Below are 109,763 nucleotides of genomic sequence, written 5' to 3'. Positions count from 1 at the left end.
ACCACTCAGGCGCTGGTGATACTGGCTCGCAAGCTTGCTCGGGTCGTATTCGCCCTGCTGAAAGGACAGAGCGAATATCAACCCAAAGCCGGTTGAGGGCTTCCCCTCAACCATAGAATCTCCCACATTTGCTATGCGCTCAACGCATCAGGCGCCGAAGCCACCGTCGATGGTCAGGCTGGCCCCGGTGATGTAGCCGGCTTCCGGGCTGACGAGGTAGGCGACGAAGCTGGCGATCTCTTCGGCCTTGCCGTACCGGCCCACGGCCATCAACGGGATCAGGCTTTCCGCAAAGTCACCCTCGGCCGGGTTCATGTCGGTGTCGACCGGACCCGGCTGCACGTTATTGATGGTGATGCCTTGCGGCCCGAGGTCACGGGCCAGGCCTTTGGTCAGCCCGACCAGTGCCGACTTGCTCATGGCGTACGGGCCGCCACCGGCAAAGGGCATGCGATCGGCGTTGGTGCTGCCGATGTTGATGATGCGACCGCCTTCGGTCATGTGCCGGGCGGCGGCCTGGGTGGCGATGAACACGCTGCGTACGTTGATGGCCAGGGTCTGGTCAAAGTCTTCGAGTTTGAACTCGGCCAGCGGTGCGACGGCCAGTACGCCTGCATTGTTGATCAGGATATCCAGGCGACCGAAGGCTTCTACCGTGGCGGATACAGCGCCGCGGATCGCGTCGGCGTCGGCGCTGTCGGCCTTGATGGCCAGGGCCTTGCCGCCCTTGGCGGTGATGCTGTGTTGCAACTCTTCAGCCTTGGCTGTCGAGCTGACATAAGTGAAGGCAACGGTCGCGCCTTCAGCGGCCAGGCGCTTGACGATGGCTGCACCGATACCGCGGGAACCACCTTGAATCAATGCCACTTTGCCGCTGAGGTTCTGAGTAGTCATGTCGATCTCCAAGTCCCGAGGCGAGATGTCCCGGTTGATGGAGCCTAGTATCAGTTCTGGATTACGTGTCGTGTAGACCATGGTTGCGATAGTCTGTGTAAACCAAAAGTTTATAGTGGCGCCTATGGAAACCTTCAGTAGTATCGAATGCTTTGTGCGCAGCGCCGAGGTTGGCAGCTTCGCCGAAGCGGCGCGACGCTTGAGCCTGACACCGGCGGCGGTGGGCAAGAGCGTTGCCAAGCTTGAGGCGCGCCTGGGCGTCAGATTGTTTCAGCGCAGCACGCGCAGCCTGACGCTGACCGAGGCCGGTCAGTTGTTTCTCGGCGAAGTCAGTACCAGCCTGCACACCATCCAGAATGCCGTCGCCAACCTCGCCAGCGCCGGTGGGCAGCCTGCGGGTACATTGAAGGTCAGCATGGGGACGGTGTTCGGTTGCCTGTACATAGTGCCGATGCTCGGCGAGTTTCTGCGGCGATTCCCGGCGATCAACCCGGACTGGCACTTCGACAACCGTCAGGTCGATCTGATCGGGCAGGGGTTCGACGCGGCCATCGGCGGCGGCTTCGAACTGCCCCAGGGCGTAGTCGCGCGCAAGCTGAGTCCGGCGCATCGGGTATTGGTGGCTTCGCCGGAGTACCTGGCGACACATGCGTCAATCACCGAACCGGACGAACTCAAGCACCACGACGGGATCCTGATCCGCTCGCCACAAACCGGTCGCGTGCGCTCCTGGCAGTTGACCCATCGCAATCAGCAACACAGTCCGTTGACGCTCAAGGCGCGGATGACCATGAGCGATTCCGAGGCCGCCTGCGTCGCCGCCGCACAAGGCCTGGGCATTGCGCTGGTGAGCATGCCGTTCGCCTCGGGTTATCTGGAGGTGGGCAGGTTGCAGCGGGTGTTGCCGGACTGGTACATCGACGACGGCTACACCTCCATCTATTACGCCGAACATAAACTGCTGCCCGGCAAGACCCGGGCGTTTGTCGATTTCATCATTGAGCAGTTTGCCGAGCGGGGGTTGGGGCAGAGGTTCAGTGCGGTTTGAGTCAGGCTTGGGACCGAGGTGCCCCCTTCGCGAGCAAGCCCGCTCCCACACTGGATCTGCGCCGTTCACAATCCCCTTGTGGGAGCGGGCTTGCTCGCGAAGGGGGCGCCTCGGTCTATCGGGCAAACCGCCCCGGCCAGCCAATGATGTTTTTCGGCCGTGGCGTCGCATAGGTCCGCACCTTCGAAGTCGACAACCCCAGCCGCACCAGCGATTCGGCAATGGTCACCGCCGCCGTCACCCCATCCACCACCGGCACTCCGGTACGTCGGCGAATCTGCTCGTCCAGCCCGGCCATGCCACCGCAACCGAGGCAAATCACTTCGGCCTTGTCCTGGGTCACCGCCAGTTCGGCCTGGTGCACGATGGCTTCCAGTGCGCGCTGCGGTTCATGTTCCAGCTCAAGCACCGCCAGGCCACTGGCCCGTACCGAGGCGCAACGGTCCCACAGGCCGGAGAGTTTGAGGCGGTCTTCGATCAGCGGCACGGTGCGGTCGAGGGTGGTGACCACGGAATAGGCGTGACCGAGAAACATCGCCGTGCTGGCAGCGGCATCGGTGATGTCCACCACCGGTACGTTGAGCAGCTCCTGCAAGCCTTCGCGGCCGTGCTCGCCGTAGCCGGCCTGGATCACCGCGTCGAATGGCTGGTCGTAGGACATCACCCGGTCCATGACCGCGATGGCCGCCAGGTAACTTTCGAAGTTGCCCTCGATGGAGTCGGCGCCGAAGTGCGGGGTGAGGCCGACGATTTCCGTGCCGGGCGATGCGACGGCCTGCGCCGAGCGGGCGATGGCCTGGGTGATGGATTCGGTGGTGTTGACGTTGACCACGAGAATGCGCATGGGGAGTCCTTATTGCGGATGGTTCTGCGGCCCGACTTTGCCGGGCCGCCATGGAGTTAATGGCTGGCGTTTTCGACCGCGATGGCTTCGCCGCTGACATCGGCGTAGTGCGGTTGGCGCTTGGCGATGATCAGGTAGAGCATCCCGGCGATGCCGGCACCAATCAGCCAGGAGAATGGCGACACGCTGTGGAACCCCGGCACCAGGGCCAGGACGATGGCGATCAGGGCGGCGGGGATGAACGCCGCCACGGCGCGCAAATTGACCCCGCGGCTGTAGTAATAAGGGCCGTTGGGGTCTTCGCTGTACAACTGCGGCACGTTGACCTGGCCTTTTCGAACCAGCCAGTAGTCGACCATGATCACGCCGTACAACGGGCCGAGCAGGGCACCGAGGCCGGACAGGAAGTACACGATCACCAGCGGGCTGTTGTAGAGGTTCCACGGCAGGATCAGCACCGCGATGGTCGCGCTGATCAGTCCGGCGCGACGGAACGTCAGGTACTTCGGCGCCAGGTTACTGAGGACGAACGCCGGGGCGACGAAGTTGGCCATGATGTTCACCGCCACGGTGACGATCAGGAACGCCAGGCAACCGAGTACCAGGAAGAAGGTGTTGGGGATCGAGGCGATGATTTCGGTCGGGCTTTCGATGATCCGGCCGTTGATCTGGAACTGCGCGCCGCACAGCAGGACAGTGATGCTGGCGAACACCAGGATATTCACCGGCAAGCCCCAGAAATTTCCGACCTTGATGGTCTTGCGGCACGGTGAAGAGCGGGCAAAGTCGCAGAAATTGAGGATCAAGGTGCCGTAGATCGCCAGCCACAGTGCGCCACCGGCAAAGATGTTGCGCCACATCTCGCCACCGGCCAGCGGCTCACGGATCGACCAGGCAATGGTCGCGTTGGCCTGGAAGTACATCCACGCGGCGAGGGCGGCAACGGTCAGCAGAATCACCGGACCGGCAAACGCCTCGTAGCGGCGCACCATCTCCATGCCATAGGCCAGGATCGCCAGTTGCACGAACCAGATCGCGACGAAACACACCCAGCCCAGGGTCGACAGGCCGAGGATCGAGTCGTGGTCGTAGTCGGCGAACCCGGGATGGATCGCCGTCAACAGCACGCGAAAGACGACGGACGCGAGGTACGTCTGAATACCGAACCAGGCGATGGCGATCACGGCGCGGATCAACGCGGGAATCTGCGCCCCGTGAATGCCGAAACTGATCCGGCTGATGACCGGAAACGGAACCCCGGTCTTTTGACCCATGTAGCCGGACAGGTTCATGAAGCAATACACCAGCGCCGCTCCGATCCCCAGGGACAACAGGATCTGCCAGCCACCCAGGCCCAGGGCATACAGGCCAATGGCAAAGGAGTAGTTGGCAATGTTGTGAACGTCATTGGTCCACAAGGCAAAGATGCTGTAGCGGCCCCAGCGCCGGCCTTCGGCCTTGGTCGGCGCCAGGTCCTTGTTGTGCAGGCGGGGACTGAGCACCACGGGGGAGTGATGCGCCTGATGGTCGGCGGTGTGGGTGGAATGAGGGGAGGGTAGATCCAGCGCGATATTGTTGTTGGAGAGACTAGTACGCATTCCGGCAGGCTCCTGATGCTCGACGCCGCGATGACTGTGCATGAGCCTTGGCTCGACAAATCTTCGTCGCGGGTGGCGAATATCATTGGTTACGGGGCATCTGCAGCCTGTACGGGATAGGGCGCTTCAGGCTTGCGGATCTAAAGTGTGTGTATGTTTTGATTTTATTGTATACAAAACATGTATGCACTTAAGCCAGATCCATGCCAGTCGAGCGTTCTATGAACGGCGCTGTTCATTTCGTTTTGTTATGGCTTTTCGCCAAGTTATTGAAAAATTGACAATATAAATTGACCGTTTGAACAGGTATTTATTTTTTGAGAGGGGATTTGGACGAGGCGATGGGAAAGGAAATGTAACTTTTTGGGGCGCAGAAACTAAAAGTGCACACACAAATGGCACCGATGGTGACAATCATGTGTACACATTCTTGTGAGCTGACACATTACCAATGTGGGAGCGGGCTTGCTCGCGAAGGCGTAGTGTCAGTCAGTAAATAAATTGACTGACACTACGCCTTCGCGAGCAAGCCCGCTCCCACAGGGGATATCACCGGTCAGAAGGGTTACGACTTGCTGATGATATTCCCCGCGTGCAACCCGCATTCCTTCTGCGTCGCTTCTTCCCACCACCAGCGGCCTTCGCGCTCATGCTGGTTCGGCAGTACCGGACGGGTGCAGGGTTCGCAGCCGATGCTGATGAAGCCGCGTTCGTGCAGGCTGTTGTACGGCAGCTCCAGCATGCGGATGTAGCCCCAGATCTCTTCGCTGGTCATTTGCGCCAGCGGGTTGAACTTGTACAAGGTGCGTTCCGGGGTGGAGAACGCGGTGTCGATTTCCATCACTGCGACGGCGCTGCGGGTGCCGGGGCTCTGGTCGCGACGCTGGCCGGTGGCCCAGGCTTTCACGCCGGACAGCTTGCGGCGCAGCGGTTCGATCTTGCGGATGCCGCAGCATTCGCCATGGCCGTCCTTGTAGAAACTGAACAGGCCTTTTTCCTTCACGAAGGGTTCGAGTTTCGTGTAGTCCGGCGACACCAGCTCGATGTCGATCTTGTAGTGCTCGCGCACCTGATCGATGAAGCGGTAGGTCTCGGGGTGCAGTCGGCCGGTGTCGAGGCTGAACACCTTGACGTTCTTGTTCAGCTTCCAGGCCATGTCCACCAGCACCACGTCCTCGGCGCCGCTGAAAGATATCCACAGGTCATCGCCGAACTCGGCAAACGCGAGTTTCAGGATGTCCTGGGCGGATTTGTTGGCATAGGTCGTGGCGAGTTCCACGACGTCGAACGTTGGGCTCATCAGGGCGGCTTCCTACAGGTCGGTGGCGCTGGGCGCTCTATATGGGGCCGATGGTAACAAAAAGCTGCACGGGCCGGGGCATCCTCTGCGTTGCGCAGGCAGGCCCGAGTCGCTAGAGTTCGGCAATCCTTTTGCTCGCTCGACTCAATAATCAATACAAATGGGAGTGTCTTGTGGAAATTGCCTGTCTGGATCTTGAAGGTGTGCTGGTCCCGGAAATCTGGATCGCCTTCGCCGAAAAAACCGGGATCGAATCCCTCAGGGCCACCACCCGGGACATTCCCGACTACGACGTGCTGATGAAGCAACGCCTGCGGATTCTCGACGAGCACGGCCTGAAACTCTCCGACATTCAGGAAGTGATCGCCACGCTCAAGCCGCTGGACGGCGCCATCGAATTCGTCGACTGGCTGCGCGAGCGCTTTCAGGTGGTGATCCTGTCGGACACCTTCTATGAGTTCTCCCAGCCGTTGATGCGCCAACTGGGCTTCCCGACCTTGCTCTGCCATCGCCTGATTACCGACGACAGCGGGCGAGTCACGGGCTATCAGCTGCGTCAGAAAGATCCAAAGCGTCAGTCGGTCCTGGCCTTCAAGAGCCTTTACTACCGGGTGATCGCGGCGGGGGATTCCTACAACGACACCACGATGCTGGGCGAGGCCGATGCCGGAATCCTGTTCCATGCACCGGTTAACGTGATTGCCGAGTTCCCGCAGTTCCCGGCGGTGCATACGTTTGAAGAGCTCAAGCAAGAGTTCATCAAAGCTTCGAACCGCACTTTGAGCCTGTAAACCCGATCCCTGTAGGAGCTGCCGAAGGCTGCGATCTTTTGATCTTGTTTTTTTTAAAGGCAAGATCAAAAGATCGCAGCCTTCGGCAGCTCCTACAAGTTGTGCAGCGTTTCCAGCAGGATTTTCACCTTGGTGATCGACTCCTGATATTCGGCCTGCCACTCCGAATCCGCGACTATCCCGCCACCGCCCCAGCAACACACCTGCCCGTCCTTGACCAGCAAACTGCGAATGGCGATGGAGCTGTCCATCTCGCCGCGCACGTCCAGGTACAACAATGAACCGCAATACAGGCCGCGTCGGGTCGGCTCCAGTTCGTCGATGATCTGCATCGCACGAATCTTTGGCGCGCCGGTGATCGAGCCGCCGGGGAAGCTGCCGGCGATCAGGTCCAGAGCGTCGCGATCATCCGCCAGTTCACCGGTGACACTGCTCACCAGGTGATGCACGTTCGGGTAACTTTCCAGGCTGAACAACTCCGGCACCCGGACCGAGCCGATGCGACACGTCCGGCCGAGATCGTTGCGCAGCAGGTCGACGATCATCAGGTTTTCCGCGCGGTCCTTGGGGCTGGCCAGCAGTTCGGCGGCGTTCGCGGCGTCTTGCTCAGGCGTAATGCCCCTGGGCCGAGTGCCCTTGATCGGGCGGGTTTCCACATGGCGCTGGCTGACTTTGACGAAGCGTTCCGGCGACAGGCTGAGGACGGCATTGCCGTCAGGCAAGCTCTGGAAGCCGGAAAAAGGCGTCGGGCACGCTTCGCGCAAGGCGCAGTAGGCAGCCCACGAATCACCCTGGCAGGGCGCGCGAAAACGCTGGGCGAAATTGACCTGGTAACAGTCACCGGCCTGAATGTACTGCTGGATGCGCTCGATGGCCTGTTGATACTGGTCAGCGCTCAAGTCGGCGGTCATCGGAGTGAGCAGCTTGAAGGGCGCGACCGCTTCCGGTGCCGGTTGGCTGAACAGCTCGATCAGGCGCTGACGCTCGCTGTCGGGAAGGGTCGGGTGGAATACAAGCTGGCTGGTCAGCGCAAGGTGATCGCTGACCAATGCCCAGCCATACAGGCCGAAACGCGCGTCGGGCAGATGCAGGTCGTCACTGGCCTGGCTCGGTAGGCGCTCCAGATGTCGGCCGAAGTCGTAACTCAGGTAGCCAATCAACCCGCCGGCAAACGGCAACTCATAGGGTGCCGGCAAGGAGGCTTCGCCGAGGCGCGTCAGGTTATCGCGCAGGCGTTGCAGGAAAGCCTCGCCACTTTCGTCGGGCGATACCGTCAGTTGTTCCAGCGGCCAGGCGCTGAGCAGGTCATAGCGGCCGCGGTCGGCGCTGGGGCGGCCGCTGTCGAGCAGCACGGCGCCGGGGGCATGGCGAATCGCCGCGAAGTATTGAGCGGGGTTGGCGCGATAGGGCAGCGGGTGTACGGAGCAGGTCAGCATGGGCGGGGGAGATCAGCCATCGAGGCGGGGTGGCGATTGTAGTCCTCTCGGGGAGTTGCTCCTAGAGGGGATGTCCGGGAATGTAGGAGCTGTCGAGTGAAACGAGGCTGCGATCTTTTGATCCTGAAAAAACAAGATCAAAGGATCGCAGCCTCGTTTCACTCGACAGCTCCTACAGGGCGACGATCAGCCCTCGACCGCAGGAATATGCCCAAACATCTCCTGCACAAACGCCACGCGCTCTTCCACCGTTTCGGTCACGCCACGGGCCTTCAGGTCTTCCAGCCGCGCCTCGACTGCATGAGTACGCAACGTCAGCCCGCAGTCATTGGCAATCTGGATATTCAGCCCCGGCCGGGCATTGAGTTCAAGGATCAGCGGGCCTTTTTCCTGGTCCAGGACCATGTCGACACCGATGTAGCCCAGCCCGCACAACTCATGACAGCCAGCGGCGAGTTTCATGAAACCGTCCCAGTAGGGCAGTTGCACGCCATCCACCGCGTTGGTGGTGTCCGGGTGTTTGTTGATGATGTTGTTCAGCCAGGTGCCGCGCAGGGTCAGGCCGGTGGCCAGGTCCACGCCGACGCCGATGGCGCCCTGGTGCAGGTTGGCCTTGCCGTTGGACTGGCGCGTCGGCAGGCGCAACATGGCCATCACCGGGTAACCCATCAGGACAATGATGCGGATGTCCGGCACGCCTTCGTAGCTGATGCTCTTGAAGATCTGGTCCGGAATCACGCGGTATTCGATCAGCGCCCGGTCGCGGTGACCGCCCAGTGAATACAGGCCGGTCAGGATGCTGGAAACCTGGTGCTCGATTTCTTCATGGCTGATGATCCGGCCGGACACTGTGCGATAACGTCCCTCGAAGCGGTCGGCGATGACCAGGATGCCATCGCCGCCAGCGCCCTGGGCCGGTTTGATCACGAAGTCATTGCGTGCGCCGATGATCTCTTCGAGATTGTCGATTTCCTTCTCGGTGGAAATCACGCCATAGAGCTCGGGCACATGGATGCCGGCGGCGATCGCGCGTTCCTTGGTGATGATCTTGTCATCGACGATCGGGTACAGGCTGCGCTTGTTGTACTTGAGCACGTAGTCTGCGTTGCGCCGATTGATCCCCATGATGCCCCGGGCTTCCAGGGCCTTCCAGGTTTTCCAGAAGCCGAACATCAGGCGTCAGCCTTTTTCAGGAAGGCCTTGAAACGCACCAGTTCGGTCAGGCGATAGCCGCGATAACGACCCATGGCCAGCATGAAACCCACCAGGATCAGCAGGATCGCCGGGAAAGTGAACACGAAGTACACCAGTTCCGGCACGGTCATGATCAGGTGCGCCAGGGACGCGGCGAACAGCGTGCCGATAGCGACTTTCATCGCATGGCCGCCGCCGCGTTCCTCCCAGGTGATCGACAGGCGTTCGATGGTCATGGTCAGGATCACCATCGGGAACAGCGCCACCGACAAGCCGCGCTCCAGGCCGAGTTTGTGGCTGAACAGGCTGATGGCCGCAATCAACACCACCACGAACGTCAGCACCACCGACAGTCTCGGCAGCATTTGCAGTTTGAGGTGTTCGAGATAGGAGCGCAGCGACAGGCCCAGCGCCGTGATGATGGTAAACAGCATGATACCGAAGCCAAGCTGGGTTTCGCGGAAGGCCAGGGCGATCAGCACCGGGGTGAAGGTGCCCAGGGTCTGGATGCCGATCAGGTTGCGCAGGATCAGGATCACCAGCACGCCGATCGGGATCATGACCATGATCATGAAGGTCTGCTGGGTTTGCAGCGGCAGGCCGTACAACGAGTACTCGAGGAAGTTGGCGTCGGTGTTTTCGTCGGTCAGCTTGGCCAGGCGAATGGCGTTCATTTCGCTGTTGTTCAGGCTGAAGGTCACGTTGGCTTTCTTGCCGCCATCGACGGTGATCAGGTTTTCGTCACCGGTCCACCACAGCAGGCGGTCGGTCGGCAGCCCTTGCTCACCGGTTTCCGGGTTGAAGTACAACCAGTCGGTACCATTGAAACTGCGCAGCCACAGTTCCGGTGTTTGCGGCTGGTCGGCCACCAGGCGGATGGTGTGGACCTTCTCGATCGGCACGTGGGCGATGGACAGCAGCAGCTCGACGGTTTTCGCCTTGTGCGCGGTGGATGGATCACCGGCCAGCAACAGTTTCACATTGTCGTCGTTGAGGTTGTTGACCCGCTTGATGGCTTCGCCGACGAAGGTTTCGACGTCGGCCGAGTGCTGGCGAATCGGTGCGAGCAGGGCTTCGGCGGCGATTTTTTCCGGGCCTTCGATGGTGATGCTGTCGCGAAAGGTCGGGCCTTTGATCTTGGCCTTCTCGCCGGAATAACGCTTGGTCAGCACCAGGCGGTAGTACAGCGTCTGATTGCCTTTGGCCCGGCGTGCCGACCAGGTGACCTTGCGGTTGCCGTCGACCCGGTTCACGGCCACGCCGTAATTATTGGAGATGAAGCTCTCGTTGAGGCTGACGAAGTCGCGGCTCAGCGGTGGCACGAACATCTGGATCTTGACCGGATCCTTGGCGCTGGCGACGAACTCGACCTTGGCGTCGATGTTCCACAGGTCGTCAGTGGCGTCTTCGGTCACCGGGATGCCCAGCACGAAGATCTGATAGGCCGTAACTGAAATGCCCAGCACCACCAGGATGGCGATCAGCAGTTTCAGATGAAGGGTAAGAGAGCGCATTTGAATTACTCGGCGGTATGAGCGTCGGTGGTGCAGGCAGGTTTGCCGGCAGCATATTTAAGGCTGGGGTCAACCAGTGCATCGAAACGCTTGAGCGCTTCGGAGCCAATCAGGAGCGGATATTGGAACGCACTGCGGTCGGTCAGGTTCACTTCGATGCTGCGCAGGGCCGAGCCCATGCAGATGTCCAGTTCGATCACGGGGCGGGCGGTGTACTTCTTGCCTTCCTCGGGGTCGTAGTCGCCGGCCCGGCGCTTGATCTTGCTGACACGGGCCAGCGGGCGTTCGATCGGATGCGAATGGGCGGCGTCGATGGCCAGGTAAAACCGCACCCAGGATTCGCCGTTGCGTTTGAAACGTTTGATGTCCCGTGCACTCAGGGAAGCGGTTTTCGCCCCGGTGTCGAGCTTGGCCGCCACTTCCAGGTCGATGCCATTGAGCGATGCGTACTCATTGAGGCCATACACAGTCTTTTCCCCGGCCATTGCGAACCCGGGCAGGCAAAGTAAATAAAGGAAAGCAGGGAAGGGCTTGAGTCTCATAAATCCTGGTGCGCAGCGGTCCGACTTGATTCAAGGCCCTGGCATCGCTGCGCAAGCTCCCTCGTATGCCTGGCAGATCTTTATGACAGGCAGTGCAGATGTGACAAACAAATGCGGCGGCATTCTAGCACGGTGGTTTGATGGCGCCAGCGCTGGCCGGTGGCTATGAACCAGCAGTTTGCTTCGTTATGGTGCAACCGGTTATCAGAAGATTGTCGACAATATCGATTTATCCTTTGACTGCGCTCCCGGTATTCGTTAGTTTTTGCGGCATTGGCTCAGAAGGTGTCGACAATATGCTGGATCAACTCGATCCCCCGGTTTCTACGCAAGACGATACGGAGACACTTTCCGAGAACGTCTTCCGCCGTATTCAGGCGGCTATCGTCAAAGGCGAGATCGCGCCGGGCAGCAAAATCTCCGAACCGGAGCTGGCGCGTACCTACGGCATCAGCCGGGGCCCGCTGCGCGAGGCCATCCATCGCCTGGAAGGCCAACGTCTGCTGGTACGCGTGCCGCATGTCGGGGCGCGGGTGGTGTCGCTCAATCATGCCGAGCTGCTTGAACTCTACGAAATCCGCGAATCCCTGGAAGGCATGGCCTGTCGCCTGGCCGCCGAGCGCATGAGCCTCGAGGAAATCGACGAGCTGCGTCGGGTGCTGGAAACCCATGAGCGTGATGAGGCATTCCAGGCAGGTCGGGGCTATTACCAGCAGGAAGGCGATTTCGACTTCCATTACCGAATCATCCAGGGCAGCGGCAACCGCACGCTGACCCAAATGCTCTGCGGCGAGCTCTATCAATTGGTGCGCATGTACCGCATCCAGTTTTCCACCACGCCCAATCGCCCGCACCAGGCGTTCGCCGAGCACCACCGCATTCTCGATGCCATCGCCGACCGTGACGGTGAGCTGGCCGAGTTGTTGATGCGCCGTCACATCGGCGCCTCCAAACGCAATATCGCCCGTCATTACCAGGACGGCGTCAACCCGACAGCCAAACGAGGTGAGTCATGAGTTTGAACAAGAGCACACCAGGCCAGCGTTTCCGCGATGCGGTCGCCAGCGAACATCCACTGCAAGTGGTCGGCGCAATCAATGCCAACCATGCGCTGCTGGCCAAGCGCGCCGGTTTCAAGGCGATCTACCTGTCAGGTGGCGGGGTGGCTGCCGGCTCCCTCGGCTTGCCTGACCTGGGCATCACCGGCCTGGATGACGTGCTGACCGACGTGCGCCGTATCACTGACGTCTGCGATCTGCCATTGCTGGTGGACGTGGACACCGGTTTCGGTTCCTCGGCGTTCAACGTCGCTCGTACCGTCAAGTCGATGATCAAGTTTGGCGCGGCGGCGATTCATATCGAAGACCAGGTCGGCGCCAAGCGCTGCGGCCACCGTCCTAATAAAGAGATCGTGACCCAGCAGGAAATGGTCGACCGCATCAAGGCCGCCGTCGATGCCCGTACCGACGACAGCTTCGTGATCATGGCCCGTACCGACGCCCTGGCGGTGGAAGGCCTGGAGTCTGCCCTGGATCGCGCCGCTGCCTGCATCGAAGCCGGCGCCGACATGATTTTCCCGGAAGCCATCACTGAACTTGAGATGTACAAGCTGTTCGCCAGCCGCGTGAAAGCGCCGATCCTGGCCAACATCACCGAATTCGGCGCGACCCCGCTGTACACCACCGAGCAACTCGCCGCTGTCGACGTGTCGCTGGTGCTGTACCCGCTGTCGGCCTTCCGCGCCATGAACAAGGCCGCGGAAAACGTCTACACCGCACTGCGCCGCGATGGCACGCAGGCGAATGTCATCGACACCATGCAGACGCGCATGGAGCTTTACGATCGCATCGACTACCACACCTTCGAGCAGAAACTCGATGCGTTGTTTGCGTCGAAGAAATAATTGTAGGAGCGAGCTCGCTCGCGATGGTCGCTAACGATGACGCGGGAAAATTGATACCCCGCGGTGTACGGTCCACCATCGCGAGCAAGCTCGCTCCTACAGAGGTCGGGGTGAATCCCGATCAATAAATTTGCCGATTCCCTAAAAAATTCAAGAAAACTGGAGACAGCAATGGCCGAAGCAAAAGTACTCAGTGGCGCCGGGCTCCGTGGCCAGGTTGCCGGGCAAACCGCACTGTCCACCGTGGGCCAGTCGGGTGCCGGTCTGACCTATCGTGGTTATGACGTACGTGAACTGGCGGCTGACGCACAGTTCGAAGAAGTTGCCTACCTGCTGCTGTACGGCGAACTGCCGAGCAAGGCGCAACTGAACGCCTACATCGCCAAGCTGAGCAAGCTGCGTGACCTGCCGCAAGCGCTCAAGGAAGTGCTGGAACGCATCCCCGCCGACGCCCACCCGATGGACGTGATGCGCACGGGCTGCTCGTTCCTGGGCAACCTGGAGCCGGAGAACAATTTCTCCGAGCAACACGACAAGACCGATCGCCTGCTGGCTGCGTTCCCGGCGATCATGACTTACTGGTATCGCTTCAGCCACGAAGGCAAGCGCATCGATTGCGTGAGCGACGAGCAGTCCATCGGCGGCCACTTCCTGCACCTGCTGCACGGCAAAAAACCAAGCGAGCTGCACGTCAAGGTGATGAACGTTTCGCTGATCCTCTACGCGGAGCACGAGTTCAACGCGTCGACCTTCACCGCACGTGTGTGCGCATCGACCCTGTCCGACCTGTATTCGTGCATCACCGCGGCCATCGGCTCGCTGCGCGGCCCGCTGCACGGCGGCGCCAACGAAGCGGCGATGGAAATGATCGAGCGTTTCTCGTCGCCGGAAGACGCGATCAAGGGCACCCTGGGCATGCTGGAGCGCAAGGACAAGATCATGGGCTTCGGCCACGCGATCTATAAGGACAACGATCCGCGCAACGAGGTGATCAAGGGCTGGTCGAAAAAACTCGCCGACGAAGTGGGCGACAAGGTGTTGTTCCCGGTCTCCGAAGCCATCGACAAGACCATGTGGGAGCAGAAGAAGTTGTTCCCGAACGCCGACTTCTACCATGCCTCGGCGTACCACTTCATGGGCATCCCGACCAAGTTGTTCACACCGATCTTCGTCTGCTCGCGCCTGACCGGCTGGGCTGCCCACGTGTACGAACAACGCGCCAACAACCGCATCATCCGTCCAAGCGCCGAATACACCGGCGTTGAACAGCGCAAGTTCGTGCCAATCGAACAGCGCTGAATGGTGGAAATGCCTGCACAGGTCACTGAATGAACCGGTGACCCTGTAGGAGCTGCCGCAGGCTGCGATCTTTGCCTTTTGAAGATCAAAAGATCGCAGCCTGCGGCAGCTCCTACAGACAGGCCCCACCTTTTGTAACTACCGTGACCGAGTCCTGACGATGAACACACAATTCCGTAAACCGCTGCCTGGCAGCCACCTGGATTACTTCGATGTCCGCGCAGCGGTCGAGGCGATCCAGCCTGGCGCCTACGACACCCTGCCGTACACCTCCCGTGTGCTGGCGGAAAACCTCGTGCGTCGCTGCGACCCGGCCACGCTCACCGAATCCCTGAAGCAATTCATCGAGCGCAAGCGCGACCTCGATTTCCCGTGGTTCCCGGCCCGCGTGGTGTGCCACGACATTCTCGGCCAGACCGCGCTGGTCGACCTCGCCGGCCTGCGTGACGCCATCGCCCTGCAGGGCGGTGACCCGGCGCAAGTCAACCCGGTGGTGCCGACCCAACTGATCGTCGACCACTCCCTGGCCGTCGAGCGCGGTGGCTTTGATCCGGACGCGTTCGAAAAGAACCGCGCCATCGAAGACCGTCGCAACGAAGACCGTTTCCATTTCATCAACTGGACCAAGAAGGCGTTCAAGAACGTCGACGTGATCCCGCCGGGCAACGGCATCATGCACCAGATCAACCTGGAGAAAATGTCTCCGGTGATCCAGGTGCGCGACGGCGTGGCCTTCCCTGATACCTGCGTCGGTACCGACAGCCACACCCCGCACGTCGATGCGCTGGGTGTGATCGCCATCGGTGTCGGTGGTCTCGAAGCCGAAAGCGTGATGCTCGGCCGCGCATCCTGGATGCGTCTACCGGAAAGCGTTGGCGTCGAACTGACCGGCAAGCTGCAACCGGGCATCACCGCCACCGACATGGTGCTGGCGCTGACCGAGTTCCTGCGCAAGCAAAAAGTCGTTGGTGCGTGGCTGGAGTTCTTCGGCGAAGGCGCCTCCGCGCTGACCCTCGGCGACCGCGCAACCATTTCCAACATGGCCCCGGAATACGGCGCCACCGCGGCGATGTTCTACATCGACCAGCAGACCATCGACTACCTCAAGCTCACCGGCCGTGAAGACGAGCAGGTGCAGTTGGTCGAGAACTACGCCAAGACCACAGGCCTGTGGGCTGACAGCCTCAAAGGCGCGCAGTACGAGCGCGGCCTGACGTTCGATCTGTCCTCGGTCGTGCGCAACATGGCTGGTCCGAGCAACCCGCACGCCCGTGTGGCGGTTTCGGATCTGGCTGCCAAAGGCATCTCCGGTCAGTGGGACGATGTGCCGGGGCAAATGCCGGACGGCGCGGTGATCATCGCCGCCATCACCAGCTGCACCAACACCAGCAACCCGCGCAACGTGATCGCCGCCGGCCTGCTGGCGCGCAACGCCAACAAGCTCGGCCTGACCCGCAAGCCTTGGGTCAAGTCGTCCCTGGCACCGGGTTCGAAAACCGTGGCGCTGTACCTCGATGAAGCCGGCCTGACCGAAGAGCTGGACAAACTCGGCTTCGGCGTCGTGGCTTTTGCCTGCACCACGTGCAACGGCATGTCCGGCGCACTGGACCCGGTGATCCAGCAAGAGATCATCGACCGCGACCTGTACGCCACTGCGGTGTTGTCCGGCAACCGTAACTTCGACGGCCGGATTCACCCGTACGCCAAGCAAGCGTTCCTCGCGTCGCCGCCTTTGGTGGTTGCCTATGCGATTGCCGGCACCATCCGTTTCGACATCGAAAAAGACGTGTTGGGTGTGGTGGATGGCAAGGAAATCCGCCTGAAAGACATCTGGCCAAGCGACGAAGAAATCGACGCGGTGGTCAAGGCGTCGGTGAAGCCGGAGCAGTTCCGCCAGGTGTACATCCCGATGTTCGCCATCCACGAAGACACCGGCCCGAAAGTCGCGCCGCTGTACGAGTGGCGTGAAATGAGCACCTACATCCGCCGTCCGCCGTACTGGGAAGGCGCGTTGGCCGGTGCTCGTCCGCTCAAGGGTATGCGTCCGCTGGCGGTGCTGCCGGACAACATCACCACCGATCACCTGTCGCCGTCCAACGCGATCATGATGGACAGCGCCGCCGGCGAGTACCTGGCGAAAATGGGCCTGCCGGAAGAGGACTTCAACTCTTACGCGACTCACCGCGGTGACCACTTGACGGCGCAGCGCGCCACCTTCGCCAACCCGAAACTGTTCAACGAAATGGTTCTGGAAAACGGCAAGGTCAAGCAGGGCTCGCTGGCCCGTGTCGAGCCGGAAGGCAAAGTGATGCGCATGTGGGAAGCCATCGAAACCTACATGGATCGCAAGCAGCCGCTGATCATCATCGCCGGTGCCGACTACGGTCAGGGTTCGTCCCGCGACTGGGCGGCGAAGGGCGTGCGCCTGGCGGGTGTGGAGGCGATTGCCGCCGAAGGTTTCGAGCGCATTCACCGCACCAACCTGGTGGGCATGGGCGTGTTGCCGCTGGAGTTCAAGCCAGGCACCAACCGTCACACCCTGGCCATCGACGGCAGCGAAACCTACGACGTGATCGGCGATCGCACGCCGCGCGCCGAGCTGACGCTGGTGATCCATCGCAAGAACGGTGAGCGCGTCGATGTGCCGGTGACCTGCCGCCTCGACACCGCCGAAGAAGTGTCGATCTACGAGGCCGGCGGCGTGCTGCAACGCTTCGCCCAGGACTTCCTCGAAGAGTCGGCGGTTGCCGTTTAACACAGGCTGTACCGACACGGGACTTTGAGTCCCGTGTCTGCTTTCAGATCAGGAGTAACGAGCACCATGGCTCACGCAGCTCAAATCAAGATTCCAGCTACATACATGCGCGGCGGCACCAGCAAAGGCGTGTTCTTCAGTCTCAAGGACCTGCCTGAAGCGGCACAGGTCCCAGGCCCGGCCCGCGACGCGTTGCTGCTGCGCGTGATCGGCAGCCCCGATCCGTACGACAAACAAATCGACGGCATGGGCGGTGCGACCTCCAGCACCAGCAAAACCGTGATCCTGTCGAAAAGCACCAAGGCCGATCACGACGTCGATTACCTGTTCGGTCAGGTGTCCATCGACAAGCCCTTCGTCGACTGGAGCGGCAACTGCGGCAACCTGTCGGCGGCGGTCGGTTCGTTCGCGGTCAGCAACGGCCTGGTGGACGCCAGCCGTATCCCGCATAACGGCGTAGCCGTGGTTCGCGTGTGGCAGGCCAACATTGGCAAGACCATCATTGCCCACGTGCCGATCACCAATGGTGAAGTGCAGGAGACCGGCGATTTCGAACTCGACGGCGTGACCTTCCCGGCGGCCGAAGTGCAGATCGAGTTCCTCGATCCGGCAGCGGAAGAAGAGGGCGGTGGCGGTTCGATGTTCCCTACCGGCAACCTGGTCGATGACCTGGAAGTGCCCGGCGTCGGCACTTTCAAGGCGACCATGATCAACGCCGGCATCCCGACGATTTTCGTCAATGCCGAAGACATCGGCTACAAGGGCACCGAGTTGCAGGGCGCGATCAACGGCGACCCGAAAGCCTTGCTGATGTTCGAGACCATCCGTGCCTACGGCGCATTGCGCATGGGCCTGATTTCCAACATCGACGAAGCGGCCAAGCGTCAGCACACGCCGAAAGTCGCCTTCGTGGCCAAGCCGGCGGACTACGTGGCGTCAAGCGGCAAGGCAATTGCCGCAGGTGATGTCGACCTGCTGGTGCGTGCGTTGTCCATGGGCAAGTTGCACCACGCGATGATGGGCACGGCGGCCGTGGCGATCGGTACCGCTGCAGCGATTTCCGGCACCCTGGTGAACCTTGCGGCAGGCGGTATCGAACGCAACGCGGTGCGCTTCGGACACCCGTCCGGCACCCTGCGCGTCGGCGCCGAGGCCAGCCTGGTCAATGGTGAATGGACCGTGAACAAGGCGATCATGAGCCGCAGTGCGCGGGTATTGATGGAAGGGTTTGTGCGGGTGCCGGGGGATTCTTTCTAAGATCACCCAAAACCCTGTGGGAGCGGGCTTGCCCGCGAAAGCGGTGTGTCAGGCAATGTTGATGTCGACTGACACTCCGCCTTCGCGAGCAAGCCCGCTCCCACACTGGATCGACGGTGTACAAAGATCAAATGTGGGAGCGAGCTTGCTCGCGATAGGGCCGGAACAGGCCCGGGAGCTTTACTTGAAACGCCGCTCCACACCTTTCTCCACGAGAATCTTCGCGGAGATCTCTTCCACGGAGAAATGCGTGGAGTTGATGTGCGGAATGTTTTCGCGGCGGAACAGGTTCTCGACCTCGCGCACCTCGAACTCGCACTGGGCGTAGCTCGAATAGCGGCTGTTGGGCTTGCGCTCGTTGCGAATCGCGGTGAGGCGGTCCGGGTCGATGGTCAGGCCGAACAGCTTGTGCTGGTGGGCGCGCAGGGCGTTTGGCAGTTGCAGGCGTTCCATGTCGTCTTCGGTCAGCGGGTAGTTGGCCGCGCGGATGCCGAATTGCATCGCCATGTACAGGCACGTCGGCGTCTTACCACATCGCGACACGCCCACTAGTATCAGGTCGGCCTTGTCGTAATAGTGCGTGCGGGCGCCGTCGTCGTTGTCGAGGGCGAAGTTGACGGCCTCGATACGCTCCATGTAATTGGTGTTGGCGCCGATGGAGTGGGACTTGCCGACGGTGTAGGAAGAATGCTCGGTCAGTTCCTGTTCAAGCGGTGCCAGGAACGTCGAGAAAATGTCGATCATGAAACCATTCGAGGTGGCGAGAATCTCACGAATGTCCTGATTGACGATGGTGTCGAAGATAATTGGACGGAAGCCGTCGGTTTCGGCGGCTTTGTTGATTTGTTGTACCATGGCCCGCGCTTTGTCCACGTTGTCGATGTACGGCCGCGTGACCTTGCTGAAGGTAATGTTTTCGAACTGCGCCAGAAGGCTTTGACCCAGGGTTTCGGCGGTAATGCCGGTACCATCGGAGATAAAGAAAGCAGATCGTTTCATTTGCACCTTGGGCCTTAAGCTAGTAACGAATCTTGGATATGATAGGCGCGATTTGCCGGCCGCCAATGGCCCGCATTCTCACTTATTTTCCAGGTCCAGGCCATATAGCCGGCAAATGCTCACTTAAGCAGCCGGTTTCTGAGCTTTTCCAACACAGTTAGTGGAGAGATCACCTTGGTAGAGTACGTAGTTTCCCTCGATAAGCTCGGCAAACACGATGTTGAGCATGTGGGGGGCAAGAACGCATCCCTGGGCGAGATGATCAGCAACCTTGCGGGTGCCGGTGTATCGGTGCCCGGCGGCTTCGCCACGACCGCTCAAGCTTATCGTGATTTCCTGGAGCTGAGCGGCCTGAATCAGCAGATTCACGACGCGCTCGATGCCCTGGACGTCGATGACGTGAATGCCCTGGCCAAGACCGGTGCCCAGATCCGTCAATGGATCATGGAAGCCGAGTTCCCTGAAAAACTGAATGCCGAAATCCGTACCGCGTTCGCCACGCTGTCCGCCGGCAATCCTGACGTGGCCGTGGCCGTGCGTTCTTCCGCTACCGCCGAAGACCTGCCGGACGCTTCCTTCGCCGGTCAGCAGGAAACCTTCCTGAACATCCGTGGTGTCGATAACGTCATTCGCGCCGCCAAAGAGGTGTTCGCCTCTCTGTTCAACGACCGTGCCATTTCCTACCGCGTGCACCAGGGCTTCGACCACAAGCTGGTTGCCCTGTCGGCCGGCGTGCAGCGCATGGTCCGCTCCGAAACCGGCACCGCCGGCGTGATGTTCACCCTCGATACCGAATCGGGCTTCCGTGACGTGGTGTTCATCACCGGCGCCTACGGCCTGGGTGAAACCGTCGTTCAAGGCGCGGTGAACCCGGATGAGTTCTACGTCCACAAGGGCACGCTGGCGGCCGGTCGTCCGGCCATCCTGCGCCGCAACCTGGGCAGCAAGGCCATCAAGATGATCTACGGCGACGAGGCCAAGGCCGGTCGTTCGGTCAAGACCGTCGACGTGGACAAGGCCGAGCGCGCACGTTTCTGCCTGACCGACGCTGAAGTCAGCGAGCTGGCCAAGCAGGCGATGATCATCGAGAAGCACTACCAGTGCCCGATGGACATCGAGTGGGCCAAGGACGGTGACGACGGCAAGCTGTACATCGTGCAGGCCCGTCCGGAAACCGTGAAGAGCCGCACCCAGGCCAACGTCATGGAACGTTACCTGTTGAAAGAAACCGGTACCGTGCTGGTTGAAGGTCGCGCCATCGGCCAGCGCATCGGCGCCGGCAAGGTCCGCATCATCAAGGACGTGTCCGAGATGGACAAGGTCCAGCCAGGCGACGTACTGGTGTCCGACATGACCGACCCGGACTGGGAACCGGTCATGAAACGCGCCAGCGCCATCGTCACCAACCGTGGTGGTCGTACTTGCCACGCGGCGATCATCGCCCGTGAGCTGGGCATTCCAGCGGTAGTCGGTTGCGGCAACGCCACCCAGCTGTTGAAAGACGGCCAGGGCGTGACCGTTTCCTGCGCTGAAGGCGACACCGGTTTCATCTTCGAAGGCGAACTGGGCTTCGACATCAAGAAGAACTCCGTGGACGCCATGCCGGAGCTGCCGTTCAAGATCATGATGAACGTCGGCAACCCGGACCGCGCCTTCGACTTCGCCCAACTGCCGAACGCCGGTGTGGGCCTGGCCCGCCTGGAGTTCATCATCAACCGCATGATTGGCGTGCACCCTAAAGCACTGCTGAACTACGACGGTCTGCCGCTGGACATCAAGGAAAGCGTCGACAAGCGCATTGCCGGTTACAACGACCCGGTCGGCTTCTACGTCGAGAAACTGGTCGAAGGCATCAGCACCCTGGCGGCTGCGTTCTGGCCGAAGAAGGTCATCGTGCGTCTGTCGGACTTCAAGTCCAACGAATACGCCAACCTGATCGGCGGCAAGCTGTACGAGCCGGAAGAAGAGAACCCGATGCTGGGCTTCCGCGGTGCTTCGCGTTACATCAGCGAATCGTTCCGTGACTGCTTCGAACTCGAATGTCGCGCCCTCAAGCGCGTGCGCAACGAGATGGGCCTGACCAACGTCGAAATCATGGTGCCGTTCGTTCGTACCCTGGGTGAAGCGAGCCAGGTGGTGGATCTGCTGGCGGAAAACGGTCTGGCCCGTGGCGAAAACGGCCTGCGCGTGATCATGATGTGCGAACTGCCGTCCAACGCCATCCTGGCTGAAGAATTCCTCGAGTTCTTCGACGGTTTCTCCATCGGTTCCAACGACCTGACCCAGCTGACCCTGGGCCTGGACCGCGATTCCGGTATCATCGCGCACCTGTTCGACGAGCGTAATCCGGCGGTCAAGAAGCTGCTGGCCAACGCGATTGCCGCCTGCAACAAGGCCGGCAAGTACATCGGCATCTGCGGTCAGGGCCCTTCGGACCACCCGGACCTGGCCAAGTGGCTGATGGAGCAGGGCATTGAAAGCGTTTCGTTGAACCCGGACTCCGTACTGGAAACCTGGTTCTTCCTGGCAGAGGGTCAGGCGCAGGCTTGACCCCATGTGAACGGGCCGCTCACGTACCTTTGTAGGAGCGAGCCTGCTCGCGATGGACGTCAACGATGACGCGTTTTTGCTGGATAAACGTGGTGTCCTGAAGTTTTTCGCGAGCAAGCTCGCTCCTACAGGGGCGATGCAGTATCAGTGAGCGGGCGTTTTAGAGACTCAAGCAGGGCGGGCTCCTCCGGATGCCGCCCTTTTTTGTGCAAGAGATTATGCAAAGCAGCAGCAACCTATTTCCTGTCGCCCTGATCAGCGCCGAACGGCGCGGCGATCTGAGCGAAGATGTGTATCGTTTGAAACCCGGTAACAGCCCCGACTTCACCGTCGAACTGGCTGTGACACGCCTTGGCATGGCCGATGAGCCGTCATCCCGTGGTGTGCCGGTGATCCTGCTGCACGGCAGCTTTTCCAATCGCCGGTTCTGGTTCTCTCCCAAGGGCCTGGGGTTGGGCGCCTATCTGGCGCGCCAGGGGTTCGACGTCTGGATTCCGGAAATGCGCGGCCATGGTCTGTCCCAGCGCAACCACGACTACCGCAAGAACCGGGTCGCCGACTACGCACGCTATGACCTGCCGGCCATTGGCGCCTTCGTCCGCGAACAGAGCGGGCAGGTGCCGCACTGGATCGGTCACTCGCTGGGCGGTACTACACTGGCTGCAGCGCTGGGGGGCGAGTACATCGGTGAGCCGGTGGTGGCCTCGGCGGCTTTTTTCGGTACACAAGTCAGCCGCACCTACTGGCCATTGAAGATTCCGCCGGTGGAGTGGAGCAGTCGCTTCATTCTCAAGCGTTTTGCCCAGTTGTCCGGCGCAAGGCTCAAGCGCGGCCCGGAGGACGAGCCCATCGGCCTGGCCCTGGAAAGCATGCGTTGGTTCGGTCTGTTCGGGCGCTTTGGCGATGCCGATAAAGACTGGTGGGCCGGTTTGGCCGAGGTCAGGTTGCCGGTGCTCGCCGTGAGTGCAGCGGGTGACCATCAGGACCCGGCGTGGGCGTGCCGCAAACTGTTCGAACAGTTCGGTTCCGAGCACAAGCAATTTATCAATCTGGGACGTGACCAGGGTTTCAGCGACAATTTCGGTCACGTTGAAATGCTCGTCAGCAAACCTGCCCAGGCCGAAGTCTGGCCGTTGGTGACCCGCTGGCTGGCGGATCAGCAGACGCCCTTGTTGGGTGAGCAAGGGGATTTGGCCGCGGCGGTTTGAGCCTGATGCTCTAACAAGGGCATTTCGCTCCGGTCGGCTTGCGGCTAAGATATGACGCATTGAGCTGTTCCGGTCACTTTGCGTGACTGAGTCATCACTGATGTTCGTGCTGTCTTCCTCTTTACAGGAGTTTCTCGATGATCCATTACCTCACGCCTGACCTGTGCGACGCCTATCCGGAACTGGTGCAGGTGCTGGAACCGATGTTCAGCAATTTCGGCGGCCGCGATTCCTTCGGCGGCGAAATCGTGACCATCAAGTGCTTCGAAGACAACTCGCTGGTCAAGGAGCAAGTCGAGCTCAAGGGCAATGGCAAGGTTCTGGTGGTCGATGGCGGCGGTTCCCTGCGCCGCGCGCTGCTGGGTGACATGCTCGCCGAGAAGGCCTCCAGCAATGGCTGGGAAGGCCTGGTGATCTATGGTTGCATCCGTGACGTCGACGTCATCGCGCAAACCGACCTGGGGGTTCAGGCGCTGGCCAGCCACCCGATGAAAACCGACAAGCGCGGTATCGGCGATCTCAACGTAGCCGTGACCTTCGCTGGCGTGACCTTCCATCCGGGCCATTACATTTATGCGGACAACAACGGCGTGATCATCTCGCCCAGCCCGCTGAAGATGCCTGAATAAAAACGGCTGCAGACCAGAGGAGTGCGGATGTTCGAGGAAGAAAACGCGCAATGGGGGCTGGTGCATGCCCTGGTGCTGGACGGTAGAGGCGGTGCGCGTTCGATTGCCCGGACTGAACTTGACGACTTGCAGCTGCAGGCCCATGAAAGCTTGTGGTTGCACTGGGATCGCAGTCATCCGCAAACCCAGACCTGGCTACGCAAATCCAGCGGTCTGAGCGAATTCAGCTGTGACCTGTTACTCGAAGAAAACACCCGTCCGCGACTTTTACAGCTTTCGGACAGCGAACTGCTGCTATTTTTGCGCGGGGTCAATCTGAACCCCGGTGCCGAACCGGAAGACATGGTGTCGGTGCGGATCTTCGGTTCTGCCCAGCGTGTCATTTCCCTGCGTTTGCGTCCGTTGCGCGCCACTGAAGAGCTGCTGGTGCAGCTGGCCGATGGCAAGGGGCCGAAAACCGCCTCGGAACTCATCCTGTATATGGCGCAGTACCTCACCAACAAGGTGCAGGATCTGGTCAGCGACCTCTCGGAAGTGGTCGATGAGGAAGAAGAAAAGCTCGATGCCGACGAACGGTATGCACCGGAACACGGCGCCGTATTGCAGATCCGTCGCAGGGCTGCCGCGCTGAAGCGTTTTCTCGCTCCGCAGCGGGATATTTTCGGTCAGCTGACGCGGATCAAATTGCCCTGGTTCGTCGAGGACGATGGTGATTACTGGAACGAATTGAACAACAGCCTGACCCGCTACCTCGAGGAGCTGGAACTGACCCGGGAGCGGGTGGGGCTGGTCCTGGAGGCTGAAGACCGTCGCTTGAGCGTGCGCATGAACCGCACTATGTATCGCTTCGGGATCATCACCGGGATCTTTTTGCCGATGAGTTTTCTGACCGGGCTTTTGGGGATCAACGTCGGTGGCATTCCATTCTCTGCCAGCCCTTACGGCTTTCTGATCGCCTGCCTGATGATGGTCTCGGTGGCGCTGGGGCAATGGTGGTTATTCCGACGTTTGCGCTGGGTCTGAGGGAAAGCATGTGACCCGACCAAAACTGACCGCGTCTCCCACAGACATCACGAGAGGTGCGTATGCACGATCCGTTTGAACAGTCTTTGCGCGACATGCTCAACGCCTCACCGTCCACCCGGGACGACGATGCGTGTCTGGGGCGTGTACTGAAAACCGCCAACCGCCAGGTCGGCGCCGGTGATTTGTTCAGTCTGCTGGGGCGCTGGTTGCCCGCACTGATGATTGCCCTGAATAACGGATCGGCCCATGTCTCGCCGGTATCCCGTCTTCGTAAACCTGCTGCCCGCACTGCTGATAAGGCTGATTGAATATGGAACTTGATCTCTGGACACAGAGCCTCGTCACTGCAATGACTGCGTTGTGGACCAAGGTTGCGAACTTCATTCCAAACCTGTTCGGCGCACTGGTTGTGCTGCTGTTGGGTTTTGTCGTGGCCAAACTGCTGGACACCCTGCTTTCCAAATTGCTCGCCAAACTGGGCCTGGACCGCTTGATGGGCGGCACCGGCCTGACCAAGCTGATGTCCCGCGCCGGCCTGCAGGTTCCCATTTCGACCCTGATCGGCAAGATCGTCTATTGGTTCGTTCTGCTTATTTTTCTGGTTTCTGCCGCAGAATCCCTTGGACTTGAGCGAGTATCAGCTACGCTGGATATGCTTGCGCTGTATTTGCCGAAGGTATTCGGCGCGGCGCTGGTGTTGCTGGTAGGTGTCTTGCTGGCGCAACTGGCCAACGGGCTGGTGCGCGGAGCGGCAGAAGGCGTGGGTCTGGACTATGCTTCAGGGCTTGGACGAATTGCCCAGGGCCTGGTGATCATCATCAGTATTTCGGTGGCGATCAGCCAGTTGGAGGTCAAGACCGACCTGCTGAACCACGTGATCGTGATTGTGCTGATAACCGTTGGTCTGGCGGTAGCGCTGGCCATGGGGTTGGGAAGCCGGGAAATTGCCGGCCAGATTCTTGCGGGAATCTACGTGCGTGAGCTGTACCAGGTTGGGCAACAAGTGCGTGTTGGCGAGGTCGAAGGCCAGATCGAAGAGATCGGCACGGTTAAAACCACATTGCTGACCGATGAGGGTGAGCTAGTCTCTCTTTCCAATCGGATCCTCCTCGAGCAGCATGTGAGTAGCCGCTAACCCGGCAAACCCTGCTAATGTATGCCGCCGCAAAATTCCAGCTGACGCTGGCTGCGGAGGATATTGACCTGACTGTCGGCCCGACTTGTTTTGAATAAAGCTCAATCGCTATCCATGCGCTACGACCCCCGCGAGCTCTCTGATGAGGAGTTGGTCGCGCGCTCGCATACCGAGCTGTTTCACGTAACACGCGCCTACGAAGAACTGATGCGGCGTTACCAGCGAACATTATTTAATGTGTGTGCAAGATATCTCGGGAACGATCGCGATGCAGACGATGTCTGTCAGGAGGTCATGCTGAAGGTGCTGTATGGTCTGAAGAACTTCGAGGGCAAATCGAAGTTCAAGACATGGCTATATAGCATCACGTACAACGAGTGCATCACACAGTATCGAAAGGAACGGCGAAAGCGTCGCTTGATGGACGCATTGAGTCTTGACCCCCTCGAGGAGGCGTCCGAAGAAAAGGCGCCGAAACCCGAAGAAAAGGGTGGACTTGATCGCTGGTTAGTGTATGTGAACCCGATTGACCGGGAAATTCTGGTGCTACGTTTTGTCGCAGAGCTGGAGTTTCAGGAGATCGCAGACATCATGCATATGGGTTTGAGTGCAACAAAAATGCGGTACAAACGCGCTCTAGATAAATTGCGTGAGAAATTTGCAGGCATTGCTGAAACTTAGTTCAGCGCAAATATCTCTTACGTGTAGGCAAGTTCTGTTAGACTTGCCGCCGAGTTGTCCCCCGGTTTGCGGGACTGCTTCACAATCACCAGATGGGGATTTAACGGATGAAACTGAAAAACACCTTGGGCTTGGCCATTGGTACTCTTATTGCCGCTACTTCGTTCGGCGCATTGGCACAAGGCCAAGGCGCAGTTGAAGGCGAGCTCAACTACGGGAAGAAGTACAACGACAGCGTTAACAACGTTGAAGACGGCTACACTCCTGGCGCCTCCATCGGTTACTTCTTGACCGACGACGTATCGTTGAACTTCACCTACAACAACGATGACTACACCCGTTCGAACAACAACACCGGCAACCAGAAGATCGAGGGCGACCAGTTCGGTCTGAACGCTCAGTACCACTTCAACAACGCTGGCGACGCTCTGCGTCCTTACGTTCAAGGTGGTGTCAAGCACGGCAGCATGACCAACGTAGCCGCTGACGGCCACACCGGTCGTGACCAGTCGACTTTCCTGACTGCTGGCGCTGGCCTGAAGTACTACTTCCTCGAAAACGTCTACGCTCGTGCTGGCGTAGAAGCTGACTACAAGCTGGACAACGGCCGTTGGGACTACATCCCGTCCGTAGGTCTGGGTGTGAACTTCGGTGGCGGCAACAAGCCTGCTGCTGCTCCGGTTCCAGCACCAGAAGTCTGCTCCGACAGCGACAACGACGGCGTTTGCGACAACGTCGACAAGTGCCCGGACACCCCGGCCAACGTAACTGTTGACGCTGATGGCTGCCCAGCTGTTGCTGAAGTCGTTCGTGTAGAGCTGGACGTGAAGTTCGACTTCGACAAGTCGGTAGTCAAGCCAAACAGCTACGGCGACATCAAGAACCTGGCTGACTTCATGAAGCAGTACCCATCCACCACCACTACTGTTGAAGGTCACACTGACTCCGTCGGTCCTGACGCTTACAACCAGAAACTGTCCGAGCGTCGTGCAAACGCCGTTAAGCAAGTTCTGACCAACCAGTACGGTGTTGAATCGTCCCGCGTTCAGTCCGTTGGCTACGGCGAATCCCGCCCAGTTGCTGACAACAAAACTGAAGCTGGTCGCGCTGTTAACCGTCGCGTAGAAGCGCAGGTTGAAGCTCAAGCTAAGTAATTAGCCCACAGCTCCGAGGAAAGCCCGGCTCAAGCCGGGCTTTTCTTTGTCTGTGATTTGGGTTTTTGCGTTGTTTCCAAAGGATCGCAGCCTGCGGCAGCTCCTACAGGGATAAATGCCGAACCCGTGCAGGAGCTGTCGAAGGCTGCGATCTTTTGATCTCATCACAGGCCGCCACAGCACCGATCACCAGGATCGCCGGACTTTTCAACTGGAAGCTATGGGCATCGTCCTCCATGGCTGTCAGGTCGCTCCAACATTCCCGCTGGTGCGGCAGGGAAGCATTTTCGATCATTGCCACGGGCGTATCGGCCGCCATTCCACCGGCCAGCAGTTGCTCACGGATCTCGCTGAGCTTCGCCACCCCCATGTAGATCACCAATGTCGTGCCACCTTGGGCCAGCGCTTGCCAGTTCAGGCTGCTGTCATCCTGAGTGTGGGCGGTCACCAGCGTTACCCCTCGTGCCACGCCGCGCAGGGTCAAAGGAATATCGCATTGCGTCGCGCCCGCGAGGCCGGCGGTGATGCCATTGACCAGCTCAACCTCGACACCACGCTCGCGCAACCACTGCGCTTCTTCACCGCCACGCCCGAAGATGCACGGGTCGCCACCCTTGAGGCGCACCACGCATTTGCCCTGACGGGCATACCGCAGCATCAGGCGATGGATAAAGGCTTGCGGCGTTGAACGACAGCCGCCGCGCTTGCCCACCGGAATTATCCGCGCGCCGGGGCAGTGCTCCAGCACCGCGACGTTGACCAGATCGTCGATCAGCACGACATCCGCCTCTCTCAACGCCCGAACAGCTTTGAGGGTCAGTAATTCAGGATCACCGGGACCTGCACCCACCAGCCAGACTTTTGCGCTCATAGTGTTTTCCTCACGAGATGGCGGCTTGCGGCTGCGCGGTGGCGGCCAACAAACGCTTGATTTCCGGGACGCAGGAGCCGCATTGCGTGCCGCAACCCAATTCTTGTTTCAAGCCCGACAAGTCCAGGCCGCGGCGGATGCCGGCGCAGACCGCGTCGTGGCTGACGTTTTTGCAGTTGCACAGGGTTTTGTTACCGATCGCTTCGGCGTCAACCTGGCCCGGCGGGGCACTCAAGGGCGCGAGCAGCCAGCGCCGTAGCTGTTCATCGGCGCGACCTTCGAGCCAGAGGTTTTGCAGCCAGTGCCGGGCGAGGGTTTCACCTGCCAGGCGGATCGCGGTGATCCGGCCGTTCTCGATTCGCACCCGCTTGCCGATGGAGCGTCGTGGATCGTCGTAGGCCAGCACCGGTCCATCGTTCAGCCCCAGGCATTGATCGATATCGCGCAGCAGTTGCGGATCTGGCGCCGTGGCGCTGGCAGCGCGTATCAGCAGCGCAGGGCGCTCACGACCGGTCAGGCTGAGGCTGACGTAGGAAAACGTCTCGCAGAGGGGGCGTAGAGTCTCAAAGTGTTGTTGGACATCGCCCTCTATCAGAGCGAAAAGGTGCCAAGGCAATTGCACCGGTTCCAGGCGCACGCCGCTGTGTTTGAGCTCCGGTTGTTTCGACAACGGATCGAAGGCGGGCAGGGTGAGGCTGTTCACGCCCCCCTTGAGAAAACGGTCACCAAAATGCATTGGCAGGAAGGCTTGGCCCGGACGCACGCTGTCGTCACTGGCGACCGGCACGATCACCGCGCCACGGCGGCTTTTCAGGCTGATCAAATCACCCGTTTGCAGGCGATGCCTGCGCAGCTCATCCGGGTGCAGGCTCAACACGGCTTCACTGACATGGCCGAACAACTGCGCGGCGGTGCCGGTGCGGCTCATGCCGTGCCACTGATCGCGCAGACGACCGGTGATCAGTGTCAGCGGGAAGCGGGCATCCCGTTGTTCCTTGGCGGCGCGATACGGATCGGCCACGAACTGCGCGCGTCCGCTGGAGGTCGGGAAAATGCCGTCGAGATAGAGGCGCGCGGTGCCTGCGCTGGACCCTGCAGGAAAGGGCCATTGCTGCGGGCCGATGGAGTCGATCAATTCGTGGCTGATCCCGGACAAATCCAGATCCCGACCCCGCGTCAGCTGTTTGTATTCGTCGAAGACCTGCGCCGGGGTGTCAAAGGCAAACAGGCTGGTGGCTTCCGGGCGCAGATGTTTTTCCAGGCGCCGTGCGAAATCCACCGTGATCGTCCAGTCCGGACGCGCTTCACCCGGTGCGACGATCGCGCGGCGGACGTGGGAAATACGCCGTTCGGAGTTGGTCACCGTGCCGTCCTTTTCACCCCAACTGGCGGCGGGCAACAACAGGTCGGCAAACCTGGCGGTTTCAGTGGTGCGAAAGGCCTCCTGCAGGACCACGAACGGGCAGGCCTCCAGCGCCGCGCGCACGGCCGCCTGATCGGGAAGAGACTGAGCGGGGTTGGTGCAGGCGATCCACAAGGCTTTGATCTTGCCGCTGCCCAGTTGCTCAAACAACTCGATGGCAGTCAGCCCCGGGGGTTCAGGCAGTTGATCAACACCCCAGTAGGCGGCCACGTCGGCACGGTGCTCAGGGTTGGCGGCGTCACGATGGCCCGGCAGCAGGTTGGACAGGCTGCCGGTCTCCCGCCCGCCCATGGCATTGGGCTGACCGGTCAAGGAGAACGGACCTGCACCCGGACGGCCAATCTGCCCGGTGGCCAGGTGCAGATTGATCAGTGCACTGTTTTTCGCGCTGCCGGCGGTGGACTGATTCAACCCCATGCACCACAACGACAGGAAAGACGGTGACGTACCGATCCACTCGGCACATTGTTGCAATTGCCCGACGCTGATTCCGCAGAGCTGCGACACCATCTGCGGCGTGTAATCGCGCACCAGTTTCTTCAGCTCGGGCAAGCCTTCGGTATGGTCCTTGATGAAGTCACGGTCGATCCAGTCTTCCCACAGCAGCAGATGCAAAATCCCATGGAACAGGGCGACATCGGTGCCGGGCAAAATCGCCAGGTGCAGGTCAGCCAGATCGCAGGTGTCCGTCCGACGTGGGTCAATGACGATGACTTTCATCTGCGGTCGACGGGATTTGGCTTCTTCCAGTCGGCGAAACAGTACCGGGTGGGCGTAGGCCATGTTACTGCCGACGATCATCACGCAATCGCTCAATTCCAGGTCTTCATAGCTGCATGGCGGAGCGTCGGCGCCCAGGCTGCGCTTGTAGCCGACCACCGCCGACGACATGCACAGCCGTGAATTGCTGTCGATGTTGTTGGTGCCCACCAGCGCCCGAGCCAGTTTGTTGAAGGCGTAGTAGTCCTCGGTCAGCAGTTGCCCGGAAATGTAGAACGCCACGCTGTCCGGGCCATGTTCTGCAATGGTTTGGGCGAAAATGCTGGCGGCGTGATCAAGCGCGGTATCCCAGTCGGTGCGGCTGCGGGCCAGGCCTTTGCCCAGGCGCAGTTCCGGGTACAGCGCCCTTGCCGTCAAGTCGCCGGTCAAATGCAGGGTTGATCCCTTGCTGCACAACTTGCCGAAATTGGCCGGGTGTGCCGGATCGCCGCTGACGCCGAGGATGCGCTCGCCGTCATGCTCGATCAGCACGCCGCAGCCGACCCCGCAATAGCAGCAGGTGGACGCGGTGATCTGGCGGTCCATCAGCCTGCGTCCCGCAGGGCCAACATCACGCGGCCATTTTCGACCCGCGCCGGATGGTGGTGGGCGCAGCCGACGTCCGGGGCCAGGGCTTCGCCGCTTTCCAGGTCGATTTGCCAGTTGTGCAGTGGGCAGGCCACGCGTTTGCCGTAGATCAAACCTTGGGACAGCGGTCCGCCCTTGTGCGGGCAACGGTCGTCGAGGGCGAACACTTCATCGTCGCTGGTACGAAAAATCGCGATGTCGCCTTTAGGGCCGGCAACGATTCGCGAGCCCAGGGCATTGATTTCATCCAGTGCGCAGATATCCAGCCAGTTCATGCCAGCACCTCCAGGTTTTTCACGGGGATGACGTCGAATTCTTTTTTCAGTTGCGGCTGTTCCAGGCGTTCCTTCCACGGGTCCTGTTCAAACGACAGGGAAAACTGCAGGCGATCGTTGAGCGCCTTGCGCCGCTCCGGGTCTTCCAGCACGGCTTTCTTGATGTGGTCCATGCCGACCCGTTGCAGGTAGTGCACGGTGCGTTCGAGGTAAAAGGCTTCTTCGCGATAGAGCTGCAGGAATGCGCCGTTGTATTCGCGGACTTCTTCGGCGGTTTTCAGTTTGACGAAGAATTCCGCGACTTCGGTCTTGATCCCGCCGTTGCCGCCGATGTACATCTCCCAGCCGGAATCGACGCCGATGATGCCTACGTCCTTGATGCCCGCTTCCGAACAGTTGCGCGGGCAACCGGAGACAGCCAGTTTCACTTTGTGCGGCGACCACATGTTGAACAGGTCATGTTCCAGTTCAATGCCCAACTGCGTGGAGTTCTGCGTGCCAAAGCGGCAGAACTCGCTGCCGACGCAGGTCTTCACGGTGCGGATGGATTTGCCGTAGGCATGGCCGGACGGCATGTCGAGGTCTTTCCAGACGCCCGGCAAGTCCTGCTTCTTGATCCCCAGCAAGTCGATGCGCTGGCCGCCGGTGACCTTGACCATCGGCACGTTGTACTTGTCGGCAACGTCGGCAATGCGCCGCAGTTCCGAAGGATTGGTCACGCCGCCCCACATCCGCGGGACGACCGAGTAGGTGCCGTCTTTCTGAATGTTGGCGTGGGCGCGTTCGTTGATCAGGCGCGATTGCGGATCATCCTTGGCTTCCCCCGGCCAGGTGGAAATCAGGTAGTAGTTGAGCGCCGGCCGGCAAGTGGCGCAGCCGTTGGGTGTACGCCAGTTCAGGTAGCTCAGGGTGCCGGCGATGGTCAGCAGGTGCTGCTCGCGGATGGCCTGGCGGATTTGTCCGTGGTTGAGGTCGCTGCAACCGCAGATGGCCTTTTCGCTTTTCGGTTTGACGTCGGCGGCGCCGCCCACGGTGTTGATCAGGATCTGTTCCACCAGGCCCGCGCACGAACCGCAGGAGCTGGCAGCTTTGGTGTGTTTCTTCACTTCGTCGACGCTGAACAGCCCGTGTTCCTGAATGGCCTTGACGATGGTGCCTTTGCACACGCCGTTGCAGCCGCAGACTTCGGCCGTGTCGGCCATGCTCATGGCCTTGTCCTGGCCCTGGTGCCCTACGTCGCCCAAAGCCTGCTCCATAGATGAAGAGCCGCCGAACATCAGGTGATCGCGGATCTGCCGGATGTCGTGATTCTCACGGATCTGCCGGAAGTACCAGCCGCCATCGGCTGTATCGCCATACAGGCAGGCGCCGACCAGTACGTCGTCCTTGATCACCAGTTTCTTGTAGACCCCGCCAATCGGGTCGGAGAGGGTGATGGTCTCGGTACCTTCACCGCCCATGAAGTCGCCAGCGGAAAACAGATCGATGCCGGTAACCTTCAGCTTGGTCGAGGTCACCGACCCCTTGTAGGTGGCAAAACCCAGTTGGGCGAGGTGGTTGGCGCAGACTTTGGCCTGTTCGAACAGCGGCGCCACCAAGCCATAGGCGATGCCGCGGTGGCTGGCGCACTCGCCGATGGCGTAGATCCGCGGGTCATAGGTTTGCAGGGTGTCGTTGACCAGAATCCCGCGGTTGCACGGAATGCCGGATTTCTCCGCCAGTTCGGTATTGGGGCGAATGCCGGCGGCCATCACCACCAGGTCAGCGGGGATGATGTCGCCGTTCTTGAATTGCACCGAGCCGACCCGGCCATTGCCCGCGTCGTGCAAAGCCTGGGTTTGCTCGCACAGACGGAAATGCAGGCCGCGAGACTCCAGGGCGGTTTGCAGCAGCTGGCCGCTGGTCTTGTCCAGTTGCCGCTCCAGCAGCCACTCGCCGATATGCACCACGGTGACGTGCATGCCCCGCAGCATCAGGCCGTTGGCGGCCTCCAGGCCGAGCAGACCGCCGCCGATCACCACGGCGTGCCGGTAGGTTTTCGCGGTGTCGATCATGGCCTGGGTATCGGCGATGTCGCGGTAGCCGATCACGCCTTCGAGGGTGTTGCCGGGAATGGGCAGGATGAAAGGCGTCGAGCCGGTGGCGATCAGCAGGCGATCGTATTCGGCTTCACTGCCGTCTTCGGCAATGACCCGGCGCTTGACCCGGTCGATCTCCACCACTTTGCGGTTGAGCAGCAGTTTGATGTTGTTGTCCAGGTACCAGTCCAGGTCGTTGAGCACGATCTCTTCGAAGGTCTGTTCGCCCGCCAGCACCGGCGACAACAGGATACGGTTGTAGTTGGTGTGCGGTTCGGCGCCGAAGACCGTGATGTCGTACAGCTCTGTGCTCAGCTTGAGCAGTTCTTCCAGGGTCCGGACCCCGGCCATGCCGTTGCCGATCATCACCAGTTTTAGTTTTTTCATCAGGTTCTCCGGGGAGTCCAGGCCTGCCTCATCAGGGTTCAGGCCGTGCTCGACAAATTTTGCGCAAACAAAAAAAGGCGTCCCGCTAGTTGCCTAGCGAGGACGCCTTTGTCCTGGTCCCGTTCTCTCGGGAAGTGCAGTCTTCGTCGTTGAAGCCTGCGCTTTATGTCTGTTGAAAGGGGTAATGCAGTGGTTGTGCCAAGTCGCTCAGGTCCCGTGTTTGTTGGCGTTCTTCCCGTTCGCAAGGGCTGGATGGCGAGGGAATGCACCGATTCAAGGCGCGTCGCCCGCTAATGGAGCGCCACCACCAGCAGCACCAGGTTGAGCAGCAGCGATACCAGCGCCAATGTCCGCCAGACTTTCAGCGGCTCGCGCTCCAGCAAGGGTTTGGGGCGCACGCTCAAACTGCGGCGTTCGCCTTGCTCGATCAACAGCAGCCATTCTTCCGCCGTTTCGAAACGCTGTTCGGGGGCCGCCGCAACGGCGCGTTCCAGGTGATGGGCGATCCAGTCCGGCAGGTCGGGCCTGTAGCGGCTGGCGTTGACCGGGAGACCAAACCTCGGACGCTGGAACGCTTCGATTTCGCCATAGGGATAGTGCCCGGTGAGCAGGAAATACAAGGTCACACCAACGGCATACAGGTCCTGCTGTGGTGTCGGCACTTCGCCGCGAAAGGCTTCCGGCGCGATGTAACTGGGTGTGCCCGGCAGAGCCCAGGGCAGGTCTTGCGAGAGACCGGGGCAGTAGGCGAGTCCGAAATCCAGCAGGCGCAGTTCACCGTCGTCCCCCAGCAACAGGTTTTCCGGTTTGATATCGCGATGCAGAATCTGTCGTCGATGCAGCAGGCCGACCGCTCGCAGCAAGCGTTCGGCGATGTCTTGCCACTGGGGCAGCGGCAACGGTCCGCTTTGCTCATGCCGTTGCGCCAGGGTAGCGCCCGAATATTCGCGCATCACGTAGTACAAATGCTGACGCTGACTGGCGGCATGCACTTCAGGAAAATGCCGACCGGCCACGCGTTTGAGAAACCACTCTTCCGACAGCAACGCTTGCCCGGCCTGGTGATCGTCGTGCAGGCGCCCCGGCAGGGTTTTCAGCAGCCAGGGTCGTTGCTGAGTGTCGCGCACGCGATAAAGCAGCGATTGCTGGCTTTGTGCGACGATCCCTTCGACCTGCCAGCCCTCGAACGTCTGACCCGGTTTCAGGGCGGGCGGAAGTGGCCATTGCTGCAAGTGCATCAATGCATCGCCAATGCTCGCTTCGCCGAGGGCGTCGACCCGCACCAGCAAGGCGCTGGCGTTGTCCTGGCTGCCTGCCAGGTGTGCGGCATTGACCAGGGTTTGCGCAGCGCTGTGCAAGTCCGGTTGATCACGCAGGATCGCCGCAATGGCGGTATCGCCCAGGACCGCCCAGATGCCGTCGCTGAGCAGGACGAAGCTTTCATCGAGGCGCAGTTCACCGTCGAGAAAATCCAGCACCAGATGTTGATCGAGGCCCAGCGCCCGTTTCAGCACATGCTGCATGCCCGGCTGGTCCCAGACGTGATCCTCGCTGATTCGCTGCAATCGGTCGGCGTGCCAGCGATACACCCGGCAATCGCCGACATGGGCCAGGGTAAAACGCCGGCCACGCAGGACCAGCGCACTGAGGGTGGTCAGCAGCGGTTGTCCGCCGCCGTTGGCCTGCAACCAGCGGTTTTGCGCCAGCAACAGGCGATCCAGTGCCTGCGCCACGCTCCAGGTTTCCGGCGTGGCGTAGTAATCCAGTGCCAGGGCCTGCAGCGTCGAACGGGCCGCCAGGCCGCCATCGGCGCACTGACTGACACCATCGGCGATGGCGAACAGGTAGCCTTTGCTCGCCGCCAGCGCCGGGGCCGGCGTGACCAGGCGCAGGGCATCCTGATTCTCTTCGCGCGGACCGATGGCGCTGGCTTCGGCGAAACTCAGTTGCAGGCTCATCGAGGCGTCAGACTCGCGCAGCCGTCACGGCCGCCGAACCCCAGGTGGTTCTCCAGCGCCGTTTCACGCCGTGCAGGCCGAACCACGCCAGAATGCCGAGGCTGGCGAACAACCACAGGGCCAGTTGATAGCTGCCGGTGCTCTGTTTGATCGCACCCATGCCGGCCGCGAGGGCAAAACCACCGATGCCGCCGGCCATGCCGATCAGGCCGGTCATCACACCGATTTCCCGACGAAACCGCTGCGGCACCAACTGGAACACCGCGCCATTGCCGGCACCCAGGCCGAGCATGGTGCAGACGAAAAGTGCGAGTGCGGCGTAGGAATTCGGCAGGTTGAAACCGACCGCGGTAATGCAGATCGCCGCGACGGTGTACATCGCCAACAGGGTTCGAATGCCTCCGAACCGGTCAGCCAGTGCGCCGCCCAAGGGGCGCATCAGGCTGCCGCCGAACACGCAGGCCGCCGTGTAGTAACCGGCCGTCACCGGACTCAGGCCGTACTGGTCGTTGAAATAGCCGGGCAGGGCGCTGGCCAGGCCGATGAAGCCACCGAACGTCACGCTGTAGAAAAACATGAACCACCAGCTGTCACGATCGCCCAGGGCCTTGAAGTAGTCGGCCATGGATTTGGCTTTTGGTCGCTCGGGGGCGTTTTTCGCCAGCCAGGCAAAGACGATCAGGGTCAGGATCAGCGGAATCAGGGCGAAACCGAACACGTTGCTCCAGCCAAACGCCGCCGCCAGTACCGGGGCGATCAAGGCGGCGAATACCGTACCCGAGTTGCCGGCGCCGGCGATGCCCATGGCCTTGCCTTGATGCTGCGGCGGATACCACTGCGAGGCGAGGGGCAGGGCAACGGCAAAGGACGCGCCGGCCATGCCGAGGAACAGACCCAGCAGCAGCGCTTGCTCGTAGCTGTGGATGCCGAGCTTCCAGGCGCCGAACAGTGCGCAGATCACGATGACCTGACCGACCAGGCCGGCGGTTTTGGGCGACAGGCGATCAGCCAGCATCCCCATGACAAAACGCAAGACCGCCCCGGCCAGAATCGGCGTGGCCACCACCAGCCCGCGTTGCTGTGTCGTCAGGTGCAGGTCGGCGGCGATCTGTACCGCCAGAGGGCCGAGCAGGTACCAGACCATGAAGCTCAGGTCGAAGTAGAGGAAGGCTGCGAACAATGTGGGGGTATGGCCGGATTTCCAGAAGCTTGAATTCATTGCGCACCTCAGCTGTGAAGAGTCTCGAAAGGAGTCATGAGCTTGCAGGTGGGGCGCCGCTACGGCCGCTCCACCGGCCCCGTGCTGTGGGGCCAAAACGAAAAAACGCCGCCACCCGATCCGCCAAGGGCAAATGAGGTGAGCGACGTCTTTGTCGTAGGTGGGGCAACCGCCGTTGGTTACCTGTGGTGATTGCTTTGCCAGATCTGTGCCACATTGGAAAAGATCGCAGCCTTCGGCAGCTCCTACAGGGAATGTGTGCTCCTGTAGGAGCTGCCGAAGGCTGCGATCTTTTATTGCTCAACCCAACAATTCACTCATGGCAATAATCTGTTCCGCCACTTGAATCAGCTTCTGCTGGCGGCTCATCGCCTGGCGGCGCATCAGTGTGTAGGCCTCTTCTTCGTTACAGTCCTTCATTTTCATCAACAGCCCTTTGGCCAGCTCGATGCGCTTGCGCTCGGCCAGTTGTTGGTCGCGGGCCTGCAACTGGGCACGCAAGGCCTGATCGCTTTCGAAGCGTGCCATGGCCACATCGAGAATTGGCTGCAGGCGCTGGGCGTGAATGCCTTCGACGATGTAGGCACTGACCCCGGACTTGATCGCCTGGCGCATCACATCGGGGTCATGTTCGTCGGTGAACATCACAATCGGTCGCGGCTGGTCGCGAGTGACTAGCACCACTTGTTCCATGACATCGCGGCCGGGTGACTCGGTATCGATCAGAATCACGTCCGGACGCACCGTTTCGACGCGTTCGGGCAAGTCGATGGTCAGGCCGGACTCATCGATCACTTCGAAACCGGCCTCGGTGAGGGCGGCCTTCAGGCGTCCGACTTTTTTCGCGGTGTCGTTGATCAGCAGGATACGCAGCATGTTCGTCGTCTCCTGTCAGCGGCTGGCGGATCGGTGCGAGCTGTCGCTCATGGCGTGCAGTTTGAAACTGCGGGCATAACCGGCCGGGTCCGAACCGTCCCAGATCTTGCCGTCGATCAATTGACTGCTGCGCATCTCCTTGCCCGGTGCCGCGACGCCTACGGCGCTGGCCGCTTCACGATACAACTGCAGTTGATGGACTTGGCGGGCCACGGCGAGGTAATCCGGGTCATCGCGCAACAAGCCCCAGCGACGGAACTGGGTCATGAACCACATGCCGTCGGACAGGTACGGCAGATTGACCTCGCCTTCACCATGGAAGCGCAGGGCATGCGGGTCTTGCCAGCGATTGCCCAGGCCATCGACATAGTCGCCTAGCAGGCGCGGCTCGATGCATTCCAGCGGCGCATCGAGGTATTGCGCGGCACTGAGCAATTGCGCGGTGCTGCGACGATTTTCACGGCTTTCTTCGATGAAGCGGCTGGCTTCCAGCACCGCCATCACCAACACCCGCGCGGTATTGGGGTATTGCTCGACGAACGCACGGGTGCAACCGAGGACCTTTTCCGGGTGATCGGGCCAGAGGGTCTGGGTCGTGGCCAGGGTGAAACCGAGGTCCTGTTGCACGGCGCTGGCGGACCAGGGTTCGCCGACACAGAACCCGTCAATGCGCCCGGCCCGCAGGTGGGCGACCATTTGCGGCGGCGGCACCACCACGCTGTCGACATCCAGCAGCGGGTGTATACCCTGGCTGGCCAGCCAGTAATACAACCACATGGCGTGGGTGCCGGTAGGAAACGTCTGGGCGAAGGTGAGTTTTGGGCGAGTTTGGTGCACGTGCCGATCCAATGCCTCAGGACTGGTCACCCCAAGCGCCTGCAAGCCGCGGGACAGATTGATGCTCTGGCCGTTTTGATTCAGGCCCATCAACACCGCCATGTCGGTCGCGGCCACGCCACCGATGCCCAGGTGAACGGCGTAAATCAGGCCGTAGAGGCTGTGGGCGGCATCGAGTTCGCCGCTCACCAGTTTGTCCCGCAGGTTGGCCCAGGACGTTTGGCGCTTGAGGTTCAGGGTCAAGCCATAGGGTTGGGCGAAGCCCTGGGTGGCGGCGACCACCACCGAGGCGCAGTCGCTCAGGGCCATGAAGCCGAGATTGATTTCGGTTTTTTCCGGGGCATCGCTGCCATTGACCCAGGCCAGTGGGCCGGCTGACGGTTCGTTCATCGCGCGTTCACCTTGCAAAAAAAACGTCGTCCCGGGTCCGTGCAGGGGCAGGCCGGGGACGACGCCATTGTCTTTGCACCCATTCCGACGCTGGCGTGGGTGCTGGTGCCCGGAAGGGTGCAAGGCATATGCCATTAACCGCTGATTTGAACACGCGCCTCGCGTGCCACCCCGTAGCCCGGCTATAATCGCCGCCTCAATTCGCCGCCAATCGAGTCAAATCCGCCCATGTACACCCTGGCCCGTCAGCTGTTGTTCAAACTCTCCCCGGAAACCTCCCACGATCTGTCCCTGGACCTGATCGGCGCGGGCGGGCGTCTTGGACTCAACGGCTTGCTGTGCAAGGCTCCGGCGAAGAAGCCGGTGAATGTGATGGGCCTGGACTTCCCGAACCCGGTGGGCCTGGCCGCCGGTCTGGACAAGAACGGCGCGGCTATCGATGGATTCGCCCAACTGGGTTTCGGTTTTGTCGAAATCGGCACCATCACCCCGCGTCCGCAGCCGGGCAATCCCAAGCCTCGCCTGTTCCGTTTGCCGGAAGCCGAGGCGATCATCAATCGCATGGGCTTCAACAACCTCGGCGTCGATCACCTGCTGGCCCGCGTGGCGGCGGCCAAATACAAAGGCGTGCTGGGCATCAATATCGGCAAGAACTTCGATACGCCGGTCGAGCGTGCCGTGGACGACTACCTGATCTGCCTGGACAAAGTGTACGCCCACGCCAGCTATGTGACGGTCAACGTCAGTTCGCCGAATACGCCGGGCCTGCGCAGCCTGCAATTCGGCGACTCGCTCAAGCAGTTGCTGGCCGATCTGGCCGAGCGCCGCGCGGAGCTGGCCTTGCGTCATGGCAAGCATGTACCGCTGGCGATCAAGATCGCGCCGGACATGAGCGATGAAGAAACCGCACAGGTTGCACAAGCGCTGATCGAAACCGGAATGGATGCGGTCATCGCCACCAACACCACCCTGAGCCGCGTCGGCGTCGAAGGCATGGAGCATGGCGACGAGGCCGGTGGTCTGTCCGGCGCACCGGTTCGCGACAAGAGTACCCACACCGTGAAAGTGCTGGCATCTGAGCTGGGTGGTCGCCTGCCGATCATCGCTGCCGGCGGCATTACCGAAGGCAAGCACGCCGCAGAGAAAATCACCGCGGGCGCAAGCCTGGTGCAGATCTATTCGGGCTTCATCTACAAGGGCCCGGCGCTGATTCGCGAGTCCGTAGACGCCATCGCCGCCCTGAGATAAACCCGGCCCCTGTAGGAGCTGCCGAAGGCTGCGATCTTTTGATTTTGATTTTTCAAGATCAAAAGATCGCAGCCTTCGGCAGCTCCTACAGGGGAAAATTGCGTTCATAAAAAAGGGCCCCTTTAAAGGAGCCCCTGGGCCGCAGCCCGCCGTCCGGATGGGACGTGCGTGGTTAATTCAGTACAAAATCAGATTGTCGTGTCGGAGTGTTGTGCCCTGTAATTAGCCGACGGCGTGAAGTTCGTTGAGTCTGTGGATTCCCGCAGTGCCGGTCATACCGTCCCAGTTGTCGCCGCGTCCTTCTCGCCAGCCGTTGATCCAGGCTTGGCGTACCGACGGTAGAGTAAATGGGCAAAGCTCACGGGATTTGCCACCAACGCCATATTGATATCCGCGCAAAAATGCTCTTTCCAACGGATCACGCTTAAGTCTTCTCATAGGGTGTTGCCCTCACTTGTTGACTGTATTTATCGCGTCGACCTCTATTGAGGTCAGGCAGAAAAACTCTGCCGTTGGGGGCTCGTTGCCGGCGTGACGAGCCAAGGTGTTGGCGTCATTGCGGCGCCAACCTGAGTTGAGTTCTAACCAATGCGTCACATCGAGGGAATGATCGTTTTGTCATAAGGACGTAACCATTCATGTGTTAAGGCCATAAGTAACAGAGTGTTTGTAGCGTATTTATTAGCCAAACCCCGGTATGATCGGCTCTGCGCTGGATGATGGGCTTAATCCTTTAGTGAGAATGGCTCCCGTTGCCGGGAGGCACTATTCGACGAAGGGTCGACTTATGACATTTCATTGCATCAACTTTTTTATCTGTCCTTGCATCTAAGCTCATTTAACCCGAGCAGCAGGGGTGGAACGGCACACCTTCGTGCCACGCGGGCGCTCTTCGAGAAAAGCGCCTGATTGAAAACCGGACCGGCAATGCGTTGCCCGGTCACTCAGCTAAAGGTTCTGGAATTCCCATGTCCGATCGATTCGAACTCTTCCTCACTTGCCCAAAAGGCCTTGAAGGCCTGCTCATCGAGGAAGCCGTCGGGCTTGGCCTTGAGGAAGCGCGGGAGCACACCTCTGCCGTGCGCGGCATGGCCACCATGGAAACCGCTTATCGCCTGTGCCTGTGGTCACGCCTGGCCAACCGCGTGCTGCTGGTGCTCAAGCGTTTCCCGATGAAGGACGCCGAAGACCTGTACCACGGCGTGCTGGACATCGAGTGGCAAGACCACATGCTCAATGACGGCACCCTGGCCGTCGAATTCAGCGGCCATGGCTCGGGTATCGACAACACCCACTTCGGCGCACTGAAGGTCAAGGACGCCATCGTCGACAAACTGCGCACCCCGCAAGGCGACCGTCCGTCCATCGACAAGCTCAACCCGGACCTGCGCATTCACCTGCGCCTGGACCGTGGCGAAGCCATTCTGTCCCTCGACCTGTCCGGCCACAGCCTGCACCAGCGCGGCTATCGCCTGCAGCAGGGTGCGGCACCGCTGAAGGAAAACCTCGCGGCCGCCATCCTCATCCGTTCCGGCTGGCCACGTATCGCGGCCGAAGGCGGCGCGCTGGCCGACCCGATGTGCGGTGTCGGTACGTTCCTGGTGGAAGCGGCGATGATCGCCGCCGACATCGCGCCGAACCTGCGCCGCGAGCAATGGGGCTTCACTGCCTGGCTCGGTCACGTCCCGGCGTTGTGGAAAAAACTCCACGAAGAAGCGTCCGAGCGCGCCGCGGCCGGCCTGGCCAGGACACCGCTGTGGATCCGTGGCTACGAAGCCGATCCGCGGCTGATTCAACCGGGGCGCAACAACGTCGAGCGGGCCGGCCTGAGCGAGTGGATCAAGATCTACCAGGGTGAAGTCGCGACGTTCGAGCCGCGCCCGGACCAGAACCAGAAAGGCCTGGTGATCTGCAACCCTCCGTACGGCGAGCGTCTGGGCGACGAGGCGAGCCTGCTCTACCTCTACCAGAACCTCGGCGAACGCCTGCGCCAGGCCTGCCTGAACTGGGAAGCGGCGGTGTTCACCGGCGCGCCGGACCTGGGCAAGCGCATGGGCATCCGCAGCCACAAGCAGTATTCGTTCTGGAACGGCGCCTTGCCGTGCAAGCTGCTGCTGATCAAGGTGCTGCCCGATCAGTTCGTCACCGGCGAGCGTCGTACGCCGGAACAGCGCCAGGTCGAGCGTGAGCAAGCCGCCTACGATCAGACGCCGAACGAACCGCAAGAACGCAAGTTCAATAAAAACGGCAACCCGATCAAACCGACTCCGGCACCGGCTCCGGTGGTCGAGCAGCCGCGCCTGAGCGAAGGCGGGCAGATGTTCGCCAACCGCCTGCAAAAGAACCTCAAGGCCCTGGGCAAGTGGGTCAAGCGTGAGGGTATCGACTGCTACCGCGTGTACGATGCCGACATGCCGGAATATTCCATGGCCATTGACCTGTATCACGACTGGGTCCATGTTCAGGAGTACGCCGCGCCGAAATCCATCGATCCGGAAAAAGCGTCGGCCCGCATGTTCGATGCCCTGGCAGCCATCCCGCAGGCGCTGAACATCGACAAGAACCGTGTGGTGGTCAAGCGCCGCGAGCGTCAGAGCGGCACCAAACAGTACGAGCGCCAGGCGGCGCAGGGCAAATTTGTCGAGGTGAATGAAGGCGGTGTGAAGTTGCTGGTGAACCTCACCGACTACCTCGACACCGGTCTGTTCCTCGACCATCGGCCGATGCGCATGCGTATCCAGAAAGAGGCAGCCGGCAAACGCTTCCTCAATCTGTTCTGCTACACCGCAACGGCCAGTGTGCATGCGGCCAAGGGCGGCGCGCGCAGCACCACCAGTGTCGACCTGTCGAAGACTTATCTGGACTGGGCGCGTCGCAACCTGTCGCTGAACGGTTTTTCCGACAAGAACCGCCTGGAGCAGGGCGATGTGATGGCGTGGCTCGAAGCCAGTCGTGACGAGTACGACCTGATCTTCATCGACCCGCCGACGTTCTCCAACTCCAAACGCATGGAAGGCGTGTTCGACGTGCAGCGCGACCAGGTGCAACTGATCGACCTGGCCATGGCGCGCCTGGCACCCGGTGGCGTGTTGTATTTCTCCAACAACTTCCGCAAGTTCGAACTGGAGGCCAATCTCGGCGAGCGTTATGCGGTCGAGGACATCACTGCCCAGACCCTCGATCCGGATTTTGCGCGCAACGCCAAGATCCATCGTGCCTGGAAAATCATGGCACGCTAAATAGCTGTGTAGGAGCGAGCCTGCTCGCGATGGTCGATAACGATAACGCGAGCTTTCTGAAAGCACGCGGTGTTCTTGAGTCCATCGCGAGCAGGCTCGCTCCTACAGGGTGCTGGTCAAATTAGTGGCTAATAGCTATAACTCCACTCAGGGCCAAAGGGCTTTCCCGCACCTGGCGTTTTGAGTTGCGTTTTATGTCGTTGCACGCCGTGCGCCCCAAGATCCTGGGTTTTATCAGCGAAGATGCCTCGGCCTGGCTGGTCGCGCTGCTGGTTTTGTTGATCGGCGGGGTGCTCACCGGCTTGCTGGCGTGGTCGACGCTGAATCTGTTTCACCATCAATTGCGGCAACGCTTTCAACTGCTGGCCAGTGAGCGTTACAGCCGTATCGAAGAACGTTTCGAAGATCAGGAGCAGCGCCTCGATGGCCTGCGCCGGTTTTTCGCCAATTCCGGTTCAGTGTCCCGAGCGGAATTCGACGGCTACACCCAACCTTTGCTGCTGCGAACCCAGGCGTATTCCTATGCCCAACGGGTCACCCGTGACGAGCGGGCGGCGTTCGAGCGACGGGTGCGAGACGAGGGCCTGAACAGCTTCACCCTGAGAGAGCTCAACGCCGACGGCCAATTGCAACTGGCCGGCGAGCGCGATGAGTACGTGGCAGTGCTGTATAGCCAGACGCAAAGCAAACTCGGTTCACCCCTCGGCTACGACTTGCTGGCTCAGCCGTTGCGGCGTGCCACGCTCGAGCGGGCCGATCGGCGTGGCGGCATGGCGGTGTCGCAACCGATGCATCTGGTGAGTATCGAACCGGCCTATGCGCGCGGCGTGCTGCTGGTCGCGCCGGTCACGCAGCGCAGCGGACAGGACGACAAAGGCACGAAGCCCTACGGTTATGTCATGGCCGTGATCAGCATGCGCCAATTGCTGGCGGACGGATTGCCGGAAGCAAGTCGCGACTATCTCTCGGTACGCATCCTCGATTTGTCGACCGACGACCAGCACGAAGTGCTGTTCGAGTCGCCCAACCCGCCAGCCGTCAGCGAGTTGTCGGCCACGCGCCTGTTGCGCATGGCCGACCATGACTATCAGGTCGATATCCAGCCCTCCGACGCGTTCGTGCAGGCCAACCATTCCTCCGTGACCAGTCTGGTCGTGTTGGGTGGTTTGCTCAGCCTGTTGCTCAGTGCCTTGCTCTATGTGCTGGTCAGTCAGCGGCAACGGGCGTTGAGACTGGTCGATCAGCGTACCCAGGAGCTGCGCGATCGAGAGCAGGAGCTGCGTGGCACCCATGGTCAGTTGCGTGGCGTGCTGAATGCCGCCACCCAGGTTGCGATCATCGCCACCGACCTGCGCGGCGTCATCAGCACTTTCAACGCCGGTGCCGAGCAGATGCTCGGCTATAGCAGTGCCGAAGTGGTCGGCCATATGACCCTGGAGAACCTGCACCTGCCCCGGGAGCTGGCCGGTCGTTCGGCCGAGTTGAGCGCGCGCTATGGCAAGCCGGTGCCGACCTGCCAGGCGATGCTGGTGGAAGGCGACGTGGAGGGCGGTCACGAGGCGCGGGAGTGGACCCTGGTGCGCGGCGATGGCAGCCATCTGATGGTCAACATGCTGGCCACGCCGGTGCTCGACGAGCAAGGCCTGTGGGTCGGGCACCTGGCGGTGTGCATCGACATCACCGAACGCAAGCGGGTCCATGAAGCGCTCGCGGCGCGGGACCTGCTGTTGAAAAAACTCAGCGCCCACGTGCCCGGTGGGATCTATCAGTTCAAGATGGAATTCGACGGGCGCTTCAGCGTGATCTATGCCAGCGACGGCATTCGCGATATCTACGAGCTGGAACCCGACGTACTGCTGCTCAATGCCGAAGCGATCTTCACCCGGATTCACCCCCAGGACACGACCCGTGTCCGCGCCTCGATCCGCGCCTCGGCCGAAACCCTCAGCCCCTGGCGCGAGGAGTACCGCGTGCAACTGCCGCAACGCGGGGTGCGTTGGGTGCGCGGCGAAGCCACTCCCGAGGAGCTGCCCGGTGGCGGCGTGCTCTGGCACGGCTACATCTCGGACATTTCCGATATGAAGCGGGTGGAAGAAGAATTGCGCGCGTTGTCGGTCACCGATTCCCTGACCGGTATCCATAACCGGCGTTATTTCCAGGAGCGCCTGACCACCGAAATGGCCCGGGTGGAGCGGGGCGGTGGGGATTTGTCGGTGATCATGCTCGACATCGACCATTTCAAGCGCATCAATGACCTGCATGGCCACGCCATCGGTGACCGGGTGTTGCAGGCAGTGTGCGAACGGATCGGCCACCGGCTGCGTCGCACCGATGTGTTCTGTCGCCTGGGCGGCGAGGAGTTCATGGTGTTGTGCCCGGACATCGGCGGGGAACATGCGTATGTGTTGGCCCAGCAGTTGTGGCAGAGCCTGCGCAGTTCACCCATTGAAGGCGTCGGTACGGTCACCGCCAGTTTCGGAATTGCCAGTTGGCGGACCGGGGAGGGCGCCGATGCCTTGCTGTTGCGCGCGGACTCGGGGGTTTATGCGGCGAAACAGGCAGGGCGAGACCGGGTAGAAGAGGAGATGAATTAACCCGGGTTGTACGCTGACCCTGTAGGAGCGAGCCTGCTCGCGATGGTCGATAACGATAACGCGGGCATACTGAATGTACGCGGCGCTCTCGAATCCATCGCGAGCAGGCTCGCTCCTACAAGGGGCAGAGCTGTGCTTTACAACACCGAAGCCGTCTGCGGCGCTTTCGGTTGGCGGTACAGGTCGAGCAGCACCTGATCGAGCACCGACGAGGCACCGAACGGGGCCTTGTCGTTGAGGATCGCCACCACCGCCCAGGTGTTGCCGTTGACGTCGCGACTGAAGCCGGCAATCGCCCGTACGGTGTTCAGCGTGCCGGTCTTGACGTGGGCTTCGCCGCGCATCGCCGTGGTCTTCAGGCGCTTGCGCATGGTGCCGTCGGTGCCGGCAATCGGCATCGAACTGATGTACTCGGCGGCATACGGGCTGTGCCACGCCGCTTCGAGCATCGAAGCCATTTCCCGGGCGCTGACGCGCTCGGCGCGGGACAGGCCGGAGCCGTTCTCCATCACCAGGTGCGGCGCGGTGATGCCCTTTTTCGCCAGCCACTGACGCACGACACGCTGGGCAGCCTTGGCGTCGTCACCATCGGCATCGGTGCGGAAACGTTGGCCCAGGCTCAGGAACAACTGCTGGGCCATGGTGTTGTTACTGTACTTGTTGATGTCGCGGATGATTTCCGCCAGGTCCGGCGAGAACGCCCGGGCCAGAACCTTGGCGTCTTTAGGGGTTGGCGCCAGCACATCCCTGCCCTGGATGCTGCCACCCAGTTCCTTCCAGATCGCGCGGACGGCGCCGGCGGTGTAGGTCGCGTGGTCGAGCAGCGACAGGTAAGTCTGCGAGCTGCAGCCTTCACCCAATTGACCGCCGACGGTAACGGTCACGGTGCCATCGGCTTGCGCCACCGGGTTGTAACGCACGCCACCGGTGCATTGCTTGGAATTGAGGGCCTTGACCTGGTTGTCGATGCGGATGCTCGCAATCGGCGGTTCCACCGAGACCAGGACCTTGCCCGAGTCATTACGCGCAACGAAGCGCAGCGCCTTGAGGTTGACCAGCAGCGAGTCGGGCTTGACCAGGAACGGCTTGTTCTCGTCGTTGCCGTCGTCATTGAACTCCGGCAGTTGCGGCTGCACGAAGAAGGTTTTATCCAGCACCAGGTCGCCGGTGACCTGGGTGACACCGTTGGCACGCAGGTCACGCATCAACAGCCAGAGTTTTTCCATGTTCAGCTTCGGATCGCCGCCACCCTTGAGGTAGAGGTTGCCATTGAGGATGCCGCCACTGAGGGTGCCGTCGGTGTAGAACTCGGTTTTCCACTGGTGGTTCGGGCCGAGCATTTCCAGGGCCGCGTAGGTGGTGACCAGTTTCATGGTCGACGCCGGGTTGACCGACACGTCGGCGTTGAACACCGTCGGGGTGCCGGGGCCGGTGAGCGGGATCATCACCAGCGACAGGGCGTTGTCCTGCAGCTTGCCGGCTTTCAGGGCTTTTTCAACGTTGGGCGACAGCGCAGTATTGACCGGAGCTGCAGAAACGGGGAGGGCCAGGGGGAGAAGAAAACCGGCCAACAGCAATGGACGCAAAGATTTGATCATCTGAAATAAAACCCTACAGCCGAGGGGAAAAAAGATGAGGGCATGAAGATAAATTCCCTCAATGGTCATGAAAGTGTCGGCATTATGCCCCAAGGTGTCACGGCTTGTGCCGTGCGAGGGCTGTCTGATCGGCTATTTTTTTACCGACGGTAGGCGTGGTGGCCCAGAGAGTCAGGCAATCGGCGGCTTAAACTGCTAAAGTGCCGCCCGTTATTACTTAAGAGGATTGTTCCAATGGCGACTAACCGTTCCCAGCGTCTGCGCAAAAAACTGTGCGTCGATGAATTTCAAGAGCTGGGTTTCGAACTGAACCTGGATTTCAAAGAAGATTTGGCTGATGAAGCCATTGATGCTTTCCTCGATGCGTTCCTCAAAGAAGCCATGGAAGCCAACGGCCTGGGTTATGTTGGCGGCGACGACTACGGTCTGGTTTGCCTGCAGAAGCGTGGCTCGGTCAGCGCTGAACAGCGCGCTGCCGTTGAAGCCTGGCTCAAAGGCCGCACCGAGCTGACCAGCGTTGAAGTCAGCCCGCTGCTGGACGTCTGGTACCCGGAAAAGCCGATCAATCCGGTAGCTTGATGTTCTGAAAAAAAACGGCGACCCAAGGGTCGCCGTTTTTTTTGCGACGATCAAAAGATCGCAGCCTTCGGCAGCTCCTACGGGGCGGTTTAACCCAGTAGGAGCTGCCGAAGGCTGCGATCTTTTGCTTTTTCAGGCCTTGCGCCAATTCAGAATCAGCAGCGTCACCACCCCCGCGACAATCCCCCAGAACGCCGAACCGATGGAAAACAGCGTCAGCCCCGATGCCGTGACCATGAAAGTGATGAGCGCCGCTTCACGCTCCTTCACTTCGCTCATGGCGATGCTCAGGCCGTTGATGATCGAGCCGAACAGCGCCAGCGCGGCAATCGACAGCACCAGCTCCTTGGGCAGTGCGGCAAACAATGCCGCGAGTGTCGCGCCGAACACGCCGGCGATCCCGTAGAAAATCCCGCACCAGACGGCGGCGGTGTAGCGTTTGTTGCGATCTTCATGGGCGTGCGGACCGGTGCAGATCGCCGCGCTGATCGCCGCCAGGTTGATCCCGTGTGAGCCGAAGGGGGCCAGCAGCAAACTGGCGATGCCGGTGGTGGTGATCAGCGGCGAGGCTGGCACGGTGTAGCCATCGGCGCGCAATACGGCGATGCCGGGCATGTTCTGTGAGGTCATGGCGACGACAAACAGCGGGATGCCGATGCTGATGGTCGCGGCCAGGGAGAACTGCGGTGTGGTCCAGACCGGCGTGGCGACCTCCAGGTGGAAACCGCTGAAGTCCAGCAGCCCCATGAAGCCTGACAATGCCGTGCCGATCAGCAAGGCTGCCAGCACCGCATAGCGCGGCGACAGGCGCTTGACCAGCAGATAAGTGACGAACATCCCCAGTACCAGGGCCGTGCGGTGTTGCGCGGCGACGAAAATCTCGCTGCCGATCTTGAACAGGATCCCTGCCAGCAGGGCGGCGGCCAGGGAGGCCGGGATTTTTTTCACCAGCCGTTCGAAACTGCCGGTCAGCCCGCAAATCGTCACCAGCACCGCGCAGGTCATATAGGCACCAATGGCTTCGCCGTAGCTCACGCCGCCCAGGCTGGTGATCAGCAGCGCGGCACCGGGGGTCGACCAGGCAATGGTGATCGGCGTGCGATAACGCAGGGACAGGCCAATGGAGCACACCGCCATGCCGATGGAGATCGCCCAGATCCACGAAGAAATCTGCCCGCTGCTCAGGCCCGCCGCTTGCCCGGCCTGGAACATCAGCACCAGGGAGCTGGTGTAGCCGGTCATCATGGCGATGAACCCGGCGACGATGGCCGAGGGCGAGGTGTCGGCCAGTGGGCGGATTTGCGTGTGGGTGGCGTCGTTCATGACGGGGCCTTCTACTCATGAAGATGTGCCCTGTAGGAGCTGCCGAAGGCTGCGATCTTTTGATCTTGAAAAATCAAAAGATCGCAGCCTCCGGCAGCTCCTACAGGAATCGTGTTTAGGCAGCGGAATCTGCGTTAAAGCCTAAACTCAAAAGTAATCAGGTGTTGCGATACAGCCGAGGCAACATTCAGCCGTACAGTCGTGTTGCCACCATCCATTGTGTACAATCGCAGTGTTTTTTACGCGATACTTGCCAGCGACCCACTGTGCCGTATTACAGTCACGGTCAATTCGCCGCAGTTCTTCCGACTCGAGTGCCCATGAACGAACAGTTGCAACCCCTAAAGAAACAACCGCGAGCAGGCAAAGCCGGCCGCAGCGGTACCCAGGACGATATTGTCTACGCGCATATCTTCGAGGCCATCCTCGAGCAGCGCCTGGCGCCCGGTACCAAGTTGAGCGAAGAAGCGCTGGGGGAAATTTTCGGGGTCAGCCGCACCATCATTCGCCGCGCCCTGTCGCGCCTGGCCCATGAAGGTGTGGTGTTGTTGCGTCCGAATCGCGGCGCCGTGGTTGCCAGCCCGAGTGTCGAAGAGGCGCGCCAGGTGTTCATGGCCCGGCGTCTGGTCGAGCGCGCGATCACCGAGCTGGCGGTGCAGCACGCCACTGCCGAGCAGATCGCCGAATTGCGCCAGATGGTCAACGACGAGCGCGACAGCTTCTCCCGTGGCGACCGTGGTGCCGGCATCCGCCTGTCGGGCGAATTCCACCTGAAACTGGCTGAAGCGGCGAAAAACGCCCCGTTGATCAGCTTCCAGCGCAGCCTGGTGTCCCAGACGTCGCTGATCATCGCCCAGTACGAAAGCGGCAACCGCTCCCACTGTTCCTACGACGAGCACACCCAGTTGATCGACGCCATCGAGAAGCGCGATGCTGAACTGGCGGTGAACCTGATGATGCATCACATGGATCACATCGACAGCAAGCTCAATCTCGACGAGGAAAGTGCGTCGGATGACCTGCATGCGGTGTTCTCGCATTTGCTGCAGACCAAGAAGCCGGGTCGATCGACCGCGAAACTCTGATAGAAAAAGATCGCAGCCTTCGGCAGCTCCTACAAGGGCATGCGTACACCTGTAGGAGCTGCCGAAGGCTGCGATCTTTTTGCAGGCAATAAAAATCCCCCGGGGCTGAAAAGCAACGGGGGATTTTTTATGCCCGAAGAAATTTACCGCTGATGCACCAGGTTCCCCGCCGCATAGGTCTGCAGCACAGTCCGGTCATCCCCCAGCGTCATCAATACAAACAATGTCTCGGCGATGTTATTGGCCTGCTTCAGGCGATAGCCCAGCAGCGGCGTGGCGTTGTAGTCCAGCACCAGGAAGTCGGCGTCGGTGCCCGGTTGCAGGGTGCCGATTTTGTCTTCCAGGCGCAGCGCACGGGCGCCGCCGAGGGTGGCCAGGTACAGCGACTTGAACGGGCTCAGGCGCGCACCCTGCAGCTGCATCACCTTGTAGGCTTCGTTAAGGGTTTGCAGCAGCGAGAAACTGGTGCCGCCGCCGACATCGGTGCCGATGCCGACATTGAGCTTGTGCTTCTCGGCCATCGGCAGGTTGAACAGGCCGCTGCCGAGGAAGAAGTTCGAGGTCGGGCAGAACGAGATGGCCGAACCGGTTTCTGCCAGGCGCGCGCACTCGTCATCGCACAGGTGCACGCCGTGGGCGAACACCGAGCGCTCGCCGAGCAACTGGTAGTGGTCGTAGACGTCCAGGTAGCCCTTGCGCTCGGGGAACAGCGCCTTGACCCACTCGATTTCCTTGAGGTTTTCGCTGATGTGGGTCTGCATGTACAGATCCGGGTATTCGGTCAGCAACTGGCCGGCCAGGGTCAGCTGTTCCGGGGTGCTGGTCGGTGCGAAGCGTGGGGTGACCGCGTAGTGCAGGCGACCCTTGCCGTGCCAGCGCTCGATCAGCGCCTTGCTGTCGACGTAGCTGGATTCGGCGGTGTCGGTCAGGTAGTCCGGGGCGTTGCGGTCCATCATCACCTTGCCGGCGATCATCCGCAGGTCGAGCTGTTGGGCCGCTTCGAAGAACGAGTTCACCGATTGCGGGTGCACGCTGCCGAACACCAGTGCGGTGGTGGTGCCGTTGCGCAGCAGTTCCTTGATGAAAATGTCCGCGACCTGGTCGGCGTGGTCCTTGTCGGCGAACTGGCTTTCGCACGGGAAGGTGTAGGTGTTGAGCCAGTCCAGCAATTGCTCGCCATAGGCGCCGACCATGCCGGTTTGCGGCAGGTGGATGTGGGTGTCGATGAAGCCGGGGGTGATCAGCGCATCCTGATAGTGGGTGATTTCGATATCCGCCGGCAGGGTCGGCAGCAATTCGCTGGCGTGGCCCAGGGCGCTGATCTGGCCGTTATCCACAACCAGCAAGCCGTCTTCGAAATACTCGTAGGAGGCTTCGATACCGACTTCGGCAGGGTCGGCGATGCTGTGCAGGATGGCGGCGCGGTAAGCTTTGCGAGTCAGAGGCATGAGATTCTCAGTTCGAGGCTTTCAAGTTTGCGGTTTGGCTGCGGCGTGACGCGGGCAGCAGTTTGGCAATCGGTTCGGCGCTGGAGGTCTGCTGGCCGAAGTTCGCGTTATAGGTGGCGATGATTTCGCCGGCGATGGAGATGGCGATTTCCACAGGCAACTTGCCTTTGACTTCGCCGATGCCCATCGGGCAGCGCATGCGTTGCACGACGCTGTTGTCGAAACCGCGGTCGCGCAGGCGATGTTCGAACTTCACGCGTTTGGTCTTCGAACCGATCAGGCCGAAGTAGGCGAAGTCGTTGCGCTTGAGGATCGCGGCGGTCAATTCGAGGTCGAGCTGGTGGTTGTGGGTCATCACGATGCAATAGCTGCCGGCGGGCAGGTCATCGATTTCATCCACCGGCTCTTCGCTGACGATCTTGCGCACGCCGTGGGGGATCTGCTCGGGGAATTCCTCTTCCCGCGAATCGATCCAGCGTACCCGGCAAGGCAGGCTGGCCAGCAGCGGCACCAGGGCGCGACCGACGTGGCCGGCACCGAACACGGCGATCTGCGCCTGCACCTGGCCCATCGGTTCGAACAACAGAACGGTGGCACCGCCGCAGCACTGGCCAAGGCTGGCGCCGAGGCTGAAACGCTCCAGATGGGTGTCCTGCTTTCCGCTGGCCAGCATCTCGCGGGCGATCTTCATGGCCTTGTATTCCAGATGCCCGCCACCGATGGTGTCGAAGGCCTGGTTCGCGCTGATGACCATCTTCGAGCCAGCGTTGCGCGGCGTGGAGCCGAGCTCTTCGATGATGGTTACCAGCACGCAGGGTTCACCCCGGTTTTGCAGGTCGGCGAGGGCGTCGATCCAGTTGTACATGTTTCACCTCAACATCTCTGTTGTCAGTTCGGGCCTCATCGCTGGCAAGCCAGCTCCCACAGGATTTGAGTTGAATCCAAACTCTGTGGACACCACAAAACACTGTGGGAGCTGGCTTGCCAGCGATGGCCGCACCTCGGTCTTAGAGCGAAGCCAACTCGGTCTCCGCCTCGACAGCCTTCGCCGCCTTCAACTGGCGCATCTGCTCACAGCCCCACAACACCCGCTCCGGGGTCGCCGGTGCGTCGATTTTCGGTTGATGCCTGTAATCGCCCAGGCTCGCCACGGCGTCCTTGATCGCACACCACGAAGCGATGCCGAGCATGAACGGCGGCTCGCCCACGGCCTTGGAATGGAACACCGTGTCTTCCGGGTTCTTGCGGTTTTCCACCAGCTTCACCCGCAGGTCCAGCGGCATGTCCGCCACGGCCGGGATCTTGTAGCTGGCCGGGCCGTTGGTCATCAGCTTGCCCTTGTTGTTCCACACCAGCTCTTCCATGGTCAGCCAGCCCATGCCCTGGATGAAACCGCCCTCGACCTGACCGATGTCGATGGCCGGGTTCAGCGAGGCGCCGACGTCGTGGAGGATGTCGGTGCGCAGCATCTTGTATTCGCCGGTCAGGGTGTCGACCAGCACTTCGCAGCACGCCGCGCCAAAGGCGAAGTAGTAGAACGGCCGGCCACGGGCCTGGCTGCGGTCGTAGTAGATTTTCGGGGTCTTGTAGAACCCGGTGCTCGACAGCGAGACCTGGGCGAAGTACGCCTGCTGGATCAACGCTTCGAACGTCAGGATGTGATCGCGGACCCGCACGTGGCCGTTGTGGAACTCCACGTCTTCTTCGCTGACCTTGTACTGCCGCGCGGCAAATTCCACCAGGCGCTTCTTGATGGTTTCGGCGGCGTTCTGCGCAGCCTTGCCGTTCAGGTCGGCACCGCTGGACGCGGCGGTCGGCGAAGTGTTCGGCACCTTGTCGGTGTTGGTCGCGGTGATCTGTACGCGGTCCATTTCCACCTGGAACACTTCGGCCACGACCTGCGCGACCTTGGTGTTCAGGCCCTGGCCCATTTCGGTGCCGCCGTGGTTCAGGTGGATGCTGCCGTCGGTGTAGACGTGCACCAGGGCACCGGCCTGGTTGAGGAAGCTGGCGGTGAAGGAAATACCGAATTTCACCGGGGTCAGCGCCAGGCCTTTTTTCAGGATCGGGCTGTTGGCGTTGTAGCGACGGATCGCCTCGCGACGCTCGGCGTACTGGCTGCTTTCTTCCAGTTCGGCGGTCATCTCCTCGAGCATGTTGTGCTCGACGGTCTGGTAGTAGTGAGTGACGTTGCGCTCGGTCTTGCCGTAGTAGTTGGCCTTGCGCACGGCCAAAGGATCGAGGGCCAGATGGCGGGAGATGGCGTCCATCACTTCTTCGATGGCGACCATGCCTTGCGGGCCGCCGAAACCACGGTAGGCAGTGTTCGACGCGGTGTTGGTCTTGCAGCGGTGACCGTTGATGGTCGCGTCGCCCAGGTAATACGAGTTGTCCGAGTGGAACATCGCGCGGTCGACGATCGACGCCGAGAGGTCAGGCGAGCAACCGCAGTTGCCGGCCAGTTCCAGGTTGATGCCGTGCAGGCGACCGGTGCTGTCGAAGCCGACGTCGTACTCGACATAGAAGGGGTGACGCTTGCCGGTCATCAGCATGTCTTCGACCCTTGGCAGACGCATCTTGGTCGGCTGGCCGGTGAGGTGCGCGATCACCGCGCACAGGCACGCGGGGCTCGCCGCCTGGGTTTCCTTGCCGCCGAAACCACCGCCCATGCGGCGCATGTCGACGACGATCTTGTTCATCGACACGTCCAGTACTTCGGCCACCAGCTTCTGCACTTCGGTGGGGTTCTGCGTGGAGCAGTAGACGATCATGCCGCCGTCTTCGGTCGGCATCACCGAAGAAATCTGGGTTTCCAGGTAGAAGTGCTCCTGGCCGCCGATGTGCAGGGTGCCCTGGATGCGGTGCTCGGCAGTGGCCAGCGCCGTGGCCGAATCGCCGCGCTTGTGGGTGTGGCTGTCGAGTACGAAGTGGCGCTTGCGCAGGGCTTCGACCACGTCCAGCACAGGCTCAAGGTCCTCGTATTCGATGATCGCAGCCATGGCCGCCTTGCGCGCGGTTTCCAGGTCTTTCGCCGCCACGGCGATCACTGGTTGACCGACGAACTGCACGGTGTCGATCGCCAGCAGCGGATCGCCCGGCAGCAACGGACCGATGTCCTTCAGGCCCGGCACGTCTTCGTGGGTAATGGCGATGCGCACGCCTTCGAAGGCGTAGCAGGGCGAGGTGTCGATGCTGATGATGCGGGCATGGGCACGGTCGGACATGCGCGCGTAAACGTGCAACTGGTTCGGGAATTCCAGGCGATCGTCGATGTACTGCGCTTCACCGGCCACATGCTTGGCGGCGCTGTCGTGCTTGACGCTGCGGCCGACACCGGTGGTCAGGTCCTTGGCGAACAGTTCAGCCAATTCGGCTTGGGTCTTCTCTACGGCGTGATGATTAGACATAAGCGGTCACCCGGGTCTCGATGTGCGGCGTTTGCAGTTCGATGAAGTATTTGCGCAGCAGGTTCTGCGCGCTGAGCAGGCGATATTCCTTGCTGGCGCGGAAGTCCGAGAGCGGCGTGAAGTCTTCGCCCAGGGCCGCGCAGGCGCGTTCAACGGTGGCGTTATTGAATGGCGAGCCGAGCAGCGCGGCTTCGCAGGCGGCAGCACGTTTCGGGATGGCGGCCATGCCGCCGAAGGCGACGCGGGCTTCAGCGACCACGCCGTTTTCCAGGCGAATGTTGAAGGCCGCGCAAACTGCCGAGATGTCATCGTCCAGGCGCTTGGAGACCTTGTAGGCGCGGAACAGTTTTTCGACGCTGGCGCGGGGCACGATGATCTTTTCGATGAACTCGCTTTCCTGGCGCGCCGTGACGCGGTAATCGATGAAGTAATCTTCCAGCGCCAGGGTGCGGCGGGTTTCGCCTTTGCACAGGACGATTTGCGCGCCGAGGGCGATCAGCAGGGGCGGCGAATCGCCAATCGGCGAGGCGTTGCCGATGTTGCCGCCGAGGGTGCCCTGGTTGCGGATCTGCAGGGACGCGAAGCGGTGCAGCAACTCACCGAAGTCCGGGTACTCGGCGTTCAGGGCTTCGTAGCAATCGGAAAGGGCGGTGGCGGCGCCGATTTCCAGACGATCGTCAAAGCGCTCGATGCGTTTCATCTCGGCAACGTTGCCGACGTAGATCATCACCGGCAGTGTACGGTGGAACTGCGTGACTTCCAGCGCCAGGTCGGTGCCGCCGGCCAGCAGGCGGGCCTGTGGATAAGCGTCGTAGAGGTCGGCCAGGTCGGCCACGGTCAGTGGCACCAGGCAGCGTTTGTCGCCGCTGTTGAGTTCGCCGATATCGGTCGGGGCAATGGCTTTCAGGCGCGCGATGGTGTCGGCCTCGCGGGCGTCGAACTGGTCCGGCTGCTTGCCGCAGCAGGACTGCTCGGCGGCTTCCAGGATCGGCCGGTAACCGGTACAGCGACAGAGATTGCCGGCCAGTGCTTCGTGGGCCTTGGCATGATCCGGTGCATCGCTGTTCTTTTGCAGGGCAAACAGCGACATCACGAAGCCGGGGGTGCAGAAGCCGCATTGCGAGCCGTGGCACTCGACCATGGCTTTTTGCACGCTGTGCAGTTCACCCTTGTGCTTGAGGTCTTCAACGCTGATCAGTTGTTTGCCGTGCAGGGACGAGACGAAGGTCAGGCACGAGTTGAGGCTGCGATAGCGAATGTGTTCGCGGCCGTCGTCATCGGTCTGCAATTCGCCGACGACCACGGTGCAGGCGCCGCAGTCACCGCTGGCGCAGCCTTCTTTGGTGCCGGGTTTGCCCACATGGTCGCGCAGATAATTGAGCACGGTCAGGTTCGGGTCCAGGGCGTGCTCGCTACGGAGTTCCTGGTTTAGTAAAAACTGGATCACGGAAGGCCTCGCAGACTCATTATTGTTGTTAACCGATAGGAACCGAATTTAGCAGGTCTGACTTTTCGGTCAATGATTTTCTGACTTAAAGGTCAGGAAATTGCATTTTGTCGATCAACCCCTTGTTCCTTAATTATTGTCGTTGGTTCGATAGCCTGCTTTTTTGCTTGAATCGTGCCAAAAACCTCCGGGCGGGCACTCCGCCCTGACGCAGCAATTGCGCTACACTGCGCCGCTTGTACAGATCAAAGAGTTTGAAGGACAACCATGACGTTCAAGGCGCCGGACAGCCTCGCCGAGCAAATCGCTCACCACCTCGCCGAACGCATCATTCGCGGCGAAATGAAGCCCGGGGAGCGCATCCAGGAACAGAAGGTCACGCTGGCCCTCAATGTCAGCCGCGGTTCGGTCCGCGAGGCCTTGCTGATCCTCGAGCGTCGCCACCTGATCGCGATCCTGCCGCGACGTGGCGCCCACGTCACCGAGCTCACGCCGCACAAGGTGCAGAGCCTGTGCACGCTGATGAGCGAGATGTACATCCTGCTGGCCAACGCCGTGGCCAGCGGCTGGAAAGTCCAGGCCGACCTGGCGCCGTTCGTGCAGATCCAGCAGCGCCTGACTGCCAGCTACGAGCGCCAGGACATCCACACCTTCGTCGACGACAGTTTCAATGTGATGCGCGCCACCTACGGGTTTGCCAACAACCCGTACCTGCAGGAAACCGTCGAGAATCTGCAGCCGGCCATGAGCCGTGCCTATTTCCTTGCCCTGGATCAGCGCAAGGCGTCGATGAGCGAATACCTGGAACTGTTCGAACGCCTGCTCGCGGCCGTGATCGCCCGTGACTTTGCGCAGATCCGCACCGTGCTGACCGCGTATGGCCAGCGCAGTTGCGATCTGGTGATCTCCGCCCTGACGGACGCCTGAGCGTGCGGCTCAAGTGCATCAAACTGGCGGGGTTCAAATCCTTCGTCGACCCGACCACGGTGAACTTCCCCAGCAACATGGCGGCGGTGGTCGGGCCCAATGGCTGCGGCAAATCGAACATCATCGACGCCGTTCGCTGGGTAATGGGTGAGAGTTCGGCGAAGAACCTCCGTGGCGAGTCGATGACCGACGTCATCTTCAACGGCTCCACCAGCCGCAAGCCGGTGAGCCAGGCGAGCATCGAACTGGTGTTCGATAACTCCGACGGCACCCTGCTCGGCGAATACGCCGCCTACGCGGAAATCTCCATTCGCCGCAAAGTGACGCGCGACAGCCAGACCACCTATTACCTCAACGGCACCAAGTGCCGGCGTCGTGACATCACCGACATCTTCCTCGGCACCGGCCTTGGCCCGCGCAGCTACTCGATCATCGAGCAGGGGATGATCTCCAAGCTGATCGAGTCCAAGCCCGAAGACCTGCGCAACTTCATCGAAGAAGCGGCGGGCATCTCCAAGTACAAGGAGCGCCGGCGCGAGACCGAAAACCGCATCCGTCGTACCCACGAGAACCTGGAGCGCCTGACCGACCTGCGTGAAGAGTTGACGCGTCAGCTCGAGCGCTTGCATCGCCAGGCCGAGGCCGCCAAGAAGTACCAGGAATACAAGGGCGAGGAGCGTCAACTCAAGGCGCAACTGTCGGCCCTGCGCTGGCAGGCGTTGAACGATCAGGTCGGCCAGCGTGAAGCGATCATCGGCAACCAGGAGGTTTCCTTCGAAGCCCTGGTGGCAGAGCAGCGCAATGCCGACGCGAGCATCGAGCGCCTGCGTGACGGGCACCACGACCTGTCGGAACGCTTCAATCTGGTGCAAGGGCGCTTCTACTCGGTCGGCGGTGACATTGCCCGGATCGAGCAGAGCATCCAGCATGGCCAGCAACGCTTGCGGCAATTGCAGGACGACCTCAAGGAAGCCGAGCGCGCACGCCTGGAAACCGAATCCCACCTCGGTCATGACCGCACGCTGCTGCTGACCCTGGGCGAAGAGCTGGACATGCTGACCCCGGAACAGGAAGTCACCAGCGCCGCCGCCGAAGAGGCCGCCGCCGCGCTGGAAGAGTCCGAAACCACCATGCATGGCTGGCAGGAGCAGTGGGACACGTTCAACCTCACCGCCGCCGAACCACGCCGTCAGGCCGAAGTGCAGCAATCGCGGATCCAGCAGCTGGAAACCAGCCTGGAGCGCCTGGCCGATCGCCAGAAGCGTCTGGGCGAAGAGCGTGCCTTGCTTTCGGCGGACCCGGAAGACGCGGCGATCATGGAGCTCAGCGAGCAGCTCGCCGAGTCCGAGGCGACCCTCGAAGATTTGCAGACCAGTGAAGAGGCCCAGGTCGAAAAGCTCGAGCAACTGCGCCAGCAATTACAGCAAACGCTGACGGCGCAACAACAGGCCCAGGGCGATTTGCAGCGGCTCAACGGTCGACTGGCTTCGCTCGAAGCTTTGCAGCAGGCCGCGCTCGATCCGGGCACCGGCACCGCTGAATGGCTGCGCGAACAGAACCTGGCGAATCGCCCGCGCCTGGCCGAAGGCCTGAAGGTCGAGGCCGGTTGGGAGCTGGCGGTGGAAACCGTGCTCGGCGCCGACCTGCAGGCGGTGCTGGTGGACGATTTCAACGATTTCGATTTGTCGGGCTTTAGCCAGGGCGACTTGCGCTTGCTCAGCCCGGCCGGCGATGGCGTACGGGTGCCGGGCAGCCTGCTGGACAAGGTCGAGGCGCAGATCGATCTGTCGCCATGGCTGGGGCAGGTCAAGCCGGTCGACAGCCTTGAGCAGGCCTTGGCCTTGCGGGGGCAATTGGCTGCCGGGCAGAGCCTGATCAGCCGTGACGGTTACTGGGTCGGCCGGCATTTTCTGCGCGTGCGTCGGGCCAGTGAGGCGGAAAGCGGCGTGCTCGCCCGGGGTCAGGAAATCCAGCAATTGGGCCTTGAGCGCGAAGAGCGCGAAGCCGCTGTCGAAACCCTGGAAACCCAACTGCAGAATCTCAGGGCGCAACAGCGTCAACAGGAAAACGGCCGCGAGCATTTGCGCCGCTTGCTGCAAGACGAAGCCCGCCAGCAAGGTGAATTGAAAGCCCAGTTGTCGGCCGGAAAAGCCAAGGCCGAGCAATTGACCCTGCGCCGCACTCGCCTCGACGAAGAACTCACCGAGCTGGATGAGCAGCGCGCGCTGGAGCACGAACACATCGGTGAAGCGCGCCTGCAATTACAGGAAGCCCTCGATAGCATGGCGCTGGACACCGAGCAGCGCGAACTGTTGCTGGCCCAGCGCGACAGTTTGCGCGAGCGCCTGGATCGGGTGCGGCAGGAAGCGCGGCAACACAAGGATCATGCCCATCAGTTGGCGGTGCGTCTGGGTTCGCTCAAGGCGCAGCACGATTCGACTCGCCAGGCGCTGGAGCGTCTGGAGATGCAGTCCGAGCGCCTGACCGAAAAGCGCGAACAACTGAGCCTCAATCTGGAGGAGGGCGAAGCACCACTGGAAGAGCTGCGCCTGAAACTCGAGGAGTTGCTCGACAAGCGCATGACCGTCGACGAAGAACTCAAGACTGCGCAGATCGCCCTCGAAGACGCCGACCGCGAACTGCGCGATGCCGAGAAGCGCCGCAGCCAGGCCGAACAGCAATCCCAATTGATTCGCAGCCAGCTCGAAACCCAGCGCATGGAATGGCAAGCCCTGACCGTGCGCCGCAAGACATTGCAGGACCAGTTGCTGGAAGACGGCTACGATCTCCACGGCGTACTCGCGACATTGACCGCTGAGGCCAGCGAGAAGGAGGCCGAGGAAGAACTCGAGCGCATCGCTGCGCGAATTCAGCGTCTGGGTGCGATCAACCTGGCGGCCATTGATGAGTACCAGCAACAATCGGAGCGTAAACGGTATCTGGATGCCCAGGACGCCGATCTGGTGGAAGCGCTTGAAACCCTTGAGAACGTGATTCGCAAGATCGACAAGGAAACCCGCAACCGCTTCAAGGATACCTTTGATCAGATCAATGGCGGTTTACAGGCGCTTTTCCCAAAAGTTTTCGGTGGAGGCCGCGCGTATTTGGAACTGACGGGCGAAGATCTACTCGATACAGGGGTGACAATCATGGCGCAGCCGCCTGGAAAGAAGAACAGCACCATCCATTTGCTCTCCGGTGGCGAAAAAGCCCTGACCGCATTGGCCCTGGTTTTTGCGATCTTCAAGTTGAATCCGGCGCCGTTCTGCATGCTCGATGAAGTTGACGCGCCACTGGATGACGCTAACGTTGGACGCTACGCAAAATTGGTTAAAGAGATGTCGCAGTCAGTGCAGTTCATCTATATCACCCACAACAAGATCGCCATGGAAATGGCCGATCAACTGATGGGGGTGACGATGCACGAACCCGGTTGTTCACGTCTGGTGGCAGTGGATGTCGAGGAGGCGATGGCGATGGTGGACGCCTAGCGGCGAGCATCAAGCTTGAAGCTTGAAGCTTTAAGCTTGAGCTGTGCGGGCTATATGCCGCTCTACTGGTGGAATGAAGATGGCAAATCGACATAATTTGCGCAGCGATTTTGGTAGACGGTGTAAAGTTGCCTTTGGTCGTGCTAGTTTAATGTCAATTTTTCGTATACGTGGGCAAAACGCCTGTCAGAACATAGAGTTGGCGCCACGTTTTAAAGCGGTTTACAGGTTGTAAACCCCTTATTTTTCAGCATTTTTTATAGAGGCACGGGATTACATGGAAATCGGTCTGCGCGAGTGGCTGATCGTCATCGGCATTATTGTCATTGCCGGTATTCTTTTTGATGGCTGGCGCCGTATGCGCGGCGGCAAGGGAAAACTGAAATTCCGCCTTGACCGAAGTCTGTCCAACCTGCCGGACGAGGACAGCAGCGCCGAGCTGCTGGGCCCGCCGCGCGTGCTGGACACGCATAAAGAGCCGCAACTGGACGAGCAGGACCTGCCGTCGGTGAGCATGCCGGCCCGCGAGCCTCGTGAATCTGGCTCCAAGCGCGGCAAGCGTGGCCACAGCGAGCCTTCCCAGGGCGACATGAACCTCAGCCTGGATCTGGATGGCGGCCCGAGCTTCAGCAGCCGCGACGACGATTTCCCGGATGACACCAAGTCCTCGCCAGCGCACAGCGAAAAAGATCAGCCGCAAGCTGAAGAAGTGCTGGTGATCAGCGTGATCTGCCGCGACGCTGCCGGCTTCAAAGGGCCGGCGCTGTTGCAGAACATTCTGGAAAGCGGCCTGCGTTTTGGCGAGATGGATATTTTCCACCGTCACGAAAGCATGGCGGGCAACGGCGAGGTGCTGTTCTCCATGGCCAACGCCGTCAAGCCGGGCGTATTCGACCTGGACGACATCGACCACTTCAGCACCCCGGCGGTGAGCTTCTTCCTGGGCCTGCCAGGCCCTCGCCATCCGAAGCAAGCCTTCGACGTGATGGTGGCCGCGGCGCGTAAGTTGTCCCAGGAGCTCAACGGCGAACTGAAGGACGATCAGCGCAGCGTACTGACTGCCCAGACGATCGAGCACTACCGTCAGCGCATCGTCGAATTCGAACGCCGCGCCCTGACCCAGAAGCGATAAAGGCAAAAGATCGCAGCCTCGCTTCGCTCTGTAGGAGCTGTCGAGTGAAACGAGGCTGCGATCTCTTGATCTTAATGAGATGAAATAGGAGCAGCCTCGGCTGCTCTTTTGCTTTACGAGAGAACACCCATGACCGCCGCCAAGAACCGTATTTTAGAGCTGCGCGCTGAGCTGGATCAGCATAACTATCGCTATCACGTGCTCGACGAGCCGAGCATTCCGGACGCCGAATACGACCGCTTGTTCAACGAGCTCAAGGCGCTGGAAGCGGCCAATCCCGAGTTGATCACCAGCGACTCGCCCACCCAGCGAGTGGGCAGCGCGGCGCTGTCGGCGTTTACCCAGGTGCGTCACGAAGTGCCGATGCTCAGCCTCGGCAACGCCTTCGAAGAAACCGACATGCGTGAGTTCGACCGCCGGGTGACTGAGGGGCTGGATTTGCCGGCGGCCGACCTGTTCGGTGGCGGCGCAACAGTCGAATACAGCTGCGAGCCCAAGCTCGACGGCCTGGCTGTCAGCCTGTTGTACCAGGATGGCGTGCTGGTGCGCGGCGCCACCCGCGGCGACGGTACGACCGGTGAAGACATCAGCGTCAATGTACGCACCGTGCGCAACATTCCGCTCAAGCTGCACGGTACTGGCTGGCCGGCCACCCTGGAAGTGCGCGGCGAAGTGTTCATGTCCAAGGCCGGTTTCGAACGGCTCAACGCCACGCAACTGGAAGTCGGCGGCAAGACTTTCGCCAACCCGCGCAACGCAGCGGCGGGCAGTTTGCGCCAGCTGGATTCGAAGATCACCGCCAATCGTCCACTGGAATTCTGCTGCTACGGCATCGGCCAGGTGTCGGCGGATATTGCCGATACGCATATCGGCAATTTGCAGCAACTCAAGGCCTGGGGCATGCCGATCAGCCACGAGCTGAAACTGGCTCAGGGTATCGCCGAGTGCCTGGACTACTACCGCGACATCGGTGAGCGGCGCAACGCGCTGCCCTATGAAATCGACGGCGTGGTGTTCAAGGTCAACAGCATCGCCTCCCAGCGCGAACTGGGTTTTCGCGCCCGTGAGCCGCGTTGGGCCATCGCCCACAAATTCCCGGCGATGGAAGAACTCACCGAACTGCTCGATGTGGAATTCCAGGTCGGCCGCACCGGTGCGGTGACGCCAGTGGCGCGTCTGAAACCGGTCAAGGTCGCAGGCGTCACCGTGGCCAACGCCACGCTGCACAACATGGATGAAGTGGCACGCCTGGGCCTGATGATCGGCGACACGGTGATCATTCGCCGCGCCGGTGACGTGATTCCGCAAGTGGTGCAGGTGGTCATGGAGCGTCGTCCGGAAAACGCCCGGCCGGTGCAGATCCCGGAGAAATGCCCGGTGTGTGGCTCCCATGTCGAGCGCACGCAACTGATCAAGCGCAGCAAGGGCCGCGAGACGGTCAGCGAAGGCGCGGTGTACCGCTGCGTCGGTCGCCTGGCCTGTGGCGCGCAACTCAAGCAGGCCATCATTCACTTCGTCTCCCGTCGAGCCATGGACATCGAAGGCCTGGGCGAGAAAAGCGTCGAGCAACTGGTCGACGAAGGCCTGGTGAGTTCGCCGGCCGATCTGTACGCCCTGACGTTCGAGCAGATCGTCGATCTGGAAGGCTTTGCCGAACTGTCGAGCAAGAACCTGCTCGGCGCCATCGAAGACAGCAAGAAGCCGGGGTTGGCACGGTTCATCTACGCCCTCGGGATTCCCGATGTCGGCGAAGAGACGGCCAAGGTGCTGGCCCGCTCCCTGGGGTCGCTGGAGCGGGTGCAGCAGGCCTTGCCGCAGGTGTTGACGTACTTGCCGGATGTCGGGCTCGAAGTCGCGCACGAGATCCACAGCTTCTTTGAAGACGCACATAACCAGCAGGTGATCGCTGATTTGCTCAGGCATGGCCTGCAGATTCAGGACCAGGGCGAGTTGGCTGCCGAGTTTGCCGCGAGTACGACATTGGGCGGTTTCCTCGACAAGCTGCATATTCCATCGGTCGGTCCGGGCGGGGCGCAGAAACTGGCGGACAAGTTCGGCTCGCTGCAGGCGGTGATCGGTGCTGACTGGCTGGACATGCGTCAGGCTCTGCCGGAGAAGCAGGCCAATTCGGTGCGAGAATTTTTTGCACTCGAAGAGAATCGCCAATTGGCCGAAGCGGCCGAGAAGCAACTGGTCGAATTCGGCATGCACTGGCAGAGCGAGAAAAAGGTTGTCGAAGGCCTGCCGCTGGCCGGGCAGACCTGGGTGCTGACCGGCTCGCTGGAGCTGATGAGCCGCGATGTGGCCAAGGACAAACTCGAAAGCCTGGGGGCCAAGGTTGCCGGCTCCGTTTCTGCCAAGACCCATTGCGTGGTTGCAGGGCCCGGTGCCGGTTCGAAGTTGACCAAGGCCAATGAGCTGGGGTTGAAGGTGCTGGATGAAGAGGCGTTTGTGGTATTCCTGAAAGAGCACGGCGTCCCGATCTGAGTAAAAGATCGCAGCCTTCGGCAGCTCCTACACCGATCTCTGTAGGAGCTGCCGAAGGCTGCGATCTTTTTACAGGCACCTCAATTCCAACTGGAACGATCCAGGCACAAGAATGATCTAGTCTCTGCAAGCCCCAGGGAGAGATCACCATGCACCCGTTCTTCGAACAGCTCAGTTCGCGCATCGCCGCACCGTTCATGGGCGAAAGCCCGCGCAACAGCAAGGTGTGGCCGTGTCGTTGCGGGCAGTCGCTGTTTTTCCGCAACAGCCAGTGCCTGGCGTGTTCAGCGGCCCTCGGCTATCAACCTGAGCAAAGCCGCTTATCTTCCCTGCAACCGGGCGAGCGCCCCGACATCTGGTGGCTCGACGCCGATCCGCAGGCGGGCGCGTTCCGCCGCTGCGCCAACCTCGACTCACCGGCTGCGTGCAACTGGCTGCTTGCGGCCAATGACCACGAAACCTTGTGCATGGCCTGTAGCTTGAATCGCACGATTCCCGACCTGTCGATCACCGACAACCACGAGCGCTGGCGCAAGGTGGAAACCGCCAAGCGGCGTCTGGTCGCGCAACTGGTCAGCCTGGGGTTGCAGGTGATTCCCAGGGCAGTCGATGAGGAGACCGGCCTTGCCTTCGATTTCATCGGCGTCGACCTTGAAGGCAAGCCGCCGACCACGGGCCACGCCAACGGCCTGATCACCCTCGATATCAAGGAGGCCGACGACGCGCACCGCGAGCAGGTGAGGGTGCAAATGCACGAACCCTATCGCACCTTGCTCGGGCATTTTCGTCACGAAGTCGGGCATTACTACTGGGACCGATTGATCGCCCATAGCCATTGGCTTGAGCCTTTTCGCGGCTTGTTCGGCGATGAACGCGCGAGCTACGCCGATGCCCTCGAACGCCATTATCAGCAAGGCGCGCCGCTCGACTGGCAGCAGCACTGCGTCAGCGCCTACGCGACCATGCATCCGTGGGAAGACTGGGCGGAAACCTGGGCGCACTACCTGCACATGATGGACGCCGTGGACACCGCGCTGGGGTTTGGCATGAGCGCCCGGGAAATGGACTTCGACTATCAGCCGTTTCCACCCCAAACCCTCTACGATCCGCAGCATCCCGGCGGCGCGGCTTTCCTGTCGTTCGTCAACGCCTGGATCGAACTGGCCGGCATGCTCAACGAGCTGTCACGCAGCATGGGGCAGCCGGATTTCTACCCCTTCGTCCTGCCGCCTGCTGTCGTTGCCAAGCTGCACTTCATTCATCTGGTGATTCAGCAGGCGGGCGGCAGGGCGGATGCAGTGCTTGAGGCGCAATAGCAAGTGCTTGAAGCCCCTCATGTTTTTATTCCGAAACCAACGGTTGTAACTTCGCCTCAGATAGGTACAATGGCGCGGCTCGCCGACAGGTGAGCGTCGTTATGGTGACCCTATCGGTCCCCCCGCAACGATCAGCCGTGAACCCGGTCAGGCCTGGAAGGGAGCAGCCGCAGCGGTGACATTGTGTGCCGGGGTGTGGCTGGTAGGGTTACCACCTTAACGCCACGCGAGTGTTCTCTCGCATTATTTTCTTGAATACAGACTTTCGCTAGCTGCCAGGATCTTCTCCGGGGCGGTTTTTCGTCGTTTGCGCTTTATCCACAGCCGCAGGCTCGCCCCCGATATACAGCCGAACAATTTCATCGATCTCCCCGGACATCTTCATCCGCGCCAGGGTGCGCAGAATGCTCTGCACCGGGACCTGTGGGTCGTTGCGAACGTAGCAGCCGAGACTGTTTTCCTGCAGCACCGCCACGCTTTGCAGTTGCTGCTCCGGCAGCAGGCGGTGATTGAACCAGTCCAGGCTCCATTGATTGCTGACGGCATAACGATTGCGGCCGGCCAGGAGCTTTTCCAGCACTTGTTCCTGATTGCGTGCGTCGTCGCGCTGCAGTTGGCCGCTGTCGAACAGCGGCTGCAGGGTCGGGTAGCTGTAGCCCAGCACGGTGCCAATGGGCTGTTGTGGCAAGTCGGCGGGTTTGACTGCGTCGGGCAGCGCATGCCGGGTGATCAACACGTCAGGTTGAGTGAAGAGCGGGATGCTCCAGAGATATTCGTCAGGTTGCTCGGGCAGCCACGATTGCGCGGCATAACAGCGGACATCGACCTCGCCTTGCTCCATGGCGCCTTGTATGCGCCTGCGGGGCAATACGTGGAATTCGGCCGGTACGCCGACCTGGGTCGCGAGGCTGAGCATCATGTCATACAGGATGCCCTGGGTCGGTTTGCCCCGCTCAAGCTGCACCATGGGCATGCTCCAGCTGTCGGTTATCACGAAGCGCAGCGGTGCTGGCGCCGCCGCGCCGTCCAGGCTGATCAACAGCAATGCCCCCAAGGCCAGCCGCATAAACACTCCATTAAATGCCCCCGATGTGCAGCTTAGCCACAATACACGAGCGCACCGGATGCAATTTGTGCCTTGCTCCGCTAGCATTAGCCGCTTCTGCTTCCTTCGCTGCGACGGTTTTCGATGAGTTATCAGGTTCTTGCACGTAAATGGCGTCCGCGCTCGTTCCGCGAAATGGTCGGCCAGACCCATGTGCTCAAGGCTCTGATCAATGCCTTGGACAGCCAGCGGCTGCACCACGCCTACCTCTTCACCGGTACCCGTGGGGTCGGCAAGACCACCATCGCGCGGATCATTGCCAAATGCCTTAACTGTGAGACAGGTATCACTTCGTCCCCCTGTGGCGAGTGTTCGGTGTGTCGCGAAATCGACGAAGGCCGCTTTGTCGACCTGATCGAGATCGACGCCGCGAGCCGCACCAAGGTCGAAGATACCCGCGAATTGCTCGACAACGTGCAGTACGCCCCGAGCCGCGGGCGCTTCAAGGTCTATCTGATCGACGAAGTGCACATGCTCTCCAGCCATTCCTTCAACGCGCTGCTCAAAACCCTCGAGGAGCCGCCACCCTACGTCAAGTTCATCCTGGCGACCACTGATCCGCAGAAACTTCCGGCAACGATTCTGTCGCGGTGCCTGCAGTTCTCCCTGAAGAACATGACGCCGGAACGGGTTGTCGAGCACTTGACCCACGTGCTGGGTGTCGAGAACGTGCCGTTCGAGGACGATGCGCTGTGGTTGCTGGGCCGTGCTGCCGACGGTTCGATGCGTGATGCCATGAGCCTGACCGACCAGGCGATTGCCTTCGGTGAAGGCAAGGTCATGGCCGCCGATGTGCGAGCGATGCTCGGGACCCTCGATCACGGGCAGGTCTACGACGTCCTGCATGCGCTGATCGAAGGCGATGCCAAGGCGTTGCTCGAAGCCGTCCGCCACCTGGCCGAACAAGGCCCGGACTGGAATGGCGTGCTCTCGGAGATTCTCAATGTGCTGCACCGCGTTGCCATTGCCCAGGCCTTGCCGGAAGGTGTCGATAACGGTCACGGCGACCGCGATCGCGTGCTGGCACTGGCCCAGGCCTTGCCGGCCGAAGACGTGCAGTTCTACTACCAGATGGGCCTGATCGGCCGCCGCGACTTGCCGCTGGCGCCGGATCCCCGGGGCGGTTTTGAAATGGTGTTGCTGCGGATGCTGGCGTTCCGGCCCGCAGACACCGCGGATGCCCCGAGGCAACCGCTAAAGCCAGTGGGGATCAGCCAGGCCACAGTTGATTCCGCAAACTCAGTGGCTGCCGCGCAGGTCGTTGCGCCGGTAGCCGCTGCGGCCGTTGCACCGAAAGTGGCTGCGCCAGTGGCGGCGCCTGCGCCAGCACCGGAACCGGTGGCGCCGGTCGTTGTGCCGGAAGCTGCGCCTGTGCCTGAGGTTGAAGCGGCCGTGGTCGAAGAGGTGGTCGACCTGCCGTGGAATGACCCGGTCGCGCCAGCCCCGGTTCAGCAACCGGCGGTGGAGCCGGTGCTGGAAACCGCCAGCGAACAACCCGAATTACCGCCGATGCCGCTACCGACGCCGGACAGCGTGGTGCCGGACGCCCCGGAGTGGGCTGCGGCGCCAATCCCGGAGCCTTCGGTGGCCGAGGTCGATGCCGCAACGCCGGGCATGGACCTGGATGACGAGCCGCCGCTGGACGAGGATTACATCGAGCCGGACATGGATTCGGCCTACAGTTACCTCGACGAACTGGCCAGCGAGCATGCCGCCGACCCGGCGCCGGAGCCCGAGCCTGAGCCCGCGGCAATGCCGGCCACCGGCCTGGCCCTGCAATGGCTGGAGCTGTTCCCGAAATTGCCGATTTCCGGCATGACCGGCAGCATCGCCGCCAACTGCACGCTGATCGCGGTGGATGGCGACAATTGGCTGATGCACCTGGACCCGGCCCACAGTGCCTTGTTCAACGCCACTCAGCAGCGTCGCCTCAACGATGCGCTGAACCAGTATCACCAGCGCACGCTGACCCTGAGCATCGAGCTGATCAAGCCCGAGCAGGAAACCCCGGCACAAGCGGCTTCGCGCCGCCGCGCCAACCGTCAGCGCGAGGCGGAGGAATCGATCCACGGCGATCCGTTCATCCAGCAAATGATGCAGCAGTTCGGTGCGGTGGTCCGTAACGATACTATTGAACCTGTCGACGCCCTGGTCACTCAGGGCTAATAACTGAAGGTGCTCGGCTACATTCCGCCGGGCGCTGTTTTGATCCAAGTACTTTTGAGGTGATTACCATGATGAAAGGTGGCATGGCCGGCCTGATGAAGCAGGCGCAGCAGATGCAGGAAAAAATGGCCAAGATGCAGGAAGAACTGGCCAACGCCGAAGTCACCGGTAAGGCTGGTGGCGATATGGTCACCGTGGTGATGACCGGGCGTCATGACGTCAAGAGCGTGACCATCGACCCGAGCCTGGTCGAAGGCATGAGCGAAGACGACAAGGAAATGCTGGAAGCGGTCATCGCCTCCGCGGTCAACGATGCCGTGCGCAAGATCGAAGCCAACAGCCAGGACAAGATGGGCAGCATGACTGCCGGCATGCAACTGCCGCCGGGCATGAAACTGCCATTCTGATTCGCCTTCAGGCGGCAGATGAGCTACAAAAAATGCCAGGCATTGCGCCTGGCATTTTTGTTTCTGGCTGTTGGGTATGTGTCGTCCGTGATGGCGCCTTCGCGAGCAAGCCCGCTCTCACAGGTGGGCGTCGTACACAAATCCAGTGTGGGAGCGGGCTTGCTCGCGAAAAATTCACCCCGATCCAACTGAAAACACATCGAACGCCATACCGCCACAAAGGTCTGCTCCCTATATCACCCAACCCCATCGATCCCAGGAGACGCTGCCATGTCCGACCCCATGACCCTCAATCAACGCATTGTCCTGGCTTCACGCCCGGTCGGCGCGCCGACGCCGGAAAACTTCCGCATAGAGCGGGTGGCGTTGCCGGAACTCGCCGACGGTGAGGTGCTGCTCAAGACCGTTTTCCTGTCGCTGGATCCCTACATGCGCGGACGCATGAGCGACGCTCCGTCCTACGCCGCACCGGTGGAAATCGGCGAAGTCATGACCGGGGGCGCGGTCAGCCGGGTCGAGCGCTCGCTCAATCCGAAGTTTCAGGAAGGTGACCTGGTGGTCGGTGCCACCGGTTGGCAAAGCCACAGCATCAATGACGGGCGCAGCATCATTGCGGTGCCATCGGGATTGCCCAGTGCGTCGATGGCCCTTGGGGTGCTGGGAATGCCGGGCATGACCGCGTACATGGGCCTGATGGACATCGGTCAGCCCAAGGCCGGTGAAACCCTGGTGGTTGCAGCGGCCTCAGGCGCAGTGGGGTCGGTGGTCGGCCAGGTGGCGAAGATCAAGGGGCTGCGTGTGGTCGGCGTGGCCGGCGGGGCGGACAAGTGCCGTTATGTGGTCGACGAGTTGGGCTTCGACGCCTGTATCGACCACAAGAGTCCGGACTTTGCCGATGAACTGGCCAAGGCCTGCGGCAAGGGCATCGATATCTACTACGAAAACGTCGGTGGCAAGGTTTTCGACGCCGTGGTGCCGTTGCTCAATCCCAAGGCACGAATTCCACTGTGCGGCCTGATTGCCTCCTATAACGCCCATGAAGCGCCGAGCGGGCCGGATCGCCTGCCCCTGTTGCAGCGCACCCTGTTGACCAAGCGGGTGCGCATCCAGGGCTTCATCGTGTTCGATGACTATGGTGATCGCCAGCCGGAATTTCTCAGTGCCATGGCGCCCTGGGTGCGCGATGGGAAAGTGAAATTCCGCGAAGATGTGGTTGATGGCCTGGAACAGGCTCCCGACGCGTTCATCGGCATGCTGGAGGGGCGCAACTTCGGCAAACTGGTGGTTCGGGTTTCCCGGGACTGAGTAATTGACGCTGCAATTTGACGCTCAACCGAGGCGCGGGTATAAACCGCGTCTCGTTGTCTTGTCGGACTTTTCCACCATGAGCTTCAGCCCTTTGATTCGCCAACTGATCGACGCCCTGCGAATTTTGCCAGGCGTGGGTCAGAAAACCGCCCAGCGCATGGCGTTGCAGTTGCTCGAGCGTGACCGCAGCGGCGGCTCGCGCCTGGCGCTGGCCTTGAGCCAGGCCATGGAAGGGGTTGGTCACTGCCGCTTGTGCCGTACGCTGACCGAAGATGATCTGTGCCCGCAATGCGCCGATACCCGTCGCGACGACACCTTGCTCTGCGTGGTGGAAGGCCCGATGGACGTCTATGCGGTGGAGCAGACCGGTTTCCGCGGGCGCTACTTCGTGCTCAAGGGGCACCTGTCGCCGCTCGACGGTCTGGGGCCGGAAGCCATCGGCATCCCGCAATTGATGGCGCGGATCGAAGAGGCTGGCACCTTCGCCGAAGTCATCCTGGCGACCAACCCGACCGTGGAAGGTGAAGCCACAGCGCATTACATCGCCCAGTTGCTCAGCAGCAAAGGCCTGATCGCCTCGCGCATCGCCCATGGCGTGCCGCTCGGTGGTGAGCTGGAGCTGGTGGATGGCGGCACGCTGGCACATTCGTTTGCCGGGCGGAAGCCGATTTCGTTGTAATCGCATCAAGCCGAAAAGATCGCAGCCTGCGGCAGCTCCTACAGAAAGACACTGATCCCCTGTAGGAGCTGCCGAAGGCTGCGATCTTTTGATCTTCTATCCGTCTCTTGTAAACCAAGCAAGCGCTCGGTTAACTTCACTGACCCCTTCAGTGGAGCTCGCCGATGCCTGCCTTTCAGGAATACTTCGACCCCAGCCACCAATTGGTCCGCGACAGCGTCAGACGTTTCGTCGAGCGCGAGATTCTTCCTGATATCGAGCAGTGGGAAGAAGCCGAAAGCTTTCCGCGCGAGCTCTACCTCAAGGCCGGCGCAGCGGGGATTCTCGGCATCGGCTACCCGGAAGCTTACGGAGGCAGCCACGAAGGGGATCTGTTCGCCAAGGTTGCCGCCAGTGAGGAGTTGATGCGCTGCGGCTCAGGCGGGCTAGTGGCAGGCCTTGGTTCACTGGATATCGGCTTACCGCCCATTCTGAAGTGGGCACGACCCGAAGTGCGGGATCGTGTGCTGCCCCAGGTGTTGTCGGGAGAGAAAATCAGCGCCCTGGCCGTCACCGAGCCCGGCGGCGGCTCCGACGTCGCCAACCTGCAAACCCGCGCCGTGCGCGATGGCGACTTTTACCGGGTCAATGGCAGCAAAACCTTTATCACCAGCGGTGTGCGTGCGGACTTTTATACCGTCGCGGTGCGTACCGGTGAGCCGGGGTTCTCCGGTATCAGCCTGTTGTTGATCGAAAAGGGCACGCCCGGTTTCACCGTAGGACGGCAACTGAAGAAAATGGGCTGGTGGGCGTCAGACACCGCCGAACTGTTCTTCGATGATTGCCCGGTACCCGTGGGAAACCTGATCGGCGCCGAGAACATGGGCTTTGCCTGCATCATGGGCAATTTCCAGAGCGAACGCCTGGCCCTGGCACTGATGGCCAACATGACGGCACAGCTGGCGCTGGAGGAAAGCCTGAAGTGGGCGCGCCAGCGCGAGGCCTTTGGCAAACCGATCGGCAAGTTTCAGGTGATCAAGCATCGCCTCGCCGAGATGGCGACCGCGCTGGAGGTATCCCGGGAGTTCACCTACCGCCAGGCGGCAAAGATGGCGGCGGGGCAGAGCGTGATCAAGGAAATTTCCATGGCCAAGAATTTTGCGACGGATACGGCGGACCGGATCGTGACCGATGCGGTGCAGATACTCGGTGGGCTGGGATATATGCGCGAGAGCCTGGTGGAGCGGCTGTACCGCGACAACCGGATCCTGTCGATTGGCGGCGGGACGCGGGAAGTGATGAACGAGATCATCAGCAAGCAGATGGGGCTTTAGAAGCAAAAGATCGCAGCCTTCGGCAGCTCTTGTAGGAGCTGCCGAAGGCTGCGATCTTTTGACGTTTGTTACATATCGCTCAACGCAAACTGCGTCAGGCAGAACGTCGGAATGCCCATGTCCTCCAGGCGCTGCGAACCACCCAGCTCCGGCAGGTCGATGATCGCCGCCGCTTCATGCACCCGCGCACCCATGCGGCGGATCAGGTTGGCGGCGGCAATCAGGGTGCCGCCGGTCGCGATCAGGTCATCGAACATCACCACCGAATCCCCTTCGCACAGGCTGTCGGCGTGCACTTCCAGGAAGGCTTCGCCGTATTCGGTCGCATAACCCTCGGCCAGTACGTCAGCCGGCAGCTTGCCTTGCTTGCGAAACAGCACCAGCGGCTTGTTCAACTGATAGGCCAGTACCGAACCGATCAGGAAGCCACGGGCGTCCATCGCGCCGATGTGGGTGAAGTCAGCCTCGACGTAGCGGTGGGCGAAGCTGTCCATCACCAGGCGCAGGGCCTTGGGCGACTGGAACAGCGGGGTGATGTCGCGAAAGATCACGCCCGGCTTCGGGAAGTCGATGACAGGGCGGATGAGGGATTTGATGTCGAAGGAGTCGAAGACCATCGTCTAGGTGTCCTGGCAGGGCTGCAAACGACGCAGTATAACGGCGGCTGAACCGTTTCGCTCAGCCGCAACGTTTTGTTTCAGCCTTCCAGTGAGCCACCGGCCAGGGCGCACAGCTGGATCGGGTCGATAATCCGGATTTCCTTGCCTTCTGCGGCAATCAGCTCGTTTTGCTGGAAGCGGGTAAAGACCCGGGACACGGTTTCCACCGCCAGGCCCAGGTAGTTGCCGATTTCGTTGCGCGACATGCTCAGGCGGAACTGATTGGCGGAAAAACCCCGGGCGCGGAAACGTGCCGACAGGTTGACCAGGAAGGTGGCGATGCGTTCGTCGGCGGTCTTTTTCGACAACAGCAGCATCATCTGCTGGTCGTCACGGATTTCGCGACTCATCACCCGCATCAACTGACGGCGCAACTGCGGCAGTTGCAGGGCCAGTTCGTCGAGGCGTTCGAAAGGAATTTCACACACCGAGGTGGTTTCCAGAGCTTGTGCCGACACCGGGTGCTTTTCGGTGTCCATGCCCGACAGGCCGACCAGTTCGCTGGGCAGGTGGAAACCGGTGAGCTGTTCTTCACCGCCGTCGCTCAGGCTGAAGGTCTTGAGCGCGCCGGAACGGACTGCGTAGACAGAATCGAAGGTATCGCCCTGGCGAAACAGAAACTCGCCCTTTTTCAGCGGCCGGCCGCGCTTGACGATTTCGTCCAGCGCATCCATGTCTTCCAGATTCAGCGAAAGTGGCAGGCAAAGAGGGGCCAGGCTGCAATCCTTGCAATGGGCTTGACTATGAGCGCGCTGTTTTACTGGCTCGGACATTTCTTCAATCCTTGTGGGAATTCACACATAAGACGTAAGGGTAACTCACCATAGGAGATCGAGGCCAGTCCGGGACGCTAGCTTGCAGAATTAGATCACCCGTGAAAATCGCTGGCGGTTGTGTTGTTCCAGGTACGCGTCGAACACCATGCACACCGAACGCACCAACAATCGCCCGGCGGGCAGGATGGTGATCCTGTCGCGATCGAGTTCGATCAGCCCGTCTTTGGCCATGCCTTGCAGTTGGGGCCAGAGTTCGCCGAAGTAGCCCTGGAAATCGATGTTGAAGGCCTGTTCGATGTCGGAGAATTCCAGGCTGAAATGGCAGATCAATTGCTGAATGACCGCGCGCCGCAGCCGGTCATCGGCATTGCACAGCAGACCGCGGCTGGTGGCCAGTTGCAGAGAAGCCAGGGTGTTCTGATAGTGGTTCAGGTCGCTGCTGTTCTGGCAGTAGAGGTCGCCGATCTGGCTGATTGCCGAGACGCCGAGGCCGATCAGATCGCAATGACCGTGGGTGGTGTAGCCCTGGAAATTGCGTTGCAGGGTCGATTCTTCCTGGGCTATAGCCAGCTCGTCGTCGGGCAGGGCGAAGTGGTCCATGCCGATGTAGCGGTAACCGGCGTTGATCAGTTGCTCGATGGTGCGCTGCAGCATTTCCAGCTTCTGCGCGGGTGTCGGCAGTTCATTGCTGTTGATGCGCCGCTGGGGCATGAAGCGTTCCGGCAGGTGGGCGTAGTTGAACACCGATAATCTGTCCGGTTGCAGGTTGATGACCTCTTCGACGGTGCGGGCGAAGTTCTCCGGCGTCTGCCTCGGCAGGCCGTAGATCAGGTCGATATTGATCGAGCGAAACTGCAAGGTGCGGGCAGCGTCGATCACGGCTCGGGTTTCTTCCAGGCTTTGCAGGCGATTGACCGCTCGCTGCACCGCCGGGTCAAGGTCCTGCAGGCCGATGCTGACCCGATTGAAGCCCAGTTCGCGCAGCAGTCCCATGGTCGACCAATCGGCCTCGCGTGGGTCGATCTCGATGCCGTAGTCGCCGGAATCGTCGTCCAGCAAATTGAAGTGCTTGCGCAAGTGTGCCATCAACTGGCGCAGTTCGTCGTGGCTGAGAAAGGTCGGCGTGCCGCCACCGAAGTGCAGTTGCTCGACTTTCTGCGTGGGGTCGAGGTGGCAGGCGATCAGCTGGATTTCCTGTTCCAGGCGCTGCAAATACGGCTGCGCCCGGCCGCGATCCTTGGTGATGACCTTGTTGCAGGCGCAGTAGTAGCAAATGTTTGCGCAGAACGGCACGTGCACGTAAAGGGACAATGGGCGTTGGGCCTTGCGGCTGTCGCGCAGGGCGTGAAACAGGTCGAAGGTGCCGACCTGGCTGTTGAATTGCACGGCGGTCGGGTACGAGGTGTAGCGGGGTCCCGCCAGGTCATAACGGCGGATCAGATCAGTGTCCCAACGAATGGCGTCGAGCATCATGCGGGCATTCCCCGGATAGGCTGGCAGTGTCGGCCACCTTATGCGAGGTCGGGGTGGGGCATCTTGATTTACATCAAGATCAAAAGATCGCAGCCTGCGGCAGCTCCTACAGGTGTACGCGATCCATGTAGGAGCTGCCGCAGGCTGCGATCTTTTGCTTTTAATGCCCCATGAGCCAATGCTGATGCGGCCCCGGCAGTGTCCAGAGACCAAACAGCATCACCAGCAATCCGCCCGCCATGCGCACACTGCGCTTGCGCAACACCGCGGTGACGCGTTCGGCAGCCAGGCCGGTCGCCAGCAACACCGGCCAGGTGCCAAGCCCGAACGCAAGCATCAACAGTGCACTGTCCAGCGCGTTGCCCTGGCTGGCTGCCCATAGCAAGGTGCTGTAAACCAGGCCGCATGGCAGCCAGCCCCAGAGTGCACCCAGCAGCAGCGCCCGTGGAACGCTCGATACCGGCAGCAACCGGTTGGCGACTGGCTGGATGTGCCGCCACAAGGCTCGACCGAGGCTTTCGATACGGGTCAGGCCGCTCCACCAGCCAGCCAGGTACAAGCCCATGGCAATCAACAACAAGCCGGCGAGGATACGCAGGAGCATTGCCGCCGGGCTGCTGGCCACGGCCCATCCGGCCAGGCCGATCAACAGTCCGGCGCAGGCATAACTCAGAATCCGTCCCAGGTTGTAGGCCAGCAACAGGCGAAAGCGCCGGCTGCGTTGCTCCTTGGGAATCGCCAGGGTCAGCGCGCCCATCAAGCCGCCGCACATGCCCAGGCAATGACCGCCGCCGAGCAAGCCGAGGATCAGCGCCGATACCAGCAGTGGCGCCAGTTCAAGCATGGGGCGGGGCCTTGTCTTGCGGTTTGGCCGGTTGCCCGCTGGCTTCGTCTACGGCGGCGGTGTGGTTCGGGTCCTGGTCGTCGAACAGGATGCTGTGGGCCGGGCCGTCGAGGTCGTCGTACTGTCCGCTGTCGACCGCCCAGAAGAAGATATAGACGGCGATGGCCACGATCAGCAGCGCAGCGGGAATCATCACGTAAAGAGCTGGCATCTGGACTCCATGCCCGCGCGGCTCAGGCCGGCAGCGGGCGGGTTTCTGGCGGGGTGTCGAGGGCGCGCTCGCTCGGCATTCGAGTCAGGCGCAGCGCGTTCAGCACCACGGTCAACGAACTGATCGACATGCCTACCGCCGCCCAGACCGGAGTGATCCAGCCGAGGGCGGCGAAGGGCAACATGAGGCCATTGTACAACCCTGCCCACAACAGGTTCTCGATAATGACCCGACGGGTGCGCCGCGCCAGGCTGAAGGCTTGCACCAGCGCGTCGAGGCGGTTGGACAGCAGCACAGCATCGGCACTGGTTTTCGCAAGGTCGGTGGCCGAGCCCATGGCGACGCTGATATCCGCCGCCGCCAGCACCGGCACGTCATTGACGCCGTCACCCAGCATCAACACCTTGCGACCTTCCTTGTGCAGTTGTTGCAGGACTTGCAGTTTGTCGTCCGGGCGCAGGCCGCCGCGCGCTTCATCGATGCCCAGCTCTGCCGCCACGCTGGCGACCATCGGCGAGCTGTCACCGGACAACAACAGCGTGCGCCAGCCTCGCGCCTTGCACGCGGCCAGCAAGGCTGGCGCATCGGCACGCAAGCGATCATCAAGGACCAGCCAGGCCAGCGGCCCTTCGCTGTCGCCGAGCAGCAGCCATTGGCCGGCTTCTTCGGGCATCGGCGGCACTACGGCGCCACTGAGTTCGCAGACGAATCCCGGTTGACCGATGCGCAGGCGTCGTCCTTCGACCAGCCCCTCGAGGCCAAGCCCCGGGGTGCTGTGGACTTCTTCGGCCGCCATCGGCGCGCGTCCGAAAGCACGGGCGATCGGGTGTTCGGAGCGGTTTTCCAGGGCGGCGGCGAGGCCCAGGCATTGATCGCTGTCGAGGGCGCCGAGGGGGCGGATCGAGCGCAGCGCCAGCCGGCCTTCGGTGAGGGTACCAGTCTTGTCGAAAATCACTGTGTCGATCTGGTTCAGGCCTTCCAGCACATGGCCGCGGGTCAGCAGCAGGCCGAGTTTGTGCAAGGTGCCGGTGGCCGCAGTGAGGGCGGTCGGCGTTGCCAGCGACAAGGCGCACGGGCAGGTCGCCACGAGCATCGCCAGCACGATCCAGAAGGCTCGCGATGAGTCCAGTTCCCACCACAACAGGCCAATGGCCGCAGCCGCGATCAGTGAAAACAGCAGGAACCATTGCGCGGCGCGGTCGGCGATTTCCGCCAGGCGCGGTTTTTCGGCCTGGGCACGCTCGAGCAGGCGAACGATGGCCGAGAGGCGCGTGTCCTGGCCCAGGGCCTGGACCTCGACGGTCAGTGCGCCCTCGACGTTCAGGGTGCCGGCAGTGACCGCATCGCCGAGGGTGCGAGGGTGTGGCAGGTATTCACCGGTCAGCAGCGACTCGTCGATACTCGACTGGCCGTCGAGGATCTTGCCGTCGGCCGGGAGAATGGCGCCTGGATGAACCAGTACCTGATCACCGATGCGCAGTTCGCTGAGCAGAATGCGTTCGCTCTGGCCTTCAGGCGTCAAGCGCAGGCACGAGGCGGGTAACAGATTCACCAGCTGCGCGGTGGCGGCGGCCGTGCGCTCGCGGGCGCGCCGCTCCAGGTAGCGCCCGGCCAGCAGGAACAAGGCAAACATGCCGACGGCATCGAAATACAGTTCGCCGACCCCGCTGATCGAGGTCCAGATCCCGGCAACGTAGGCGCTGCCGATGGCCAGCGACACGGAAACGTCCATGGTCAGGTGGCGGGTGCGCAGATCGCGCATGGCGCCTTTGAAAAACGGCGCGCAGCTGTAGAACACGATCGGGGTGGTGAGGAACAGCGCGACCCAGCGCAGGATGGTGTGCAGTTCTGGACTGAGGTCGATGTTGAATTCAGGCCAGGTGGCCATGGTCGCCATCATCGCCTGGAACCATAGCAGTCCGGCCACGCCAAGCTGGCGCAGGGCCAGGCGGTTTTCGCTGGCCAGTTGTTCGCTGGCGCGGTCGGCCTGATAGGGGTGTGCGGCGTATCCGATGTGGCGCAGTTCGCTGAGGACCCGGCTCAGGGGTAGTTGCGCGTCGCTCCAGCGCACGTGCAGGCGGTGGTTGGACAGGTTCAGGCGCGCTTCGGCCACCGCCGGCAAGGTGCGCAGGTGTTTCTCGATCAACCAGCCGCAGGCGGCGCAACTGATGCCTTCCATCAACAGCGTGGTTTCGGCCAGTTCGCCATCGTGGCGGACAAAGGGTTGCTGCACATCGGCGCGATCGTAAAGCGCCAGTTCGTCGACCAGTTGTACCGGCAGCGCCTCGGGGTTGGCCGAGGCTTCGCTGCGGTGCTGGTAATAGCTATCCAGGCCGCCGGCGACGATGGCCTCGGCCACGGCCTGGCAACCCGGGCAGCAGAACTCGCGGGACTCCCCGAGTACGACGGCGGTGAAGCGACTGCCGGCCGGGACGGGCAGGGCGCAGTGGTAGCAGGGGAGTGGGGTGGTGGTCATGGAGTATTCACTAGTACTGCTGAATCTCTGGCGTCTGATAGGGCCTCATCGCGAGCAAGCTCGCTCCCACAGGGATCATAGGTGTACTCAGGTTCTGAGCACGGTGGTGATCAACTGTGGGAGCGAGCTTGCTCGCGATGCGCGAAGCGCTTCTTTATTTTTTCAGGTCTTCGGCGCCTTGCAGAGGTTCATCGCCGAGCAGCAGATCCTTGTCATGGTTGACCAGTTCTTCTTCGAACATGCGCCAGATATGGTCGTCCTGGGTGCCGAGCAATTCGACAAAGCGCCGGCCTTCGATCTTGTCGCTCAGTTGGCCGATGTAGCGACCCTGTTCGGTTTCGCTGCGGGCCAGGGTGATCTTGCGATCCTTTTCCGGCTGGGTCGGCGAGATCAGGTTCAGCTCCAGGGTTTTCGGATGGCTGTCGCCGCTCAGGCGCAGGTCAACTTCGCCGGTCACGTCATCGAGATGAATACTGGCGCGCATTTTCAGGTTCTGGGCCAGCAGCTCACGGTCGAGGGAGCGGTTGATGCCTTTGCCGGCCTCGTAGTAGTTGTCGTTGACCAGGTTGTCCGGGTTCTTCACCGCGATGGTCACCATGGACAAGGTCAGCGTCACCGAGCAGGCCAGGATCCCGATGATGATCCATGGCCAGAGGTGCTTGTACCAAGGGCTTGCGGCAGTTGCTGCGGGCATGTTCAGTTCTCTCAACGATTGTGTGGGCCGATGAACCGGCTCTTGGCTTCAATGTGGACGCTGTCGTCATCGGCATCCTTGAGGATGAATTTCACGTCGTTGGTGCTCGACGGCAGTTGTTCCGGTGCGACGGACAGCTCGGCAGGCTGGCTGACGATCTCGCCGGCCGCGACCTTGATCTCGCGCCGGCCCTGCAATTTGAGATCCGGCAGGCCGGAGGCTTCAAGCAGGTAGGTGTGGTCGCGCTGGTCCTTGTTCATGATTTTCAGGCTGTAGACGTTTTCGATCCGGCCTTCGGCGTTCTCGCGGTACAGCACGCGGTCCTTGCTGACATCGAAACCCACCAGCGAACGCATGAAAAACGCGGTCACCAGCAAGCTGATCATCGCCAGCAGTACCACGGCATAGCCGATCAGGCGTGGACGCAGTTTATGGGTTTTCTGCCCGGACAGGTTGTGCTCGGTGGTGTAGCTGATCAGCCCGCGCGGGTATTCCATCTTGTCCATGATGGCGTCGCAGGCATCGATGCAGGCGGCGCAGCCGATGCATTCGATTTGCAGGCCGTCGCGGATGTCGATACCGGTCGGGCAGACCTGGACGCACATGGTGCAGTCGATGCAGTCACCCAGGCCCTGGGCCTTGTAGTCGATGCCTTTCTTGCGCGGGCCACGGCTTTCGCCGCGGCGCGGGTCGTAGGAAACGATCAGGGTGTCCTTGTCGAACATCACGCTCTGGAAGCGCGCGTACGGGCACATGTAGATGCACACCTGTTCGCGCAACCAGCCGGCGTTGCCGTAAGTGGCGAGGGTAAAGAAACCCACCCAGAAGTAAGACCAGCCATCGGCCTGACCGGTGAAGAAGTCGAACACCAGATCGCGGATCGGCGAGAAGTAACCGACGAAGGTCATGCCGGTGACGAAACCGATCAACAGCCACAGGCTGTGCTTGCTGAACTTGCGCAGGAACTTGTTGGCGCTCATCGGCGCCTTGTCGAGCTTGATGCGCTGGTTGCGATCACCTTCGGTGACTTTTTCGCACCACATGAAGATCCAGGTCCACACGCTTTGCGGGCAGGTATATCCGCACCAGACCCGTCCGGCGTACACCGTGATGAAGAACAGGCCGAACGCGGCGATGATCAGCATGCCGGACAGCAGGATGAAGTCCTGGGGCCAGAAGGTGGCGCCGAAAATGAAAAACTTGCGCTCCGGCAGGTTCCACCAGACCGCCTGATGACCGCCCCAATCCAGCCACACCGTACCGAAATACAGCAGGAACAACAGGGCACCGCCGGTCATCCGCAGGTTGCGGAACAGGCCGGTGAAGGCGCGGGTGTAGATTTTTTCCCTGGAGGCGTAGAGGTCGACGCTGTTGTTCGCGTTCTTGGTGGGTGGAGTGACGTCGTGTACCGGAATCTGGTTGCTCATCATTGCATCCCACGGCAGTGGAAAAGTGCCTCGGTCAGTACGTGCCGACCGCGGTCAAAAAGGGGTGTTGCAGTGGCGCAATGATACGCCTGTCGCTCTAGCCTGCGGGTGCGACCTTTGGTCGCGTTGGGTAAAAATCATGAATGGTGTAGCGAATGTAACAAAACGTGATCTGAGTCAATTGACTTGTGAAGTATGGACGGTTTTCAGCAAGGCCGCGCGCAATCGTTGACGATGACGTGGCCTGTGTTGTTGTGGTTAGTGTAAACAATCAGTCCATATCGGCGGGGTGCGGATATCAGTGGGTTGATGCGCGGGAAATATCTTAACTTGACTGTCCTGCTTTGATTGTTTGATGTTTTGTTTTCCGTCCAATAGTTTAAGGGTTGGGTGCGGATAAGTTCTATTCGTGCGTTATCAATTCTATGGATGGAAGTTTTTCTATGTTTTCTCATGAAAGTATCAAGGTTTTTGCCTGTCTGCTGTTGTTCTCGGTATCTACTGTTGTGCATGCGGTCGAAGGGATGCCTCGTCATATGGTTTTTGCGTCTGATCCGCAATATCCATGGACGGAAAAATCCGATAGTGGCGAGCCTGAGTCCGCTGCGGATTTTGAAAAACGCTCCAAGTGGCTGGTGGATAGCCAGTTCTCGAGCATTGCCGACTTCCGCATGAAGCATGGCTCGCCGTCGCAGGTGCCGCTGATGATCAATGGCGACATGACGGCGTTCGGTCATGGGTGGCAGCGCTCCTACATTAATTCGGTATTGAATAAATACTTTGGTGATGACTACCTGTACGGTCTGGGCAATCATGACTATCAAAATAATGTGGATGATTGTTTTAGTAATAGCTGCGCTGCAGGCAGTATCGTGGACTTCAAAGAGCATCACCAGGGTAAGGTCGAGGAGTTTGACCTGGATATAATTGGTGGGGCTCTAAACAGGTTGTATGCGGGTAGTCTCGCTTACTCGAAAAATATAGGCGAGGTTCATATGGTACAACTCAATAATGAGCCGACCTACAGTGTCCGCATCTCTAGTCCGTTGAACCCGACGACATTCGAAATCACCAGTTCGCTCGACTGGCTTGAGAAAGATCTCAGGATTGCCCGGGCTCAGGGCTACGCGATCATCATCAACATGCACAAGCCGGACGGCATGATGGGGGATTGGGAGCAAGTAAAACGTTTCCGGGAAATGGTCGCCAAGTATGAGGTCACGGCCATCTTTGCGGGTCACTACCATCAGGACGCAGGACAGGCCTCCAGCCTGAATGGCGTGCCGATGTTTCTCAGCGGTGGCGCTTCCCAGGAGACTTATCTGATTGCCAGCTTTTCCGACGATCGCAAGCAGCTGCATGTCAGCCTGGTGGAGAACAACGATTGGCAGGCGCGTCAGTTGATCCGGACGGTGCCGGTGAAATCGATTTTTGCCGGCCGACCATAAAAAAGGCTCTTCACGGAATCCCGGGGGGAAATATCTGTAGGAGCTGCCGAAGGCTGCGATCTTTTGATCTTGATCTTCAGCAATCTCCAGATCGCAAAAGCAAATCAAAAGATCGCAGCCTCTGGCAGCTCCTACAGGGGAACACATGCACCACCAAGCAACGAGGCCGATCGCGGCGGGCTCTGCAGGTGTTCCCCGGAATTGCGTGAGCAACCATAAAAAAAGCCGCGCCAGATGACTGGCGCGGCCTTTTCTGTTACCGAAAGCGCAGGTCTTACTGAGACTCGGCTTCCGGAGCCTTTTCACCGTGTGACAGGCTGTAGACGTAAGCGGCCAGCAGGTGAACCTTGTCGTTACCTTGCAGTTGCTCTTGCGCAGGCATCTGGCCCTGACGGCCGTAACGGATGGTCTGCTGCAGTTGAGCGAAGCTCGAACCGTAGATGAACGCTGCCGGGTGAGTCAGGTTGGGTGCGCCCATCGCTGGGGTGCCCTTGCCTTCCGGACCGTGGCACGCCACGCAGTTGGCGGCGAACAGTTTCTGCCCGGCAACCGGGTCGGCCTTGGCGCCTTCCGGCAGTTTGCGGCCATCGAGGTTGGTCAGGACAAACGCGGCCACGTCGGCCACGCCTTGCTCGCCGATCACTTCAGCCCACGCCGGCATCACCGCATGACGGCCGCCCATGATGGTGGTCTTGATGGTTTCCGGCTCGCCGCCCCAGCGCCAGTCGGCGTCGGTCAGGTTAGGGAAGCCATAGGCGCCCTTGGCGTCGGAACCGTGGCAGACCGAGCAGTTGGAGGCGAACAGACGCCCACCCATCTTCAGGGCTTGCGGGTCCTTGGCCACTTCTTCGATTGGCATGGCCGCGAACTTGGCGAAGATCGGACCGAACTTGGCGTCCGACTTGGCCATTTCCTTTTCCCACTCGTGGACGCCGGTCCAGCCGGTCTGGCCGTTGGCGAAGGGGGTCTGCTTCTCGTTGTCGAGGTAGCCGTAACCCGGCAGCAGGCCTTTCCAGTTACCCAGGCCCGGATACAGCGCCAGGTAGCCCAGTGCGAAGATGATGGTGCCCACGAACAGCATGAACCACCATTTCGGCAGCGGGTTGTCGTACTCCTCGATCCCGTCGAAGGAGTGCCCGACCGTCTCGTCTGTCTGCTCAGTGCGCTGGCCCTTGCGGGTCGACAGCAGCAGCCAGGTCAGGGAAAAGATCGTACCGAGACTGAGGACTGTGACGTACAGACTCCAGAATGTAGTCATTCTTTGTTACTCCTAGAAGCTTGCTCGACGTGCTTGATGGCTTCGGGATCATCCGCGAAAGGCAGCAAGGTCGCGTCTTCAAACTCCGACTTGCGCTTGGGACTGAACACCCACAGTGCCAGTCCGATGAAGGCCACCATCACGACAACGGTGCCCAGGCCACGAATCATCCCGATATCCATCTAAATCACCGTTTGCTTTTGATGATGGTGCCCAGGCCCTGCAGATAGGCCACCAGCGCGTCCATTTCGGTTTTGCCCTTCACGGCATCCCTGGCACCGGCGATGTCTTCATCGGTGTAAGGGACGCCGAGCGTGCGCAACACTTCCATTTTCTTGGCGGTGTCTTTGCCGTCGAGCTTGTTTTCCACGAGGAACGGGTAGGCCGGCATTTTCGACTCGGGCACGACGTTGCGCGGGTTGTACAAGTGCGCACGCTGCCAGTCATCGGAGTAACGACCGCCGACACGGGCCAGGTCCGGACCGGTACGCTTGGAACCCCACAGGAACGGGTGGTCCCAGACGCTTTCACCGGCGACCGAGTAGTGGCCGTAGCGTTCGGTTTCAGCACGGAACGGACGGATCATCTGCGAGTGGCAGCCGACACAACCGTTGGCGATATAAACGTCCCGGCCTTCCAGTTCAAGGGCGGTGCGGGGCTTCATGCCCTCGACCGGCTTGTTGGTGACGTCCTGGAAAAACAGCGGAACGATCTGGGTCAGGCCGCCGACGCTGACGGCGATGACCATGAAGAAGGCCAGCAGGCCAATATTCTTCTCGACTGCTTCATGCTTCATCAGTGAGCTCCAACTACGACGATCTGTTCGGCGGCTTCGGCTTCAGCCGGGTTCGAGGCGCGTACGGTACGGAAGACGTTGTAGGCCATGAACAGCATGCCGGTGGCGAAGAACGCACCGCCCAGGGCGCGAACGATGAAGCCCGGGTGGCTGGCTTGCAGCGCTTCGACGAACGAGTAGGTGAGGGTGCCGTCGTCGTTGATTGCACGCCACATCAGGCCCTGGGTGATGCCGTTGACCCACATCGAAGCGATGTAGAGCACGGTACCGATGGTCGCGAGCCAGAAGTGCGTGTTGATCAGGCCGGTGCTGTGCATCTGCGCACGACCGAACAGTTTCGGGATCATGTGGTAGATGGCGCCGATCGAGATCATCGCAACCCAGCCCAGAGCGCCGGCGTGTACGTGGCCGATGGTCCAGTCGGTGTAGTGCGACAACGAGTTGACGGTCTTGATGGCCATCATCGGGCCTTCGAAGGTCGACATGCCGTAGAACGCCAGGGACACCACGAGGAAGCGCAGGATCGGGTCGGTGCGCAGCTTATGCCAGGCGCCCGACAGGGTCATCATGCCGTTGATCATGCCGCCCCAGCTCGGTGCCAGCAGGATGATCGACATCGCCATGCCCAGCGACTGAGCCCAGTCCGGCAGTGCGGTGTAGTGCAGGTGGTGGGGACCGGCCCAGATGTACAGGGTGATCAGTGCCCAGAAGTGCACGATCGACAGGCGATAGGAGTAGATCGGACGCTCAGCCTGTTTCGGCACGAAGTAGTACATCATGCCCAGGAAGCCGGTGGTCAGGAAGAAGCCCACGGCGTTGTGGCCGTACCACCACTGGATCATTGCGTCAGTCGCACCCGAGTAGGCCGAGTAGGACTTGAACAGGCTGACCGGCAGCGACATGTGGTTGACGATGTGCAGCATCGCCGTCACGACGATGAAGGCGCCGTAGAACCAGTTACCCACATAGATGTGCTTGGTCTTGCGCTTGACGATGGTGCCGAAGAACACCAGACCGTAGGTGACCCAGACAATGGCCAGCAGAATAGCCAGGGGCCATTCCAGTTCCGCGTATTCCTTGGTGGTGGTGAAACCCATCGGCAAGGTAATGATCGCGCCGACGATCACCGCTTGCCATCCCCAGAAGGTGAAGGCAGCGAGGCTGTCGGAAATCAGTCGCGTTTGGCAGGTTCGCTGCACGACGTAATAAGAAGTGGCAAACAGTGCACATCCACCGAAGGCGAAAATCACCAGGTTGGTGTGCAACGGGCGCAGGCGTCCAAAGCTCGTCCATGGCAGACCGAAATTCAATTCCGGCCAGACAAGTTGCGAGGCGATGAAGACACCGAGCCCCATGCCAAGGATCCCCCAGACCACCGTCATGATGGCGAACTGGCGGACTACCTTATAGTTATAAGCAGTCGGACTGATTGCTGTGCTCATTCTAAGGTTCCACGGTTTGGGTGTTTTATTAGGATTAAAAATCGGCCGCAAGTATGGAGAAAGCAGGGGGTCATTGCAACGCGCCATGACCTGGGTCAATGCTTTCAAATGCTGATTCTGCGGCCTTTCCATGCGCCGCGTAGGGACAAAATTGCCCGCGGGCAAAACGTCCTGGCGGATTGAGCAGGCGAGGGGGTCAGGTCGGATGTAACTAGGTGTGTTCAAACGCAACGTTTGGCTGACCGAAGGCAATTGGCGCGACAGCCGGTATCTACCAGCCTTTGCGGCCTGTCATCGGGCAGATTCGTCGAACACATCGTTCAGGGTCGACCTGGAACCGGCACCGGCCAGTCCGCATCGGGGGAAGCTTAGACCTGAATCCGGGGAACCGAAAGGAAGAGTCAAAGAGGGTGCGACAATGCGTCGCAAAGACGCAGCGGCAAGCTTCAAGCCGCAAGCTTCAAGTCAGAACTCGTCGCTTGCAGCTCTTGCTTTTGACGTTACTTGCCGCTTTCAGCTTGAAGCTTGCCGCTCAACTGCTCATCACCTCTGGAAAGGCTGTACACGTAGGCCGCGAGCAGTTGCACCTTATCATTGCCGAGCAGTTCGTTCTGCGCCGGCATATGGCCCTGGCGGCCATGCCGAATCGTCTGTTCAAGCTGCGTCAGGCTGGTGCCGTAAATGAAGCCGGCCGGGTGCGTCAGGTTCGGCGCGCCCATGGCTTCGGTGCCCTGGCCGTTTGCCCCATGGCAAGCCACGCAGGTAGTGCCGAAGGCTTGCTGTCCGGCTTGCAGGTCCGCCTTGCTGCCTTCCGGCAACGGCAGGCCGGCCAGATCATGGCGCACATAAGCGGCGACGTTTTTCACGCCTTCTTCCCCCAGGACTTCGCCCCAGGCCGGCATCATCGCCATCCGGCCACCCATGATGGTGGTCTTGATGGTTTCTGCGTGGCCGCCCCAGCGCCAGTCGCTGTCGGTCAGGTTGGGGAAACCGAATGCACCCTTGGCATCCGAGCCGTGGCATACCGAACAGTTCGAGGCAAACAGGCGGCCGCCCATTTTCAGCGCTTGCGGGTCTTTGGCCACTTCTTCCAGTGGCATGGCCGCGAATTTGGCGAAGATCGGTCCGAACTTCGCGTCAGCCCTGGCCATTTCCTTTTCCCACTCGTGGGCGCCGGTCCAGCCGTTCTCATAGCCGGGGAGGACGCCTTTCCAGTTGCCCAGGCCCGGATAAAGGATCAGGTAGCCGACGGCGAACACCAGCGTGCCGGCGAACAGCATGAACCACCATTGCGGCAGCGGGTTGTCGTACTCCTCGATGCCATCGAAGCTATGGCCCATGGTCTGGTCGACGCTGCCCTTGGTCTCGCCCTTGCGGGTGCCGATCAGCAGCCAGGTCAGGCCGATCAGGCTGCCGATGGTCAGTACGCAGATCCACGTACTCCAGAAGGTGGTCATGGCCGGGTACTCCTTGTTGCTGAATCTTCGGTGATGTCGGGTTGTGGCTCGTCAGCGAACGGCAGCAGGCGCGCTTCGGCGAATTCCGGGCCGCGCTTGCTGTTGAACACCCACAGCGTCAGGCCGACGAAGGCCACGAACACGACGACTGTGCCCAGGCCGCGGATCATTCCAGTGCTCATCTCAACAACCATGGCTCACCTCTTGCTCTTGATGGCAGTGCCGAGCACTTGCAGGTAGGCGACCAGTGCATCCATTTCGCTCTTGCCCTTGAGCGAGGCAACGGCGCCGGAGATGTCTTCGTCGGTGTACGGCACGCCCAGGGTGCGCATGGCCTTGATCTTGGTTTCGGTGTGGCTGCTGTCGAGTTGATTGGCCACCAGCCACGGGTAGGCGGGCATCTTCGACTCCGGCACGACGTTGCGCGGGTTGTACAAGTGCGCGCGGTGCCAGTCGTCCGAGTAGCGCGCACCGACCCGTGCCAGGTCCGGCCCGGTACGTTTCGAACCCCACAGGAACGGATGGTCCCAAACGCTTTCACCGGCCACCGAATAGTGCCCGTAGCGTTCGGTCTCGGCGCGGAACGGACGGATCATCTGTGAGTGACAGCCGACACAGCCTTCGCGGATGTAGATGTCGCGGCCTTCCAGTTGCAGCGCGGTGTAGGGCTTCATGCCTTCCACCGGCTTGTTGGTCACGTCCTGGAAGAACAGCGGGACGATCTGGGTCAGGCCGCCGATGCTCACGGCCAGAATCATCAGCAGCAGCAACAGGCCGACGTTTTTCTCGATAGTTTCGTGTTTCATGGCGGACTCCTCAGGCCATCTGCGCGGCAGCGGCGGCTTCGGCAGGCTGCGAGGCCCGCACGGTGCGCCAGGTGTTGTAGGCCATCAGGAACATGCCGCTGAGGAAGATCGCACCGCCCACCAGCCGCACGACGAAGCCAGGGTGACTGGCCACCAGGGTCTCGACGAAGGAGTAGGTCAGCGTGCCGTCCTCGTTCACCGCACGCCACATCAGGCCCTGGGCGATGCCGTTGACCCACATCGAGGCGATGTACAGCACGGTGCCGATAGTGGCGAGCCAGAAGTGCGCGTTGATCAGGCCGATACTGTGCATCTGCTCGCGTCCGAAGACTTTCGGGATCATGTGGTACAGCGCGCCGATGGAAATCATCGCCACCCATCCGAGGGCGCCAGCGTGTACGTGGCCGATGGTCCAGTCGGTGTAGTGGGAGAGGGCGTTGACCGTCTTGATGGCCATCATCGGCCCTTCGAAGGTCGACATGCCGTAGAACGCCAGGGACACCACGAGGAAGCGCAGGATCGGGTCGCTGCGCAATTTATGCCAGGCGCCCGACAGGGTCATCATGCCGTTGATCATGCCGCCCCAGCTCGGCGCGAGCAGGATCAGCGACATCACCATGCCCAGCGACTGCGCCCAGTCCGGCAGCGCGGTGTAGTGCAGGTGGTGGGGGCCGGCCCAGATGTACAGGGTGATCAGCGCCCAAAAGTGCACGATCGACAAACGATAGGAATACACCGGGCGCTCGGCCTGTTTCGGCACGAAGTAATACATCATGCCGAGGAAACCGGCGGTGAGGAAAAAGCCCACGGCGTTGTGGCCGTACCACCATTGCACCATCGCGTCGGTGGCACCGGAGTACAGCGAGTAGGACTTGGTGAAGCTGACCGGCAATTCCATGTTGTTGACGATGTGCAGGATCGCCACGGTGATGATGAATGCACCGAAGAACCAGTTACCGACATAGATGTGTTTGGTCTTGCGCTGCATGATCGTGCCGAAGAACACGATGGCGTAGGCGACCCAGACAATGGTGATCAGGATGTCGATCGGCCATTCCAGCTCGGCGTATTCCTTGGAACTGGTGTAGCCCAGCGGCAGGCTGATGGCCGCCAGCAGGATCACAAGCTGCCAGCCCCAGAAGCAGAACGCGGCGATTTTCGGTGCAAACAGTTGCGTCTGGCAGGTGCGTTGCACCGAATAGAACGAACTGGCGAACAGCGCACAACCGCCGAAGGCGAAGATCACCGCGTTGGTGTGCAGCGGGCGCAAGCGGCCGAAACTGGTCCAGGGCAAGTTGAAGTTGAGTTCGGGCCAGACCAACTGGGCAGCGAGAAAAACCCCGAGCCCCATGCCGACGATGCCCCACACCACCGTCATAATGGCGAATTGGCGGACCACCTTGTAGTTGTAGGCGGTACTGATAGAAGTGTTCATGGTTCCCCATCCACGGTTCAGCCGAAGTGAGCGCACTCGCGCAAGGCAGCGCACCCTTCGGCCGGAGTTATAGGCAGACTAAAAGCGAGGCAAGCATGGACAAAGGGCACAAGGCCGGTATTGACGGGGATCAATGGGCGCAGTGCGTGCGGGATCATGGATGGTTGTGGAATGCCGCGGCAGGCAAGGCCGCGGCGACGCTGATCCTCGCCCACGGCGCCGGCGCGCCGATGGACAGCGAGTGGATGAGCGACATGGCTGCACGCCTCGCCGTTCAAGGCATCAACGTGTTGCGCTTTGAATTTCCCTACATGGCGCAGCGGCGCATCGACGGCGGCAAGCGCCCACCGAATCCGGCGCCGAAATTGCTCGAATGCTGGCGCGAGGTGTATGCCCAGGTGCGACGCCATGTCACTGGGCCGCTGGCGATCGGCGGCAAGTCCATGGGTGGGCGGATGGCCAGTTTGCTCGCCGATGAGTTGGGGGCGGATGGGCTGGTGTGCCTTGGGTATCCGTTTTATGCGGTGGGCAAGCCGGAGAAACCTCGGGTCGAGCATTTGGCTTCTTTGAAAACCCGAACCCTGATTGTGCAGGGCGATCGGGATGCTTTGGGCAATCGCGAGGCGGTCGAGGGTTACACCTTGTCACCGAGCATTGAAGTGTTCTGGCTGGCGGCGGGGGATCATGATTTGAAGCCGCTGAAGGCTTCCGGGTTTACCCATGAGCAGCATTTGGCGGCTGCGGCTGAGAGGGTGGCTTCATACCTTCAGTGAAAGGTGTGGTGTGGCAAATGGCTTCTTCGCGGGCAAGCCCGCTCCCACAGTGATCTGTGGTGTGGCTTGATCGTGTGATCAATGCAAAACCCTGTGGGAGCGGGCTTGCTCGCGAAGAGGCCGCACAGGCGACATGCTTTTCAAATTGATAATAAAAAACCCGGAAGCTTCCACTGTCCGGGCTTTTTATGAATCAACCACAATCAGCGGTTAAACCGCTCCACCAACGAATACTGGGTATTCGCGGTCTTGGTCAGCTCTTCACTCAACAACGCCGAGTTCTGCGCCTGTTCCGAGGTCTGGTCCGCCAACTCCGAGATGTTGCTGATGTTGCGGCTGATTTCTTCGGCCACGGCACTTTGCTCTTCGGTCGCGGCGGCGATCTGGGTGGTCATGTCGGTGATGTTGGCCACCGCCTCGCTGATCCCCACCAGCGCCTGGTCCGCTTCCAGCACCCGCGCCACGCCTTCTTCGGCCTGGCGATGCCCGGCTTCCATGGTTTGCACCGCAGTGCCGGCGGTGTGCTGGAGCTTGGCGATCAGCGCATGGATCTGCCCGGTGGACTCGCTGGTGCGTTGCGCCAGCTGACGGACTTCGTCGGCCACCACCGCAAAACCACGCCCCATCTCACCGGCACGGGCCGCTTCGATGGCGGCGTTCAGGGCCAGCAGGTTGGTCTGGTCGGCGATGCCTTTGATCACGTCGACCACGCCACCGATTTCGTTGCTGTCCTTGGCCAGCTGGGTCACGGTGACGCCGGTTTCACCCACCACCACCGACAGGCGCTGGATGGCTTCGCGGGTTTCCCCGGCGATGTCACGACCGCGACCGGTCAGCCGATTGGCTTCCTGGGTGGCGTCGGCGGTGCGTTGCACGTGGCTGGCGACTTCCTGGGTGGTCGCGGCCATCTGGTTGACCGCCGTGGCCACTTGCTCGGTCTCGACACGTTGACGTTCCAGGCCGCTGGAGCTGTTGTGCGCCAGGGCATCGGACTGCCGGGCCTGATCGGTCAAGTGCTCGGCGGTATCCTGCAGTCGCGTCAGACAGGTTTTCAAGCGTGCTTCCTGGCTGAGGATGGACATCTCCAGTCGCGCCTGGGCACCGCGGCTGTCGGTGTACATCTGTGCGATCAATGGGTCGGAGGTGGTCTGCTCGGCCAGGCGCAGCAAACGCTTGAGTCCGCGCTGTTGCCACTGCAGGCCCATCAGGCCCAGCGGCACCGAAAGACCGGCGGCCAGGGCAAAACCCCAGTGGGAGTTCAGCGATGCACCGATCATGAAGCTCAACTGGCTGACCAGGATGAACGGCAGCCAGTCCTGCAGGATCGGCAACCATTTGTCCGAGGAGGGAATGGCCGACTTGCCCTGGTTGATACGTTGGTAGAGCGCCTCGGCACGGCGGATCTGTTCGGCGGTGGGCTTGACCCGCACCGACTCGTAACCGGTCACCTGATTGCCTTCGAAGATCGGTGTCACATAGGCGTTTACCCAGTAGTGATCACCGCTCTTGCAGCGATTCTTCACAATGCCCATCCATGGCAAGCCTTGTTTCAGTGTGCCCCACATGTGTGCGAACACCGCGGCCGGGACGTCGGGGTGACGGACCAGGTTGTGCGGTGCACGGATCAGTTCCTCTCGGGAATACCCGCTGATATCGACGAAATCGTCGTTGCAGTAGGTGATCATGCCCTTGGCATCGGTGGTGGAAATCAACCGTTGCTGAGCCGGGAAGGTCCGCTCGCGTTGTGTAATTGGCTGGTTGTTACGCATGGCTTTTTTAGTCCGCAAGGCTTTCAAGTGCTGTATCGGCGAGGTCGGCGGATTGTTGAGTTTATTTTTTGATAATCGGCAATGCGTCGCAAAATGACCCTTGCGTCAGCCGGCGAGCATCGGATAGGTGAACAGGCCGAAGTGCAGCAGGTTCAAGCCGACGTGGGTGGCGATGGCGGCCGCCAGCCCGCCGAATCGGTAGGCCAGGCCATAGCCGATCCCGGCCAGGCTGGCCAACAGGACCCATTGCCAGCCTGCCCCGGCATGGGCCAGGCCGAAGATCAAGGAAGCCAGGAGCAGGGCAAGGTTTTCGCCATGGCGAAGGTTTTTCAGGCATCGGTTCAGGCCACCCTGGATATAGCCGCGGAACAGTGCCTCCTCGACCAGTGTCACCAGCAGCAGATTGTTCAGTAACCACAGCCAGGCAGAATCCGGCCACTTCGGTGCCCAAGTGACGACACCCAGCAACAGCGCGCCGCCCAGCGCCAGCACGGCGCTCAAGGTCAGGGCCATTGCGGTGGCATACAGCGACAATCGAAGCGAACGGCGGCCGACAATCCACGGACAAACCAGCAATAGCCAGAAGCCGATCAGCGGCTTGTCCAGGTTCAGGTGCATGGCGAATGACGCAGCATAGTCGGTAAAACGCTGGGGATCGATAACGCGACCGTTGTAGAAACCGGGTAGCCAATGCGTCGCCAAGGCCAAGGCCAGTACGATGAACAGACCGTGGCCGAGGTAGCGGACAAAAGGGATCTCGCGCTGGCGAACTGCCGCACCAGCGACCAGCAACAAGGACACCGTGATTGCCGAGAGCCAGCCGAGATGGCCGTAGGTCAGCGCCAGACCGTAGCCGAGGGAAAGCAGCGCCAGAAACGTCCATGGCAGGGCAATCATGTGAAGTCCTTGAGTTGAAGTCTTGCGAACGCCCCTGATGTCCTGTGGGAGCGGGCTTGCTCGCGAAGAGGCCATGACATTCAACACGTGTGTCGACTGATCCAGCGCATTCGCGAGCAAGCCCGCTCCCACATTTGCTCATGTGTCAGGCATGAAGGGTGAGCATGAGGCGAGCAATTGTACTGGCGGGCGCCCAGACAAAAAACACCGCCCGAAGGCGGTGTTTGTATCAGCGCATGGCTAGGAGGCAATCAGCTGCCGCAGCACGTAATGCAGAATCCCTCCGGACTTGAAGTACTCCACCTCATTGAGTGTATCGATGCGGCACAGCACCTCGACCTTCTCGCGGCTGCCGTCTTCGCGAGTGATGACCAGTGTCAGGTTCATCCGTGGCGTCAGCTCGACACCGCTCAAGCCGAGGATGTCCAGGGTTTCACTGCCGTTCAGGTTCAGGCTCTTGCGGTTCTGGTCCAGCTTGAACTGCAACGGCAGCACGCCCATGCCCACCAGGTTGGAGCGGTGGATGCGCTCGAAGCTTTCGGCGATGACCGCTTTGACGCCCAGCAGATTGGTGCCTTTGGCCGCCCAGTCGCGGCTCGATCCGGTGCCGTATTCCTGGCCGGCAATCACCACCAGCGGGGTGCCCGATGCCTGATAGCGCATGGCGGCGTCGTAGATCGGCATTTTTTCTCCGGTGGGAATGTAGCGGGTGTTGCCGCCTTCCTCGCCGCCGAGCATTTCGTTGCGAATGCGGATGTTGGCGAAGGTGCCGCGCATCATCACTTCATGGTTGCCGCGCCGCGAACCGTAGGAGTTGAAGTCCCGCGGTTCCACGCCTTTGTCGCGCAGGTAGTGCCCCGCCGGGCTGTCCGCCTTGATGTTGCCGGCGGGGGAGATGTGGTCGGTGGTTACCGAGTCGCCGAGCAGGGCGAGAATGTTCGCTGCGCTGACATCCTTGACCACGGGCGGCGGGCCGCCGATGTCGTCGAAGAAGGGTGGGTGCTGGATGTAGGTCGAGTCGTCCTGCCAGACATAGGTCGCCGCTTGCGGAACCTCGATCGCCTGCCATTGTTCGTCTCCGGCAAACACTTCGGCGTATTCCTTGTGGAACATGGCGGTGTTGACCTGATTCACTGCGTCGGCGATTTCTTTGCTGCTGGGCCAGATGTCGCGCAGGTAAACCGGTTTGCCGTCCTTGTCTTCGCCCAGCGGCTCGCGGCTGAGGTCGGTGCGTACCGTGCCCGCCAACGCATAGGCGACCACCAGCGGTGGGGAAGCCAGCCAGTTGGTTTTCACCAATGGATGCACCCGACCTTCGAAGTTGCGATTGCCCGAGAGTACCGATGCCACGGTGAGGTCGGCTTGCTGAATGGCTTTCTCGATGGGCTCCGGCAGCGGCCCGGAGTTGCCGATGCAGGTGGTGCAGCCGTAACCGACCAGGGCAAAGCCCAATTCATCGAGGTAGCGGGTCAGGTCGGCAGCCTTGTAATAGTCGGTGACCACCTTCGAACCGGGGGCCAGTGAACTCTTCACCCAGGGTTTGCGTTTCAGGCCTTTTTCCACGGCCTTCTTCGCCACCAGTCCGGCCGCCATCATCACGCTCGGGTTGGAGGTGTTGGTGCAGGAGGTGATGGCGGCGATGACCACGGCGCCGTTTTTCAGGCGATAGGTCTGGCCTTCGTAATGGTAATCCGCCTCTCCGGCGAGATCGGCGTTGCCGACGGCGACGCCACCGCCGCCCTCGCTCTCCAGGCGGCCTTCTTCCTTGCTGGTGGGTTTGAATTGCAGGTCGACGAAGTCGCTGAAGGCTTGCGCGACATTCGGCAGCGACACCCGGTCCTGCGGGCGTTTTGGTCCCGCAAGGCTGGCTTCGACGCTGCCCATGTCCAGCGCCAGGCTGTCGGTGAACACCGGCTCCTGGCCGGGCAGGCGCCACAGGCCCTGGGCCTTGCTGTAGGCCTCGACCAAATGCACTGTTTCGAGGGGGCGGCCGGACAGGCGCAGGTACTCCAGCGTGACGTCGTCCACCGGGAAGAAACCGCAGGTGGCGCCGTATTCCGGCGCCATGTTGGCGATGGTTGCGCGGTCGGCCAGCGGCAGGTCGGCAAGGCCGTCGCCGTAGAATTCGACGAATTTGCCCACCACGCCTTTCTTGCGCAGCATCTGGGTGACGGTCAGCACCAGGTCGGTGGCGGTGATGCCTTCCTTGAGCTTGCCGGTGAGTTTGAAACCGATGACTTCGGGAATCAGCATCGACACCGGTTGCCCGAGCATCGCCGCTTCCGCCTCGATACCACCGACGCCCCAGCCGAGCACGCCGAGGCCGTTGATCATGGTGGTGTGGGAGTCGGTGCCGACCAGGGTGTCGGGGAAGGCATAGGTGCGGCCGTCCTCGTCCTTGGTCCAGACCGTGCGACCGAGGTATTCAAGATTCACCTGGTGGCAGATCCCGGTGCCGGGCGGCACTACGCTGAAGTTGTCGAAGGCACTCTGGCCCCAGCGCAGGAACGCATAACGCTCGCCATTGCGCTGCATTTCAATGTCGACGTTCTGCTCGAAAGCGCTGCTGCTGGCGAACTTGTCGACCATCACCGAGTGGTCGATCACCAGGTCCACCGGCGACAGCGGGTTGATGCGCTGTGGATCGCCACCGGCCTTGGCCATCGCCGCGCGCATGGCGGCCAGGTCGACCACGGCGGGAACGCCGGTGAAATCCTGCATCAGCACCCGCGCCGGGCGGTACTGGATTTCGCGGTCGGAGCGGCGCTCCTTGAGCCACGCGGCCAGTGCCTTGAGGTCGGCGCCGGTGACGGTTTTTTCGTCCTCCCAGCGCAGCAGGTTTTCCAGCAGGACTTTCAACGACATCGGCAACCTGTCCAGCTCGCCCAGGCTCCTGGCGGCGTCGGGCAGGCTGAAGTAGTGATAGGTCTTGTTGCCGACTTGCAGGGTTTTCAACGTCTTCAGGCTATCGAGGGACGGCATTGCGATCACTCCTTGAAGTCCGCACGGCTACGGACTGAGGGGACGGACAGAGCCTTAAACCTAGCCCTGTTTTCGGTAGCTGGCTAATAACTGGACTCTATGGACAGACCCTGGGTTCCGATCTCGGCTATCATGCGCCGGTTTTCGTGACAGGCTTTGCTTCAGGGCAAGCCTGGGCATCGTGCAGTGGCCGAAATTCATCGCCATTGCCCAGGAGTAAGAATGAACACCCTATTCATGCATTGCCGGCCGGGCTTCGAAGGTGAAGTCTGTTCCGAGATTTCCGACCTCGCCGCGCGCTTGAACGTGGCCGGCTACGCCAAGGCCAAAGCCGCCACCGCTTGCGCCGAATTCGTCTGCACCGAAGAAGACGGCGCCGAGCGCCTGATGCGCGGGCAGCGTTTCGCCGAGTTGATCTTCCCGCGCCAGTGGGCCCGGGGGATTTTCATCGATCTGCCGGAAACCGACCGCATCAGCGTGATCCTCGCCCATATGGCGGACTTTCCGCTGTGCGGCAGCCTGTGGCTGGAAATGGTCGACACCAATGATGGCAAGGAACTGTCGAACTTCTGCAAAAAGTTCGAAGTGCACCTGCGCAAGGCGCTGATGGCCGCCGGCAAACTGGTGGAAGACGCGCACAAGCCGCGGTTGTTGCTGACCTTCAAAAGCGGCCGTGAGGTGTTCATGGGGCTGGCCGAGTCGAACAACTCGGCGATGTGGCCAATGGGCATTCCCCGTTTGAAGTTTCCTCGGGAGGCGCCGAGCCGTTCGACCCTGAAGCTGGAAGAGGCGTGGCACCACTTCATCCCGCGCGACCAGTGGGACGAACGCCTGCACAGCGACATGACCGGCGTCGACCTCGGGGCCGCTCCGGGTGGCTGGACCTGGCAACTGGTCAACCGCGGCATGCTGGTGACCGCCATCGACAACGGCCCGATGGCCGAAAGCCTGATGGACACCGGCCTGGTGCAACACCTGATGGCCGACGGTTTCACCTTCAAGCCCAAGCAGCCGGTGGACTGGATGGTCTGCGACATCGTCGAGAAGCCGGCGCGCAATGCGGCGATGCTGGAAGAGTGGATCGGTGACGGCCATTGCCGCGAGGCGGTGGTCAACCTCAAGCTGCCGATGAAACAGCGCTATGCCGAAGTGAAGCGTCTGCTCGAGCGCATTGCCGAGGGTTTCAAGGCGCGGGGCATCAAGGTCGAGATCGGCTGCAAGCAGCTGTACCACGACCGCGAGGAAGTGACCTGCCATTTGCGCCGGCTGGACGTGAAGAAACCCAAGTCCCGCTGATTTTGGCAAGGGCTTTTGTGGCGAGGGAGCTTGCTCCCGCTGGGCTGCGAAGCAGCCCTGAATTCGGCAACCTTGCAAGATCAGGTACGCCTCATACACAGGTTTTGCGACGGCTTCGCCGCCGAGCGGGAGCAAGCTCCCTCGCCACAAACCCGGCAATGCGCGACAATGCCGGTCAGTTTCAGGAGTGAATCATGAGTGAAATGCTTGATACGCCGGTAGACGGCACCCTCGATGCCACCGGTCTCAACTGCCCCGAGCCGGTGATGATGCTGCACCAGCACATCCGTGACCTGGTGCCCGGCGGCCTGCTCAAGGTCATCGCCACAGACCCGTCGACCCGTCGTGACATTCCCAAGTTCTGTGTGTTTCTCGACCACGAACTGGTGGCGCAGCACGAGGAGGAGGGCACCTACCTCTACTGGATTCGCAAGAAGTCCGGCTGATGACACCCAAAAAAAGACCTGCAAACGCAGGTCTTTTTGTTTGTGCAGTCAGCCCGTCGAGCGGTTGTTACGAATTCGCCGGCGCGCACTGAGCGTCAGGCGGATCGACAGCATCAGCGCCGCACAGCTCAAGCCGGCAATCAACCCTTCCCACAGCCCGCTCGGGCCGCTGGCCGGACCGAACCAATCGGTCAGTCCCAGCACGTAGCCGACCGGCAGGCCGATGCCCCAATAGGCGAACAAGGTCAGGATCATGGTCACCCGGGTATCCTGGTATCCACGCAACGCGCCCGCGCAAATCACCTGGATGGCATCGGAAAACTGATACAGCGCGGCATACACAATCAACATCGACGCAATCTGGATCACGGCCTTGTCAGGCGTGTAGATCGAGGCGATCGGTTCGCGCAGGAGCAGGATCAGGCTCGCCGAGAACGCCGCGAACACCAATGCCGCGCCGAGCCCGACCTTCGCCGCGAAACGCGCCTGCCAGGGATTGCCGCCCCCCAGTGCCTGACCGACGCGCACGGTCACCGCCATGCCCAGCGAATAAGGAATCATGAACAGCAACGAGCTGATATTGAGGGCGATCTGATGCCCGGCCACCACGGTCGAGCCGAGACTGCCGATCAACAGCGCGATGACCGCGAAGATGCTGGACTCGGCGAAGACGGCGATGCCAATCGGCAGGCCAATGCCGACCAGGCGCTTGATCACGGCCCATTGCGGGCGGTCGAAGCGCACCAGCACCCGGGTGCGGGCATAGAAGGGGGCCGAGAAAGTCCAGCCGGCCATGCTCAACGCCATGAACCACATCACGATGCCGCTGGCCCAGCCGCAACCGACGCCGCCCAGGGCCGGTGCGCCGAAATGGCCGTAGATCAACGCATAGTTCAGCGGGATGTTCAGCAGCAGGCCGCACAAGCCGATGACCATGCTCGGGCGGGTACGCCCCATGCCATCGCTGTAGCAGCGCAATACGTAGTAGAACGCCATGCCGGGAAACCCGAAAGCGATCCCGTGCAGGTAACCCATGCTCGGCTCGATCAATTGCGGATCGACTTTCATCCAGTGCAGGATCGGCTCGGCGCTGAGCAGCAGGCCGCTGCCGATCAAGCCGACACACAATGCCAGCCACAGCGCCTGGCGTACCAGCGGGCCGATCTGGTCGAACTGCGCGGCGCCAAAGCGTTGCGCGACCTTGGGGGTGGTTGCCAGCAAAACACCGGACATCAACAGGTAGACCGGAATCCAGATCGAGTTGCCCAGGGCCACCGAGGCCAGGTCCCGTGGGCTGACGCGGCCGGCCATCACCGCATCGACGAAGCCCATGGCCGTGGTGGCCAGTTGCGCGATCATGATGGGCAGGGCCAGGCCGAGCAGGCCCTTGAGTTCCAGGCGAACGGGTGTCGTCCGCGCAGGCGCAGTGGCGACGGTACTTTCAATAACAGGATTCAATAGCGAAACGTCCAAGAGGTTTTGATGCACAGCCGCGCATTCTACGCGTTGACGCGGCAGTCAGGAAAAGACTCGTGTTACCGATTTGTAATCTCTGTAGGAGCTGCCGCAGGCTGCGATCTTTTGACTTTTTTTAAGAGCAAGATCAAAAGATCGCAGCCTGCGGCAGCTCCTACACGGTATGCAGGCTAGGCGTAACGAGGCATCTACGCCTACACTGCCGGTCCGCCAAAGGAGCCTGCCATGCTGATTGTTGCCGACGAGAATATCCCCCTGCTCGATGCCTTCTTTGGAGGCTTCGGCGAAATCCGCCGGGTGCCGGGTCGCGCCATCGACCGTGCCACGGTCGAGCAGGCCGATGTGCTGTTGGTGCGTTCGGTGACCAACGTCAATCGCGCGCTGCTCGAAGGCAGCAAGGTGCGCTTTGTCGGTACGTGCACCATCGGCACCGATCATCTGGACCTGGATTACTTTCAGCAGGCCGGCATCACCTGGTCCAGTGCGCCGGGCTGCAATGCCCGCGGCGTGGTCGACTATGTGCTCGGCAGCTTGCTGACCCTGGCCGAAATCGAAGGGGTCGACCTGACCCGGCGTACCTACGGCGTGGTCGGCGCCGGCGAGGTGGGTGGCCGACTGGTCAAGGTCCTGCAGGGCCTGGGCTGGAAGGTGCTGGTGTGCGATCCACCCCGGCAGGCGACTGAAGGCGGTGACTACGTCAGCCTCGAGCAGATCATCGAAGCGTGCGACGTCATCAGCCTGCACACGCCGCTGACCAAGCAGGGTCCTCAATCGACCTGGCATCTGTTCGATGAAAAACGCCTCAACCAGCTCAGGTCAGGTACCTGGCTGATCAATGCCAGTCGTGGACCGGTGGTCAACAACGCGGCACTGCGCGATGTGCTGCTGGAGCGCGAAGACCTGCAAGCAGTGCTCGATGTCTGGGAAGGCGAGCCTGAAGTCGACGTGGCGCTGGCCGAGCTGTGCGTGCTGGCCACGCCGCACATTGCCGGTTACAGCCTCGACGGCAAGCAGCGGGGCACCGCGCAGGTTTATCAGGCCTATTGCGATTTCCTCGGGCAACCGGCCCGCGTCAGCCTGAGCGATTTGCTGCCGGCATCCTGGCTGTCGCACGTGACCCTGAATGGGCAAAGCGACCCGGCCTGGGCCTTGGCGATGCTGTGCCGCGGGGTGTATGACCCGCGTCGTGACGATGCGGATTTCCGTCGCAGCCTTGTCGGCAGTGTCAGCGAGCAGCGCGCGGCATTTGATGTGCTGCGCAAGAATTATCCTTCGCGCCGTGAGATCGACGGGTTGCAGGTGCGGATCGAGGGGGATGCGCCTGAGTTGCAGCGGATTGTGGCGGCGTTGGGGGCGGCGGCAATCTGATAGACCGTGGCGGCCCCTTCGCGAGCAAGCCCGCTCCCACAGGGGGCTTGTGGTGCATGAAGATCCAGTGTGGGAGCGGGCTTGCTCGCGAAGGGCACCCCCCCAATGTCCAGACAGGCACCCATAAAAAACCCGGCCAACAATGGGCCGGGTCAAGAAGACGGTGGCTATATCACTCTTGTTCGGCAGGCTTGACCAATCGCTTTTCCAGTTCGCTGCAAGCTTTCTGGATCATTTCTTCAGTGATCGGTACTTCGCGGCCTTGCTCGTCGATAATCGAGCAGCCCAGAGACTGGTCTGGTTGCGTGCGGATCACTTGAATCTTGTCATCGCTGCTGTGTTGCAAGGACATGGCCTGTCTCCTCTTCAGGTTGTGTGCTTACTCTAGAACCGCCAGGTGACCGGGCTATGACAACTCCCTGCGATCTTTCCGGGGGGACAGAACCAGTGCAGCAGAAATGCCTTCGCGTGGCTACCCGAACTTTAGACCAATAGCGTCTAGCCTCTAGTGTTGGTGGACATAATTAACCTGACTCATTGTGATTTGCAGCGAGCCACCCCATTGAGCGGTGTAGGCTGACCCTAATGATTGTCTTGTCCCGGATGTTTGCGATGCTCTCTGCCCGTCACCGCCGTGCTGTTCGCCTGGCCAGTCGTTTCATTGCGCCGTATCGCTGGCAGGCCTTCGGCGCCTTGCTGGCGTTGATCGCCACCGCCGGTATCACCTTGTCCATGGGGCAGGGCATCCGCCTGCTGGTGGACAAGGGGTTCATGACCCAGTCGCCACACCTGCTCAATCAGTCCATTGGCCTGTTCATGTTGCTGGTCGTGGGGCTGGCGATCGGAACCTTTGCACGGTTTTACCTGGTGTCTTGGATCGGCGAGCGCTGCGTTGCCGATATCCGGCGTGACGTGTTCAATCATCTGATTTACCTGCACCCGGGTTTTTACGAAGACAATCGCAGCTCCGAAATCCAGTCCCGCCTGACCGCCGACACCACGCTGCTGCAATCGGTCATCGGGTCTTCGCTGTCGTTGTTCCTGCGCAACCTGTTGATGGTGATCGGCGGGATCGTCCTGTTGTTCATCACCAACCCCAAACTCACTAGTATCGTAGTGGTGGCCTTGCCCCTGGTGATCGCGCCGATCCTGATCTTCGGTCGCCGGGTGCGTAACCTCTCGCGCCTGAGCCAGGACCGGATTGCCGATATCGGCAGCTATGTTTCCGAAACCCTGGGGCAGATCAAGACCGTGCAGGCCTATAACCATCAGGTCCAGGACGAGCAACGGTTTGCCGTGACCGTGGAGGAGGCATTCAACACCGCACGCAAGCGCATCTTCCAGCGGGCGTGGCTGATTACCCTGGTGATCGTGCTGGTGCTGGGTGCGGTCGGGGTGATGCTCTGGGTCGGCGGGATGGACGTCATCGCCGGGCGAATTTCCGCCGGCGAGCTGGCGGCGTTCGTGTTCTACAGCCTGATCGTCGGCAGTGCTTTCGGCACTTTGAGCGAGGTGATCGGGGAATTGCAGCGGGCAGCCGGCGCGGCGGAGCGGATTGCCGAGTTGCTGCGTTCGGAAAACATCATCCTGCCACCGGTCGCAGGCGCGGTGACGCTGCCGGAACGGGTCGACGGCCGCCTGCAACTGCAAAATGTGCGTTTTTCCTACCCGTCGCGGCCGGAAAGTTATGCCGTCGACGGCTTGAGCCTGACGGTCAATGCCGGTGAGACGCTGGCGTTGGTCGGGCCATCCGGGGCCGGCAAGTCGACGGTGTATGACTTGCTGCTGCGTTTCTACGACCCGGCCGAGGGGCGCATCCTGCTCGATGGCGTGCCGTTGACTCAACTCGATCCGCTGGATCTGCGCCGCTGCTTCGCCCTGGTGTCACAGACCCCGGCGTTGTTTTTCGGCAGCATTGAAGAAAACATTCGCTACGGCAATCCGCAGGCGACGCTGGCCGAGGTACAGGAAGCGGCAAAGATCGCTTACGCCCATGACTTTATCGAAGCCATGCCCAACGGTTACCAGACTCATCTGGGGGATGGCGGACTGGGCTTGTCCGGCGGCCAGCGCCAACGCCTGGCCATCGCCCGCGCGTTGCTGGTGGACGCGCCGATCCTGCTCCTGGACGAAGCCACCAGCGCCCTCGATGCCCAGAGTGAGCACCTGATCCAGCAGGCGCTGCCGAGCCTGATGAAGAATCGAACCACTCTGGTGATCGCCCATCGCCTGGCCACGGTTAAAAACGCCGACCGGATCGCGGTGATGGATCAGGGGAAACTGGTGGCGGTGGGCACGCATCAGGAGCTGATTGCCAGCAATGCCTTGTATGCACGCCTGGCGGCGTTGCAGTTCAGTGACGGCAAGGCCACCGCCGAACCGTAGGAGCTGCCGCAGGCTGCGATCTTTTGATCTTGCTCTAAAAAATGCCCGCATCAAACGATGCGGGCATTTTTTGTCAGGGGTTTTAAGGACGCAAAAATCAAAAGATCGCAGCCTGCGGCAGCTCCTACATTACCGGCATTACCGGTCATTGATCGTCGAAAAACCGCTCATGCCAATCCACGATCGGCTGGGGCGAGTTGAGCTTCTGGCCGTAGATCACCGAGTACGACAACACGTTTTGCACGTACTGGCGGGTTTCGTCGAACGGGATGCTTTCCACCCACACGTCGAAACTCAGGTGGTCGGCGCCGCGCAGCCATTGGCGCACGCGCCCCGGGCCGGCGTTGTAGGCGGCGGAGGCAAGGACGCGGTTGCCGTTGAACTGGCTGTGCACCTGGCTCAGGTAGGCGGCGCCGAGCTGGATGTTCTTGTCCGGATCGAACAGTTGCTGAGGCGAGCTATAAGGAATGCTGAACTTGCGTGCGGTTTCCTTGGCGGTGGCGGGCATCAGTTGCATCAGGCCCGAGGCGCCGACACCGGAACGGGCATCGTCCATGAATGCACTTTCCTGGCGGGTGATGGCGAATGCCCAGCTTGGATGCAGGCCGCGGCTCTTCGCTTCACGTACCAGGGCCTCGCGGTGAGCCATCGGGAAGCGGATATCCAGGTCGTCCCAATACTGCGCCTGGCTGATGGTGCGGATCGCCGGGAAGTACCATTTCAGGTCGTAGGCCAGCTTGGCCTGGGCGACCATTTCGTCGCGGCTGAAGTGACGGCTGACGTAGTACCACTCGCGACGGCCATCGACGATCTGCCCGCGGGCGTGCAGCTCCAGGGCGCGGCGCACGCCGGGGGTGTTGCGCACCTTGTTGATGGTGGCCTGGCTGAGCACCAGCGGTTTGTTGAGCAGCGAGTAGGGCGACTGCGAGCGATCGGCGGCGAGGAAACCATAGAAGTCGCGTTCGCGGGCCAGGTTCCTGTAGAGCGTCTGCACTTCCGGATTCTGTGGTTGCGCCAGTTCCAGGCTGCGGGCCTGCCAGTAGCGCCAGCGGTTGGTGGTGGCCAGGTCCTGGGGCAGGCGGCGGGTCAATTGATAGGCATCGTCCCAGCGCGCCAGGCGCAGGAGCAGGCGCAGGCGCCATTCGGAAACCGTGTTGTCGCGCAGCTCGGGGTCGTATTTGGTCATGACATCCAGTGCACGGCTGTCGAAACGTCGTGCGAGGGTCAGGCCGATTTCCCGGGCGATCGCCACTTTTTCATCCCGGGAGAAGTGCATGCTGCTGGCGTAGCCGTCGAGCAGGTCCATGGCCTTGTCCGGGTCCTGGCGAGCCAGGCGGCGCAGGCCGAGGCTGACCACGTCGGACATGGCTTCATCGGCCGGGGTGAAGCGTGACGGCTGGTTGAGCAGTTCCGGTTTCTGCGCGACGTCCACCAGCAAGCGACCGCGCGGGGCGAGGGTGGTCAAGCCGTTGACCAGGCTGTTGGCCAGCGGGTAGTTGCGCGCCTGGGCGGCGAGTTTGGCGCGCTCCCAGCGTTTTTGCTCGGTCAACTGGCCTTCGGCCGCCCACATGCCGAACAGGGTGTCGCAGGCATCGGGTTGGGATTTGCCGGTCAGCCAGAGTTTTTCCGCGTTGGCGTTGCCTTCGGCCTTGAGGTTGTGACTGAGCTGGTACTGCGCATTCAGGCAGTCCAGTTCGGTGAAGTTCATTTTCGGGTCGTAGTACTTGACGAAAGTCGCCCAGTCACCCCGATCCGCCAGCCAGCGCAACCAGCGCAGTTTCATCCAGTTGGCCTGGGGCAGGTCGCCGTGTTCGGCGAGGAATTTCTCGATTTCGGCGTTGCTCGCGGTTTTCAGGCGCGCGGTCAGTTCGTCGTAGGCCAGGTACGGTTCCAGCGGATAATCGGCGAGGGCCTGGCTGTAACGGAAATACGGACCGGTATCACCCTTGGCCAGGGCGCGCTTGGCTTCATCGTAATATTGGCGCTGGGTGGACAGGTCCACCGCCTGGGCGGATTGAAACGCTGCGGCTGAAAGTAAAAAGCACGACAAAAGATTGAAAAGGCGACTGCGCATGAGACGTCCAGGCAGAGAAAACATGACAAGTGCGGGTCAGGCCCGCACTGAATTGTCTGTAGCTTAGCCTTTTGCCAGCAGCCGGCGAAAGCTTTGCGGGTCTTCCCGCATCAGTTCGCAACATTTGTCGTTCAGAGTGCTACGACAGTGAAATTGCCGGCCTTCTGAAGCCTCAAGTCAGGTAGAATGCGCGCCCGGTTTTTGGAGAAGCTCATGACCCTGCTCAAATTCAGCGATGTGTCCCTTGCTTTCGGCGCTATGCCGTTGTTGGACAAGGTGTCCTGGCAGATCGCCCGTGGTGAGCGGGTGTGCATCATCGGCCGCAACGGCACTGGCAAGTCCAGCATGATGAAGCTCGTCAAGGGCGACCAGAAGCCCGATGACGGCTCCGTTTGGCGCGCACCCGGCCTCAAGATCGGCGAATTGCCGCAAGAATTGCCGGTGGCCGACGAGCGGACAGTGTTCGACGTGGTGGCCGAAGGCCTGGACGGCGTTGGTGCGCTGCTCGCCGAGTATCACCACCTGAGCCAGAACATCGTCACCGATGCCGACCTGGACAAGCTGATGCACGTCCAGCACGACCTCGAAGCCCGCGATGGCTGGCGCTTGCAGACCCTCGTAGACAGCACCTTGAGCCGCCTGCAATTGCCGGCCGACAAGACCCTCGCCGAGTTGTCCGGCGGCTGGCGTCGCCGCGTCCTGCTGGCCCAGGCCCTGGTGTCCGAGCCGGACCTGCTGCTGCTCGACGAGCCGACCAACCACCTGGACATCGGTGCCATCGCCTGGCTTGAAGAAGCGTTGAAGGATTTCCAGGGCGCCGTGCTGTTCATCACGCACGACCGTTCTTTCCTGCAGAACCTGGCAACCCGGATCCTCGAACTGGATCGTGGCGGCCTGATCGACTGGAACGGCGACTACGCCAGTTTCCTCGTGCACAAGGAAGCCGCTCTGGCGGCCGAAGAAACCGCCAACGCGCTGTTCGACAAGCGCCTGGCCCAGGAAGAAGTATGGATTCGCCAGGGCATCAAGGCTCGTCGCACCCGTAACGAAGGCCGCGTACGTGCGCTCAAAGCCTTGCGCGTCGAGCGCAGCGAACGTCGCGAGCGGACCGGCAAGGCCAACATCCAGCTGGAAACCGCCGACAAGTCCGGCAAACAGGTCATGGTCCTCGATAACGTGAGCTTTGCTCACCCGGACGGTCCGTTCCTGATCAAGGACTTCTCCATGGTGCTGCAGCGCGGCGACCGTATCGGCCTGCTCGGCGCCAACGGTACCGGCAAGACCACGCTGCTGAAGCTGATGCTCAGCGGCTTGCAGCCAACCAGCGGCAAGGTGGAGGAGGGCACCAGGATCGATGTTGCCTACTTCGACCAGTTGCGCCATCAACTGGACCTGGAAAAAACCGTGATCGACAACGTCGCCGAAGGTCGCGACTTCATCGATATCGACGGCCAGAGCCGCCACGTGCTGAGCTACCTCGGCGACTTCCTGTTCAGCCCGCAGCGTGCGCGCACGCCGGTCAAGGCGCTGTCCGGCGGTGAACGTGCCCGTCTGTTGCTGGCCAAGCTGTTCAGCAAGCCGGCCAACCTGCTGGTACTCGACGAACCGACCAACGACCTCGACGTCGAAACCCTCGAATTGCTCGAAGAGGTCCTGCTGACCTTCAACGGCACCGTACTGATGGTCAGTCACGACCGGGCATTCCTCGACAACGTGGTGACCAGCACCCTGGTCTTCGAAGGTGAAGGCAAGGTGCGTGAATACGTCGGCGGTTATCAGGACTGGCTGCGTCAGGGCGGCTCGCCGCGCCTGCTGGGCGTGACCGAGAGCAAGTCCGGCAAGGCCGACCTGAACTCTGCCGTGGTGAAGGCCGAGCCTGCACCGGTTGCGGCGGCAGTCGAAGCGCCAGTGGCGAAGAAGAAGCTCAGCTACAAATTGCAGCGTGAGCTGGAAGCGTTGCCCGGCGAGATCGAAGCCATGGAGCAGCAGATCGCTGCCGTTGAAGCGCAGATGGCCGACGCGGGTTTCTACCTGCGCCCGGCTGCCGAGACGGCTGCAGTGATCGCTCAGCTGGCGCAGTTGCAGGCTGAACTCGACGTGATGGTCGAGCGTTGGGCCGAACTGGATGCCTGATTGACCCTGCAATAAAAAAGCCCGGCTTCACACACGTGAACGCCGGGCTTTTCATATGTAACGCCATCCCTGTGTAGGAGCTGCCGCAGGCTGCGATCTTTTGACTTTGATTTTTAAAAACAAGATCAAAAGATCGCAGCCTGCGGCAGCTCCTACACAGGGGGTTGTGTATCAGCTTTTGGTTTGCAGGCGCACCGCAAGCACATCGCAAGGCGCGCCATGCAGCACGTCATTGGCGGTGGAGCCGAGCAGCAGTGCCAGGCCGTGCCGGCCATGGCTGCCCACCACGATCAGGTCGCAGGTTTGCTCCTTGGCCAGGTGGTGGATTTCCTGGCGTGGCTGACCATAGGTCAGGTGGCTGTATTCCCTGGAGAGCTCCGGGTATTTGAGGATCAAGCGGTCAAGGCGCTCCTTGGCCTGATCGAACTGCTGCTGTTGCAGTTGTGACAGGTCCATCGGCACGTCGCCACCGAAGGCCATCGCCATCGGCTCGACAATGTGCACCAGTGACAATTTCGCGCCGTTGCTCACCGACAGCTCGCGAGCGCGGTGGATCACAGGGTCGCACTCTTCGGTCAGATCTACAGCGACCAGAATATGGTTGTAGGGCATGAGGTGCTCCTCCTGAGGATTGCAATATTGGTAAGTATGGCTGGTTTCAAGCGCATTGGTTCCAAAGTGACACAATGGGCTCATCAAGAATCGGGAGTACAGATATGACGGTGTGGATAGTGGTGTCAATCCTGCTGGTGGTACTCAGCCCACTGGCATGGTTGCGCCCGTCGCGTGCCCAGAGCGGGCGCATCGCCCTGCGCATGGAGGCCCGGCGCATTGGGCTGGCCATGCAACTGGCGCCCCAGGAGTGGCCACACTGGCTGAGCCAGGAGCCGCCGAGCCCGTGCGCCCAGTACCATCGTCCAAGGCGTGGCAGTCAGCCAGCATGCTGGAGTTACTGGCAAAAATCACCGGGTGTCTGGGTCAATCAGTGGCAGGAAGCCTGCGAAGATCAGGCGCTGCTCAATCATTTCGAAAAATTGCCGGGTAATGTCTACAAGGTTGAGGCCGACAAGCAAATCATCGCCTTGTATTGGGGTGAGAAGGGCGAGGCTGAGGTGTTGCAGCACATCGATGCCACCCTCAAGGCGCTCGCCTGAAGCTGCGTTCCGGATCCCCCTGTAGGAGCTGCCGCAGGCTGCGATCTTTTGACTTTGATTTTTACAAACAAGATCAAAAGATCGCAGCCTA

Annotated in this window: 86 protein-coding genes, 1 other RNA gene and 1 pseudogene; 40 read left to right on the top strand and 48 right to left on the bottom strand. The window is 61.0% G+C overall.

The features are described 5' to 3' along the window. Positions 1–96, top strand: a pseudogene (locus tag C9422_RS32685) (IS110 family transposase); the annotation flags it as partial. 51 nt (positions 97–147) lie between these two features. Here C9422_RS32685 and C9422_RS27740 read toward each other — a convergent pair. Beyond that, positions 148–894: a 3-oxoacyl-ACP reductase family protein gene (locus tag C9422_RS27740; RefSeq protein WP_116582882.1), complete on the bottom strand. Its 747-nt coding sequence runs from the start codon at positions 892–894 to the stop codon at positions 148–150. A gap of 124 nt (positions 895–1,018) precedes the next feature. Here C9422_RS27740 and C9422_RS27735 point away from each other — a divergent pair, with 124 nt between their 5' ends. Next, a complete protein-coding gene (locus tag C9422_RS27735; protein ID WP_116582881.1) occupies positions 1,019–1,942 on the top strand; it encodes a LysR family transcriptional regulator in 924 nt (307 codons plus the stop codon). A gap of 115 nt (positions 1,943–2,057) precedes the next feature. On the opposite strand, the gene C9422_RS27730 is transcribed toward C9422_RS27735, so the two are convergent. From C9422_RS27730 to C9422_RS27720, 3 genes are all read right to left on the bottom strand, one after another. After that, positions 2,058–2,786, bottom strand: coding sequence for an aspartate/glutamate racemase family protein (locus tag C9422_RS27730; protein WP_007988885.1), 729 nt, complete (start codon positions 2,784–2,786; stop codon positions 2,058–2,060). A gap of 56 nt (positions 2,787–2,842) precedes the next feature. Beyond that, positions 2,843–4,384, bottom strand: a complete 1,542-nt coding sequence (locus tag C9422_RS27725) for an NCS1 family nucleobase:cation symporter-1 (protein ID WP_116582880.1) — start codon at positions 4,382–4,384, stop codon at positions 2,843–2,845. A 565-nt stretch (positions 4,385–4,949) separates the two neighbouring features. Further along, positions 4,950–5,684, bottom strand: a complete 735-nt coding sequence (locus C9422_RS27720) for a phosphoadenylyl-sulfate reductase (RefSeq protein ID WP_008061755.1) — start codon at positions 5,682–5,684, stop codon at positions 4,950–4,952. 173 nt (positions 5,685–5,857) lie between these two features. Between C9422_RS27720 and thrH the strand changes: the two genes are divergently transcribed. Continuing rightward, complete coding sequence (gene thrH / locus C9422_RS27715; RefSeq protein WP_116582879.1) at positions 5,858–6,475, top strand: bifunctional phosphoserine phosphatase/homoserine phosphotransferase ThrH; 618 nt, start codon at positions 5,858–5,860, stop codon at positions 6,473–6,475. Positions 6,476–6,567: 92 nt separating this feature from the next. Here thrH and pabB read toward each other — a convergent pair whose 3' ends face one another. The 4 genes from pabB to C9422_RS27695 all read right to left on the bottom strand — a co-directional run bounded on the left by pabB (position 6,568) and on the right by C9422_RS27695 (position 11,161). Next, positions 6,568–7,911: an aminodeoxychorismate synthase component I gene (gene pabB, locus C9422_RS27710; RefSeq protein ID WP_116582878.1), complete on the bottom strand. Its 1,344-nt coding sequence runs from the start codon at positions 7,909–7,911 to the stop codon at positions 6,568–6,570. A 186-nt stretch (positions 7,912–8,097) separates the two neighbouring features. Continuing rightward, positions 8,098–9,084 (bottom strand): alpha-L-glutamate ligase-like protein, encoded by a 987-nt coding sequence (locus C9422_RS27705; RefSeq protein WP_116582877.1) that lies wholly within the window; start codon positions 9,082–9,084, stop codon positions 8,098–8,100. After that, positions 9,084–10,619, bottom strand: a complete 1,536-nt coding sequence (locus C9422_RS27700; protein WP_007971541.1) for an inactive transglutaminase family protein — start codon at positions 10,617–10,619, stop codon at positions 9,084–9,086. The genes C9422_RS27705 and C9422_RS27700 overlap by 1 nt, the downstream gene beginning before the upstream one ends. 5 nt (positions 10,620–10,624) lie before the next feature. Next, positions 10,625–11,161, bottom strand: a complete 537-nt coding sequence (locus tag C9422_RS27695; RefSeq protein ID WP_085716837.1) for an ATP-dependent zinc protease — start codon at positions 11,159–11,161, stop codon at positions 10,625–10,627. A gap of 296 nt (positions 11,162–11,457) precedes the next feature. On the opposite strand from C9422_RS27695, the gene C9422_RS27690 reads away from it, so the two are divergent. The 5 genes from C9422_RS27690 (at position 11,458) to prpF (ending at position 18,375) form a co-directional block, all read left to right on the top strand. After that, positions 11,458–12,177: a GntR family transcriptional regulator gene (locus C9422_RS27690; protein WP_007971537.1), complete on the top strand. Its 720-nt coding sequence runs from the start codon at positions 11,458–11,460 to the stop codon at positions 12,175–12,177. Then, the gene (gene prpB / locus C9422_RS27685) at positions 12,174–13,064 is read left to right on the top strand and encodes a methylisocitrate lyase (RefSeq protein ID WP_116582876.1); all 891 of its coding nucleotides are present in this window, start codon (positions 12,174–12,176) and stop codon (positions 13,062–13,064) included. Before C9422_RS27690 ends, prpB begins: the two co-directional genes overlap by 4 nt. 171 nt (positions 13,065–13,235) lie before the next feature. Continuing rightward, a complete protein-coding gene (gene prpC / locus C9422_RS27680; protein ID WP_007971533.1) occupies positions 13,236–14,363 on the top strand; it encodes a 2-methylcitrate synthase in 1,128 nt (375 codons plus the stop codon). A 160-nt stretch (positions 14,364–14,523) separates the two neighbouring features. Beyond that, entirely contained in the window at positions 14,524–17,118 is a 2,595-nt protein-coding gene (gene acnD, locus C9422_RS27675) for a Fe/S-dependent 2-methylisocitrate dehydratase AcnD (protein ID WP_116582875.1), read from the top strand. 66 nt (positions 17,119–17,184) lie between these two features. After that, entirely contained in the window at positions 17,185–18,375 is a 1,191-nt protein-coding gene (prpF, locus tag C9422_RS27670) for a 2-methylaconitate cis-trans isomerase PrpF (RefSeq protein WP_116582874.1), read from the top strand. Positions 18,376–18,555: 180 nt separating this feature from the next. Here the strand turns inward: prpF and C9422_RS27665 are convergent, their stop codons facing one another. Continuing rightward, entirely contained in the window at positions 18,556–19,374 is an 819-nt protein-coding gene (locus tag C9422_RS27665; RefSeq protein WP_007971527.1) for a pyruvate, water dikinase regulatory protein, read from the bottom strand. A 174-nt stretch (positions 19,375–19,548) separates the two neighbouring features. Between C9422_RS27665 and ppsA the strand changes: the two genes are divergently transcribed. The 8 genes from ppsA to C9422_RS27620 all read left to right on the top strand — a co-directional run bounded on the left by ppsA (position 19,549) and on the right by C9422_RS27620 (position 27,757). Further along, entirely contained in the window at positions 19,549–21,924 is a 2,376-nt protein-coding gene (gene ppsA / locus C9422_RS27655; protein ID WP_116582873.1) for a phosphoenolpyruvate synthase, read from the top strand. A gap of 218 nt (positions 21,925–22,142) precedes the next feature. Next, complete coding sequence (locus C9422_RS27650) at positions 22,143–23,132, top strand: alpha/beta fold hydrolase (protein ID WP_116582872.1); 990 nt, start codon at positions 22,143–22,145, stop codon at positions 23,130–23,132. A 140-nt stretch (positions 23,133–23,272) separates the two neighbouring features. Beyond that, positions 23,273–23,761, top strand: coding sequence for a ribonuclease E activity regulator RraA (gene rraA, locus C9422_RS27645; protein WP_173900792.1), 489 nt, complete (start codon positions 23,273–23,275; stop codon positions 23,759–23,761). Positions 23,762–23,788: 27 nt separating this feature from the next. Further along, positions 23,789–24,784 carry a zinc transporter ZntB gene (locus C9422_RS27640; RefSeq protein WP_116582871.1) on the top strand — a complete coding sequence of 332 codons (996 nt, stop codon included), beginning with the start codon at positions 23,789–23,791 and terminating at the stop codon, positions 24,782–24,784. 62 nt (positions 24,785–24,846) lie between these two features. Beyond that, positions 24,847–25,095, top strand: a complete 249-nt coding sequence (locus C9422_RS27635; protein ID WP_007971509.1) for a hypothetical protein — start codon at positions 24,847–24,849, stop codon at positions 25,093–25,095. A 2-nt stretch (positions 25,096–25,097) separates the two neighbouring features. Beyond that, entirely contained in the window at positions 25,098–25,922 is an 825-nt protein-coding gene (locus C9422_RS27630; protein ID WP_007916401.1) for a mechanosensitive ion channel domain-containing protein, read from the top strand. 90 nt (positions 25,923–26,012) lie between these two features. After that, complete coding sequence (gene sigX, locus C9422_RS27625) at positions 26,013–26,603, top strand: RNA polymerase sigma factor SigX (RefSeq protein ID WP_075949123.1); 591 nt, start codon at positions 26,013–26,015, stop codon at positions 26,601–26,603. A 107-nt stretch (positions 26,604–26,710) separates the two neighbouring features. Next, entirely contained in the window at positions 26,711–27,757 is a 1,047-nt protein-coding gene (locus C9422_RS27620; protein WP_007971503.1) for an OmpA family protein, read from the top strand. Positions 27,758–27,860: 103 nt separating this feature from the next. On the opposite strand, the gene cobA is transcribed toward C9422_RS27620, so the two are convergent. The 8 genes from cobA to C9422_RS27580 form a co-directional block, all read right to left on the bottom strand. Next, complete coding sequence (gene cobA, locus C9422_RS27615) at positions 27,861–28,628, bottom strand: uroporphyrinogen-III C-methyltransferase (RefSeq protein ID WP_116582870.1); 768 nt, start codon at positions 28,626–28,628, stop codon at positions 27,861–27,863. Positions 28,629–28,638: 10 nt separating this feature from the next. Continuing rightward, positions 28,639–31,356 (bottom strand): nitrate reductase, encoded by a 2,718-nt coding sequence (locus C9422_RS27610; RefSeq protein ID WP_116582869.1) that lies wholly within the window; start codon positions 31,354–31,356, stop codon positions 28,639–28,641. Then, positions 31,356–31,673 carry a nitrite reductase small subunit NirD gene (nirD, locus tag C9422_RS27605; protein ID WP_007971500.1) on the bottom strand — a complete coding sequence of 106 codons (318 nt, stop codon included), beginning with the start codon at positions 31,671–31,673 and terminating at the stop codon, positions 31,356–31,358. Before nirD ends, C9422_RS27610 begins: the two co-directional genes overlap by 1 nt. Then, positions 31,670–34,138: a nitrite reductase large subunit NirB gene (gene nirB / locus C9422_RS27600; RefSeq protein WP_116582868.1), complete on the bottom strand. Its 2,469-nt coding sequence runs from the start codon at positions 34,136–34,138 to the stop codon at positions 31,670–31,672. The genes nirD and nirB overlap by 4 nt, the downstream gene beginning before the upstream one ends. Positions 34,139–34,428: 290 nt before the next feature. Next, positions 34,429–36,096 (bottom strand): bifunctional protein-serine/threonine kinase/phosphatase, encoded by a 1,668-nt coding sequence (locus C9422_RS27595; RefSeq protein WP_116582867.1) that lies wholly within the window; start codon positions 36,094–36,096, stop codon positions 34,429–34,431. 7 nt (positions 36,097–36,103) lie between these two features. Next, positions 36,104–37,315: a NarK/NasA family nitrate transporter gene (locus C9422_RS27590; RefSeq protein ID WP_116582866.1), complete on the bottom strand. Its 1,212-nt coding sequence runs from the start codon at positions 37,313–37,315 to the stop codon at positions 36,104–36,106. 300 nt (positions 37,316–37,615) lie between these two features. Further along, on the bottom strand, positions 37,616–38,191 hold the full coding sequence (locus C9422_RS27585) for an ANTAR domain-containing response regulator (RefSeq protein WP_015096057.1): 576 nt from the start codon (positions 38,189–38,191) through the stop codon (positions 37,616–37,618). A gap of 15 nt (positions 38,192–38,206) precedes the next feature. Then, positions 38,207–39,418 (bottom strand): CmpA/NrtA family ABC transporter substrate-binding protein, encoded by a 1,212-nt coding sequence (locus C9422_RS27580; RefSeq protein ID WP_116582865.1) that lies wholly within the window; start codon positions 39,416–39,418, stop codon positions 38,207–38,209. A gap of 228 nt (positions 39,419–39,646) precedes the next feature. On the opposite strand from C9422_RS27580, the gene C9422_RS27575 reads away from it, so the two are divergent. Further along, positions 39,647–40,666, top strand: coding sequence for a quinone-dependent dihydroorotate dehydrogenase (locus C9422_RS27575; RefSeq protein ID WP_007971491.1), 1,020 nt, complete (start codon positions 39,647–39,649; stop codon positions 40,664–40,666). Between the two features lie 222 nt (positions 40,667–40,888). Here the strand turns inward: C9422_RS27575 and rmf are convergent, their stop codons facing one another. Continuing rightward, the gene (rmf, locus tag C9422_RS27570) at positions 40,889–41,104 is read right to left on the bottom strand and encodes a ribosome modulation factor (RefSeq protein WP_003223300.1); all 216 of its coding nucleotides are present in this window, start codon (positions 41,102–41,104) and stop codon (positions 40,889–40,891) included. Between the two features lie 530 nt (positions 41,105–41,634). Here rmf and rlmKL point away from each other — a divergent pair. Then, positions 41,635–43,905 carry a bifunctional 23S rRNA (guanine(2069)-N(7))-methyltransferase RlmK/23S rRNA (guanine(2445)-N(2))-methyltransferase RlmL gene (gene rlmKL / locus C9422_RS27560; protein ID WP_104449763.1) on the top strand — a complete coding sequence of 757 codons (2,271 nt, stop codon included), beginning with the start codon at positions 41,635–41,637 and terminating at the stop codon, positions 43,903–43,905. A gap of 194 nt (positions 43,906–44,099) precedes the next feature. After that, positions 44,100–46,499, top strand: a complete 2,400-nt coding sequence (locus tag C9422_RS27555) for a diguanylate cyclase (protein ID WP_116582864.1) — start codon at positions 44,100–44,102, stop codon at positions 46,497–46,499. A gap of 137 nt (positions 46,500–46,636) precedes the next feature. On the opposite strand, the gene dacB is transcribed toward C9422_RS27555, so the two are convergent. Beyond that, on the bottom strand, positions 46,637–48,097 hold the full coding sequence (gene dacB, locus C9422_RS27550) for a D-alanyl-D-alanine carboxypeptidase/D-alanyl-D-alanine-endopeptidase (RefSeq protein ID WP_116582863.1): 1,461 nt from the start codon (positions 48,095–48,097) through the stop codon (positions 46,637–46,639). A 234-nt stretch (positions 48,098–48,331) separates the two neighbouring features. On the opposite strand from dacB, the gene C9422_RS27545 reads away from it, so the two are divergent. Continuing rightward, a complete protein-coding gene (locus tag C9422_RS27545; protein WP_007971486.1) occupies positions 48,332–48,676 on the top strand; it encodes a YggL family protein in 345 nt (114 codons plus the stop codon). Between the two features lie 132 nt (positions 48,677–48,808). On the opposite strand, the gene C9422_RS27540 is transcribed toward C9422_RS27545, so the two are convergent. Further along, on the bottom strand, positions 48,809–49,999 hold the full coding sequence (locus tag C9422_RS27540) for a benzoate/H(+) symporter BenE family transporter (RefSeq protein ID WP_116582862.1): 1,191 nt from the start codon (positions 49,997–49,999) through the stop codon (positions 48,809–48,811). Positions 50,000–50,319: 320 nt separating this feature from the next. On the opposite strand from C9422_RS27540, the gene C9422_RS27535 reads away from it, so the two are divergent. Beyond that, positions 50,320–51,084, top strand: coding sequence for a GntR family transcriptional regulator (locus C9422_RS27535; RefSeq protein ID WP_008050187.1), 765 nt, complete (start codon positions 50,320–50,322; stop codon positions 51,082–51,084). Positions 51,085–51,227: 143 nt separating this feature from the next. Here C9422_RS27535 and guaD read toward each other — a convergent pair whose 3' ends face one another. The 4 genes from guaD to xdhA form a co-directional block, all read right to left on the bottom strand. Further along, the gene (gene guaD / locus C9422_RS27530; protein ID WP_116582861.1) at positions 51,228–52,532 is read right to left on the bottom strand and encodes a guanine deaminase; all 1,305 of its coding nucleotides are present in this window, start codon (positions 52,530–52,532) and stop codon (positions 51,228–51,230) included. Between the two features lie 7 nt (positions 52,533–52,539). Further along, on the bottom strand, positions 52,540–53,397 hold the full coding sequence (xdhC, locus tag C9422_RS27525; RefSeq protein WP_007971477.1) for a xanthine dehydrogenase accessory protein XdhC: 858 nt from the start codon (positions 53,395–53,397) through the stop codon (positions 52,540–52,542). Between the two features lie 142 nt (positions 53,398–53,539). Further along, positions 53,540–55,939: a xanthine dehydrogenase molybdopterin binding subunit gene (gene xdhB / locus C9422_RS27520; protein ID WP_116582860.1), complete on the bottom strand. Its 2,400-nt coding sequence runs from the start codon at positions 55,937–55,939 to the stop codon at positions 53,540–53,542. After that, on the bottom strand, positions 55,932–57,386 hold the full coding sequence (gene xdhA, locus C9422_RS27515) for a xanthine dehydrogenase small subunit (protein ID WP_116582859.1): 1,455 nt from the start codon (positions 57,384–57,386) through the stop codon (positions 55,932–55,934). Before xdhA ends, xdhB begins: the two co-directional genes overlap by 8 nt. Positions 57,387–57,653: 267 nt before the next feature. Between xdhA and C9422_RS27510 the strand changes: the two genes are divergently transcribed. The 6 genes from C9422_RS27510 (at position 57,654) to ffs (ending at position 66,947) form a co-directional block, all read left to right on the top strand. Further along, a complete protein-coding gene (locus C9422_RS27510; protein ID WP_015096020.1) occupies positions 57,654–58,313 on the top strand; it encodes a GntR family transcriptional regulator in 660 nt (219 codons plus the stop codon). Between the two features lie 2 nt (positions 58,314–58,315). Next, the gene (gene smc, locus C9422_RS27505; protein ID WP_116582858.1) at positions 58,316–61,804 is read left to right on the top strand and encodes a chromosome segregation protein SMC; all 3,489 of its coding nucleotides are present in this window, start codon (positions 58,316–58,318) and stop codon (positions 61,802–61,804) included. Positions 61,805–62,081: 277 nt separating this feature from the next. Beyond that, the gene (gene zipA / locus C9422_RS27500; RefSeq protein WP_007971469.1) at positions 62,082–62,936 is read left to right on the top strand and encodes a cell division protein ZipA; all 855 of its coding nucleotides are present in this window, start codon (positions 62,082–62,084) and stop codon (positions 62,934–62,936) included. A 129-nt stretch (positions 62,937–63,065) separates the two neighbouring features. Beyond that, on the top strand, positions 63,066–65,423 hold the full coding sequence (gene ligA / locus C9422_RS27495; RefSeq protein ID WP_116582857.1) for an NAD-dependent DNA ligase LigA: 2,358 nt from the start codon (positions 63,066–63,068) through the stop codon (positions 65,421–65,423). 149 nt (positions 65,424–65,572) lie between these two features. Continuing rightward, positions 65,573–66,739 (top strand): putative zinc-binding metallopeptidase, encoded by a 1,167-nt coding sequence (locus tag C9422_RS27490; RefSeq protein WP_116582856.1) that lies wholly within the window; start codon positions 65,573–65,575, stop codon positions 66,737–66,739. Positions 66,740–66,850: 111 nt separating this feature from the next. Next, positions 66,851–66,947, top strand: an RNA gene (gene ffs, locus C9422_RS27485) — signal recognition particle sRNA small type. 60 nt (positions 66,948–67,007) lie between these two features. On the opposite strand, the gene C9422_RS27480 is transcribed toward ffs, so the two are convergent. Next, the gene (locus C9422_RS27480) at positions 67,008–67,805 is read right to left on the bottom strand and encodes an ABC transporter substrate-binding protein (RefSeq protein WP_116582855.1); all 798 of its coding nucleotides are present in this window, start codon (positions 67,803–67,805) and stop codon (positions 67,008–67,010) included. Between the two features lie 123 nt (positions 67,806–67,928). On the opposite strand from C9422_RS27480, the gene dnaX reads away from it, so the two are divergent. The 5 genes from dnaX to C9422_RS27455 all read left to right on the top strand — a co-directional run bounded on the left by dnaX (position 67,929) and on the right by C9422_RS27455 (position 73,717). Further along, positions 67,929–70,010, top strand: a complete 2,082-nt coding sequence (dnaX, locus tag C9422_RS27475; protein ID WP_116582854.1) for a DNA polymerase III subunit gamma/tau — start codon at positions 67,929–67,931, stop codon at positions 70,008–70,010. Positions 70,011–70,078: 68 nt separating this feature from the next. Further along, entirely contained in the window at positions 70,079–70,417 is a 339-nt protein-coding gene (locus C9422_RS27470; protein WP_007971455.1) for a YbaB/EbfC family nucleoid-associated protein, read from the top strand. Between the two features lie 270 nt (positions 70,418–70,687). After that, positions 70,688–71,722, top strand: a complete 1,035-nt coding sequence (locus C9422_RS27465) for an NADP-dependent oxidoreductase (RefSeq protein WP_116582853.1) — start codon at positions 70,688–70,690, stop codon at positions 71,720–71,722. Between the two features lie 79 nt (positions 71,723–71,801). Next, positions 71,802–72,404 (top strand): recombination mediator RecR, encoded by a 603-nt coding sequence (gene recR / locus C9422_RS27460; RefSeq protein WP_008050204.1) that lies wholly within the window; start codon positions 71,802–71,804, stop codon positions 72,402–72,404. A gap of 164 nt (positions 72,405–72,568) precedes the next feature. Further along, positions 72,569–73,717 carry an acyl-CoA dehydrogenase family protein gene (locus C9422_RS27455; protein WP_116582852.1) on the top strand — a complete coding sequence of 383 codons (1,149 nt, stop codon included), beginning with the start codon at positions 72,569–72,571 and terminating at the stop codon, positions 73,715–73,717. 68 nt (positions 73,718–73,785) lie between these two features. Here the strand turns inward: C9422_RS27455 and C9422_RS27450 are convergent, their stop codons facing one another. The 8 genes from C9422_RS27450 to ccoG form a co-directional block, all read right to left on the bottom strand. After that, a complete protein-coding gene (locus C9422_RS27450; RefSeq protein ID WP_102698763.1) occupies positions 73,786–74,334 on the bottom strand; it encodes an adenine phosphoribosyltransferase in 549 nt (182 codons plus the stop codon). A gap of 80 nt (positions 74,335–74,414) precedes the next feature. After that, positions 74,415–75,149: a fumarate/nitrate reduction transcriptional regulator Fnr gene (gene fnr / locus C9422_RS27445; RefSeq protein WP_007971448.1), complete on the bottom strand. Its 735-nt coding sequence runs from the start codon at positions 75,147–75,149 to the stop codon at positions 74,415–74,417. Between the two features lie 90 nt (positions 75,150–75,239). Continuing rightward, positions 75,240–76,622, bottom strand: a complete 1,383-nt coding sequence (gene hemN / locus C9422_RS27440; protein ID WP_116582884.1) for an oxygen-independent coproporphyrinogen III oxidase — start codon at positions 76,620–76,622, stop codon at positions 75,240–75,242. Positions 76,623–76,785: 163 nt separating this feature from the next. Then, positions 76,786–77,469 carry a sulfite exporter TauE/SafE family protein gene (locus C9422_RS27435; protein WP_116582851.1) on the bottom strand — a complete coding sequence of 228 codons (684 nt, stop codon included), beginning with the start codon at positions 77,467–77,469 and terminating at the stop codon, positions 76,786–76,788. Beyond that, entirely contained in the window at positions 77,462–77,680 is a 219-nt protein-coding gene (gene ccoS / locus C9422_RS27430) for a cbb3-type cytochrome oxidase assembly protein CcoS (RefSeq protein ID WP_007971444.1), read from the bottom strand. Before ccoS ends, C9422_RS27435 begins: the two co-directional genes overlap by 8 nt. Before the next feature lie 22 nt (positions 77,681–77,702). Then, positions 77,703–80,156 carry a heavy metal translocating P-type ATPase gene (locus tag C9422_RS27425; RefSeq protein ID WP_116582850.1) on the bottom strand — a complete coding sequence of 818 codons (2,454 nt, stop codon included), beginning with the start codon at positions 80,154–80,156 and terminating at the stop codon, positions 77,703–77,705. A 154-nt stretch (positions 80,157–80,310) separates the two neighbouring features. Next, positions 80,311–80,850: a FixH family protein gene (locus C9422_RS27420; RefSeq protein WP_116582849.1), complete on the bottom strand. Its 540-nt coding sequence runs from the start codon at positions 80,848–80,850 to the stop codon at positions 80,311–80,313. Positions 80,851–80,861: 11 nt separating this feature from the next. After that, entirely contained in the window at positions 80,862–82,277 is a 1,416-nt protein-coding gene (gene ccoG / locus C9422_RS27415; protein WP_116582848.1) for a cytochrome c oxidase accessory protein CcoG, read from the bottom strand. A 443-nt stretch (positions 82,278–82,720) separates the two neighbouring features. Here ccoG and C9422_RS27410 point away from each other — a divergent pair, with 443 nt between their 5' ends. Continuing rightward, positions 82,721–83,725 (top strand): metallophosphoesterase, encoded by a 1,005-nt coding sequence (locus C9422_RS27410; protein ID WP_116582847.1) that lies wholly within the window; start codon positions 82,721–82,723, stop codon positions 83,723–83,725. Between the two features lie 274 nt (positions 83,726–83,999). Here C9422_RS27410 and ccoP (C9422_RS27405) read toward each other — a convergent pair whose 3' ends face one another. The 8 genes from ccoP (C9422_RS27405) to ccoN (C9422_RS27370) all read right to left on the bottom strand — a co-directional run bounded on the left by ccoP (C9422_RS27405) (position 84,000) and on the right by ccoN (C9422_RS27370) (position 90,919). After that, complete coding sequence (gene ccoP, locus C9422_RS27405) at positions 84,000–84,983, bottom strand: cytochrome-c oxidase, cbb3-type subunit III (protein WP_007971439.1); 984 nt, start codon at positions 84,981–84,983, stop codon at positions 84,000–84,002. Then, positions 84,980–85,165 carry a CcoQ/FixQ family Cbb3-type cytochrome c oxidase assembly chaperone gene (locus tag C9422_RS27400; protein ID WP_003175465.1) on the bottom strand — a complete coding sequence of 62 codons (186 nt, stop codon included), beginning with the start codon at positions 85,163–85,165 and terminating at the stop codon, positions 84,980–84,982. The genes ccoP (C9422_RS27405) and C9422_RS27400 overlap by 4 nt, the downstream gene beginning before the upstream one ends. 5 nt (positions 85,166–85,170) lie before the next feature. After that, positions 85,171–85,779 (bottom strand): cytochrome-c oxidase, cbb3-type subunit II, encoded by a 609-nt coding sequence (gene ccoO / locus C9422_RS27395; RefSeq protein WP_011333287.1) that lies wholly within the window; start codon positions 85,777–85,779, stop codon positions 85,171–85,173. Then, a complete protein-coding gene (gene ccoN / locus C9422_RS27390; protein ID WP_007974131.1) occupies positions 85,779–87,221 on the bottom strand; it encodes a cytochrome-c oxidase, cbb3-type subunit I in 1,443 nt (480 codons plus the stop codon). The genes ccoO (C9422_RS27395) and ccoN (C9422_RS27390) overlap by 1 nt, the downstream gene beginning before the upstream one ends. A 500-nt stretch (positions 87,222–87,721) precedes the next feature. Further along, positions 87,722–88,678: a cytochrome-c oxidase, cbb3-type subunit III gene (gene ccoP / locus C9422_RS27385; protein WP_116582846.1), complete on the bottom strand. Its 957-nt coding sequence runs from the start codon at positions 88,676–88,678 to the stop codon at positions 87,722–87,724. Continuing rightward, complete coding sequence (locus C9422_RS27380; protein ID WP_116582845.1) at positions 88,675–88,872, bottom strand: cbb3-type cytochrome c oxidase subunit 3; 198 nt, start codon at positions 88,870–88,872, stop codon at positions 88,675–88,677. The genes ccoP (C9422_RS27385) and C9422_RS27380 overlap by 4 nt, the downstream gene beginning before the upstream one ends. A 3-nt stretch (positions 88,873–88,875) precedes the next feature. Further along, positions 88,876–89,484, bottom strand: coding sequence for a cytochrome-c oxidase, cbb3-type subunit II (gene ccoO / locus C9422_RS27375; RefSeq protein ID WP_007974128.1), 609 nt, complete (start codon positions 89,482–89,484; stop codon positions 88,876–88,878). Positions 89,485–89,494: 10 nt separating this feature from the next. Then, the gene (ccoN, locus tag C9422_RS27370) at positions 89,495–90,919 is read right to left on the bottom strand and encodes a cytochrome-c oxidase, cbb3-type subunit I (protein ID WP_116582844.1); all 1,425 of its coding nucleotides are present in this window, start codon (positions 90,917–90,919) and stop codon (positions 89,495–89,497) included. Positions 90,920–91,014: 95 nt separating this feature from the next. On the opposite strand from ccoN (C9422_RS27370), the gene C9422_RS27365 reads away from it, so the two are divergent. Next, on the top strand, positions 91,015–91,692 hold the full coding sequence (locus tag C9422_RS27365) for an alpha/beta family hydrolase (RefSeq protein WP_116582843.1): 678 nt from the start codon (positions 91,015–91,017) through the stop codon (positions 91,690–91,692). 203 nt (positions 91,693–91,895) lie between these two features. On the opposite strand, the gene C9422_RS27360 is transcribed toward C9422_RS27365, so the two are convergent. From C9422_RS27360 to acnA, 3 genes are all read right to left on the bottom strand, one after another. Then, complete coding sequence (locus tag C9422_RS27360; RefSeq protein WP_116582842.1) at positions 91,896–93,461, bottom strand: PAS domain-containing methyl-accepting chemotaxis protein; 1,566 nt, start codon at positions 93,459–93,461, stop codon at positions 91,896–91,898. Between the two features lie 105 nt (positions 93,462–93,566). Next, the gene (locus C9422_RS27355; protein ID WP_116582841.1) at positions 93,567–94,358 is read right to left on the bottom strand and encodes a CPBP family intramembrane glutamic endopeptidase; all 792 of its coding nucleotides are present in this window, start codon (positions 94,356–94,358) and stop codon (positions 93,567–93,569) included. A 240-nt stretch (positions 94,359–94,598) separates the two neighbouring features. Further along, a complete protein-coding gene (gene acnA, locus C9422_RS27350; protein ID WP_116582840.1) occupies positions 94,599–97,340 on the bottom strand; it encodes an aconitate hydratase AcnA in 2,742 nt (913 codons plus the stop codon). Between the two features lie 222 nt (positions 97,341–97,562). Here acnA and rlmM point away from each other — a divergent pair, with 222 nt between their 5' ends. Both rlmM and tusA read left to right on the top strand, forming a co-directional pair. Further along, positions 97,563–98,636: a 23S rRNA (cytidine(2498)-2'-O)-methyltransferase RlmM gene (gene rlmM / locus C9422_RS27345; RefSeq protein WP_007974072.1), complete on the top strand. Its 1,074-nt coding sequence runs from the start codon at positions 97,563–97,565 to the stop codon at positions 98,634–98,636. A 194-nt stretch (positions 98,637–98,830) separates the two neighbouring features. Beyond that, positions 98,831–99,082, top strand: a complete 252-nt coding sequence (gene tusA / locus C9422_RS27340) for a sulfurtransferase TusA (RefSeq protein WP_007974070.1) — start codon at positions 98,831–98,833, stop codon at positions 99,080–99,082. 48 nt (positions 99,083–99,130) lie between these two features. Here tusA and C9422_RS27335 read toward each other — a convergent pair whose 3' ends face one another. Next, positions 99,131–100,540: an MATE family efflux transporter gene (locus C9422_RS27335; RefSeq protein ID WP_116582839.1), complete on the bottom strand. Its 1,410-nt coding sequence runs from the start codon at positions 100,538–100,540 to the stop codon at positions 99,131–99,133. A gap of 243 nt (positions 100,541–100,783) precedes the next feature. On the opposite strand from C9422_RS27335, the gene pdxB reads away from it, so the two are divergent. Next, on the top strand, positions 100,784–101,926 hold the full coding sequence (gene pdxB, locus C9422_RS27330; RefSeq protein ID WP_116582838.1) for a 4-phosphoerythronate dehydrogenase PdxB: 1,143 nt from the start codon (positions 100,784–100,786) through the stop codon (positions 101,924–101,926). Positions 101,927–102,098: 172 nt separating this feature from the next. On the opposite strand, the gene C9422_RS27320 is transcribed toward pdxB, so the two are convergent. Then, positions 102,099–102,278: a PA1571 family protein gene (locus C9422_RS27320; protein ID WP_007974065.1), complete on the bottom strand. Its 180-nt coding sequence runs from the start codon at positions 102,276–102,278 to the stop codon at positions 102,099–102,101. 251 nt (positions 102,279–102,529) lie between these two features. On the opposite strand from C9422_RS27320, the gene C9422_RS27315 reads away from it, so the two are divergent. Beyond that, positions 102,530–104,311: an ABC transporter transmembrane domain-containing protein gene (locus tag C9422_RS27315; protein WP_165824820.1), complete on the top strand. Its 1,782-nt coding sequence runs from the start codon at positions 102,530–102,532 to the stop codon at positions 104,309–104,311. Positions 104,312–104,456: 145 nt separating this feature from the next. Here the strand turns inward: C9422_RS27315 and C9422_RS27310 are convergent, their stop codons facing one another. Next, on the bottom strand, positions 104,457–106,385 hold the full coding sequence (locus C9422_RS27310; protein WP_116582836.1) for a transglycosylase SLT domain-containing protein: 1,929 nt from the start codon (positions 106,383–106,385) through the stop codon (positions 104,457–104,459). A 213-nt stretch (positions 106,386–106,598) separates the two neighbouring features. Here C9422_RS27310 and C9422_RS27305 point away from each other — a divergent pair, with 213 nt between their 5' ends. Next, entirely contained in the window at positions 106,599–108,518 is a 1,920-nt protein-coding gene (locus C9422_RS27305; RefSeq protein WP_007974055.1) for an ATP-binding cassette domain-containing protein, read from the top strand. A 171-nt stretch (positions 108,519–108,689) separates the two neighbouring features. Here C9422_RS27305 and C9422_RS27295 read toward each other — a convergent pair whose 3' ends face one another. Then, positions 108,690–109,130: a universal stress protein gene (locus C9422_RS27295; RefSeq protein ID WP_007974054.1), complete on the bottom strand. Its 441-nt coding sequence runs from the start codon at positions 109,128–109,130 to the stop codon at positions 108,690–108,692. 104 nt (positions 109,131–109,234) lie between these two features. Here C9422_RS27295 and C9422_RS27290 point away from each other — a divergent pair, with 104 nt between their 5' ends. Beyond that, positions 109,235–109,672: a hypothetical protein gene (locus C9422_RS27290; RefSeq protein ID WP_116582835.1), complete on the top strand. Its 438-nt coding sequence runs from the start codon at positions 109,235–109,237 to the stop codon at positions 109,670–109,672. Positions 109,673–109,763: the final 91 nt, after the last annotated feature.

Origin of the sequence: Pseudomonas sp. B1(2018) (assembly GCF_003097365.1) — a bacterium.
Lineage (GTDB): Bacteria > Pseudomonadota > Gammaproteobacteria > Pseudomonadales > Pseudomonadaceae > Aquipseudomonas > Aquipseudomonas laurylsulfatiphila.
Note: the sequence above shows the minus strand (reverse complement) of the source record. Positions and strands in the feature narration are given on the sequence as shown.

What these genes read in the sequence shown, in the direction of transcription:
- C9422_RS27740 (WP_116582882.1), bottom strand. Translation starts at nt 894, where the DNA reads ATGACTACTCAGAACCTCAGCGGCAAAGTGGCATTGATTCAAGGTGGT.
- C9422_RS27735 (WP_116582881.1), top strand. Translation starts at nt 1,019, where the DNA reads ATGGAAACCTTCAGTAGTATCGAATGCTTTGTGCGCAGCGCCGAGGTT.
- C9422_RS27730 (WP_007988885.1), bottom strand. Translation starts at nt 2,786, where the DNA reads ATGCGCATTCTCGTGGTCAACGTCAACACCACCGAATCCATCACCCAG.
- C9422_RS27725 (WP_116582880.1), bottom strand. Translation starts at nt 4,384, where the DNA reads ATGCGTACTAGTCTCTCCAACAACAATATCGCGCTGGATCTACCCTCC.
- C9422_RS27720 (WP_008061755.1), bottom strand. Translation starts at nt 5,684, where the DNA reads ATGAGCCCAACGTTCGACGTCGTGGAACTCGCCACGACCTATGCCAAC.
- pabB (WP_116582878.1), bottom strand. Translation starts at nt 7,911, where the DNA reads ATGCTGACCTGCTCCGTACACCCGCTGCCCTATCGCGCCAACCCCGCT.
- C9422_RS27705 (WP_116582877.1), bottom strand. Translation starts at nt 9,084, where the DNA reads ATGTTCGGCTTCTGGAAAACCTGGAAGGCCCTGGAAGCCCGGGGCATC.
- C9422_RS27700 (WP_007971541.1), bottom strand. Translation starts at nt 10,619, where the DNA reads ATGCGCTCTCTTACCCTTCATCTGAAACTGCTGATCGCCATCCTGGTG.
- C9422_RS27695 (WP_085716837.1), bottom strand. Translation starts at nt 11,161, where the DNA reads ATGAGACTCAAGCCCTTCCCTGCTTTCCTTTATTTACTTTGCCTGCCC.
- C9422_RS27690 (WP_007971537.1), top strand. Translation starts at nt 11,458, where the DNA reads ATGCTGGATCAACTCGATCCCCCGGTTTCTACGCAAGACGATACGGAG.
- prpB (WP_116582876.1), top strand. Translation starts at nt 12,174, where the DNA reads ATGAGTTTGAACAAGAGCACACCAGGCCAGCGTTTCCGCGATGCGGTC.
- prpC (WP_007971533.1), top strand. Translation starts at nt 13,236, where the DNA reads ATGGCCGAAGCAAAAGTACTCAGTGGCGCCGGGCTCCGTGGCCAGGTT.
- acnD (WP_116582875.1), top strand. Translation starts at nt 14,524, where the DNA reads ATGAACACACAATTCCGTAAACCGCTGCCTGGCAGCCACCTGGATTAC.
- prpF (WP_116582874.1), top strand. Translation starts at nt 17,185, where the DNA reads ATGGCTCACGCAGCTCAAATCAAGATTCCAGCTACATACATGCGCGGC.
- C9422_RS27665 (WP_007971527.1), bottom strand. Translation starts at nt 19,374, where the DNA reads ATGAAACGATCTGCTTTCTTTATCTCCGATGGTACCGGCATTACCGCC.
- C9422_RS27650 (WP_116582872.1), top strand. Translation starts at nt 22,143, where the DNA reads ATGCAAAGCAGCAGCAACCTATTTCCTGTCGCCCTGATCAGCGCCGAA.
- C9422_RS27640 (WP_116582871.1), top strand. Translation starts at nt 23,789, where the DNA reads ATGTTCGAGGAAGAAAACGCGCAATGGGGGCTGGTGCATGCCCTGGTG.
- C9422_RS27635 (WP_007971509.1), top strand. Translation starts at nt 24,847, where the DNA reads ATGCACGATCCGTTTGAACAGTCTTTGCGCGACATGCTCAACGCCTCA.
- C9422_RS27630 (WP_007916401.1), top strand. Translation starts at nt 25,098, where the DNA reads ATGGAACTTGATCTCTGGACACAGAGCCTCGTCACTGCAATGACTGCG.
- C9422_RS27620 (WP_007971503.1), top strand. Translation starts at nt 26,711, where the DNA reads ATGAAACTGAAAAACACCTTGGGCTTGGCCATTGGTACTCTTATTGCC.
- cobA (WP_116582870.1), bottom strand. Translation starts at nt 28,628, where the DNA reads ATGAGCGCAAAAGTCTGGCTGGTGGGTGCAGGTCCCGGTGATCCTGAA.
- C9422_RS27610 (WP_116582869.1), bottom strand. Translation starts at nt 31,356, where the DNA reads ATGGACCGCCAGATCACCGCGTCCACCTGCTGCTATTGCGGGGTCGGC.
- nirD (WP_007971500.1), bottom strand. Translation starts at nt 31,673, where the DNA reads ATGAACTGGCTGGATATCTGCGCACTGGATGAAATCAATGCCCTGGGC.
- nirB (WP_116582868.1), bottom strand. Translation starts at nt 34,138, where the DNA reads ATGAAAAAACTAAAACTGGTGATGATCGGCAACGGCATGGCCGGGGTC.
- C9422_RS27595 (WP_116582867.1), bottom strand. Translation starts at nt 36,096, where the DNA reads ATGAGCCTGCAACTGAGTTTCGCCGAAGCCAGCGCCATCGGTCCGCGC.
- C9422_RS27590 (WP_116582866.1), bottom strand. Translation starts at nt 37,315, where the DNA reads ATGAATTCAAGCTTCTGGAAATCCGGCCATACCCCCACATTGTTCGCA.
- C9422_RS27585 (WP_015096057.1), bottom strand. Translation starts at nt 38,191, where the DNA reads ATGCTGCGTATCCTGCTGATCAACGACACCGCGAAAAAAGTCGGACGC.
- C9422_RS27580 (WP_116582865.1), bottom strand. Translation starts at nt 39,418, where the DNA reads ATGAACGAACCGTCAGCCGGCCCACTGGCCTGGGTCAATGGCAGCGAT.
- C9422_RS27575 (WP_007971491.1), top strand. Translation starts at nt 39,647, where the DNA reads ATGTACACCCTGGCCCGTCAGCTGTTGTTCAAACTCTCCCCGGAAACC.
- rmf (WP_003223300.1), bottom strand. Translation starts at nt 41,104, where the DNA reads ATGAGAAGACTTAAGCGTGATCCGTTGGAAAGAGCATTTTTGCGCGGA.
- rlmKL (WP_104449763.1), top strand. Translation starts at nt 41,635, where the DNA reads ATGTCCGATCGATTCGAACTCTTCCTCACTTGCCCAAAAGGCCTTGAA.
- C9422_RS27555 (WP_116582864.1), top strand. Translation starts at nt 44,100, where the DNA reads ATGTCGTTGCACGCCGTGCGCCCCAAGATCCTGGGTTTTATCAGCGAA.
- dacB (WP_116582863.1), bottom strand. Translation starts at nt 48,097, where the DNA reads ATGATCAAATCTTTGCGTCCATTGCTGTTGGCCGGTTTTCTTCTCCCC.
- C9422_RS27545 (WP_007971486.1), top strand. Translation starts at nt 48,332, where the DNA reads ATGGCGACTAACCGTTCCCAGCGTCTGCGCAAAAAACTGTGCGTCGAT.
- C9422_RS27540 (WP_116582862.1), bottom strand. Translation starts at nt 49,999, where the DNA reads ATGAACGACGCCACCCACACGCAAATCCGCCCACTGGCCGACACCTCG.
- C9422_RS27535 (WP_008050187.1), top strand. Translation starts at nt 50,320, where the DNA reads ATGAACGAACAGTTGCAACCCCTAAAGAAACAACCGCGAGCAGGCAAA.
- guaD (WP_116582861.1), bottom strand. Translation starts at nt 52,532, where the DNA reads ATGCCTCTGACTCGCAAAGCTTACCGCGCCGCCATCCTGCACAGCATC.
- xdhC (WP_007971477.1), bottom strand. Translation starts at nt 53,397, where the DNA reads ATGTACAACTGGATCGACGCCCTCGCCGACCTGCAAAACCGGGGTGAA.
- xdhB (WP_116582860.1), bottom strand. Translation starts at nt 55,939, where the DNA reads ATGTCTAATCATCACGCCGTAGAGAAGACCCAAGCCGAATTGGCTGAA.
- C9422_RS27510 (WP_015096020.1), top strand. Translation starts at nt 57,654, where the DNA reads ATGACGTTCAAGGCGCCGGACAGCCTCGCCGAGCAAATCGCTCACCAC.
- zipA (WP_007971469.1), top strand. Translation starts at nt 62,082, where the DNA reads ATGGAAATCGGTCTGCGCGAGTGGCTGATCGTCATCGGCATTATTGTC.
- ligA (WP_116582857.1), top strand. Translation starts at nt 63,066, where the DNA reads ATGACCGCCGCCAAGAACCGTATTTTAGAGCTGCGCGCTGAGCTGGAT.
- C9422_RS27490 (WP_116582856.1), top strand. Translation starts at nt 65,573, where the DNA reads ATGCACCCGTTCTTCGAACAGCTCAGTTCGCGCATCGCCGCACCGTTC.
- C9422_RS27480 (WP_116582855.1), bottom strand. Translation starts at nt 67,805, where the DNA reads ATGCGGCTGGCCTTGGGGGCATTGCTGTTGATCAGCCTGGACGGCGCG.
- dnaX (WP_116582854.1), top strand. Translation starts at nt 67,929, where the DNA reads ATGAGTTATCAGGTTCTTGCACGTAAATGGCGTCCGCGCTCGTTCCGC.
- C9422_RS27470 (WP_007971455.1), top strand. Translation starts at nt 70,079, where the DNA reads ATGATGAAAGGTGGCATGGCCGGCCTGATGAAGCAGGCGCAGCAGATG.
- C9422_RS27465 (WP_116582853.1), top strand. Translation starts at nt 70,688, where the DNA reads ATGTCCGACCCCATGACCCTCAATCAACGCATTGTCCTGGCTTCACGC.
- recR (WP_008050204.1), top strand. Translation starts at nt 71,802, where the DNA reads ATGAGCTTCAGCCCTTTGATTCGCCAACTGATCGACGCCCTGCGAATT.
- C9422_RS27455 (WP_116582852.1), top strand. Translation starts at nt 72,569, where the DNA reads ATGCCTGCCTTTCAGGAATACTTCGACCCCAGCCACCAATTGGTCCGC.
- C9422_RS27450 (WP_102698763.1), bottom strand. Translation starts at nt 74,334, where the DNA reads ATGGTCTTCGACTCCTTCGACATCAAATCCCTCATCCGCCCTGTCATC.
- fnr (WP_007971448.1), bottom strand. Translation starts at nt 75,149, where the DNA reads ATGTCCGAGCCAGTAAAACAGCGCGCTCATAGTCAAGCCCATTGCAAG.
- hemN (WP_116582884.1), bottom strand. Translation starts at nt 76,622, where the DNA reads ATGCTCGACGCCATTCGTTGGGACACTGATCTGATCCGCCGTTATGAC.
- C9422_RS27435 (WP_116582851.1), bottom strand. Translation starts at nt 77,469, where the DNA reads ATGCTTGAACTGGCGCCACTGCTGGTATCGGCGCTGATCCTCGGCTTG.
- ccoS (WP_007971444.1), bottom strand. Translation starts at nt 77,680, where the DNA reads ATGCCAGCTCTTTACGTGATGATTCCCGCTGCGCTGCTGATCGTGGCC.
- C9422_RS27425 (WP_116582850.1), bottom strand. Translation starts at nt 80,156, where the DNA reads ATGACCACCACCCCACTCCCCTGCTACCACTGCGCCCTGCCCGTCCCG.
- C9422_RS27420 (WP_116582849.1), bottom strand. Translation starts at nt 80,850, where the DNA reads ATGCCCGCAGCAACTGCCGCAAGCCCTTGGTACAAGCACCTCTGGCCA.
- ccoG (WP_116582848.1), bottom strand. Translation starts at nt 82,277, where the DNA reads ATGAGCAACCAGATTCCGGTACACGACGTCACTCCACCCACCAAGAAC.
- C9422_RS27410 (WP_116582847.1), top strand. Translation starts at nt 82,721, where the DNA reads ATGTTTTCTCATGAAAGTATCAAGGTTTTTGCCTGTCTGCTGTTGTTC.
- ccoP (WP_007971439.1), bottom strand. Translation starts at nt 84,983, where the DNA reads ATGACTACATTCTGGAGTCTGTACGTCACAGTCCTCAGTCTCGGTACG.
- C9422_RS27400 (WP_003175465.1), bottom strand. Translation starts at nt 85,165, where the DNA reads ATGGATATCGGGATGATTCGTGGCCTGGGCACCGTTGTCGTGATGGTG.
- ccoO (WP_011333287.1), bottom strand. Translation starts at nt 85,779, where the DNA reads ATGAAGCATGAAGCAGTCGAGAAGAATATTGGCCTGCTGGCCTTCTTC.
- ccoN (WP_007974131.1), bottom strand. Translation starts at nt 87,221, where the DNA reads ATGAGCACAGCAATCAGTCCGACTGCTTATAACTATAAGGTAGTCCGC.
- ccoP (WP_116582846.1), bottom strand. Translation starts at nt 88,678, where the DNA reads ATGACCACCTTCTGGAGTACGTGGATCTGCGTACTGACCATCGGCAGC.
- C9422_RS27380 (WP_116582845.1), bottom strand. Translation starts at nt 88,872, where the DNA reads ATGGTTGTTGAGATGAGCACTGGAATGATCCGCGGCCTGGGCACAGTC.
- ccoO (WP_007974128.1), bottom strand. Translation starts at nt 89,484, where the DNA reads ATGAAACACGAAACTATCGAGAAAAACGTCGGCCTGTTGCTGCTGCTG.
- ccoN (WP_116582844.1), bottom strand. Translation starts at nt 90,919, where the DNA reads ATGAACACTTCTATCAGTACCGCCTACAACTACAAGGTGGTCCGCCAA.
- C9422_RS27365 (WP_116582843.1), top strand. Translation starts at nt 91,015, where the DNA reads ATGGACAAAGGGCACAAGGCCGGTATTGACGGGGATCAATGGGCGCAG.
- C9422_RS27360 (WP_116582842.1), bottom strand. Translation starts at nt 93,461, where the DNA reads ATGCGTAACAACCAGCCAATTACACAACGCGAGCGGACCTTCCCGGCT.
- C9422_RS27355 (WP_116582841.1), bottom strand. Translation starts at nt 94,358, where the DNA reads ATGATTGCCCTGCCATGGACGTTTCTGGCGCTGCTTTCCCTCGGCTAC.
- acnA (WP_116582840.1), bottom strand. Translation starts at nt 97,340, where the DNA reads ATGCCGTCCCTCGATAGCCTGAAGACGTTGAAAACCCTGCAAGTCGGC.
- rlmM (WP_007974072.1), top strand. Translation starts at nt 97,563, where the DNA reads ATGAACACCCTATTCATGCATTGCCGGCCGGGCTTCGAAGGTGAAGTC.
- tusA (WP_007974070.1), top strand. Translation starts at nt 98,831, where the DNA reads ATGAGTGAAATGCTTGATACGCCGGTAGACGGCACCCTCGATGCCACC.
- pdxB (WP_116582838.1), top strand. Translation starts at nt 100,784, where the DNA reads ATGCTGATTGTTGCCGACGAGAATATCCCCCTGCTCGATGCCTTCTTT.
- C9422_RS27320 (WP_007974065.1), bottom strand. Translation starts at nt 102,278, where the DNA reads ATGTCCTTGCAACACAGCAGCGATGACAAGATTCAAGTGATCCGCACG.
- C9422_RS27315 (WP_165824820.1), top strand. Translation starts at nt 102,530, where the DNA reads ATGTTTGCGATGCTCTCTGCCCGTCACCGCCGTGCTGTTCGCCTGGCC.
- C9422_RS27310 (WP_116582836.1), bottom strand. Translation starts at nt 106,385, where the DNA reads ATGCGCAGTCGCCTTTTCAATCTTTTGTCGTGCTTTTTACTTTCAGCC.
- C9422_RS27305 (WP_007974055.1), top strand. Translation starts at nt 106,599, where the DNA reads ATGACCCTGCTCAAATTCAGCGATGTGTCCCTTGCTTTCGGCGCTATG.
- C9422_RS27295 (WP_007974054.1), bottom strand. Translation starts at nt 109,130, where the DNA reads ATGCCCTACAACCATATTCTGGTCGCTGTAGATCTGACCGAAGAGTGC.
- C9422_RS27290 (WP_116582835.1), top strand. Translation starts at nt 109,235, where the DNA reads ATGACGGTGTGGATAGTGGTGTCAATCCTGCTGGTGGTACTCAGCCCA.